Genomic DNA, 115,343 nt, shown 5'->3' with positions numbered 1-115,343 from the left:
TCGAGGAGAAGAGCTATTTCTTCCGCCTGTCGGCGTACCAGGACAAGCTGCTCAAGCTCTACGCGGATCACCCTGATTTCATCGGACCGGACTCTCGCAAGAACGAGGTGGTGAGCTTCGTCAAGGGCGGCCTGCGCGATCTCTCGATCTCGCGCACCACCTTCGATTGGGGTGTGAAGGTGCCTGGCGACGAAGGACACGTGATGTACGTCTGGGTCGACGCGCTGACTAACTACATCACCGGCGTCGGCTTCCCCGATGAGAGCGACAAGAACTGGCGCTACTGGCCAGCCGACGTGCACATCATCGGCAAGGACATCATCCGCTTTCATGCGGTGTATTGGCCGGCCTTCCTCCTGTCGGCCGGAATCCGGCTGCCGAGGCGGGTCTATGCCCACGGCTTCCTGTTCAGCAGGGGCGAGAAGATGTCGAAGTCGGTCGGCAACGTCGTCGATCCCTTCAATCTCGCCGACCAGTACGGCGTCGACCAGATGCGCTATTTCTTCCTGCGCGAGGTGCCGTTCGGCCAGGACGGCAACTACAACCACGAGGCCATCGTGGCGCGCATCAATGCCGATCTCGCCAACGACCTCGGCAACCTCGCGCAGCGCTCGCTCTCGATGATCGCCAAGCAGTTCGGCGGCGTGCTGCCCGAGCCCGGTGACTTCAGCGACAACGACAAGGCGATGCTGGCAATGGCCGACGGCATGATCGCTGCGTCGCGCGAGGCCATGGCGACGCAGCAGATCCATCAATGGCTCAACGCCGTCTGGGCCGTGGTCGCAGAGGCCAACCGCTATTTCGCGGGCGAGGCGCCGTGGGCGCTCGCGAAGACGGATCCTGCCAGGCAGAAGACGGTGCTCTACGTCACCGCCGAAGTCGTGCGCCAGATTGCGATCCTTGCTCAGCCCGCGATGCCGATCGCCTCGGGCAAGCTGCTCGACAGCCTCGGCATCCCCGAGACCGAGCGCAACTTCGCCATGCTCGGCGACACCAAGCGCATCGCACCCGGCTCGACGCTGCCGGCGCCGACGCCGGCGTTCCCGCGCTACGTCGAGCCGGCGGCCTGAAGGCGCTCGCGCGATGCTGGTCGACAGCCACTGCCACCTGGATTTTCCGGACTTTGCGGAGGACCTCGACGGGATCGTGTCGCGGGCGCGAGCGGCCGGCATCACGCGCATGGTCACGATCTCGACGCGGGTGCGCCGGCTCAAGGATCTGCTCGCGATCGCCGAACGCTATGACGACGTCTATTGCTCGGTCGGCACCCATCCGCACAACGCGGACGAGGAGGACGGCATCGCGCCGGACGAGCTCGTTGCCCTGACGCAGCACCCCAAGGTCGTCGCGCTCGGCGAGGCTGGGCTCGACTATTTCTACGACAACGGCTCGCCGGAGGCGCAGGCGAGGGGCTTTCGCGCTCACATCGCCGCCGCCCGCGCAACCGGCCTGCCGCTGGTGATCCACACCCGCGAAGCCGACGAGGACTGCGCACGCATTCTGGAAGACGAGGCGGCAAAGGGATCGTTTCGCGCCGTACTGCATTGTTACACGGGCGGACGCGAGCTGGCACTGAAGGCGGTGTCGCTCGGGCTCTATATCGGCTTCACGGGAATCCTGACCTTCAAGAAATCAGAGGCCTTGCGCGCGCTCGCGGCCGAGCTGCCATCGGACCGTATTCTGGTTGAAACGGACTCGCCCTATCTTGCGCCCGGCAAGTTTCGAGGCAAGCGTAACGAGCCGGCCTATGTCGTCGAGGTGGCAAGAGTGCTCGCCGAGACACGCGGCGTGTCGTTTGACGAGATCTCGCGCCAGACCACCGAAAACTTCTTCCGCCTGTTCTCGAAGGTGAGAGCTTGAGACTGGGAACCACATGACGTTGACGCTGACGATCCTGGGCTGCGGCTCCTCCGCCGGCGTGCCGCGCCCGGCGCTCGGCTGGGGCGCCTGTGATCCCAACAATCCCAAGAACCGCCGTCGCCGCTGCTCGCTGCTGGTCGAACGGACGTCCGAGCACGGCACGACACGCATCGTGATCGACACCTCGCCGGATCTGCGCGAGCAGTTGCTCTCGACCAATGTCGATCACATCGACGCAGTGTTCCTGACGCACGAGCACGCCGACCAGACCCACGGCATGGACGATCTACGCTCGGTCGTCATGCACATGCGCCGTCGCATCCCGACCTACTTCAACCAGTCGACCGCCAAGGACATCCTGTCGCGATTCTCCTATTGCTTCATCTCGCCGGAGGGCAGCGACTACCCGCCAATCCTGACTCGGCATTCGATCGAGGCGGGCGAGAGCCAGACCATCCTGGGGAAGGGCGGCGCGGTGACGATGACAGCCTTCCTGGTGCAGCACGGCAACATTCCCGCGCTCGGCTATCGCATCGGCGATGCCGCCTACACGCCCGACCTCAACGACATCCCGCGCGAGAGCTGGGGCGCACTGGAAAATCTCGATCTCTGGATCGTCGATGGCCTGCGCTACACCAGCCATGTCAGCCATTTCAGCATCAACGACGCGCTGTCGTGGATCGAGCGGTTCAAGCCGAAGCGCGCGGTCATCACCAACATGACCGCCGACGTCGACTACGAGGTCATCCGTCAGTCGCTGCCGGCCGGCGTGGTGCCAGCCTATGACGGGCTGCGGCTGGAAACGCCCTGAACCTGGGGTAGAAATTCTGGCTCAGCCGGCATACTCCTTGCTTGCACCGACCTCATCATGTTGATCTAACGTCTGAAAGACAGGCGTTGGACAGGGCGACACTCAGGCACGACCAGCACGGGTCGATTGAATCGCCGCGAGGATGGGGATTGCGTTGGCAGGGGACGATGTAGCGGCTCGGGGACCGGTGCGACGCACTCTGGACCTGCTTTATCTCGGCGCGGGCTACGCCGCGGGCGTCTTCCTGGTCGCGATCTTCGCAATCATGATGGCCATGTCGGTCGGGCGCCAATTTGCGATCAACATTCCCGCCGGCGACGATTTCGCGTCCTGGTGCATGGCTGCGATGGCTTTCCTCGGCCTCGCGCACACCTTCAAGCGCGGAGAGATGATCCGCGTCGGCCTGCTGCTGGAGCGTCTGCACGGGCGGACCAAGCAGATCGCCGAGATCACGGCGCTCGGTATCGCCACCGCCTTCATCCTCTATTTCACCCGCTATGCCGTGCAGATGACCTACGACTCCTGGCGCTTCAACGATGTAGCGCAGGGCGTCGTCGCGCTGCCGCTCTGGATTCCGCAGCTCGGCTTTGCCGGCGGCCTTGCGATCCTGTCGATCGCGCTCATCGATGAGATGGTCAATGTCGTCGGCGGCGGCCGCCCAAGCTACGAGAAGGGCTCGCCGGATGAGACGCCGGACGAATTCATCGAGCGCATCTCGCAGGGCGGCGGAGGTTGACCATGGCCAATCTCGGCATGATCGAGCTGTCGTTCGTTCTGCTCGGCGTCATGATCCTGCTGCTGGGAAGCGGCGTGTGGATCGCGGTCTCGCTTGGACTTGTCGGCTTCGTGGCGATGGCGCTGACGACGAGCCTCCCGCTCGGCGCCGTGCTCGCCACCACCACCTGGAGCGCCAGCTCGTCATGGACGTTGGCCGCGCTGCCGCTGTTCATCTGGATGGGCGAGATCCTCTTTCGCACCAAATTGTCGGAAGAGATGTTCCGGGGGCTGTCGCCCTGGGTTCAGTGGCTGCCGGGACGCCTGACCCATGTCAACGTGATCGGCTGCGGCATCTTTGCGGCGGTGTCGGGCTCTTCGGCGGCGACCTGCGCGACGATCGGAAAAATCGCGCTGCCTGAGCTGGACAAGCGCGGCTACGACAAGAACCTCAGTCTCGGATCGCTCGCAGGCGCGGGCACGCTCGGCCTCCTGATTCCGCCCTCGATCCCGATGGTGGTCTACGCGGTCACGGCGAACGTCTCCGTGCTTCAGGTGTTCCTCGGCGGATTCCTGCCGGGCGTGCTCGTGATGGTGCTCTATTCGGGCTACATCATCATCTGGTCGCTGCTCAATCCCAAGAAGGTCCCGCCGCGCGATCCGCCGATGCCGTTCCGGCAGAAGCTGCGAGAGTCGGCGAAGCTCGCACCCTGCCTGCTCCTGATCCTGGCCGTGTTTCTTTCACTCGTGCTGGGCTTCGCGACCGCCACCGAATGCGCCGCATGGGGCGTCACGGGCGCGCTGCTGCTGGCGTGGTGGAGCGGTACGCTCACGCGCAAGAATTTCCTCGAGAGCATCATGAGCGCGACGCGCCTGACCTGCATGATCATGCTGATCCTGGCAGGTGCGGCCTACACCACGGCTGCGATGGCCTATACGGGCATTCCGGCCGCGCTCGCCACCTGGGTCCAGGGGCAACAGCTCACGCCGGGCATGCTCGCGCTGTATCTGAGCATCATGTACATCATCCTGGGATGCCTGATCGACGGTATCTCGATGATCGTCCTGACCGCCGTCATCGTGCTGCCGATGGTCAGGCAGGCCGGCCTCGACCTGGTCTGGTTCGGCGTCTATCTCATCATTCACGTGGAAATGGCGCAGATCACGCCGCCGGTTGGATTCAATCTCTTCGTGCTCCAGAACATGAGCGGCCGTGATACGTTCACCGTTGCGCGGGCAGCGTTTCCGTTCTTCGTCCTGCTGCTCGCGTCCGTGTTCATCATCACGGAGTATCCGCAGATCGTGATGTTCTTGCCCAAGCTCGCCTTCCCAGACTGAGCGTGCGAAGTGTTCAAATTGACTGTGAGGAGAAGCCCGATAATGTCCCGTTTAATCCGCGCATCCTTGATCGCCGGCGCTATGCTCGCCGCGACGCCCGCTATGGCTCAGACCAAATGGAATCTGCCGGCGGCATATCCGGCCGACAATCCCCATTCCGAGAATCTCGTCGCGTTCGCCAAGGACGTCGAAGCCGCCACCTCCGGCAAGCTTCAGATCACGGTTCATCCGGGCGCCTCGCTGTTCAAGGCACCCGACATCAAGCGCGCGGTCGTGACCGGGCAGGCGCAGATGGGTGAGGTGCTGCTGTCGATTCACGAGAACGAGGACCCGCTCTTCGGCATCGACGTCGTGCCGTTCCTCGCGACCAGCTTTCCGGACGCGCTGAAGCTGTACCAGGCCTCCAAGCCCGCGATCGTCAAGAAGCTCGACGCGCAGGGTCTCAAGCTTCTGTTCGCCGTGCCGTGGGCGCCCCAGGGCGTCTATGTCAACAAGCCGCTCGCCTCGATCGAGGACATGAAGGGCCTGAAATGGCGTGCCTACAATGTCGGAACCGCGCGGATCGGCGAGCTGGTCGGCGCCCAGTCGGTCACGATCCAGGCGGCGGAATTGCCGCAGGCGCTGGCGACGGGCGTGGTGAACTCCTTCATGTCGTCGGGCGGCACCGGCTACGATTCGAAGGCCTGGGAGTCGCTCAAATATTTCTATGACGTGCAGGCCTGGATTCCGAAGGACTACACCTTCGTCAACAAGGCTGCGTTCGAGGCGCTCGACAAGCCGACCCAGGAGGCCATCCTCAAGGCCGCGGCGACCGCGGAGACCCGCGGCTGGAAGGCCTGGCAGGACAAGAGCACCTGGTATCTCGATCAGCTCAAAGCGAAAGGCATGAACGTCGAGCCGCCGAGCCCGGCGCTCAAGGCCGGCTTCCAGAAGATCGGCGAACAGCTCACGGCCGACTGGCTCAAGAAGGCCGGCGCCGACGGTCAGGCGATCGTCGACGCCTACAAGAAGATGTGAGGATGAGGCCTTCCGCCCGCCGCCTTCCGGTGTGCGGGCAGAAGGTATTCTGCAATCAGCTCAGGCCGAGATCGCCTTCGCCGATCCGACCTCGTTGCGCAGCAGGAATTTCTGGATCTTGCCGGTCGATGTCTTCGGGATGGGGCCGAACACGACGGCCTTCGGCGTCTTGAAGCCGCTCATATGCGAACGGCAGAAGGCGATGATGTCGGCCTCGCTGGCGCTGGCGCCGTCCTTCAGTTCGACGAAGGCGCAGGGCACTTCACCCCATTTCGGATCGGGCTTGGCGACTACGGCTGCGAACAGCACGGCCGGGTGCTTGTAGAGGATGTCCTCGACCTCGACGGAGGAGATGTTTTCGCCGCCGGAAATGATGATGTCCTTGGAGCGGTCCTTGATGATGACGTAGCCATGCTCGTCGAGCACGCCGAGATCGCCGGTGTGAAACCAGCCGCCCTCGAAGGCTTCCCTGGTCGCCTTCTCGTTCTTGAGATAGCCCTTCATCACGATGTTGCCGCGGAACATGACCTCGCCGATGGTCTCGCCGTCGCGCGGCACCTCCTGCATCGTCTGCGGGTTGATGACGGTGACGGCTTCCTCGAGCGGGTAGGGCACGCCCTGCCGGCGCTTCATCCGAGCCCGCTCGGCCGCCGGGAGCTCGTCCCAGCCGGGCTGCTCGGCGCAGACGGAGGCGGGGCCGTAGACCTCGGTCAGGCCGTACACGTGTGTCAGCTTGATGCCGATGCGTTCGGCGCCTTCCAGCACCGCGACCGGCGGCGCAGCGCCGGCGATCAGGCCGACGACGCGGCGGGCCGCATTGCCCTTGGGCGCATCGGGTGCATTGATCAGCGTGTTGTACACGATCGGCGCGCCGCACATGTGCGTGACGCCGTGCTGCTTGATCAGCTCGAAAATCTTCGTTGGCTCGACCTTGCGCAGGCAGACATTGATGCCGGCCGAGGCCGCAATGGTCCACGGGAAGCACCAACCGTTGCAGTGGAACATCGGCAGCGTCCAGAGGTAGACCGGATGCTGGCCGAGATTGCCGGCGAGGATGTTGCTGACGGCGTTCAGATAGGCGCCGCGATGATGGGTGACGACGCCCTTGGGATTGCCTGTCGTGCCCGAGGTGTAGCTCAGCGCGATCGCGTCCCATTCGTCGTTTGGCGTGATCGCGGCGAAGTTCGGATCGCCCTCGGCGACGGCCGCTTCATATTCGATCTCGCCGATGCGGCTGCCGCCTCTGAACGATGCGTCGTCGACGTCGACCACGAGCGGCTTGGGGCCCGTCATCTGCGCCAGCGCGTCGGTGATGATGCCCGAGAACTCGGGGTCGACCAGGATGATCTTCGCGCCGCCATGGTCGAGCTGGAACGCGATCGAGGGCGCATCGAGGCGGATGTTGAGCGCGTTGAGCACGGCGCCGGTCATGGGCACGGCGAAATGCGCCTCGTTCATCGCCGGGATGTTCGGCAGCATCGCCGCGACCGTGTCGCCGACGCCGATGCCCTTGCGCGCGAGCCATGACGCAAAGCGCCGGCAGCGCTCATAGGTCTGCGCCCAGGTGAAGCTGCGGCCCTCATAGACGGTGCTGACGTGATCGGGATAGACGGCGGCGCTGCGCGCGATGAAGCTCAGCGGGCTCAGCGGCACATAGTTGGCGGGTGTCTTGTCGAGGCCGATATTGTACGGGTTCTGCCGCTCACTCATCGACACACTCCTCAAATCGCGTCAAAGAAATCCGATCGATATCCAGGGGAAGATCGCGACGATGATCAATCCCACCAGCAGCGCCAGCAGATAGCCCCAGATCGGCCTGATGCCCTCGGCCGGATCGACCCGTCCAATGGCGCAAGCCGCATAATAGCCGACGCCGAACGGCGGGGCGAATAGCCCGATACCCATGGCGAGAATGATCACCATGGCATAGTGCACCTCGTGCACGCCCACGGCCCGGGCGATCGGGAACAGCAGCGGTCCGAACAGCACGATGGCCGGAATGCCCTCCAGCACGCTGCCGAGGATGGTGAAGGCGAGGATCGAGACGGCAATGAAGGTCGCCGCTCCGCCGGGCAATCCCGTCATGGCCGCAGCCAGCGAGCGCGAGAAGCCGGATTGGGTCAGGCCCCAGGCCATGCCGGTCGCCGTGCCGATGATCAAGAGGATCGCGCCCGACAGCGCCGCCGTCTCGACCAGCATCGGAAACAGCCGCCGCCAGTCGAAGCGGCGGTAGACGAGGAGGCCGACGAGGGCGCCATAGACGATGCCGATGGTGGAGACCTCGGTCGCGGTGGCGATGCCCTCGACGACGGCGTAGCGGATCACGAAGGGCAGCGCGAGCGCGGGCAGGGCGACGATGAAGGTCCTGCCGATCTCGGATGCCGTGGCGCGGCGGACGTGACTCATGTCCTCGTGGCGGTAGCGCCACCACACCAGCATGCACAGCGTGATCGCGAGCACGACGCCGGGCAACAGGCCACCTGTGAACAGGGCTGCGATCGAGACGCCGGTGACCGAGCCGATCGTGATCAGCACGAGGCTCGGCGGAATGGTCTCGGTCTGGGCGCCCGTCGCCGCAAGGAGCGCGACGAGGTCGCCAGGCTTGGCACCGCGCTCTTTCATCTCGGGAAACAGCACGGGCGCGACGGCGGCCATGTCGGCGGCCTTGGCGCCGGAAATGCCGGAGACCAGGTACATCGCGCCGACCAGCACATAGTGCAGGCCGCCCCTGATATGGCCGAGCAGGCTCGCCAGGAACGCCACCATGGCCCGCGCCATGCCGGTCATCTCGATCAGGAGGCCGAGGAACACGAACAACGGCACCGAGAGCAGGATGAGGTGGCTCATGCCCTCGTCCATGCGCCCGACCAGCACCATGACCGGCGTGCGCGTGGCGAGCGCGAGATAGCCAAAGATCGCCAGGCCAAAGCCGAACGCAATGGGAACACCGGCAAAGACGCAGAAGCCGGCAACGCCGACGAAGAAGATGACGAGGTTGAGATTGCCGAGCTGCCGCAGGAGCGGCTCCGCCAGCCAGAACAGGCCGATTACGGCAGCAACGGTGACGAAGGCAGTTGCTACCATCCGGTAATCGGCCGCGCGCAGCAGCCGCAGCAAGGCAAAGGCCGCCATGAGGCCGATGCCGGTCGGCAGCGCGGCGGCGCGCCACATGTTGGAGATCTGGAGCGCCGGGGTGGTTATGTAGCTCTCTTCGTAGGCATAATCGAAGGACGGCCAGACGATCAGCGCCAGGAACGCCAGCGCCGCGCAGGTTGCGACCAGATCGAGATAGGCCCGCATCGCAGGCCTGGCGCTCGCAACGACCGCGGTCATGCGCATGTGCTCGGAGCGGCGGAAGGCGACCGCCGCGCCCAGCATGGCCAGCCACAGGAACAGGATCGAAGCGAGCTCGTCGGACCAGATCAGCGGCCGGTGCAGCCCGTAGCGCGCGACCACCCCGGCGAACAGGATCACGATTTCGGCGACGACGAGAATCGCCGCCGGGACTTCGACGAGGAGGCCGAGCACGCGCTCAGTTAAGCCCAGCAGTGAAGGTCGGCGAGGGGACTGCACAGCCACCTCGCCCGTTACTTCGGTCACCTCGACCTCGATATGAGCCATGACGGCCCCGACGCGTTACGACAGCTTGCCGACCGCCTTCTCCAGGAGGTCCCAGGCCTGATCGCCGTATTTGCCTTTCCACTCGGCATAGAAGCCGGCGGCGCGCAGCTTGTCCCGGAACGGCGCAACAGTCGGCTGGTTGAAGGTCAGGCCCTTGCCCGCGAGTTCCTGCTGCAGGCTGGCATTGAGCTTGGCGGTGTCCTCGCGCTCCTTCACGGCCGCGGCGTTGATGTTCTTGGCGACGATGGTACGCACGTCCTGCGGCAGCTTTTCCCAGGCCCTGCGGTTGGCCAGGAACCAGAAGCCGTCCCACATGTGGTTGGTCAACGAGCAGTATTTCTGCACCTCGTAGAGTTTTGCCGTCGAGATGATCGCGAGCGGGTTCTCCTGGCCCTCGACGATCTTGGTCTGGAGCGCCGAATAGACCTCGCTGAAATTGATCGAGGCGGGCGCCGCATCGAACGCCTTGAACATCGAGGTCCACAGCGGCGACACCGGCACGCGGATCTTGAAGCCCTTGAGGTCGTCCGGCCCGGTGATCGGCTTGGTTGACGACGTGGTCTGGCGGAAGCCGTTGTCCCAGATCCTGTCCATGACCTCGAGCCCGGCCTTCTTGATCTCGCCGCGGACATGGGCGCCGAGATCGCCGTCCATGGCCTTCCAGACCGTGTCGTAGTCCGGGAACGCGAAGCCGATGCCGTTGATGGACGCCGCCGGCACCAGGGTCGACAGGATCAGTCCCGACAGCGTGAAGAACTCGACACCGCCGGAGCGGATCTGGCTCAGCATGTCGGTGTCGGACCCGAGCTGGTTGTTCGGGAAGATCTGCAGGTCGAACTTGCCGCCGGTCTCGCTCTTGATCGCCGCGGCCATTTCCTTGGCGCGCACGTTCATCGGATGGGTGTCGGGCAGGTTGTTGGCATATTTGTAGGTGAACTCGGCGCTCTGGGCGCGGGCCACATGGGGCGCACTGAGGCCGCCCAGGACCGCGGTCGCGGCGGAGGCCTTGAGAAGCGTGCGTCGGGAAAAGCGCGTCGAAAAGACCATGGGTCTGCTTCCTCGGAAGGTTTGTTGTTGTTCTGAGATGCAAACCTATACGGACGGTCGGTCTTCAGGTCATCTGCGATCTCGCGAGGCCTCGCTTATTGCAGCCGGACAACGTCACGGCAATATCGGCTTTCGGCACGGAGATCCGATTTCAAAATCTGCAAAACAACCCCATGCACAGTAGCTTTCAAAAGCTCAGGCGACGGTCGAGGCGCAGGCAGCAACCGGCGCTCAAGTGGAGATGCCGCCGCAGGAATTCCAGCTAAACTATTGATATAATTATAGATAAATATATTCCATAATATACCTTATGCGAATTAGAGATAGGGCGCGCAGGGTTCCCGCCTGCTGAGCCTTCTCGTCCTAATCCGAGTCTGTTTTCGGCTATTTTGAGTCTGGCCCCTCTACAACGCACCGAGCCGCAGGCCATGATCGCCTTAGATGCGTTCAGCCAATGTCCGCCATTCGATTGGTCGAGTGCAGCTTGGCGCGGTGCGTCGCGCCCTTCTCCGATTGTCGAAGAGTCACTTGCGTGGGATCGAGCGACTCCTGCCCCTTTGGGAAGATCATGGTTCGCAGCGAGGATGGTCAAATCCGATTGCGTCTAACCACCAAATCTCTTGACGAGCTTTGAGCCCTTGGCCGTTCTGATCTGCTGGCTGGTCAAGTCGCTTCCCGCGCTCAATCCCTTCACCATGAGGTTCTTGACGCGCTGCGCCGCCTGCTTCTCGTTGGAATAGTCGATCTCGACGTGATCGAGCTCCATCAGATGCCCGAGCTCGTGCGCCCAGGCGCGTCCATTGGCGTGGTCATTACCATACCACTGGACGAAGCTCGCGGGCTCGGGAGAGCCATTCTGGTATGAACCTCCGCCGGCGTTCAGACTTGCAATCGAATTGACCAGGAAGATGTGGACCGCATTGTCCGCGTCGTGCCGGGAAGCGAGAACGCCCAGCAGGACCTCATCGCTGCTGCGCCTGCTCGGCGCCATGTCGAGCGGTTTTTCCATGATGCAATCGCTGATCACGAAGGCGATCTTCGCCTTCGACCAGATCGTATTGACGACATCGAGCGCCTTCTTCGCGGTGTCGCAGTCCCATTGCGCAGGCTCGAGGACGCCCCTGTTGGCGAATGGGGTGACATAAAGTCTAAGCGGAATGGACATGCGCCGGGCTACCGAGCACTCTCAGGGCAGGAAGAACGGTATGAAGCCGATTCCGCCACCACCACCGCCTCCACCGGCGTTAGCCTCGGGTTTCGGCGGCCTTGCAGCCCGTGCCGGAGCTTCTTCGGGGTCCCTGTTCCTGCGCTCGAGCTTTGCGGATGGTGTCGGACGGGCCCTGCGCTTCTCGCACTCATCGTCATTATTCAGGAAGTAGCCCGCGGCGCAGGTGATCTTGACACACCGATCTCCATCGCGTTTCTGGCCGGATCCGCAGATTAGCGGGCAAACCCGCGCCGATCTAAGTTTGATCGCGTCGAGCGCCTCAGTGCTCGCAGCCTTGGCATCGAACGTGGTGCCGGCATTCTTGTTGTACAATTCGAGCGAACGCCGTGAGGGCGCATCCCAGTCGCCATCGGCCGGTCCGCTAAAGCAACCGACCCGGCGTAACTCGGCTTGCACCGATTTTGCAAGCTCGGCCTTGGACGGCGGTGCCGGCGCGGACGTCTGTGGAGCCGGCAGCGCGGCCACTTTCGCATCCGAGTTCGGGCGGGCCTCTTGCGACGGGTCGGATCCAGCCTGAGCGCCAATTCTCCCGACGGCTATTTCAGCTTCCCGGCGACGCTGCTCGGCCTGCGCGGCCAATTGTTGCGCGGTTTCTCTGGCCTTCTCCGCCTCGGCACGAGCGTCCTGCGCTGCTTTCAAGTCGGAGGCGGCTTTGGCCAGTTGTGTCTGCTGGGCGCCCTGGTTGACGAGCCGCGCCTGCTCCTGCTCGGCCTGGCGCGCCTTTTCCGCTGCGGCGGCGCGCTTATCTTCCGCATCGATCTTGGCGAGCTGCAGCTTGGCCAGATTTGCGTAGTAGCCGTCCGGATACTGGGCAAGGAAGTAGTTCAGCGCATCCTTGTTGCCGATCTGCAGCGCGAGTTCGTAGTCGTGCCGAATTTCTGCACGCGCAGAGACCGGTGGAGTCGCAGGCAGCGGCGGCGGGGCCGGTTGAGGCGCTGCGGCGGCCGCTTCCTTGGCCGGTGCCGGCACGAGCGGCACATCATCGCCACCAAGCGTACCGTACACATAGGGCTCCTGCTTGTTGCCGGTCGCCTTCATGACGTCGTCGCGGACGAAGCCGAACACCCTGCGCAGGTCCATGCCCGGAGTAGCGATATATTTCACCAGTGCCGAGGCATAGGGACTGTTCTTGCTGCCACCGTCGGACGCCGTCGAGCCAGCCTTGGCAGCGAAAGCAACCAGCGTATTCGAAGTCGCCGGCTCGATCCTGGCGAGGCCCCGGCTGACAGCCCGCGAGCCGACCGTCCGCTTCATCTTGTCGGCGAAAGGATTGTTGCGGCAAGCATCGAGGATCACGAGCCGCAGCTGCCGTGCCGGCTCGATCGCCAGCAGCACTCGCTCGAGCGAAAAGGCCTCGTCGTACACATCTGTATCGCGCTCGAGCGTCGCATCCGTGGGGATCAGGTAGTTCGTACCTTCGAGCTCGATCCCGTGGCCCGCGTAGTAGACGACGGCGACATCCGAGTCGCGCGCCACATCGGCAAAATCACGCAGCGCACGCCGCATCTCCGATGCCTGGAGATCCGTGCGGGTCTGGACGACGCTGAATCCCGCTCTCTTCAGCGTCTCCTCAACGATCGCAGCATCATTGGCTGGGTTGGCAAGCGCTGCGGCGTTCTTGTAGGCCGAGTTGCCGATGACGAGCGCGACACGGTTCGCAGCCCATGCCGGCTGACAGACAATCAGCGCAGCGAGAAGAAACAGGGTACGGCGCAATGCGACAGATCGGTGCAAATGCATGGCAGTACTACTTTTAGATCTTCTTCTTCCATCATTTGTGTCGTCACCACAGAAGCGGTTCAATGCGATCTCATGATCCGGTCGTGGAACCCACAGGGATGGCATGACCGCGCTGGCTGGCCGGTCAATTGACCTCACCGCAACCCTGCCGTTTAATGAGGCAGGTTTCGAACAGGCGAGATCACTCCCGTGACTGACGCGAAGCCCGATCAGGTGGGAACAGCCCGGAAGGAGATTGGCGGGCGCGGGGGCAATGCCCTGTTGGATTGGACCGCCAGGGCAGTTGTCGTGATCATCTATGGCGGGTCTGCTTTTATGGGCGCTGCCAGCGTCCCTCACCTGCTTCCGCCGGACAATATCCACGACTGGCTTTCGCTTGCGGCCAGAATTGCCAACATCCTGTTCCTCGGCCTCGTCGCGCTGACGACCATCACCCGGCTGGCGCCGATCATGAAATCGCAGGGCATCGAGACGCGGGTCTCAGCCTTGCTGGGGACTTTTTTGAGCATCGTCCTCGCATTTCTTCCGAAGGCGGAACTCGGCCCCGTCTGGTCGGCTGTGTCCTCGACGTTGGTCCTGGTGGGTACCTCGCTCTGCATCGTGGTGCTCCGCTGGCTCGGCAGATCCTTCAGCATTCAAGCGGAGGCCAGGCGTCTTGTGACGGAAGGGCCTTATCAGATCGTCCGGCATCCTCTCTATCTCTGCGAGGGGATCGCCCTCGTCGGCGTGACACTCCAGGTCCTTTCACCGCTTGCCGTCCTCGTCGCCACCGTGATTGTGATGATCCAATGCCGGCGGATGATCAACGAAGAGCGGATCCTGAGGCGGGCATTTCCCGAATATGCCGCCTACCGCAAGACAACTCCTTTTCTGATCCCGACTTGCCGGGCGATTGGCCGATAGACCGGGGCCAGGCACCGGCCAAGGCGGTCGATCCGCACGCTTCACATCCGCTCGATCCGCAACCGGCGGACTTCGATCCGAGCCGACTTTCGGCCTTCTTCAGCGCTTCGGGCAAGCGATCGAATGGACTATTAAAAACTAGACATATCAACAATTTACATCAAAGGACCGGACTGCGAAGAGCGCCGTCGGGCCTACCTCGCCGCCCCCAGCAATCGTCCGAGGCCTTTGAACGCGTTCACTGGAATACGCGACCAACATGAGGAATGGATCGGGCTCGAAACTGTTCCCTGCACGGAGCCAAGCGGTCGCCAGGAGCTATGAGTTTAGTCAGCATTCTGCGCGGCCATGCCAACTTCGTTGACGCTACCATTCTTCGGCTGATGTTGGACGTCGCGCCATGAACAATTACACGCAGATCAAGTTGTACGCTCTTCTTCTTGTTGCCTCGCTGTTCCTGACTGCTCAGCCGGCTTTCGCGACAAAGCGCGTGGCCCTGGTGCTTGGCAATGCCACATATCAAAACGCTCCCCTGCTTCCCAACCCGGCCAACGACGCCGGCGCCATCGCTGCGACGTTGAGAGCCGCAGGGTTTGATGTGGTCGACTCGAGGCTCAACCTCGCAGCGACGGACATGAAGCGAGCCCTGAGGGATTTTGCAGATCAGGCGCGCGACGCCGACATCGCACTCGTCTACTACGCAGGCCACGGGATCGAGATCGATGGCACGAACTATCTGATCCCAACCGACGCCAGGCTTGAACGTGATACGGACATCTACGACGAAGCGTTCTCGCTCGACCGTGTCTTGATGGCGATCGAGCCTGCAAGGCAGCTACGGGTCGTGATCGTCGACGCGTGCCGCAACAATCCTTTTGCCGACACGATGAAGCGAACGGTCGCCTCGCGATCGATCAGCCGCGGGCTCGCCAGGGTCGAGCCAACGGTCTCCAATACGTTGATCGCCTTCGCCGCGAAGGCCGGGTTGACGGCGCTCGACGGCAACAGCCAGAACAGCCCGTACGCGGCCGCACTGGTCAAGTATATCGCAAAGCCGGGCCTCGACCTGCGCAGGGCCTTTGGGTTCGTCCGCGACGACGTCTTGCAAGCCACGGGCAACCGGCAGGAGCCTTACGTCTACGGCTCGTTGGGCGGCGAGGACGTTGCGCTCGTGCCTGCTCCAAAGGCCGTGGAGCCCACGCCCGCGGCGGCCAACCCCCAGTCGGAGGTTCGCCGTGACTACGAACTGGCGCTGCAGCTCAACAATAAAGCCGCTCTGGGCGCATTCCTGACCCAGCATCCAGACGGATATTACGCAAGTCTCGCCAAACTTCAGCTCAACCAGATCGAGGCGGAGGAGGCACGGGTTGCGGCGACCGAAAAGGCGCGCCAAGCCCAACAGCAGCAAGCCCGGCTTGCCTCCGAAGGCGCCCTGCGCGCAGAGCAGGAAAAGGCGGCCGCTGATCTGAAGGCTGCGGAGGACGCCCGCATTGCGGCCGAAAGAACAAAACTGGCGGCGCAACAGCAAGCGGCCGATGCCGAGCGGAAGCGGACCACATCCGAGGGATCGATCAGCACCGCGCTCACTCGGAACAAGGCCGCCATCGACAATTCCACCACGGTGAGTCCGCCTCCAGCCGCTGTGGCCGCTCAGAGTGACACAGACACGAAGGTCGCCGCTCTGAGCGCCGGGCCGCAGCAGCAGGCCGATCCGGCCAGGGCCGATATTCCTCAGGCCGATCTCGCCAGGTCGGTACAGAGCGAATTGAGCCGCGTCGGATGCTTCACCAGTGCGGTCGATGGCGAATGGAATGCCGCTTCGCAACGCTCACTCTCGCTCTTCAACCGCCACGCGGGAACCAAGTTCGACGCGAAGCTTGCGAGTCTCGATGCACTGGACGCAATCAAGCTCAAATCGTCGCGGGTCTGTCCGCTGGTCTGTGAACGCGGCTACAAGGCTGACGGCGACCAGTGCAGCAAGATCACCTGCGCCGAGGGCTCGTTCCTCAATGACGACAATGAATGCGAGAAGCGGCGCGGCAAGAAGCCTGTTGCAAACCGCAACACGGGCGAGCGCGCGACCCGCGCGGATCGCCCGGCCCGCGAGAGGTTCGCGCCGGCTGCGGAGGCTCCCGCGCCACGGCGACAGGCGACTGCCAAGGGAAGCAGTGGCAGCATCTATTGTGACCAGCATATTTGCCGTCAGGTCAATCGTGGCTGCCGCCTCGAATACCGGGGCGGCGGAGGTCCCGGCGGCAACACTGGAAATGTCGAGGTCTGCAACTAGCGCCACGCAAAAGAGGTGTCCGAAGGAGTGACCTGAGTGACAACCTGCGAGCTGGAGCAGAAAGATGTCGGCAGCTTTCCGGGTGTGACGCTCTTCACGACCCGGCAGGCGCCCGGCATGAGGCCGACGGCGGTCTATCTTCCACCGAAGCACGCAACGGCCGCCACCAAGTTCGATGTCGTAATCTGGCTCCACGGTTTCTATGTCAGGGATCATGAATACCTGTTCCGGAATGATCCTGCGCGTCTGCGCGAACAGGTCCGGGATTCGGGGAAGGATGTCGTGCTTGTCGCGCCATTCCTGGGCTACGAATATGCCGTCGGTGACACCTTTGCCGGAAACTACAGCGTGAAGGATCTGGCTTCTGCCAAATGGGGCGAACGCTATCTGGACGAGATCCTCGGGGCTCTTGCCAAGTTCGTGGCGCCTGTCGCCAGCACCGGCAACGGCACCCGGAGCATACCCCAGCTCCAGGTCGGCAAGCTCATCATCGCCTGCCATTCCGGCGGCGGGAGCGGCATGCGCAACCTGGTCGGAAGCCTCGGAAAGTATCAGCCGAACCTGTCGGCCTGCTGGGGATTTGATTGCCTCTACGGCGCCAAAGCGCAACCGGACGACGCCACGTTCTGGTACCAATGGTTGTCGGGCCAGAGCACCTGCGCGCTCGAAATTGTCTATGGCCCGACCACCCTTTCGCAATCGGTGAAGCTGGACCTGGTCGGACGCGGACTCGCAACGGTCGACGGCAATCGCCCTCCGTCACCGCGCCCTGCTCTCAAAAACCTCACTGTGAGCGTGGGTCACTATGATGCATTTCCGGCCTTTGGGCAGATGGTCAGGGTCAACGATCTGGATCCGGCCTTCGTAGACCGCTTCATGATCCCGCAGGTCGCCGACAAACCTCCACTGGGCCACAAGCCGGCGGCGCGCAATGGAGAATTCCTCAAACAGGCGATTGCCAACGTTCGCGGCGCCTTCCCCTTTCCGAAGGACATTCACTACATGATTGCCCGCGGCGGCTTCTACAGCCGCCTGAGTAGACTGTAGCGTCGCAAAGGCCCCTCCCCGGCGGGCACGAATTAGCCTGTCACCGGCTCGCTGCTTAACCTTGGCTGTGACGATGCGAGGAGACACGCAGGACATGACGGAACCGCCTTTCGATCCGAACACCGCGCCGAGAGCCGGCAACTCGGCTCAGGACCGCTCCGCGATGCGGGCGGACATGAACAAGGTCGCCCTGAAGCTGCGCGAAGCCGGCATTCAGCTTTACGGATTCTACAAGATCCACGACCTCGTGCCGTACTGGAATCCGCTTGGCTTCGATTTCATGTGCGACAACTGGCGGCAATTGCTCGACGCCGCCGGCAAGGCACCGCGGCTAGGCTCCGACCAGATCAACATGCCGGGCTACGATCCGTGGCTGCAGGCCGGCGTCAAGAGCGTCGGCTTCACGCAGACCGGCAAGGCTCCGCACGTGCATCTCGACATTGCGATCGATCGGCCCGGGCTCTGTCGGATCTACATCCTGGAGAAAGACGAGGAGCGCCGTCTCGACGCCCTGCGACGGGCCCGGGTGGTCACCGCGAGAGATACCGACGTATTCAGGAAGATCCACCGGCGGGTGGAGGGTCTCGGCGTCGATCTCGACGACCACATCGGCTCGCACCTGGAGGCCGGGCGGCTCGTGCTCGACGGCATCAATTTCGTCGCCAAGGATCACAACCGTCTTCTCGATGTGCTGACGAACCTGAAATATCCCGCCGGCAACAATGTCTTCTTTCGCGGGGAGAGATCCGGCCGCGGTCATTTCTTCGGCATGGCCTCATTCCTGGCCACCGACGGCATCGGCTTTCGGCAAATCTGGCAGACATTTCCGGAGGAAAGACCGATCGCAACACCAGATCCGCGTACCGGACCGGCGATGGATCCCAAGGCTTCCGGGCGGTTCGGCGATTCACCGAACCTGCCGGATCTCACCTCGGTGCACTGCGCCGTGTCGAACCGGATCTGCAACGTCCATATCGACGAGATGGGCTTCGTGGTCACGGACAGCAAAGGCACCATCATCGTCGACCCTGACGCGCTGCGGCACATCTTTGTCGAATTGCTCTGGAAGACCAACCTGCAGGGCAAGCTGCCCTTCTGGGCGCTCGATAACGTCAATTTCATCATCCCGAGCTCGCCAAACGACTTTTCGCGCGTTGGAGTCAGCGTCGACATCGCGAAGTTCGGGCGTGTCAAGATTGCGCTCAACGGGAGCTGCTCGGCCGACGGCAAGATGGAAGCAGCCGGCACGCTCACGCTCGGGTTCAAATTCTGAGACAGCCGACAGCCACGGCTCATTTGATGGAATAGGATTTGACGTCGAACGACCAATTGTTCGGCACCAGTTTTCCGCTGCCGCCGTCCGGCACACGCAGCTCCCTGGTCCACGCCGACAGGTAGTTCAACGTATCGGCTTGATTCTCTAGTTTGCGCGGGAGATCCGGCAAATCGAGCAATTGCACGCGCCGTTCACTCAGGATCGCAACCATGACGGCCGAGCCGGTCGGCGGTGCGACGACATATTCAAAGCCACGTTGCCGCCCTGCCGGGGTCGGCACAACAAATTGCACGCCGGGCTTGACGAGATTGATGTCGCGGCCGTCCGACTGCTCCAACAATTCGGGAGTCGGAAAGATCTGGGACATCCGTCCGTCCGCATCGACATCCACCAGAATGAGATAGCCTGCCCTCTTCGCCGTCACGCCGAATGACACCTTGCCGCCAACGTCGACGGTCAGGCCGGGGAGGATCTCAAGGGACACACTTGCAGCATTGCTCTGTGCGGTGCCGGTCTGTCCGCGCGTCGCCTGGATGTGCCAGAACCATGGTGCGCTCGCCAGGCTCGCATGTAGAGATTCCGGCCGCAGCGGCGCCGCGGGCGCGGCCCCGCTTCCCGCCAGCAGCAGGGCGAATGCGAAGCATACTCGTTTACGGCGGATCAGCTCCGATCGCCACATGGCTCCCTCAAGCAGATGTCAGGGAGCGCTGAAAAAGCCGATCGAGGCGATCCGCGCGTCCGCAGGCAGGTAGCGCTCGAGGTTCTTGATCAACTGCCCCGAGGCGCGTCGCCGATTGAGCTGAATCAGGACGGTCTCGAGATCGACCATGCGCCGCTGCGAGGTTACAGCAATGACCTGCTCGGCACCGAACGGCTCACCCACCCGGAGTGGCAGCCGCAAGTTCGACGATTTGGCCACCGCCGCATCTGTACCCACCGGGTACAACATCTGGATGGTACCGTCGCCGGATACATTGAACAGCAGCAATGCCCTTGAAGCCACGTCGGACAGTTCGACTTCGATGGTCTGACCAGCGCGCTGCTGTCGATCATCCGGCCAAATACGCATGATCTGCGGCGATCGGGTCGCCATTCGCTTGAGCTCGCGCATTGCTGCGGTGCGATCCACGACCGTCGGCAAATTGGCTACGTCCATCCCATAGGCGACGACGTCGCCCCAGGCGATCACGTCATGAGAGACGGGGTCCCAGATCAGGTCGGGATTGTCCGTCGGCTGAACGGCCTGCACGGTGGCGTCCTTCGGCGTTACGCCGGCGAAATAGTTCATCTTGCCGTCGAGCGCCGCCAGACGGATCGGTGCCGTGAGACGAAGGGGCGCCGGCGTAGCGACGGTCGGGGCTGCAGCAGTCGGAGCGGCGACGGGCGCAACCTTATTGGGTGCAGCGGCCAGCGTCGGCGGCGCCGGAGCCTTGGTCGTCGCAGCCGGCGGGGCAGCCGCCTGTGCATCAGCAGCCTGACCGGAGGCCGTCCTCGCGGCCGGCCCCTGAATCAGCACCACGCCGCGCGTCAGCTCGAAGGCGACGGCGGTCTCCGGCGCCTGCGCCGGTGACGATATCGTCACGATGTTCTGGCGCTGGTCCGAGAGCTGATAGACCACCTGCCGGACATTGGCAAAGAGCTCCTTGAGCGTCACCTTGCCATCGCGATTGATGTCCGCGCTGCCCTCCACTGCCCGCGCCACCGCGTAGCTGAGAGCCCCGCGCAGCCCATCGATCCCGGGAATCCGTACTTCGGGCGCCTTGGTGTAGCGATCAACAGCGGCGAGGAACGCCGTGTGGTCGAGATCGAGCTCGGACTTCGGACCGTTGCTGTCCGATACCGGTTTCAATTCATCGACAAGCAACGTGTAGCGCGGCACCTGCCGGAAGCTCATCTCCGCAGCCCGCGGGTCGATATCGCGCACCATTCCGCCGCCATGGCAGGTATCCGCAACGAAGATCACCTTCGCGCCGCGCAGCTCGAGCTGCCGGATGAAATGGTTGAACTCGCTCCCCAGAATGCGCTCGACGGACCCCTTCGACGTGGTTTCGAAGCCGGGCAGCAGGAACACGTTCTCCATCCCATCGGGCTCCGAGCCCTTGACGCGCTCAGGCTCCTGCGTTCCGTGGCCGGCGATCGACAGGAAGACGAGGTCGTTGTTCCTTGTGCGCGTCACCAATGCACTGATTTCACGCAAGACGCTCGCCCTGTCCGCTTGGGCATTGGTCAACTCGACGACGTCGCTAACCCCCATCGTCTTCAGGCTAGACACGAGATCTCCAGCGTCAGCGACTGCGCCCTTCAGTTTGCGGACGTGCTGGTAATCGTCGATTCCGATCACGAGCGCGCGCACGGCCGCCCCATCCGGATTGCTGATCGACAGTGGTTCCGCTGCCTGGACGCGCTGCAGCGGCAGACCGATCATCGCAGCAAGCGCGATGGCGGCAGCGCAGCAGATCCTGTACTCAAATCCTCTGGGCCTTCGCATCGTGATCCACCTCGATGTCATGCAAGCCGGTTCCCGAACCGCGCCGGTCGGACGTGGCGGCGACACCTCGTCCGAACGTCCCGGATCCAGCCTGCGAACAGCATTCGCTATCCATCTGTAGCGCCAGTGACACCCATGGTTCAGCGCCTCTTGGTCGCGGTCTTCGCAGCCGCCGATTTGCGGCCCGTCGGCGCCTCGGAGTCCTGGTAGGTGTCAGCCGAAACGGTGGTCTGGTCATCGGCGAAGGCACGGAAGCGAACCGGAGTGTAGCCGCGCGCAAGCAGGCTCGCCAACGGATAGATGTTGCGGCAAACGCGTCCGTTGCAGCCGCCGGTTGAGGATTCCATCACCTCCGCCTTGCGATCCGGCGTGAACCGCAGGAACAACATCACATGGGAGCCCGGCTTGTTGAGTGCATCGCCAGGCTTCAACTCCCAGGGGTTCGTCACGGGCGCCGCGATCGCAGGAATGGCGGCGGTCGTGTAGTGGACCGAGAGTCCCCACGTGGCGCTGACGAACGCCGAGCAGTCGACGCCCGCCACATCCGGCCGCGGCGCGTTGCGGGTGCAGACATTCCCGGCCAATGTGCCGCTCTCGATGCGCTGCCGGAAGTTTGCGAGCGAGCCGTGACAGCCCCAGCAATAGGGTACGCCGCGAACCTCCTGGTTTACCTTGCCCTGAAGGTACCATGGGCGGCGAATGCGATTGAATCCGCTGCACTGGCTGTCCGGATCGTTGCCATAGTTCGCCTGCGTCAGCTTCCACTGCACACCCTCGAACGCAAACGCGGTCTCGATCGCCTGCTGGCGATTTGACGGCCGCACCGCCGCTGTCGCATTGAACTTGCCATTGTTGGAAGGCTGCGCGGTTGCCGGCCGCGACGGCCGAGCGTCGATCACCGACGCGTTGCGCAGGGGGCGGAAGCCGACGCCAACCACATCGACACCGTTTGGCTTGGTTCGCAGAAAATAGACGTCGCCGTCACCCGAGACCGTGACGAACCTCCTCGTCAGCGGGGTGTTATCGAGAGGCAACTCGTAGATTCCCTCGAGCCGGCCGTTGGCGGCATAGCGCACGACGAAAGTGGATGCGTTCTTTCCCGACGGCGGAATGTCTTCGGCCAACACATAGAAGCGATCGCTATTGTCGATCTCGAGGAACTCGACCGTACCGAGCTGGTCACGCACGCGCAGGCCGAGCGCGCCTATGGTCTCATTGGTGACCATGGTCTGGATCTCGATCCGCACGCTGGAATTGCCCTTGTCCGGGATGATATCGGCGATGACCGAGCCCTTGCTGCGGGACGCGACGTACTGCCGGTCGGGCTGCCGGCCCGTTTTGATGACGGCCGCGCGGGTGTTCTGGTCGAGCAGCTCGGTCGCGCTGCCGGGTGGCTGCGATCCCATCTGGGCGAAGGCGGAGATGGCGACCTGGTCGTCCGTGCCGCGGCTCGAGACTTCCTCGAGTTGGATTTCGTCGCCACCGAGCCCGCGCGTGGACTGGTCTGGCGCCGCCTTCAATGTGCGGACGCCGCCGTCCCAAACCATGATGTCGCCGTTATGAACGACGAGATCGGTCGGCTGTACATCCCTCGGCATCTTGAGGACGTCAGGATCGGAATTCGGTTGCTTGGGATCGAACTGGAGTATGCGTCCGTTGACCTGATCGAGCACGAACAGGTTGCCCTGCCCGTCGGCACTGAGCGCCTGGGGGCCTGCCAGTTCCACGTCCTCGCCGGCCGGGACGATGCCGACCATGGAGGCAGCCGAGCCGCCCGAAAAGCTCCGCACGACGGTGTCCTCGGCGTGCGTCCCGGTGGCGAAAATGCTCGCACCGGCGATGAAGACCCAGATCCAACTCGTTGGACGAAACATGTTCGCCTCAATGTGCCCGAACCGATTGTCGCGCCAGATCGACTAATCCGAGATGCCGTTGATGCGGCGCGTCAATTAGTGGTGAGCAATCTCAATCGCGTTCAATTCTATCACCGGACGGTGATAGCCCGAATGTCTTCAGCTCGCGGTGCAAAAAACATGGCCAAGAATAGATTTGAGCAGGTCAACGAGATCCAGCCCGACGCCATTACGCTGGTCCTGAAACGCGACATTGATGGCGCCACCGGATCGGTTGTGATGCCGGCTGCCAGCAGCGGCGGGCGGCTGTCCAATGACCAGGTCAGCGCCCCATTGCCGGCCCAGGACGCCTTTCGCGGCGCGATCCGGCTGGCCAATGACGTGAAGCTCGCGATCGTGGTGTGCGATCCGGACGGCGTCTGGAAGCCCGAATGGGGCGATCTGTACCAGGCCCTCGACTGATTGATTGCCGGGCGGACCGGCACATGTTGCGACGCCGTATGGAGACGAGCATGCTGATCGGAGCGCTGCCCCGCGCGTCGTTGCGGGTCCGAGCCTTGATGGTCGCGCTGTTGGTTGCGACCAATTGGCCGGCACGGGCCAACGACTCGGCCGCCGAATTGTCGATCGGAGGGCTCCAGTTCGTTCGCACCCGCGATGTGACCATGGAGAGCGAGGACCTGCGTATCGCACTCGACAGGATCATTGTTCGCTATCAGTTCGCCAACGTCACCAGCAAGCCGGTTACGCTGACTGTGGCCTTTCCGCTGCCCGACATCGACTTGTCGGAGGCCGATAACATTGCGCTGCCGTCGAACGACCCGGTGAACTTCGTCGACTTCGAGACCAGGATCGACGGCAGCCCAGCGCCGCTGACGATTGATCAGCGCGCCATGATTGGCGACAAGGATGTCAGCGCACTGCTCCGCCAGCTCAAGCTGCCGCTGTTGCCCATCGGCAGCCGCGAGATCCGCGTGACCGACCTCCCGGCAGCAACCCGAACCCGACTTGTGGACGAGGGGCTATTGATGCCCGCCGGAATGAGCGACAACGGCCGTCAGCAATATGCTCCAGGCTGGGTCACCAGGACGTCTGCCGTGCGCCAGCAAGTGTTTCCGCCCTCGCGCACCGTTGTCGTCGAACACCAGTATCGGCCGAGCGTCGGCTCCAGTGCTGACACCATACTGCGCCCGGGCCTGCGGCGCAGCAACGCACTCGGCCCGGAAGTCGCGCGTTACCGGAAGGATTATTGCGTCACGGATGGGTTCCTTGCCGAGCTCGACAAGCGCGCCGGCGACGGCACGGCCAATACCGCCAGGCTGCAGGAGCGGCGCATTTCATACGTGCTCAAGACCGGCGCGAATTGGGCCGGGCCGATCCGGGCGTTCAAGCTGACCATCGACCCGGGTGGCAGCGACCGCATGGTCAGCTTCTGCCAGGGCCGTCTCAAGGCCTCCCCGACCGGAAGCACGCTTGAATATACGGCAAGCGATTTCAAGCCGGATACCGACCTGAAGATCCTGGTCATTGGAAAATTCTGAGCGCCGATCAGTTCGTAAGCATCACGTAGCGCGCGGCCGCGGTGATCGTCACGCGGTTGCGCTGGGCGTCACTCAGCGCCTGCAGGAAGAACGTGTCGGCAGCGGTCGGTCGCGGCTGGCGCAACGAGTCCAGAACCTGCGGAGTCGCTACGGCCAAGATCAGTTGCGGACCGCTCGCGCTCGGGACCGGGAGCGAAAACGACAGCGAGTCAATACCCGGCTTCAGGAGGTAAGACAGGCTCTGCACCTCACCGCGATCCGATACCATGAGCAATTCCACCACACGATTGGCGAAGTTCTCGATGGTGCCGTTGAGGGTTTCGCCAGCCTTCAGTTCCGTCGCTGACAGGGTGACGCGCGGCACTCGCACCTGATCGCTTCCCACCTGGCTCAAGAACTTGACGGCCGGGCACTGGGCCTGGGTCACCTGCCGGACACCGACCGAAGCTTCAAATCCTTGGTCCCGCCGAAACGCCTTGTCGAACGTATCGAACGGGGCCGTCGAGGCGCCGTAGCCTTCGATCACGGCGGCGGTTTGACTGACCGCAACCGGCAAAATGAAGAAGCAATCGCCGCCGGAATATTGAGTTACATATTTGCGGATGCGCTCGGCTCGTCCCTGCCCCTCGGCTGGCGGAGTGGGCGTCACCGTCGGCGGTGGTGACAGCTTTACCGGCTCCTGACGTCCGGGCTGTGGTGCAGAGGGCTCGACTTTCGGCGGCGACATTGTCCCCGCGAGTTTCGGAGGCGGCGGCAAGCCCGCCGCGCCAGGCGCCGACCAGACCAGCTTGTAGAAGGCATATCCACCCCCGGCCAACATGAGCAGCACCGCGGCTGCGCTCGCATAGAGCCACAGACTGCGCGGCCTCTTCTGCGCGGTTGAGGGCGCCCTGTCCTGCCAGGCCGGCGCCGCGGTTTCCGGCCGCGCCAGCGGATCGAAGCCGGACAGCGGCGCGGTGGATGTCTGAGGCGGACCTGTCGGCGTCCATTTGGCGACCTCCGCCATGGTCGCACGCAACGCCGGATCGGGCTGCAGCATCCGCTCCAGCAAAGGCCTGATGCGCATGTCTACCGCACCGAGATCGGGCACACGCCGGCGCTTCTCCACCAGTTGAAACTGGCTTCCGCCCATGTCGAGCTTCTGTCCGGTCAGCGCATGGAATAGCACGAGGCCGAAACTGTAGACGTCGGACTTCGCTGTGATCTCGTTGCCGTACAGGCCGACCTGTTCCGGAGACGCGTAGTTGTCCTTGCCGGCGAAGCCCGAACCGATGATGGTCTTGTCACCCATCTGGGTCGATCGGGCGATGCCGAAATCGATGATCTTGGCGCGTCTCACATCGTCGAGCGGCACGATGATGTTGTCCGGGGAAACGTCGCGATGGATGATGCCGTGCTCGTGGGCGGCCTCCAGTCCCGATGCAACGCGCTGCATCAGCTTGACCAGCGCCTCGAAAGTCAACGGCCCTTCGTCGAGCATGTTCGAGAGCGAACGGCCGTTCACGAACTCCATCGCGAGATACGGTCGCTGCAGCACGGGCTCCACGGTGAACAGGAAGTAGCGAACGATCGCGTCGTGCGGGAGATTGTGAAGCGCCGCTGCCTCCCGCCGGAACAGCGCGAGCGCGGCCTCGTTGTCAACCATGTCGGGCAGCAGCATTTTCACCGCAACCGGCGATCCGGTCTGGATCTCACGGCACTTGTAGACCTCACCCATGCCGCCCGCGCCGATCACCGCTTCGATCTCGTAGATGCCGTTGAGGCGGGTGCCGGGCGGCACACCGCGGTAGCCCGACGGGAATGGATCGTTGACGGTCATGGTTGCGGCTCCCGATCCAGCGGCGATCTTGTCGGTTCTGAGGATCGCGGCACCAGCAGCCGCACAACCACGATCGTCACGTTGTCGAGCCCTCCCCGATCAAGCGCCAAAGCGAGCATGTCATCGCAAGCCGCCTGGGCGTGCCGCGTGATCGCATGCTGCAGGATCTCGTCGTCCTGCACATGCTTGGTCAAGCCGTCGCTGCAGATCACGAAGACGTCTTCCGGCTCGGCCGGACCTGTCACGACCTCGAACTCCGGATCATCGGCGACGCCAACGGCCCGGGTAATGGCATTGCTCGGCCAGTCCTTGACGTCTTCGCGCGACACCGCGCCGCCGGCAATCAGTTCCTCCAGCTCGCTGTGATCATGCGATACCTGATTGATGCTGCCCCGGTTGACCAGGTAGACCCGGCTGTCGCCCGCCCATATGCAGGCATAATAGCCGTCGCGCACGAGCAGAACCGCCGCCGTGGTGCCGACGGTGGCACCCTGCCGTTCCTTGCTGAGCGACAGGATCTGCCGGTTCGCGTGGAACAGCCGCTCCTCGCACTGCGCCAGCAAGTCGGCGGCCGAGTCCGGCAAGCCGATCGTGTCAAGCGACTGCACGACGATGCGGCTGGCGAGATCGCCGGCCTCGTGACCGCCCATACCGTCGGCGACGGCCCACAGGCCGACATCCGTCCGGACCAGGCACGAATCTTCGTTGCGCGTCCGCACCCGTCCGGCATGAGTGACGCTGCCGACATCGAACAAGGAAGGGACATGCACCATAGCGCGTCACCCCGTCCCGGATGCTGAACGGCCGAGATCGCCGGTCAGCAGTGTGGAATAGTGAAATGGATCCGGCAATCCGCGGCAAGCGAGCGCCATTGATGGAAAGCCTTCGCCACCCGCGGTCCACCAGAAACTTGCCGCAGCATAGATCTGCGGACTGGCAGCGGAAAGCGCGGCAAAGGACTTGGTGAATCCGTCATCCGCTGAAACCGCTCCGACGGTCGTTGCGCCCAGTGCGATCATTTGCGATCCGTCGGCGATCGGCGCCTGCGGTCGCGGCACCGCGAGACGATCCAGGGCAACCGATATCTGCTCAAAAGTTGAAGCTTGATCCAGGGTCGAAAGCAGGAACGCCTCCGCCTGCCCGTACCATTCATCCTGAGGATCGATGCTCGGCGGCGGCAGTAAGGCGCTTTCGTCCGACACCGCATGCAGCGTCAATGGATAATACCGCCCCACCCCGTCGAGCGAAGGCATCATTGCCCCCGCCACCGTCGTGCCGCAGATGGCGGCGCCAAGCCAGAATCGCCAGACCGGAGCGGTCAGGAACGCTTGCTGCCAGCCCGGGCCAAGCTGATGACGACTGGCCGACAGCGCAGACTGCACCCATGGCTCCCAGGCTTCCAGGAAGCTGCGCGGGGTGGCGATCGCGATGAAATCACGCTTCGCGCCGATCTTGCCGAATAGCCCACAACGCATGGTCATATTCCGGTCGGGCAGCGAAACTCGCGGAGCACCGACAGGTTAAGGGGATTGCGCAACGACCCGGTCGAAATCTGATAGTTGAGCTCGCGTCCTGCGACGATGAAAGTCGCGCTGGCGGTTTCCGCTTTCACCACCAAGGATCCAGCCTCTAGCATCCGGAACAACGACCAGGGACCGATGCGCTCGAGCACGGATGGCGGCCCGATATCGTTGCTGACCGAAATTGCCGTCCGCGGCGACGGACCCGGCCAGAGGATGGTGGTCGGTGCGTTGCTCTGAGGCTGCGGCGGTGGTGGCGGAGGTTGCGGCCCGCCGAACATGGATGAAGCCGTGGGCGGGCCCGGCGTGACCGGGCTGGTGATCGTCGTGCCGCCAATCTCGGTCTTGACCGTCACGCCCGGTCCGGACGCCCCGGGCGGCCGGATCGCGAACGACACCGCCGGCACGCCACCGCCGGTCTGGAAGAAGGCGTCGCGGACATAGGCCGCATTCTGGAACTGCTTCAGCGTGTCGGGCGAGAATGATCGGCCGACGGGACTCTCCTTCCGCCACGTCCAATCTGATCGCGAAGTGTCGGCGTAAGATGCCAGGAACTGGGTGAAGAATTTGTCCATGACGCCGTTCGGGCTGAAAAGCTTGGCGAAATCGGCGAGTGGCACCTCCTGATTGCTGCCGCGGACGAACGGATACCGGTTGGTCACCGTCTGCTGGCAAACCGGCGTGACCTGATCGCGCAGCGCCTGCAGGATCTGTCCGGCAGTCGAGGCGGCAATGCTGCCCTCGAACTCCGCGGCGGCCGCGCGCAGCATGTCGGAGAACGGCGGCGGCATGCGCGAGGCATTGTTGCGCAGGGCCGCAACCTGGCTCTGAAGCGAAGCGGTCGCCTGCGCGGTCAGTTGCGGGTTCTCGACGATCAGCGTCAGATTCTGCGCGATGTCGTTCAGGTTGGCGATGGTCGAGTCGATCGGCCGGCGGGTGCTGTCTCCTTCCAGCACCGCATGATATGGCTTGAACTGCGCTTCGATCGTCGTCCCTGGTGGTCCATCCTGGGCGTTGGTGAACAGTGGCGGCGCGGCCGCAGCGGGCGTGGCCGGGTTCGTCGCAGCGTTCGCCGGCTTCGGCCGTTCCTTGGTCAGCATCGTCTCGTCGCGCACCGATTCCAGGATTTGCCGCATCGGTGAGGTCGGCGCCGAAACCGCCCTTAGCACCTCGTATTTCGGCTTGTCGGCGAGCAGTTTCTTCAGACGCAAGCTGCCCAGCGCGGTTCGCCAGGTCGTGACAAACTCGTTGGAATAGATGTTCAAGAGGTCGCCGGCGAGGTTGTCGTACTGCTGGTCGATGACCGACTGCTGGCCGGCATCGCCCAGAACCCAGCGTTCCTTCTTCATGCGCTCCGACAAACCCGGCAGCCGGGCGACGAAGTTCTGCTGGAAGCCGTTATACGTGAAGAACTGGGGCACCCGCACAGCGTCCAGTGGCTGCCCCGTCGTGGTTTCGAACACGACCGCCATATCAGGACCGCCGCGGCGGGCGGCGATCCAGTCGCCTGCAGTCGATGAGCGAGCCTCGGATTTCAGGAATTCGTAGGCGCGCTGCGACACGCTCAGGCGCGCGAGCGAATTCTGCGCCTGCTTGATCAGCCGGCCGTCCAGCTCGACCAGCGGGGGCTGCTCCGTCTCGAGGTCGAACATCGCCGTGAGGTTCTCATCGAGCAGGCGCCGTCCTTCTGCGTTGGTTGCGCCGGGATAGAGGTTGTCCTGCCAGTCGCGCTGCATCCAGGAGCGGATCAGCTCGCGGTCCGGCGACTGCAGGCCGCCGAGCATCAGATAGACCTTCAGCGCCTCGTAGACGAACGCAGATTCGTTGATGCGCGCGTTGAGCTGCTCCTCCAAACGATACAGCAGGCGTGGCCTGAACATGCGCTCGAGCGCCGCATGATAGGCCGCCTTGGCGGGTGACATCAGCCGGGCGTGCTGGCTGAGCCCGTAACGGGCCGACAGGGGCACCGATTCGTTGCGCGATCCGTAGCCTGCGGGGGCGTTGCGCAGCCGATAGAGCAGTGGCAACACCTTGTCGAGATCATGATCGTCGATCAGCGTCTGCTTGATGAGAGGCGCTCCGGCGGCTGCATATTCGTTGTCCGCCTGCACACTCTGCGCGATCAAGTCGGAATTGCGCTTGTAGCTGGTCAGCCATCCTGCGATCAGCCCGATCGAGACCAGACCGATCAAGGATAGCGCTGCGGTTTTCAGAATCAGTGCGCGGCGCACCGCCGCACGGTCGGTCGAGACCCAGTCGGCCTCGCCGATGATGACCTTGGAAATGAGATCGGCGAGGAAATAGCTCTTGCCCGTCCCTGAGTAGGATCCGGAACCGACCTCCTCCGCGCCGAACGTGCGCGCCAGCGACCCGATCAGTTGGTCGATGGGCGTCCCCTGCTGCGTACCCGAGGTGAAGTAGAATCCGCGCAGGTTCGCGTTCACGTGGTAGCGCGTTGGCTCGAAGATCTGGTTGAGGAAGTCGTGGATCTGGGGCTTGAGCCGCGCCATCTGTGCCGGGAAGCCGAACAGTTGCACGCGGTGCTGCGGCGTCGGCTCGTCTTGCAGGCGGTCGAGTGTCTCCTCGCTCAGGCGCTCCAGCAGACGGTCGAACTCGACCGGTATCTGTCCCACCAGATTCTGGGTCTTGTCAGCGGTTTGGAATGTCGCACCCCAGACCTGGCGACGGCCGGCCTCGCCGAGATAGGCGAAATATTCGGTGAAGCCGGCAACGAGATCGGCCTTGGTAAAAAGCGCGTAGACGGGGAAGCTGACCTTGAGCTTCTGATGCAGCTCGAGCAGGCGCATTCTGATGGCGTCGGCGTGAAGCGCGAGCTCCTGCTTCGGCAGCGTCAGCACGTCCTCGATGCTGATGGCGACCAGGACGCCGTTGATCGGCTGGCGTGACCGGCTCTTCTTGAGGATGTCGAGGAAGGCCAGCCAGCTTTCCTTGTCGGCCTTGGCGTTGGAATCCTGAGTGGTATAGCGGCCGGCCGTATCGATCAGCACGGCCTCCTCGGTAAACCACCAATCGCAATAGCGGGTACCGCCGACCCCCGCGACCGCAGCCGGCGTTGCCCCGCGTGCGAGCGGAAATTTGAGCCCGGAATTGACCAGCGCGGTGGTCTTGCCGGCGCCGGGCGGGCCGATGATGACGTACCAGGGCAGATCGTAGAGATAGCTCGATTTGTTGCCGCTGGCGGTCTTCAGCGTGGCGAGCGCATCCTTCATGCGCTCCTTGAGAACCGGCTCGTCGCTGACGGGCTGATCTGCCGCACTGATCCCGTCGGCGATCTCCTTGGCATTCTTGCGCCGCTTGAAGAAGCTGAAGCCGGCGAAGCCCGCCACGGCCGTGACCAGCAGCAGAATCGCGATCTGGCGGATGATGTGGTTCTCGAGCGGATGCCAGTCGCCGAATGCAATGAAGGGACCTGCGAAATAGATCACGGCGCCGAGCGAGCTGAGCCCGACTCCGTAGAGAATGATGCGGATGATATCCTTGGCAAGCATTGATCGGTACCTGTCGCAAACCGCGTGAGCCGTGGAGCCTGCTTATTCGCTGCGTTCGATGAAGATCTCGACACGCCGGTTCTTGGCGCGTCCGTCAGGCGTCGAATTGGGTGCGATTGGCGCGTCCGCTCCCTTGCCGTCAACGTCGACGCGCGAACCATCGGTCAGGCCGGGCTTCAGCGCGGCGGCAACCGCCTTGGCGCGCTCGACCGACAGCTCGAAGTTCGAAGGAAAGCGCACTGTTCGGATCGGCGAGCTATCGGTGTGACCGACGACCCGGATCCGTCCCGGCTCCTTGTCGAGGGTTGCCGCGACGCGGGCTGCAACCGGCTTGAAGCCGTCGAGGATGGTGGCCTGGCCCGACGAGAACAACGCGAGGTCACAGACCCTGATCACGATAAAGCTCGCGGTCTGGTCCGCAGTCATGGCACAGGCGGTGTTCTCCTTGGCGAGCGCGTTGCGGATGCGCTGCAGCTGGGTGATACGGTCCGGCGGTGGCGGCGGAGGCGGCGGTGGCGGTGGTGCAATGACCTTGCGCTTGAGCTCGATCGGATCGCTGGGATGCAGCGCCAGAGCGACTTCGGCAGCGTTCTCCGCCCGGCCGGCCAGCAGCGTCCGCAGGACGAAATAGGACCCCGTCAATAGCGCGGCGGCCACGGCTGCCACCAGCCAGACCGGAACGCGGAGACGCTGCCGGCGACCGGCCAGCGCCTGCCCCCTCCAGTTGGGCGACAGGTCGCTCACCGTCTTGGGACGGACCCGGCGCAACAATTCGTAGAGGTTGCGCTGGATCACCTGCAGGTTCGCAAGCCCGCCTGCCGATGTACGGTGGATGCCCTGGAAGCCGAGCGCGAGGCAGGCATGCTGCAGTTCGAGCACTGGATAGTTGATTAGCGGATCAACCTTCAAATGGTCGAGGATCTCGAAGAAACGGACACCACCCACACGCTCGCCGAAGAATCGGCTCAGCATGGAATATTGCGTCCAGACGTGGCGCTCATCGGTCGGGATGTGCTGCACGATATCGTCGGCGGTAGCGCATAGGATGTATTTCGCCGTGTTGGCCTGATGCTCGGAGATCCCCGCCGAACGGATATCCTTCTCGAAGAATTTGATCGCGTCGGCGACCTGCTCCATCAGACTTGCGAATGACGCGCGCATGAGCGCCACGCGCAACCGGCCAAGCAATTGCAGCAAAGGGCCGGCCGCACGCATCACCGGATTGGCGTTTGGCGCCACCAGATCGTCGATGCGCAACGGCGGTCCGGGCGGCAGCATCCCCTGCTGCACCGGTGCCTGCGCGGGTGTCGATATCCATTCCTCGGCCGGCTGGCTGGTCGGCGCAGCGGCGTAGCCCGGGCGCTGCGGAATGGGAGAAGAGGATGGCGGCGAGGACGGCGCGGGCGCGCCGGGAGACGGCACAGGTGACGGCGAATAGCTTGGACGTGCTGCGGGTCCCTCGCCCGCCGGAGGCTGAGCGGTGGGCGCCGGCGGCAACCTCCCGCCGGGATTGGGACGAATGATCGTCCGCTCGCCCCGACCGAAAGGATTGACCGGCTTGTCCCTATCGCTCATGGCCTGTCTTCCAGGATAGCCCAAAGGTACAGCTCGAGCTCCGGCCAGTCGCCGGAGAAATGCATCCCGATCGAGGCCGCCGTGCTGAACTCTGGCCATAGCGGCGACTTGCGATCCAGATAGAAATAGACGTGATCGGTGATGGCCCGGATGTGCGGCGGCGGAGTCGGCAGGTGCACCAGTGTCAACCCTGGCAAGTTGGCGTGCACGATCTCGTTCATCTTGGTGTTCGGGCCGACCTTGAACAAATGCGGGAAGTCGTTCTGGATCTCCACGAGCGGCCGCCGTGCGGCGACCTCCAGCACCAGGGTCGCATTCCGGAACAGCGCCCGATCGCGGATCGGCGACACGAACGCATTCTGGGCGCGCTCGATGATCTCCAGGCGGATCGCCCGCCGGCCCAGCCGCGCGCTCAGGAAGTCCTGGATGTCGCTCACCAGGGGTGTGAAGATATTCTCGAGATCGTCGTGATCGTACGCCGGATAGTTGCGAGCACGACGTTCTGGTGTGGCAAACGTCGCAAGCTCACCGGCAAACCTCAGCAGCTCCTCGTACAGCCGTTCCGGGTGAACGCTGCCTGAACGCTGGAAATGGGTCAGCACGGGAATGGTCCGGTTCAGCACCTGCAGCACCAGATAGTCGACGCTCTGCAACCCGCCCCCGGACGACGGATCGACCGCGTAACGTGCCAGCTCGTCGAGCTTGGTCTCGACCCAGCCGATGATGCGATTGAGCCAGCCGTCGATGATCGGATGTGCGGCGCAGACCAGCATCGGCGGCACGAACTTGTCGTCGAACAGGATGTTCTTGTCGCGCACTTCCAGAATGCGCGCGATGCCGAGTCCCATGTATCCCGGCTTGCTGGTCTTGCGCAGTTCGAACGACAACCGCGGATAAGCGATGTCGATCTCTTCCTCGATGCGCAGCGCCGAGGTCGAATCGATGAAGGTCTCGGACGTGCGAACATAGCGACTGGCGCTGTCGGTGCGATCCTCATCGACCTCGCGGGTGTTTGGCGCTGCGATCGGCATCATCAGCCAGACGATCTGGCCGGCGGCAGAATCCGGCACCTCGATCGCTTCCGGAATCGGGCTGTCCGCGGGGATGTCGAAAGGCGTTCCGTCCGGCATGACACCGGACGCGTTGCGCACCGCGAACTTGCTCTGTTCGGTGAGGTCCTTGTCGATCTCGAGCTGGGCGAATCCCCAGGGGTATGGCGTTGTGTAGCGAACGCGCTTTTCCAGCAAATGTTCGATATAGCGATCGTTCTGCTGCAGATGGTGCGGCCGCAGAAACAGTCCTTCTGACCAGAAAACCTTGCTGTACCAAGACATTCCTACATCCACTCAGCAGCGTTTGGCGACCGCGTGGTCGCCGATAGTCACTTTGAGCCGCCCTTGTCGGCGCGGTCGTAATAGTCCGAAAAATGCAACATGAAAGTATCGATCGGCGCGCTGTTGTCGCGGCCAAGATGCGCCTTCCAGCGCGTCAGGAATTCGTCCCAGAGTTTGCCCTTGTTCGAGCCGAACCAGGAGTTTGCGCCGCGCTGAAGCTCGAGCTCGCGCGCCATGAGCGTCGGATCGATGCCGGCGATGAGCTCGTGGACGGCGTGCTGCATCGCCATGTAGGTCTTCAACTGATGCGATTTGAGGTCGCCGAAGCCCTGCGCGAAGGCTCGTTGCGCGTCGAGATAGCTGCGCGTCCGCGGCCCGAACAATATGCGCAGGGCCTCTTCCGAGGTCGGCGAGAATTTCAGCGGGTTGTTCTCCACGGCCTGGACAGTCGTCTGGCTGGTGCTGCGGGTCAGCTGCTTGGCCTGAGTTCGCGCCTGCAGCAGCGCCATCAGATTGTCTACGGTCATGCGCAAGATCATGCCGAGCTGTTCGGCGAGCTCCGCGTCGGTCTTGTTGGCAAAGAAATTGTCCGGCAAGCCCGCAGCACGTGCCACCAGCGGCGCGAACTCGGTGCCGCCGACCGGCTTGGCCGCGGCTGGCCCTTCGCTCACCACTTGTGCCGGGCGGGACTGCTCAACGGGTGGCCGCGCGGGCGATGGCGGCGGCTGGACGGGCGCTGTTCCATCATCGGTCCACACCGATGGCCGGCGCGGGGTCGGCATGGCGGGTGGTGGCTCGACCAGTGCTCTCGGCGTCGCAACCTGGCCGGTGGCCCAGCTCATGTCGTCCTGCGCATCGGGCTGGTGCGGAGGCGTCGGCGATGGACGTCGAAACGGATCCACTCCCGGCGCCGGGACGCTCGCGGCCCAATCCAGAAACTCCGGATTGATCGGCCGCGCCGCCTCGCGTGGGTTCTTCAGCTGCTGCGGATCGATCGGCGGCGGCACGTCGCGGTCGGCCGCCCAAAGCTCCTGGTACCCGGCATGCTGCTGGACGGGAGAGACGCGCGGTTGCACCTCGCGGTCCGGGACGCGCCCGCCCGCCTCGTCCTCCAGTGAAACTCCGATGATGTAGTGGCCAATGGTAAGTCGATCGCCGTCGCGCAACCGGTGTGGCCCCCGGATGCGCTGGTCGGTGCCATTGAGAAAAGTGCCATTGGTCGAGACGTCATGCAGCCAATAGGCGCCGTCGCGAAAATGCACCTCGCAATGCTTTCCGGAAATCATCCGTGTCGGATCGGGCAACGTCCAGTCGAGGTGACGGTCCCGGCCAATATCGACCGAACGCCTGCCCGTGACCGAAAATGATACAGGGCCGCCGTCCGGAAGGTTCGGTTCGTTCTCGATATTGAAGCGAAGCACCATCTCATCGTCTCATCAGCGCGGAGGGCGCGGTTCGCCGCGTGCCAATTGAATACCATCCTCCAGGCATGCCGTCATTATCCGGTCCCGGGACTCGCGGGGCAGCCGGCAAAGGGCGATCAGCAGGGCCGCCCGCACCGCGCGCGCGGCTTGGTCGGGCTTGGCCTCGACCGGCGCAAATTCTGCCGGAACCACGCTTCCGCCGGACCATCCGGCCGCCAGCGCCAGCCATGTCGCCGGCTGCTCGGGATCGTTGGCATTGCCGACCGCCAGCGCCTTGTTCCGGGATTGCTCGTCCGGCTGCCGGACCCAGGTCTCCACGAAATTCAGCGACCTGCTGTCGTTGGCGTCGAACTGGTCGAACATCCGTCGCAACGAGCGGCATCCCCAGGCAACCGCCACGCGCCTGGGCAGCAGATAGGCGCAGAAAGAGACGGCTCCGTGCCAATTGCGCGCATCGGTGGCGTCCTGAAGGAAGTCCAGCGAAGGCTTGTCGACTTCGGCCTTGCCGACGTCGTGGCGCGCCATGGGAAAGGCCTGAAACAGATCCTGCACCGTAGCGAACCGAACCTGGCTCATAGCGGTCAGCCGACAAGAGTTGGCAGGCCGTGGGCGCCCAGCGGGCCCCCGGCTGCAAGTGCCATGGCGCCCTGCGCCGTCATCGCGATCGTCGGCGCGTTGATGACGATACCCGCAGGGGTCAGGATGATCTGGCTGGGGCCAACCTGCAGGGTGATGTTGACGTTCGCCATGAGCGTGATGGTCAGGCCTGCGTTGACGGACTGATCCATCGTCATGGTGATATGCTGGCCGCCCAGCTCGATGTCGAGCTTGTCATTGCCGTTGACGAGTGTGGTCTTGCGGGTGTCACCACCGAGCGCGGCTTCGCCGATGGTCCGCGTCTCGGTGTCGCGGACCGTCACGTCGTGGTCCTTCTCGGCGTGCACCGTGATCTTCTCGGAGCCCTTCTTGTCCTCGAAGTTCCACTCGTTGTAGCCGCCGCCCCCCTTGGTGGAGTCCGATTTCAATCCCGCGATCGTCTTCTTGGACGGCAGATCGTAGGGCAGCTTGTATTCGTCGTTATACACCGTGCCGATCACCAGCGGCCGGTCCGGATCTCCTTCCAGGAATTCGACGACCACCTCCTGTCCGACGCGCGGAATGATCTGACCGCCCCACTTCTTGCCGGACCAGACCTGGGCGACGCGCAACCGGCATGACCGCTTTTTCTTCCGGTCCCAGAAGAACCGGACATAGATTTCGCCGAGATTTTCGACGTCGATCTCCTCGCTGGAATTGTCGTCCTTGGTCACTACCTTGGCGGTCTGGACGCCGTTGATCCTCGGCTTCGGCGTCAGCATCGGCGCGCGGAACGGCCGATCGCTCGGCAGAAACTCGTAGCTGCCGAAATAGACGTGTTGGCCGGCGTCGCTCGGGCCGCCAGTGCGATAGGATTCGATCGAGAACGAATGGGTGGCTCGCACCACGAGATATTCGATGTTCTGCGAGTCCTTGTGGTGCTTTTCGAGCTTGGTCAGTCCGCCTGGGAACAGGTTGACCGCGTCACCGTTGCCGCGCCGCCGCCGGTCCATGGCCTGTTCGGACTGGAGCTGGATCTTCGCGTAACGCTCGCCGTCGGATTTCTCCTTGAACTTGCCTGGATAGTCGTAGAATTCCATCTCCGACCGCGTGTAGTGCTCGTTACCCTTGGCGTCGCTGATCATCTGCGCGTTGGGCTTCTGGTAGTTGTAGTCGTTGAGCTCGACCTTTCCGGTCCGAAACTGGCGTTCCGCGACCCATTCGTAGATGTGTTGCTCGCCGCGCCGATCGGCTCCCGTCAGCGGAATGTAGGGTATCGTGGCAAGACCGTTGATCGGGCTGTGCGACGATTTGGAGTCCGCCAACACCAGCGTGTGCTTGCCGCCCTCGTGCTTGAAATAGTAGTAGATGCCGTGCTGTTCCATCAGCCGGCAAACGAAATTCAGATCGGTCTCCCGGTACTGAACGCAATATTCGAGCTTCGGACAGGAGCCCTCTTCGGTCAGCTTGGATTCATAATCGGTGAAGCCGCGATCGTTGAAGACCTCCTTGATGATGTCGGGCGCCTTCTTGTCCTGCCATATCCGGCAATCGGTGGTTCGCGACAACAGCCATAGCCAAGGCCTCAGCACGATCCGATAGCTGAAGTAGTCGTTCTTCACCCCCAGCCATTGGGCTTCCGTGAGAATGCCGCTGAACTCGCGTTCCTTTTCGTGCAGCTTGATGGTCAGCGTACACTGCTTGCCGATCGCGCGGTCGAAGTCGAGATCGGCATCCTCGCTGAGACACTCGATGCGATATTCGAAGAGTTCGCTAAGTCCTTCCGAAGCCTCGTATCCGACGAAAACCAGAACGTCTTTGCCGAGAGGCGTCTTGAGCTCGCAGAGGCGGGTATCCTGGGTAAGCTGGCCCATGTGGGCGTTAACTCCCTCTTCGTCCGCGTGATCGGCAGAAGTGCAAATCAGGCGTCATGCAAGAACCACGGAAATCCCTTCTGCCGCTGACAGGGCCGGCAAGTCCGCCCCGAGGGTGGGTGGGCCTTCTGACGCGCCACGGCAGCCGTCCAAAGAACCACCTCGCCCCTCAAGTATAGTCGCCTCCAAGAGCTTGCCGGTTCACGCGAAACTGTCATGATCGTCGGGGAATGAACCTGGGCCATCATCGATCTGACCTACCAAGGCAATCAGATCGTGATCTTCCCCTGCCCGATCCTCTGGACGACACGGGCTTCGGCACAGGGGCGGATGGCTCAGGAGACGGACGATCCTCGCATGCTCGACGTCGCATCCCTCACCCAGGCCATAGCGGCCGATGATCCCTGCGGGCCGGATCTCGACGCCGCCGGCGACATCCAGTACCTCAATTTTTTCGCAGGTGCGGAATCCCTGCTGCCGATGTCGTATTTCGAGGTCGTCAACGCCAATGGAGAGCGTGGACGATTCGATCCGAAGGCCGTCGATATCGCGGGCCAGTTCGAGGCCGTACGACCCCTTTTGGCGCGCACCCGCGATCTGCGGCTGAACATGCTGCTGGCCAAGTTCTCCATCCTCAACCGGGATCTCGACGGCTTTCTGAATTGCCTGAAGGCGACCACCACGCTGCTGAGGGATCAGTGGGAAGCGGTGCATCCGAGGGCCCAAGACGACGACTACGCTCTTCGGGCCGTCACGATCGAAGCGATCGATGTGTTTCCAACCGTGATCAACCCCCTCCAATTCCTTCCGCTGATCGAAAACCGCAGGCATGGCAGCCTCAATTACCGGGCCTATCAGGTCGCCAAAGGCGAAATTGCGTCCGGCGATCCCGACGCGGGCGGCCCCGATCTAGCGACCATCGAGCGCATCATCGGCGATACGGATCTCGACACCCTCAAGGCCGTGAGTGCCCGGTGCTCGGCGGTCGCGGCTGAAATTTCAGGCATCAAGGCGATCTGGCACGAAAAGTTGAACACGGGTCAACCCATCAGCCTCGATCGAGTCTCCGGAGTCGTAAACGGTATGGCCGCGTGGCTTGCGGGGCTTGTCACGGAGCGTGATCCGGCCGCAGTGGCCGCGCTACCGGACGATGCCGCGCCAGTTGACGCGCAAGCGCCACTGGAAACGACCGGCGCGCTGGCTTCGTCAGCGCAGGCCACCGCAGCACTTGCGGCCGCAGCGGACTATTTTTCCCGAATGGAACCGTCCAACCCGGCGCTGTTGCTGGTGCGTCAGGCGCAGGAAATGGTCGGCAAGTCATTCATCGAGGTGATGCGGATGCTGGTGCCCACCCACGTGGAGAGCGCCGCGATCAACATCGGGCGCGACAAGGTTTTCGACCTGCCGATCGAACGGATGGCGGAGCTCGCCATAACACCCTCGTCCACGGTCGAGAACACATCTCAAGATATTGTTTTTTGTGCAGAAAACAGAACTCAAGCTCTGGGCCTGCTGGCGAAGGTGGCGGCATTTTTCCGAGCCGCAGAGCCGTCCAGCCCGATCCCTTTTTTGGTCGATCGCGCGCGCGATCTCGCGCAGCGAGACTTCCTCAGCCTCTTGAATGACGTCCTGCCCGAGGGGACGCTCAAGACAATCGACAAATCGCATTGAACCCGCTTTTCGCTCGACGGCACTAACAGGACATAAGGAAGCTTGTCGAATGCGAGTTGAGCCGCCTTATCAGCCTGCGTCGCGCAAGTCGGTTTCCAAAGCGATTTTGTAGAGAGGGCAGCCATGGCTACGGACAGCGGTCAAAAATTCATCCGGCGAAACCGCGCACCGCGCGTGCACATCACATACGAAGATCCCTATGACGCCGAGCGGCTGATCGAGCTGCCGTTTGTCATGGGCGTCCTCTCCGACCTTTCCGGCAACAATGCCGGCGTCGAGAAGTCCAAGGTCGAGGAGCGCAAATTCCTCGAGTTCGACATGGACAATTTCGACAACCGCATGGCGGCAATTCAACCCGGCGTGACGACACGCGTGGCCAATCGTCTGGGCGATGCGCCCGACGAGAAGATTTCCGTCGCCCTGCGCTTCAACAAGATGGCCGACTTCTCGCCGGTGGCGGTCGCCCGGCAAGTTCCAGCCACGGCCAAGCTGCTGGAGGCCCGCGAACAGCTCGCCAACCTGCTGCGCTACATGGACGGCAAGGTGGCCGCCGAGGATCAGTTGAAGAAGCTTCTCAGCGACCCGCAACTGATGGCCGCGCTGCAGGAGCGCGCAGCCAGCCAGCCGACCGAACCCGACGTTGAGAAATAAGGGAAGGACTGGGGACCATGGCAAAAGAAGCTGGTCAGAAAGCAACCGTTACTCAGCTCGGGACCGTCGAGGCTGACGAGTTCGCGACCCTGCTGAAGCAAAGCTTCAAGCCTCGCACCGAACGCGCGGCGACCGAAGTCGAAAACGCGGTATCAACGCTCGTCCAGGAAGCGTTGAAGGATACCAGCGTCATCAAATCCGACGTCCTCGATACCATCGAGGAGATGATCGCGCGGATCGACCAGAAGCTCACCGCGCAGATGAATGAGATCCTCCACGCACCGGAGTTCCAGGCGATCGAAAGCGCCTGGCGTGGTCTGCATTACCTCGTCTTCAATTCCGAGACGGACGCCAATCTCAAAATTCGCGTGATGAACGTCTCCAAGAGTGAGCTCTATCGCAACCTCCGGCTTTACCCGGACGCCCGCTGGGATCAGAGCCCGCTGTTCAAGCAGGTCTACGAGTACGAATTCGGCCAGTTGGGTGGCGAGCCGTTCGGCTGCCTGATCGGAGACTACTACTTCAGCCATCTGCCCACCGACGTGCAGTTGATGCGCGATCTCAGCAAGATTGCCGGCGCGGCCCACGCCCCCTTCTTCGCCGGGGCCGAACCCACGCTGATGGGAATGGATTCGTGGACCGAACTGTCCAATCCGCGCGACATCGGCAAGGTGTTCGACACGCCGGAATATGCGGCTTGGAAGGGACTGCGCGACCAGGATGACTCACGCTATCTCGGTCTCTGCATGCCGCGGGTACTGGGTCGCCTCCCCTACGGCGCCAAGTCCGAGCCTGTGGAGGAGTTCGCCTTCGAGGAAGAAACCGACGGGCATACCGGCGACAAATACGGCTGGATCAACGCCGCCTACGCGATGGCAGTCAATATCAACCGCGCCTTCAAGGAGTTCGGCTGGTGTACGCGCATCCGCGGTGTGCAGTCCGGCGGCGAGGTCATCAACCTGCCGACGCACACGTTCCCGACCGACGACGGCGGCGTCGACCTGAAATGCCCGACCGAGATCGCCATTAGCGATCGTCGCGAGCACGAACTTGCAAAGGCGGGCCTTATCCCGCTGATCCATCGCAAGAACACCGACAAGGCGGCCTTCATCGGTGCGCAGTCGCTCTACAAGCCGAAGAAGTATTTCGGCGAGAAAGGCGTGGATGCAACCGCGTCCGACAACCTATCGTCACGTCTGCCCTACATGTTCGCAGTGTCTCGCTTTGCGCACTATCTGAAGTGCATGGTTCGCGACAAGATCGGATCCATGAAGGAGAAGGATGAGCTGACGGTCTGGCTGCAGACCTGGATCAACGAATACGTTGATGCCAATCCAGCCCTGTCGTCAGAAGCTCAGAAAGCGCGCAAGCCGCTGGCCGCTGCGAAGGTTGAGGTCATAGCAAACGAGGAGAACCCGGGATACTACAACGCACGCTTCTTTCTCCGTCCCCACTTTCAACTTGAAGCGATGGACGTCGGCCTCAGCCTCGTCTCGCGCCTGCCAGGCCCGAGCTCCTGACGTCACGTCATCGCGACCGTCACTATCAAGATTTTTGAGAGGATTATGCTATGGCTGTCGATATTTTCTTGAAACTCGATCCGATCAAGGGCGAATCGAAGGACGACAAACATCCTGACGAAATCGATGTCTTGAGCTGGTCTTTCGGCGAAAGCCAGACCGGTACATTCCACAGCGGATCCGGCGGCGGCGCCGGCAAGGTCAGCGTCCAGGATCTCCACTTCACGCACTTCGTTGACAAGGCCACGCCGGAACTGTTCAAGGTCTGCGCGAACGGCAAGCACATTGATACCGCGATCCTCACCGTTCGCAAGGCCGGCGAGAACCCACTGGAATATCTCAAGATCGAGATGAAGCACGTTCTGGTCACCAGCGTGTCGACCGGCGGATCGCACGGCGAAGAGCGTCTCACCGAGAACGTGAGTCTGAACTTCGCGAAGGTCAAGATGACTTACAAGTCCCAGACGGAGAAGGGCGCCGCCGGCGCGTCGCCGACCTTCGGCTGGGACGTTCCTGCCAACAAGGAATGGGCTTGATCTACGGCTCCTCGTCTGGCGCCGGTTACCGATAGCGGAAACCGGTGCCATGCGACGCGATCCCGCCCGCACCTTTCGGGCTATCCCGGTTTTCGGGCTGGACGTTTGATCACGGCAGGTCACGCCGGACGCCAATTGCCGCCCCTGAAGCTGCATATGCGCCGGCCGACATGGGGACCGGAATGACGCTTACGCCAAAAAAGGATCGGCTTTCTCCACCGCTCATGCTGGCCTTTCGCGCGGCTCACGAGGCACGTGATGCGCGCAAGGAGCTCAATCTGCGCGACCAGTCCGGTGAACGGATCATCGCGGGCCGGCGCAGCACCGGACGCCATCCGATCTCGGAAACATTGTTGCGGCGCGAGGTCTCCCATGACCTCGAAACGCTCCTCAATACGATCGCTCTGGAATCGACGCTGGACATGACCGGCCGGGATTGCGTGCGAATGTCGATCCTGAACTATGGCTTTCCCGATATTGCCCATCGTTCGATCGACGAGGTCACGGACGATGAACTCAGCGACGCGCTACGCGAGACCCTGACGACTTTTGAGCCGAGGCTCGATCGCAAGACGATCCGTGTCCGCCGTGACGGCTCGGTCGGCCCTGAGCAGCTCAAGCTGCGCTTCATCGTTCACGCCGACATGAAAGCTGAACCGCTCAACGTTCCCGTGGAATTCGTCGCCGACGTCGAGCTCGACAGCGGCGATATTCAGATCAACCGACTTTAGCATGAACCGCGAATTCCTGGACTTCTACAATCGTGAACTGTCACTGCTGTACGAGCAGGCGGGAGACTTCGCCGAAGAATTCCCCGGAATCGCGGAACGCCTCGGCGGCCTGATCCGGGATCGCTCGGATCCGATGATCACCGGCCTGCTGGAGGGCGCCGCGTTTCTCGCCGCCCGCGTCCAGCTGAAGCTCAAGCACGAATTTCCTGAATTCACCGCAAACCTGCTCGAACAGCTGGTTCCGAACTATCTTGCCCCGACTCCATCGGCCATGCTGGTCGCGGCGCGGCCACCCTATGCCGATCCGGCGCTGCGCGACGGCAAGAAGATCGCGCGCGGCGCGTATTTCGACGCCACGTACCGCGAGAGAGAACGAAGCCTCGCCTGCCGATTTCGACTTTGCCGCGATATCGTGCTCTGGCCGTTCGACCTCAACGGCGCCGAATACTTTTCGACAGCCGGCGCACTGCAGGCACTCGGGATACCGGTCGGCGGCGATGTCATAGCGGGACTGAGACTGTCGTTGACCCACCGTACCGCGGCCCGGCTCGAGGAGGAGCCGCCCGACACCGAGGCCCGGACCAAACCGGAAACCTGGTTCGCAGGCTGCCGCGTGGGCGAGCTCCCGATCTACCTCTCCGGCGCGGAGTCGGATTCCATCGCGCTTTACGAGCAATTGATCGCGAATTGCAGGGGTGTCTACTTCCGCCATCTCGACGACTTCGGCGATCCCGTGGTGACGCGTGCGCCGCTCGACTGCGTTCAGCAGATCGGCTTCGATGAGAACGAGTCGCTGTTTCCCAACGATAATCGGATCTTCCGAGGCTCGGAGCTGCTGCGGGAATATTTCGCATTTCCACGCAAGTTCCTTGGGGTCAACCTGACCGGACTTCGCAGCGTGATGCCGCGCCTGCGCAGCAAGTCGATCGATATCGTCTTCGCTTTCGATGAACACAATTCGCGGCTCGCTGCCGCGGTGCGTCCCGACAGCTTCAAGCTCTATACTGCGCCGGCGATCAATCTGTTCGAGAAGACGAGCGATCGCATCCCCGTCAAATCGAATACCCACGAATACCACGTGGTGCCCGATCGTAGTCGCTATCTCGAATACGAACCGCACCAAGTGATCGAAGTCTACGCGCACCTTCCGGCGGAGAAGGACAAGCGGCTGGTGCGCCCGCTGTATTCGGCTGCCGTCGACCCGACCAGCGGATCGGTCGAGGGTCTCTATTTCACCGTCCGCCGCCTGCCTCGACGCCGCACAATGGAGGAGAAGACGTACGGCTCATCGTCCGACTACACCGGGACCGACATGTTCCTGTCACTGCTCGAGCCTGGTGAGCTGAGCGGAGAAAACCCCGTTGCCGAACTCAGCGTCCGGGCGCTGTGCTCCAATCGGCACCTCACGGAGCACCTGCCGGTTGGCCACGGCGGCGCTGACTTCCGCCTGCTGGATGATACGTCCCTCGATCTGGTGTGCGTCGCCGGTCCCACACGTCCACGGGAGCCGGTGGTGGCTCAGTTGCGCAGCCGCAGCGAGGTCGCCAATAGCGGAGTTGTCAGTTGGCGGCTGATCAACATGCTGAGCCTGAACTACCTTGGCCTTGTCGAGCGTGGCGGCGGCAAGAACGCCGGCGCGCTGCGCGAAATGCTGTCTTTGTTCGCCGACCAGTACGACGACGCCACGGAACGCAAGATCCGCGGCGTGCGCTCGATCGAAAGCCGGCCGGTAGTGCGGCGGGTGCGAGAGCGCACGGGTAGCGGCGCAGCGCGCGGGCTGGAGATCACCGTCGTACTCGACGAGAAGGCTTTCGAGGGGAGCGGCGTGTTCTTGCTCGGAGCCGTACTGGAGCGATTCTTCGCCGATTATTCGGGCTTCAACACGTTTACCCAGACAGTCATCTCCACGCCGGAGCGCGGCGAGATCATGCGGTGGCAACCGCGCATGGGCACGCGGAGACCGTTGTGACGCTGATCGACCAGATGAAGTCCGAACCCTGGCGGTTCGATTTCTTCAATACGCTGCGCCAGCTGGAGCGAGCCAACCGGGATCGACCGCGGATCGGTGACAGCGCCGCGCGCCGCGAGGAGTATGTTGACCTCGGCCAAGTCCCCTATTTGGAGTTCCCCGCCTCCAATCTTGCAGCGGTCGACGACCAGGACGGCCGGCTCAGGATACTCGTCAAGTTTCTGGGTCTGCTCGGGCCGCAGGGCGCGCTGCCGCTTGCCACCACCGATGAAAGTCTCAGCTGGTGGCTCATGCGGGATGACGCTTTCCCGCGATTTCTCGACCTGCTCAACGGGCGCTTCCTGCAGCTGTTTTTTCGCGCCTGGGCCGATGCGCGCCCGATCGCGCAGCACGATCGGCCGGCTGAGGATCGCTTCATCGCCTATGTCGGCTCCTTCGCGGGCCTCGGCTCCGACGTCTTCGCCAATCGGGACACCGTACCGGACATGGCGAAGCTCGGCTTCGCCGGGCTTGTCGCTCCCAGGGCGAAGTGCGCATCACGGCTGACGCGGTTCCTGCAGGGGCTGTTCGATGTCAAAGTCGAGATCGACGAGTTTGTCGGGACCTGGCTCGCGTTCGACCCAAGTCACTGCAGCCGGATCGGGCAGGCACATGCCAGCCTCGGTCGAGACGCTCTTCTCGGCTCACGGGTGTTCAGCGTCGAGGACAAGATCAGGGTTCGGGTCTTCGTCAAGAATTTTGCTCAATACGAGCAGTTTCTGCCGACCGAGAGCCGCAACTTGTCGGAACCGCTGGCGGACGCCGTCTTCTTTTATATCGGCGACGAACTGGAGTGGGAGGTTGAACTCGCCATTCCAGCGGGAGAGGTCGCCCCGGTCAGACTCGGCCAGAGCGGACGACTTGGATGGACCACCTGGGTCTCGCCGAACTGGACGTCCACGGAAGAATATCGCCGCGATGCCCGCTTTCAGCTTGGCGAGCGCTTGAGAGCCCGTCGGAGCAGCGCAGCGGATGCCGCGGCGATTTGAACCTATCGGCCACCCCTGTCGTCCTAACATCATGGGATTCGAGGCAATTCCGCCAGGTGCGAGGCATCCGCGGAGCAATTGAGCAGGAGGGGCCGCCGTGACCGACATCAGCCTTGAAGCGGTAACCGGCAAACTGAACCGGGCTGGCTATGACGCCTTCATACAGGCTCTCCGCCACGCCAAGAGCGCCGGCAACCGTAACGTCGAGCTTGCGCACTGGCTCTTTCATATCCTGCAGCAGGACCGCACCGACCTCAGCCTCTCGGTCGACCATTACAAGCTCGACCGGTCACGGTTGCTGTCGGACCTTGCTGGCGTCATCAACGGCTTCCGCAAGAACGAAACCGATATGCCGGGCGTCGCCAATCCGGTCATCGATCTTCTCGATCGCGGCTGGCACTACGCCACGCTCTTCTTCGGCGAAACCCAGATCCGCACCGGCCATCTGCTGGTGGCCGGGCTCAAGTCGAATGACATCCGTCGCACGCTGAACAACCTCTCCCAGGAATTTGCAAAGGTGAACGTCGACGCATTGGCCGCTGAGCGCCGCGCCGTCTGGGCCGGCTCCGACGAGGAGTCCATGCGTCCGATGGACGGCTCGGGGCTGGTCGGCGCCGGCACGGAGGGCGCGGATCAGGCGAGCCCCAAGGGGACGACGCCGCTCGACCGGTTCTCGCAGGATCTCACGGCCAAGGCCAAGTCGGGCGACATGGACCCGATCCTGGGTCGGGACGAAGAGATCCGCCAGCTGATCGACGTTCTGATGCGGCGGCGGCAGAACAATCCGATCCTCACGGGAGAGGCCGGCGTCGGCAAGACGGCCGTGGTCGAGGGATTCGCCCAGCGAATTGCCGCCGGTGACGTGCCGCCACCGCTACGCGGTGTCAGGCTCTGCGCGCTCGACATCGGTCTGATGCAGGCCGGCGCCTCGATGAAGGGCGAATTCGAGCAGCGCCTGCGCTCGGTGATCGATGAGGTGCAGAGTTCACCGACCCCTATCATCCTGTTCATCGATGAAGCCCACACACTGATCGGCGCCGGCGGCGCAGCCGGCACCGGTGATGCGGCCAACCTCCTGAAGCCTCCCCTCGCCCGTGGCACGCTGCGCACGATCGCCGCCACCACGTGGGCGGAGTATCGCCAGTACATCGAGAAGGATCCCGCGCTCACGCGGCGCTTCCAGCCGATCCAGATCGATGAGCCTGACGTCGAGACCTGCTGCGTGATGCTACGGGGCCTTCTCGGCCCGATGGAAAAGCACCACGGTGTTCGCATCTCCGATGCTGCGATCGTTGCAGCCGTCAACCTCTCGCACCGCTACATTCCCTCGAGACAGCTACCGGACAAGGCCGTCAGCCTGCTCGACACCGCTTCGGCCCGCGTGGCGATCAGCCAGAGCGCGACGCCGGCCCTGATCGAGGATACGCGCGTCGCGATCACCGCTCGCGAAGCTGAGAAATCGGCGCTGGTCAACGACAGCGACCTGGGCATCGAGGACAACGAGCGCGTTGCCGCGATCGACAGTGATATCGCAACACTGAAGGACAAGTTGACGAATCTCGAGGCCGACTGGGCCAAGGAGCAGGAGCTAGTCAAGGACATCCGCAGCATTCGTGACATCCTGTCCGAACCCAAGGAAGATCAGGATCCGGCCGCCAAGCGCGCGGAGCTGCGCGGCAAGTTCGAGACGCTGGAGGGCATCAATCCGGAAAATCGGATGGTCTACGCCCATGTGGACCAGCAGTCGGTGGCGTCCGTGGTGTCCGACTGGACGGGCATCCCGGTCGGCCGGATGATGCGGGACGAGATCGAAACCGTGCTGAAGCTGCCGGAGATACTCAACCGCCGCGTCGTCGGCCAGTCCCATGGCTTGACGATGATCGCCAAGCGAGTTGAAACCAGCCGTGCCAAGCTGGACAACCCGTCCAAACCGATCGGCGTGTTCATGCTGGCCGGACCGTCCGGCGTTGGTAAGACCGAAACTGCCCTGGCGCTCGCCGAAACCCTCTACGGCGGCGAGCAGAACATGATTACGATCAACATGTCGGAGTTCCAGGAGGCGCATACCGTCTCGACCCTCAAGGGAGCGCCTCCCGGCTATGTCGGGTATGGCGAAGGCGGTCGCCTCACGGAGGCCGTCCGGCGCAAGCCCTACAGTGTCATCCTGCTCGACGAAGTGGAGAAGGCCCATCCCGACGTCCACGAGATCTTCTTCCAGGTGTTCGATAAAGGAGTCATGGAAGACGGCAACGGGCGACGGATCGACTTCAAGAACACCCTGATCATCCTGACCACCAACGTCGGCACCGATCTGATCATGGGGCTTTCGCGCGATCCGAAGTATCGCAATGAGCCGGAAGAACTCGCCAAGATGCTGAGGCCGGAATTGCTCAAGGTATTTCCAGCCGCACTGCTCGGGCGCATCGTCTCGATCCCCTACTTCCCGCTCTCGGACGAGATGCTCGCCGGCATCGCCCGGCTGCAGCTCGACCGGATCGGACGGCGACTGCGCGACAATCACAACGCGGCCTTCAGCTACGACGATGCAGTCGTGGAGCACATCGTGTCACGCTGCAACGATCCGGATTCCGGCGGGCGCATGATCGACAACATCATCACCAATACCCTGCTGCCCGAGCTGTCGCGCGAATTCCTCAGCAAATCGCTTGCCAAGGAAGAGATCAAGCAGACACGCGTCTCGATCGCGGACGACAAGTTCGCATATTCGTGGAGCTGAGCCCGATGAACATTCAGTCGGAGCATCGCCATCCCGTTGCCGGCCCCACACCGTATGACGAGGTCTACTACCCCGGCCACGTCTACGGGCTCACCCACCCCAATCATCTCGCAACGATCGCCACCGTTTACGGCATGCAGCCTGCTCCGGTCGAGCATTGTCGGGTGCTGGAGCTCGGCTGCGGCGTTGGCGGCAACCTGTTGCCGATGGCCTTTCAATATCCGGACAGTGAATTCGTCGGCGTCGACCTGAGCGGCGTGACGATCGAGCGCGGCCAGCAGAATATCGCGACCTTGGGTCTGAGCAACATCAGGCTTCTGCACTGCGACATCATGAATGTCGACAATAGCTTCGGGAAGTTCGACTACATCATTGCGCACGGCGTTTACTCCTGGGTGCCGCCCCACGTGCGCGAGAAGATGATGGCGATCTTCAAGCAGAATCTGGCGCCGCGCGGGGTCTGCTATGTCAGCTACAATGCGCACCCATTCTCGCATCTTCGCGACATGGTCCGCGACATGATGCGGTATCACACCCGCCGCCTCACCGGCATGAAGGAGAAGGTCGGACAGGCCCGCGCGATCCTGAAGTTCCTGAGCGAGGGCTCCAAGGCCAACACGGTGCACGGCGCGATCATGCGGGACCAGTACAATCGCGTCCTCAAGGCTCCGGACGAATTGTTGTTTCACGACGACCTCGACGACGAGGCAACCGCCTTCCTGCTGCACGAGGTCGCCGAGGATGCCGCCCGCCACGGCCTGCAGTATCTCGGCGATTCCCATTTCGCGCGCCGCTATCTCGCCGGCCATTCCGAGGAGGTCCGCGCCACGCTGCAGCGCTTCCCGGAGAGTGAGTTCATGGCGCGCGACCAGTATCAGGACTTTGTCGACGGCAACGGCTTCCGTCGTACCTTGTTCTGCCACGACGACGTTTCACTCAACCGGCAGATCGATGTGGATTTCGTCAGGCGATACCACCTCCTGAGCACGACCAGCCCGCTCGATCCCGAGGCCTGCCTGACCGACGATTCCCCGATGGAGTTCGAGAACCACGACGGCAGCAGGATTACGGTGACCAGTCCGATTCTGAAGGCCGCGCATTTGTGCCTCGGCCGGGCCTGGCCGCGGGCGCTGTCATTCAGTGAGCTGCTGGACGGTGCGCGCGCGCTGCTGGACGGCCGCCGAGCCGATGATGACGAACGGGCACTGACGGATGCGGTGTACATCCTGGCCTGCAGCGGCGAGGTCTCCTTCCTGGTCTCGCCGCCTTTCCTCTTGAAGGAAGTTACTGACCACCCGCAGGCGAGCTTGCTGGCCCGCAAGCAGTCGCAGACAGGTCCGCTGGTCACCAACCTGCTCCACCAAACGGTACAGTTGGAGGACGACCGGACGCGGTATTTCCTGCAACTGCTCGATGGCGCTCGTACCATCGACCAGATCACGGCCGAAATGACCGAAGCATTCGGGTCGACCATCCGGGTCGAACAGAAGGACAAGGACGGTAACCCCGCCGAGCCGCTGTTGCTGTCAACCCGAGAGAGCGTCGAACGCTCGCTTGCGATGGTCGGCAAGCTGGGCTTGTTGGTCGCGTGATGCGATAGCGATCCAACTCGAGACGACGGCGCCAGACCACCGCCGTGGACGACGAGATGCGCGCCTGACCTTCAGAGCTTGGAATGTTACCGGATGCCATTTGTGCGGGCTTACCGAACGTCTCCCGCATTTAGCTGCCTTGTCTGGCGATGTGCCACATCGCCTCCGTTCGCGCAGTTGAGCGTGATCTGACCGCCTGTACTATTGCTGCATCAAAGGTAGGCGTGTGTCGTCACGACGGGAGCTGGACCAGTGTCTCACATGGGATGATTATATTGTTCAACTGTACGGTCGGGTTCATCAGGAAGCCTATGTTGTTCTTTGTCGTGATGTGGCCCAGACCTAGGGCATGCCCGATCTCATGCGCGGGCACAATATTGGTGTTCACGCTTCCCGGCGTTGCGGGATTGAACCATAGCATCCGATTGCCGGGATCGCCGCGCCCGGCAACGTTCGAGTCTTCGTCATCGATGATTTGTGCTGAAATGAACATGGTGATCGCCGCAGGATTAGTGACGAGCGACCTGAGATCGTCAAATCGGAACTCCTGTGCCGTGGTCAGTGGGCCGAAGCCGGAGCGGATGCTAAGCTTCTTGTTCGGATCGATCGGCACTACCCGGCCTTCGGTGGTCACGGCATCGACGATTCGGCTTGTGCCAGATGTGAACGTCAGGTTCGCCTGATTGTCGTAGATCCGACTGACGACGCTGGTAACGGCCCGCTGTGTAGCGATCATGAGGCCGTTGGCGAGCGTCGCCCGACCGAGATGGACCACGTCGATCGGAATCGAAGACGCCTTGCGCACCTGGAGGCGAACCGGGATCGGACCCCTCTGGCCTTCGACGATTACGCTCAGGTCGGCATCACCCTCCAAACGTCCGATTACCGTGACGGTGTCGCTCGTTCGTTCGAGGATTTCCGCCCTAGAACTCTCGAGGGCAAATCCCACCGCAGCGCCGTTTGTTCCTTTCAACTTCAGCTTCCGCGTCTTGCCTATCGGAACCATCTGGCGAACCGGCGCAAGGCCGTCGAATGCCGACCATTCGGCGCCGACCAGCCTGAGCCTTGCGGCACTGAAGCCGCGCGCATCGCAGGGTCCGAATATCGGACCGTCCGGCGTAATCGTCACGTTCACGTCGAGCCCGCCGCCCTTGCGACGGTTGAACATCAGACGCATGCGCTTGATCGTATTCTTTTCGGGGTCGACGCGACCGTCGTGCAGCAGGCCAGTTTGGGCATTCTGAAACACGAGTATCGCGTCGATCACCGGCTCCATGGCTTCCGGCGTGTTGGTCAGATCGTTGATGTCGAGCGTTCCATCGGCCCCGCCGTCCTGGGGTGCGATGCCGTTCAACAGCGTCTTGATCACGAAGATATCGTCCGGCTGGTTCGAACCCTTCAGGCCAACGGATTCCGCGATGGAGAAGCCGATCAAGTTGATGGGTTTCAGGTTGATCACCATGATGCGCTCCGTCCATTGATCTCCGGACCAGGCGTCTTGCGCGCTTTCCGATGGGTCTCATCGGGGCTAGTGAGGTTCAAAGGGCACGGCAGCGATCGGGGCGACTTCTCTTTCTACCGTCGCCGCACCGTTGGATTGTGCGGCGCCGCATCGACCGGTAGACCCAACAGTACGTGTCGGGCGGCGGCAGCGAAACCCTCAATCCCGGCGATCGCGTCTTCAATCGTGGTCTTGGTCATTTCGCAATAGATGGTGGGACGAGGCGATGCTCGCTCATCTGCGTCGTCTGCGCGGCGTCGATGGACACGCGCGAATTCAAGCCAGCTTTCCTTAGCGTAGCCGAAGTGAACACGATCTTGTGCCTTGCCCGCCTCTGACCAAACTGCGGCATCGAACAGCATCTATGTGATCTTCGGAGTGTTAGCCCGGAAAGTCGCGGAACTCCTTGACGAGATTGAACGGAATTTTCCACCCGGCACCTCCCCCGCGCATCAGCATCTTGATGTCTTCCGCCCTGTTTTCTTTTCCGGTTTTCGGATCAGTCTCCAACGTGTGGCCTTGGCTGTCCCAAGGTTTGGTCGCGCTCTTCGAGTAGTAGCCGAGAAAATGCCCAGCCTCATGGGCAGACGTGTTAGGCCCGCGTTGTGAGCTGATGAAGGCAAGGTCTAACGATCGAGCAAACGATCCATTGGGAGACGAGCCATTGGACCAAAGCTTGTCGACGCAGAAAATGGTGAGATGGGCGCCCTTAACTTTGTATTTGACGAAGAAGCTCTTCAGTTTCTCGACCTCGATTGCATCGGGAAAGGCCGCTAGGCTCGCATCCTTCATGCCAGTGGCATTGGCGAGCTCCTGCTTGACGGCAGCCTGCGAGTCGTCGATGACCAGCCAGTCGCTTGGCACCCGCTCGAAACGGATGTTGGCCTGCGGCCTCCATATACTGTTCATCGTCAGCAATTCATCTTGCTCGTTGCAGGGCTTCTTGGCGTGAAACGCCGGAGCGCCGCCGATCCCCGGAACCATGACGTTGCGGAACGCGACCTTGATCTTGATCTCTGGCAGCACGGCCACATGGAGCCTGGCTTCGATCTTCCGGCCAGCCGACCGAGCCACCAACTCCAGGCCGGGAAAGCCAATCGGCTTGATCCGGCCATTGATTTCGAAGAACCGTGCATCGCTGTTGAAGGTGGCAGGAAGTGACGCCGCCCTGAGCTGCGGATCGATATCGGGTTCGGAGAAGGTGTCTCTGGCTTGCACTACGCGCCTAAGGATATCGGCGCCATCGATCTCCTTGATCCCGAGGGCATGGGGGTTAGGATCGACCTTGAGCTTTCTTCCAGGGTCGATCAGCGCCACGATGTTGGAGCCCCCGAACGGCACCACCATGCCCGGCGGGCTGCGGTGCTCATCGATGCCGGAGCGGCGGAAGACCTCTTGAAAGGCGGCCATGTCTAGTTCTCCTGTCCTCGTTCGGTCCGACAACGGGAAATTCGCGCGCGGAAATGAGAGCCTCCGTCCTGTGGGAAGTGGCTAGATCGTCCCGCCGCCGGCGAAGATTTCGACGACCACGGCGCGATTGGCGGCCCTGTTCATCACGGTCGTGTTGTCCTTCAGATACTCGTAGTGTGAAGCGGGCTTGACGGAGAAGACGCGCGAGCGGGCGCTTGGGCCGAACAGGTGAAAAACGTTCCTGGCCCGGCCCGTGCGCAGGAAGATGTTGTTCCGTTCGCCGCCAGCGCTGTCGCTGTATCCGACGATCTGAAACTGCAACGACTTGTCGGTCTCGAATCGGATGAGCTGCGCTGACAGCAGCGGATCGCGCTTGGCAATGTTCTTGAGATGCCGCCAGTCGACGCCGAAATCCCAGATGATGAGATATTGGCAGATGCCAGCCGGCGGGACCAGACTGACGTCCACACCGAGATGGCCGACCTCGGTGCGGGACGTCGCGACTTCATTGGCCAAGTAGGGAAAGACGGCGGCGCTGTGAACCTTGGCAAGCGGCGAGCACTGCGGTTGCTTCGCCATATTCGGCATCTGTTCCACCGGGCCCGGCGGCGTGTATTGCGGCAGTGGCTGCGGCGCGCGTCCCATGGCCATTTCTCCCGTGCTGGCGTGTCCTGCCCAAAGCCGAGACTGGAGGGAGCGTCGGTTCCCACCTCGGCTATGACTAGTAGTGACGCGAGCGGTCGGGAAAGTTCAAAGGCAAGGTGCGGGGCCCTCAACAGTCATTTCGGAGCGATGCACAGCATCGCGCTATTGTTCTGACTCATTTCAGATTTCATCGACCACCTTGAAAACATTGATTTTTTTGAGCGCGCGGACTCGAACTTCCATTGAGAGCACAGCCTGCCGGTCTGATCTCGCCCACATTGGGTTTCGTATCGCCTCCTGCATCGCAGGACGGCAGCCACGGTCGCAGCGGTGTTGGCTGTGCGACTCGGCACTGCATCGGAAGGTTTAGTCCGCCAAGAGCGACCGCAGCCAGGCCAGCCTCGAGATCGCTTGCTCTGCAAGTTGCTGCAGGCTTTCGACGCATGCTGCATCGCTCGCGCGCTCGGCGGCATCGAGGTAGCCCTCGACGAGGGCTTCGGCGATCTCCAGTGGGTCCTTTCGTTCCATGGAGGCCGGAAAGCTGCCGAAGCCTGCGACGGCGTCCGCCATCTTGCTTGCCTGCTGGCGAATCTCTCGTGTCCGGACGGCGGCCGGCCCGCTCTGGCGCTGTTCGATCTCGCCAAGTTGCGCGGCTAGGCGGAACTCGAGCCTTCGCGCGTCGATCAGCGGCTGGGGCGTGGTGGATGCCTCGGCGATATCCCGCTCGTGTTGTTGATGGTAGGCGCGACGCCTCTCCTTCCGCAGCGTGGCGACATGGCCGAGTTCCTCCTTGGCCATCGCCTCGGACGCCTTCTTGACCTCGGGATCATGCGAGTAGGCCGCCAGATAGGACCAGAAGGCGAAGGCGCGCTCCTCGTTGCGGACCGCGATGGCGAGCGCGCGGTACGGCGTCATCAATCGTGATGTCTTCACCTCGGCGGCAGCTTCTGGGGCGAATGCTTCCGGCGCTTCCCAGCGCACCATAGCGGGATCCGGGCGTTTGCCGCGGCGCGATTGCGACCACTGCGTCACACTGTCCACGTGCTCGCGCTCGGCGGCGGCGAGATGCGTGAACACCTCTGCCAGATCATCCTTGCCCTGGCCGCGCATCTCTTTGGCAAGAGAATCGTAATTGTCGGCGGCCTCCTGCTCCATTGCATGCGCTAGCGCAAAGAGCTCGTCGAGAGACTCCAATACACCGGCGGGCTCAGCGCTGAGCAATGAAGTGCGCAAAAGCGGCATGATGAGGGTCCCCAATGCAAACGGATGATTTGGTTCCGCAAGGACAAAAATACAAATATCTTGGTTCGGCTTGACAGAGGTCGACGTGCGCGATGAGTGTGGCACGTCAGCGGCGACAAATCATCGAAGAAGAATCACAAGGCATGCGCGATCCGGGTGGTCGCGCAGATGGCATTTGAATCGACATGTCGAAGCGACCGGATAACGAGATCGCCTTGGCGAGGCGTGCAGCGCTGGCGCTCGCCGGCCTGCTGCTGATGTGTCTGACATATATTTCGCCTGTCTACGCCGCCGGTGATTTGCCGACATACCTGCCGAAGCTTGCGCCTGCGGATTTTTTCCCGGGAGCGGATCGCTTCGGCCCCCCGCAAGGCGATCCGCCGATCGTGCCGGTGTACCGCGGCGACCAGCTGCAGGGGTTTGTCTTCCTCAACTCCGATTTCGCCAACTCTGTCGGCTACTCCGGCAAGCCGATTCACCTGCTGGCCGGGATCGACCCGAAGGGTGTCATCACCGGCATCAAGCTGGTCGATCACAAGGAGCCGATCGTGCTGGTCGGCATTCCGGAAGCGCGCATCGTCGCGGCCGTGAACGGTCTGATCGGCAAGGACATGAAGCCTGTCGCAAGTGGGGCCGAGAGGCCGCCGCAGGTCGATATCGTGAGCGGTGCAACCGTCACCGTGCTGGTCATGGGCGACAGTATCGTCCGCGCGGCGTCCAAGCTCATCCGGAGCGGTCGCGTTGGCGGCGGCGACGCCGCTGCGGCTTCGGCGGCCCTGCCCCCCGTCATCAAGACGCTCGATCTCGAACAGAGCGAAGTCCGCGACTGGGAGAGTCTCGTCGGCGACGGATCGATACGCCGGCTTCATCTCAGCATCGGCGACATCAACGATGCCTTTGCAAAGTCCGGCAGCGCGGCGGCGATCCAATACCCCGAGCCGGGTGAGGCCAGCGAAACCTTCATCGACCTCTATGTCGCGCTCGTGAGTGCGCCCACGATCGGCCGCAGCCTGCTCGGCGAAGACGGCTATCGACGGTTGAAGGATGGCGTGAAGCTCGGGCAGCAGGCGATCATCGTCGCCGGCAACGGTCCCTACTCTTTCAAGGGCTCGGCCTATGTCCGCGGCGGCATCTTCGATCGCATCGAGATCCTGCAGGAAGGCAATAGCACCCGCTTCCGCGACCGCAACCACACCCGCCTTGGTGCACTGGACGCGATCGGCGCGCCCGAGTTCAAGGAAATCGGCCTGTTCGTCACCCCTCCCGAGTTCACCCTCGATCCGACGCAGCCGTGGCAGGTTCAGCTGCTGGTGCAGCGGAGCCTCGGCGGTCGCGACAAGGCATTCCTGACTTTCGATCTCGGCTATGCCCTGCCCGACAACTACATACGCCGCGAGCAGCGCGCGGTGACGGTACCGGAGAGTGCGGCGCCTCCGGCCTCGCAAGCAAGTGCTGCGGCCGCACCGCCCGCGGAGGCAGACGAGCCGCTCTGGATGCGGATCTGGCGGTCGAGCACGGTCTCGATCGGCGTCACCGCGTTCATGCTGGCCGCCCTCACCGGCATCTTCTTCTTTCAGAACCTGTTGGTGCGCCGGCCGGTATTATACACTTGGGTTCGGCGAGGCTATCTCGCCTTCGTTCTGGTCTGGCTCGGCTGGTACGCAAACGCGCAGCTCTCAGTCGTCAACGTCGTCACCTTCACCAGTGCGTTGGTGACCGGCTTCCGCTGGGAATTCTTCCTCGCTGCTCCCCTGATCTTCATTCTGTGGGCCGCTACCGCCGGCGGGCTTCTGTTCTGGGGCCGGGGCCCGTTCTGCGGCTGGCTGTGTCCCTTTGGCGCACTGCAGGAGCTCACCAACACGGCCGCGAAATGGCTCAAGGTGCCGCAAATAACAGTGCCGTGGGGACTGCACGAGCGGCTGTGGCCGATCAAATACATCATCTTCCTCGGACTGTTCGGCCTGTCGCTCTACTCCGTCGAGATGGCCGAACGATTTGCCGAGGTCGAACCGTTCAAGACGGCGATCATCCTGAAGTTTTCTCGCAGCTGGCCGTTTGTCGCCTACGCCGTCGCCCTGCTCGTCATCGGCCTGTTCATCGAGCGCTTCTTCTGTCGCTATCTGTGCCCGCTCGGCGCGGCGCTTGCCATTCCCGGCCGCATGAGAACGTTCGAATGGCTGCGGCGCTGGGAAGAATGCGGATCTCCCTGCCAACGCTGCGCCAAGGAATGCCCGGTGCAGTCGATCCATCCCGAGGGTCACATCAACGTCAATGAGTGCATCTACTGCATGCACTGCCAGGAGCTCTATTACGACGATCACCGCTGCCCGCACATGATCCAGGTGCGGCTGAAGCGCGAGAAATTCGCGGCCATGTCCTCGCCCTCGATGCGCTCGAGCGGCAAAGGTCCCGCGACCGTCATCACCGCCAGCGGCAAACCTGTCGGTGCGTCGGCAGTCATCTCTCCACCACCCCACTGAACCGAAAGCCGAGGAGGCTATCATGAGCGAGAACGAGCAGGCAAAGGGCGTCAGCCGACGAACAGTGCTGGGAACAACGGCGGCCGCAGCGGGCGTGGGCCTTGCCGGCGGAGTCGCGATGAAGGACGGCGGCTTCGTCTCGTCCGCGGACGCACAGACCAAGAATGCTGCGCCGAAAGCGCCCGCGGCCCGGCCAGCCGTGCAGAAGACCGAGGTCGCGCCGGGAGAGCTCGACGAATATTACGTGTTCTTCTCCAGCGGCCAGTCCGGCGAGATGCGCATCATCGGCCTTCCTTCGATGCGCGAACTGATGCGCGTGCCGGTGTTCAACCGCTGCAGCGCGACCGGCTGGGGCCAGACCAACGAGAGCCTCAAGGTTCTGACCGAGGGGATGCAGCCCGCTACCCGCGAATTCCTCAAGAACCGCGGCGGCACGTACCTGAACGGCGACCTTCACCACCCGCACGTTTCGTTCACGGACGGCACCTATGACGGTCGCTATGCCTTCATGAACGACAAGGCCAACAGCCGCGTCGCGCGGGTGCGGCTCGACATCATGAAATGCGACAAGATCATCGAGCTGCCGAACCAGCACACCGTCCACGGGCTGCGCCTGCAGAAATATCCGCGCACGGGATATGTCTTCGCCAACGGCGAGGATGGCGTGCCGCTGCCCAACGACGGCAAGATCCTCGACGATCCCAAGCAATATCGCTCCATTTTCACGGCGATCGACGGCGACACGATGAAGGTGGCCTGGCAGGTGATCGTCAGCGGCAACCTCGACAACGTCGATGCCGACTACCAGGGCAAGTACTGCTTCGCGACCTGCTACAACGGCGAGGAAGGCGTCACCCTCGCGGAAATGACCGCCAGCGAACAGGACTGGGTGGTCATCTTCAACATCAAGCGGATCGAGGAAGCCCTGAAGAAGGGCGACTTCAAGGAAATGAACGGCGTGCCCGTCATCGACGGCCGCAAGGGCTCGGCCTACACCCGCTACATTCCGGTCTCGAACAATCCGCACGGCATGAACACGGCTCCCGACGGCATCCACATCGTGGCGGCCGGAAAGCTCTCGCCGACCGTGACCGTGATGGACGTGCGCAAATTCGACGATCTGTTCGACGACAAGATCAAGCCACGCGACGTCGTCGTCGCCGAGCCCGAACTTGGCCTCGGCCCGTTGCACACCGCCTATGACGGCAAGGGCAACGCCTACACCACGCTGTTCCTCGACAGCCAGGTCTGCAAGTGGAGCATCGACCTCGCCAAGCGGGCCTTCAAGGGTGAGAAGGTCAATCCCATCCTCCAGAAGCTCGACGTGCACTATCAGCCCGGTCACAACCATACCTCGATGGGGCAGACCAAGGAGGCCGATGGAAAGTGGCTCATCTCGCTGAACAAGTTCTCGAAGGATCGCTTCCTGAACGTCGGGCCGCTCAAGCCGGAGAACGATCAGCTGATCGATATCTCAGGCGATCAGATGAAGCTGGTGCATGACGGCCCGAGCTTCGCCGAGCCGCATGACGCCACCATCGTCCACCGCTCCAAGATCAACCCGATCTCGATCTATGACCGCGCGGATCCGATGTTTGCGGATGCGGTCAAGCAGGCCAAGGCCGACGGCATCAACCTCGAGGCGGATTCGAAGGTCATTCGCGACGGCAACAAGGTGCGCGTCTACATGACGTCCACCGCCCCCGCCTACGGCCTCGATCAGTTCCAGGTCAAGCAGGGCGAGGAGGTCACCGTCTTCATCACCAATATCGACGCGGTCGAAGACCTCACGCACGGCTTCTGTATCGTCAACTACGGCATCAACATGGAAATCGGGCCGATGGCCACCTCGTCGGTGACCTTCACCGCCGACAAGCCAGGCGTCTACTGGTACTATTGCTCCTGGTTCTGCCACGCCATGCATATGGAGATGAAGGGCCGGATGTTCGTCGAGCCCAAATCGGTCTGAAGTCAATCTGATCGGAGCGACCTCGTGGGTCCATTGTTGCGCGTGTTTCCGGCGGCGCTGGTCGCCGCCGGATTGTCCGGCTTCGCCAGTGCGGAGACGTTGACGGCGGCGCCTGGCCAGTCGCTGCAAGCTGTGCTGGATGGCGCGCGTGCCGGCGACGTCGTCGAGCTTGCGCCTGGCGAATACCATGGTTCGATCCGGATCGACCGTCCACTGCAGTTGGTCGGGAGTCGCGAGGCGGTGCTCGACGGCGACGGCTCGGGCAACGTCATCACGGTCAGCGCCCCCGATGTCACCGTCCGCGGTCTGACCATCCGGGCGTCCGGTCGCGACCTGCAGACGATGAATTCCGGGATCTTTCTGCAGAAGACGGCCGAACGCGCGACCATCGAGGACAATCGGCTGGTGGGCAACCTGTTCGGTATCTATGTGCATGGCGCCCAGGGCTCGCGGGTCGTCGGCAACGAGATCGAGGGACTGCGTGGCGGCCGGCTGAGCGAGGCCGGGAACGGCGTCTCGCTGTGGAATGCGTCCGACGTCACCATCGCCAATAACAAGTTCCGCTACGGCCGCGACGGCATCTTCACCATTTCAAGCCGAAAGGACCGCTTCGTCGGAAACCGCTTCGAGCAGGTCCGCTTCGCGATCCATTACATGTACACCAACGACAGCGAAGTGAGCGGCAACGTTTCGATCGGCAACCATGTCGGTTACGCCATCATGTATTCGAACCGGCTGGTGATCCGCGGCAACGTCTCCGATCACGATCGCGACTATGGGATGCTCTTCAACTACGCGAACTATGCCCAGATCGAGAACAACCGGGTGACCGGCGGCCCGCTGAACGCGACGATACTGAGCACGCAAGACAGCCCCGACGACGAGCGAGGCATGCTTCCGCAGCCGAAACGGGAGAGCACTCTGAAGAGCGGCCCGGAGAAATGCGTGTTCATCTACAACACCAATCACAACAAATTCCGCAACAACTGGTTCGAGCGTTGCGCCATCGGCGTGCACTTCACGGCCGGCTCCGAAGGCAACGAGATCACCGGCAATGCCTTCGTCAGCAACGCCAATCAGGTGAAATATGTCGGCACCCGGCACCTCGACTGGTCGACCGGCGGGCGCGGCAATTACTGGAGCGACAATCCTGCATTCGACCTCAACGGGGACGGCATAGCCGACACGGCATACCGGCCGAACGACCTCATCGACCGCGTGCTGTGGATGGCGCCCGCTGCGAAGGTCCTGATCAACAGCCCCGCCGTCCAAGTGATCCGCTGGGCGCAGGCGCAGTTTCCGGCGCTGCTGCCCGGCGGCGTGGTCGACAGCCATCCACTGGTATCGCCGCCGCAGAGCACGCCGAAGGAGACGCGATGACCAGCACGGTACGCGTCAGCGACGTCACCAAGAGGTATGGCCGGGTCGAGGCCGTGCGCGATGCCTCGTTCTCGCTTGGAGAAGGCGAGCTGGTCGCCTTGATCGGTCATAACGGCGCCGGCAAGACCACGCTGATGAAGCTCATGCTGGGGTTGATCCGGGCAACCAGCGGCTCCATCGAGGTTCTCGGAGACAATCCGGCCGCCGGCGAATTCGCCGGCCGGCGCCAGCTCGGCTACCTGCCGGAAAACGTCTCCTTCGACCCCGCCCTCACCGGCCGCGAGACGCAGGCCTTCTACGCCAGGCTGAAGCGGGAGCCGTTGGCCAAAGCCCTCGGTCTGCTCGACACCGTCGGGCTGGGCGTCGCCAGCCGCCGCCGAGTGAGTACCTATTCAAAGGGCATGCGCCAACGGCTGGGCCTCGCGCAGGCGCTGCTTGGGGCGCCGCGCGTGCTGCTGCTGGACGAGCCGACCACCGGCCTCGATCCGGAGCTGCGGCAGACCTTCTACGACATCATCGCGCGGCTCGCGGCCGGTGGCGCAACGGTGCTGCTGTCATCGCATGCGCTCACGGAGCTCGAGGAGCGCGCCGGCCGGGTCATCATCATGAACCGCGGCATCAAGGTCGCGGACGGATCGATCGACGAGCTGCGTCATCTCGCCCGGCTACCCACCAGGATCCGCCTCAAGGTCGCAGGCCTGGCCCCGAGCGAGATGCCGGGCTGGGTTCCTAAGGATGCGACCTGCCGCCGCTTGAACGGCCACATCGTCGAGATCGACGCCGCGCCGGAGCGGAAGATCGAGCTGCTGCACCGCGCGACGGCCGCCGGCAATGCCGTGGAGGACGTCGACGTGGTCCCGCCGACCCTCGACGAGCTCTACGCTCACTTTCTTCGGCAATCGGAGCAGGCGCCATGAACGTCCTGATCATCGCTGCCAAGGAAATCCACCAGGCCATCCGCAATCGCTGGGTTCTTGCCGCAACGCTCCTGCTCGCCGGGCTTGCGCTGTCGCTGACCTTTCTCGGCAGCGCGCCAACCGGGAACGTGGGCGTTCGCACGCTGGACGTGGTCGTCGTCAGCCTGTCGAGCCTGACGATCTTTCTCGTTCCGCTGATCGCGCTTCTGATCTCCCACGACGCCATCGTCGGCGAGATGGAACGGGGGACGATGCTGTTGCTGCTGAGCTATCCGGTGGCGCGATGGCAAGTGCTGCTCGGCAAGTTCCTGGGCCACCTCGCCGTGCTCGCCTTTGCGACCTGCCTCGGTTACGGCGCGGCGGTCGGAGCGCTCGCGGCGACCGGCAGCCAGATCGATCGCGATAGTTTCCTGGCCTTCGCGGCCATGGTGGGTTCCTCGGTGCTGCTCGGCGCGGCTTTCGTCGCCATTGGCTATCTGGTCAGCGCGCTCGTGCGCGACCGCGGAACGGCGGCCGGCATCTGCATCGGATTGTGGTTGCTGCTGGTGCTGATCTACGACATGGCGCTGCTGGGCGTGCTTGCGCTCGATCAGGGACGCAGCATCTCGGCGGCCGCGCTCAACGCCATGCTGCTGGCGAACCCGACCGACGCCTACCGGCTGATCAACCTCACCGGCTTTGCCAATGTCAGCACCTTCGCCGGCATGGCCGGTCTTGCCCAAACCACGTCCCTGACGATTCCGGTCCTGCTGACCGCCCTGCTCGGCTGGACGCTGCTGCCGCTGGGGCTGGCTGCGCTCGCCTTCTCGCGGAGGGAGCTATGAAGCGCCGAACGTTGCTTCTCGCCCTGCTCGTGCCGCTGGCGCTCGCCGGCTGCAACGAGAAGCAGGCGCTGAAGATCCCGCCGCCCCATCGCATGACGGCAGAGGATATCGGCCATTACTGCGGCATGAACGTGCTCGAACACCCTGGACCCAAGGGCCAGATCTTCGCTACGAGCCTCATTCAGCCGGTCTGGTTCTCGTCCGTACGCGACACCCTCGCCTTCACCATGCTGCCGGATGAGCCCAAAGACATCCTGGCGATTTACGTGTCCGACATGGGCAAGGCATCAAACTGGGACCAGCCCGGCGCCGACAACTGGATCGAGGCGCGCAAGGCGTTGTTCGTGATCGAGAGCCGGCTCAAGAGCGGCATGGGCGGGGACGAGGCCGTTCCGTTCTCGGACCGGGCTGCCGCGGAGAAGTTCACCAGTGAAAACGGGGGCAGAATCGTCGGATTCGACGAGGTGCCCCGCGACTATGTCCTGACGTCTTCGAATGTCGGGGGCAAGGCCTCATCCGAGGAAGCGAGCGAAGTGCCGGCGGGCGAGCGATCGAGGAGGACGCCATGACACGAACTCTGACACGCCGACGTTTCATCCGGATCAGCGCGGCGGCGGCAGGCCTCGGTCCGCTGTCCATCGGACGCCTCGTTCGTGCCGAGATCGCGCCGGTCACCTGGCACGGCTCGATGCTGGGTGCGGTCGCGACGATGGAAATCCACGACGAAGACCGCCGCCGGGCCGAGCGGCTGATATCGCTGGCATGCGCCGAGGCGCGCCGGCTCGAGCGGCTGTTCAGCCTTTACTTGGACAACTCCGCCCTGGTCGAGCTGAACCGGACCGGTATCCTGATCGATCCCGCTGCCGAAATGGTCGATCTGCTCTCGACCTCGCAGCATTATTCCACGCTGACGGACGGGCTGTTCGATGTCACGGTGCAGCCGTTGTGGGACCTCTACTCCCGCCACTTCGCGCAAGATGACGCGAATCCGGCCGGCCCTGCAGCAGCCGAGATAGAGGCCGCTCTCGTGCGCATCGGTAGCGGCCGGCTGTCGATCAGCCGCGACCGGATCGTGATGCCTCGGGGCATGGCCATCACCCTGAACGGGATCGCGCAAGGTTACGTCACGGACAAGGTGGTTGACCTGCTGCGGGCGCAGGGCATCTCTCACAGCCTCGTTGACATGGGCGAGGCCCGCGCGATCGGCCCGCGTCCGGATGGTCGTCCCTGGGACATCGGCATCGCCGATCCAGACATCGCGGAGCACACGAAAACGGTGCTGCCGATCGCCGATCGCGCCGTGTCCACCTCGGGCGGCTACGGCTTCCGGTTCGATTCCAAAGCACGCTTCAACCACCTATTCGACCCCCGAACCGGCGGCTGCGCTCTGCGCTATCGCAGCGTGACGACGGTGTCGCCCAGCGCGACGGCCGCGGACGCGTTATCGACGGCGTTCAGCTTCATGCCGGAAGACGGGATTCGATCGTTGTTGGCGCGTGTGAATATTGACCGCGTGCATTTGATCAACGAGGCCGGCAAATCGGTCGAGTTGGCGGCGTAGCACCCAACGAAGATGCTCGCTTCTTTCGCGCAACCTTTCGGTCTGCGAACGCGAAGGAAAAGTTCGGAATTGTGGGCCAGTTCATAGAAACAAACGCGCCGGAGCGGCAGAGTTGAGATGTTTCAAGGTCCGGACTGTCGCGACGAAGACGGAGCGACAGAATGGCCTGCGTCAAAATTCATTCGACGTATCGTGAGCCAGATTCCACGTTTGCGGAAGTAAGAACGCAATAATTGCACTTTAGCGAGGGCGTAGCGACGGGCCGCTCGCCCTGGGGGGCAGAAGCATGCGCCGGGATTTGACGATCAAGACCGGCAGCATGGCCGGCACTTCGGACTTCAGGGTCATCGCCCCGATCAAGAAGGGGTTTGTGCCGTCACTGGATGCGACGACCTACAAGACACGCGTCAAGTACGTGCTGCGAACGCTGAACGCCGGCAAGGCTGGCGCATTCGACGTCGAACTCGCCCGCGTCCTGTCCGACGCCGTGGACCGCGTCGGACGCATCCACTCCGTCGGCATCGCCGTGCTCGAGCCCGAAGATCAGGTGCTGCTGACCGTGACCTTCGACGGCGCGTGGGAAGCCTATATCCGTGTCATCTGGCAAAAGGTTTCACGGCTGCTGGACCTCATCTTCTGCAATACCGAAGGCTATGTCCTTGGCTATGAGAGCACCTACGAAGACTGGGGCGCATGGCTGAAGAGCAGCCAGTCCGAAGCTTACTTTCTCTACGCCACACCTGACTTGACGGTGGACGATACCCGCTTCCTACGGATGGAGGAGCGGGTTTATCGCCGAGCGGAAGGTGCGGACGCCGAACGGCGGGTCACGGAGATCAAGATTCCCTCGCCGGAAGAGATTGCCCGGCGCTCGATCTTCCCTGTCGACGGCCTGATCGGCGTCGATCCCTTGAATTGCGGCTTCAGCAAGCCGCTCACCATCGAGGCTGCCGGGCGGCCACCGTTCCGTCATGGCGTCCGCACGCTGGTCGGCCTCTACCGCCTTGCCGACTTCTATCCCCCCGGCACAAGCGACGGGCGGATCCTGCATCGCGCCGCCCACGAACTGCTGTCGGAATTCGTCGCCATGATCAACGCCGGCAACAGCTACATCGAAGGCACCGAGCGCGCGCGCCGCCGCTTTGACGAGGCCATGCTTTGGTTGATGTCTCCCCCCGAGGGCGCGGAGGTGCGCACCGACCTCCCCCTCGCCTTGCCCGCCGCGCCCCCCCTGGAGGATGCCGGGAACGTCCAGGGCGGAATTCTGAGCGCCTATGAAGGGACGGATCACGGCTGCTTGTTGTTGTTGCAGTTCTCGACGCCGGCTGCGCTCGCCGCATTCTTGAACGTACTGAAGGTGACGACGGAGGCCGACAAGCTCGATCCGGGACAGTTCGCGACCAACATCGCTTTTTCGGTCGAAGGCCTGCGCCAAGCCGGCCTGTCCGATGATGAAGTGCGCAGCCTGCCGGAGGAATTCGTCCAGGGCATGGAACGGCGGGCCGGGCTGCTCGGCGACGTCCGCTGGAATCATCCCCGGCGGTGGCGTCTCCCGGCCAGCAATTGGTCGCTCGGAATCGACGCCCCGGATCTGCGCGAAGACGATCCGTCGCCTCGCATCGACATGAGCGCCGTGCATGCCATCCTTCAGCTTCGACTGGTTTCCACGGGTACCCTGGCGACGGCGGAGGCGCGAGCGCCGCTGATGGCTGAGATGAAGCGGCTGGTCGGCGCGGACCCCGGTGTAAGGCCACTTTCAATCCAGTGGATGCAGCGTCAGTACGATCGGTCTGGCAACGTGCAGGACCATTTCGGTTTCGCCGACGGCAGTTCGAACCCTGTGCTGCACAAGAGCAAGGCAGGCACGCGTTATCCCAACCACGTTCATCTCGGCGAGATGTTGTGCGGCCATCCCAACCTGGCCGACAAGACGGCTCCCTTCGGAGACCAAGCCAATCGTGTGCACAACCTGCTGCGTGATGGCAGTTTTCTGGCTCTGCGCAAACTGCGACAGGATGTCGAGGCGCTCGAGGAAGTACTCTATCGCACCACGCGACAGTCGGCCGATGCGGCCGCCGCCGGTGCCCCTGCCCCGGTGCTGACGCGTGAAACGCTTCTAGCCAAGATGATGGGACGCTGGCCCACCGGCCACCCGCAGGCAGGCGAGCCGCTGACCCCGGTTCCCCCAACAGGCGGACTCAATGACTTCAACTACGATTACGACTCGCAGGGCAAACTGTGTCCATTTCAGGCGCACATCAGGCGCGCCAATCCAAGAGTGCGGGTCACGCGGGCCGATGCGGGCGCCCGGCCGCCACGCATCGTCAGGCGCGGCATGTCCTACGGACCGCCCGTCAAAGCCGAAGACGGGCAAGCCGGCAGAGACAGCTTGCAACAAGAGCGCGGTCTGATCTTCATGGCCTACAACGCCAGCCTCGGCGAACAATTCGAGGTGGTGCAGCGCTGGCTTGCGGGCGGCAACAGCTCGGGCTCCTATTCGGGAGGGAGCGATCCCTTCCTCGGCCTTGCCGAGCCGGGCCGGGTCCGGCATTTCCGTTTCGAACATGAAGGTCAGACCGTGCGTATGGCGCTGGACGGTTCGGACCGCCTGCACGATGAACCTCGCCCGTTCGTACGTCTGGAATGGGGTGCCTATTTCTTTGCGCCTTCGAAGAAGGCGCTCGCGAACATGCAGCAGTGGGCCGCGAGTCACCGCAAGCCGCCCGTGGTGTGGAACGCGGATGAGGGCGAAAAAGCGATCGCACGGCTTCGCGAGATCGAGAGCCGGGAAGGCGAAGCCGCGGCGATGGCCGCGTGGAAAACGGCGCTCGAAGATCCGGACTCGGCCACGAAATTCACCAACGCGTCGATCTGGGCTGCGATCCGCAAACGCCACGGCGGCGTGCTACGGACCCCGTTTGGGGTTCTGGTGGCCGACCGGGACATGGTCCAGCGGGTCTTCGCCGATCCCGATCGCAATCTGACGATCACCGGCTACCTGCCTCGCATGGAGCAGTCGTTCGGCATTCTCTACCTCGGACGCGATGCCGGACAGGAAGACCATGCTTACGAGCAGGAATCCGAGGCCTGCAACGCCGCCATCATGGCGCTCGACCAGCCAGCCGCATTCGAGCTGGCGCGGAAGATCACACAGAAGGTCCTCGAACATCTGGTCAATGAAGCGATCTGCTATGCGCGCAAGGACGGCGAAGCGACCTGGGAGCTGACCGTCGACGTGCGCGAACTGCTGGAGCCGTTACTGGGCAAATTCTGTGAAGAGTGGTTCGGACTGAGCGAGCAGGACGGTTATTTCAGCCGCGGCGGATATCGGTGGGACTGGAAACCAGGAAAGCCGCCATACTATCCCGGGCATTTCCTTTCACCCTCCCGCTACATCTTCCAGCCCCATCCGAACGAGGAAGTCGAGGCGGTCGGCTCGGCGCATGGCCGTGCCGTTCGTAGCGCCATGATCGACTTCCTCACCAAGTTCGGGATGAGCATTACCGCGCCTGTCACAAGGGCTGTTCTCGATTCTCCGCGGGGCGCGGGCGACATTCCGTTCGTGGCGCGAACCATCGCCGGCGCCATGATGGGCTTCATTCCGACGGTGGACGGCAACCTGCGACGGATGTTGAACGAATGGCTGCGTGAAGGAACTCTATGGTCCTTGCGCGCACGCCACGCCGGCACCGTTGCGAGGGATTATATGGATGCCCTTAACCGGCTGAGAGACGATTTCATCCCGGCGATGCAGTTGCGGGCGGTACCCGAATTGATTTGGCGAACGGCGGTAATTCCTCACACGCTGGGAACGGGTGCACACCAAGTGGCGGTCAAGGCCGGTGACATCATCGTTGCCGGCGCCGTCTCGGCCACCCAGCAGAACCTCGTCGAAGGGCGCCAGGACGTTTATCACGCCTTCGGGGGCAATCGTAGGGTTCAGGGGCATCCCACGCATTCGTGTCCCGGAGCAGATCCGGCACTGGCCGTGATGCTTGGCTTCTTCAGCGGGCTGGTCGAAACGCCGCTGCCGTTGCGTGCCGGCCCCGGTCCCCTGACTCTGGGTCTGGATGGACGGCTGCAGGGGCAGCCCGGTTCTCCCCTCACCCTTGCGCTGGAGACCAGAATGCTGACCGCCAATGATTTCCGTTCGTTCGATTTCCGCTCGGCGTCGATCGCCACGCTCCATGATCCTCATGCGTTTCAGATCCAGGAGGTCAATACGGCATTGCTGGCGACGACGACCGCGCTGGCGACGCTCGGCGATTCCTGGCTGTTTGAATTTCCACCCGCCTTCTTTCGGCCGAGCCTGACATCAGCGCTCAAGAAAATCGGATACGTCGTCGGTCGCGGCCATGCCTTTGGTACATTCGGCACGCGGCTGGAGGAGATGGCCAGCCCTGACAGCCTGGACGAACTGAGAAACTGCTTCATAAATCCCGATCCCACTCAACCTGCGCCGAAGGCGCTATTGATCGGTGGCGGCGGAAACGACGTGGTCTTTGGCTACCCCCGACCGACCACCACGCCGCTGTACAAGATGCTCGAGGTGCCAGCGGCCGGCGTCGACCCGCTGATCGAACGCGAGGTTCATGCGTTCATCGACGTCAAGATCGCCAACTTCTACCGGACCATCCTGGATTGCATCGTCCATGAATTGAAGGACCATACAGACATTCCGATCCTGATCCACGGCTACGATCATTCAATTCCCGACGGCCGAAAGGACCCGGCTGCCGGCCCATGGCTCGCTCCAATCTTCGCTGCACGGGGCATCACCGATCCGTCAGCATCGCGAGAGATTATACGACGCTTGATCGACCGGGTCGGCGCCATGGTGGCAACCGTCGCAGCCGAATATCCGGGACGCGTATTCCCGGTCAAAACGGCCGGCACTTTGGAGGCGGATCCGCGCTTTCAGCAGGACTACAAACTGCTGTGGGCCAACGAACTTCATCCGACCGAAGCCGGTTACGACCTTCTCGCAAGCGTGGTCGTCGCGACAATCAGGGACCAGTTGCATATCGGCTGACCGGAGTGCTGCCGACGCTCCGAATCGCTCGCTCCGCGTGCCAGGCCATGCCCAGGGTGTTCAATCTCTCGGCGGCTTCCAGTGCAGTCTGGCGGGCCGCCTCGCCCTGCCCCTGCTGCGCGAGAAGCTCACCGCGTGCAGCCAGATTCAGGGCCGCATCGCGTAGCGAGGCCCGCAAGCCTGCGGAGTTTTCGGCCCGCTGCAACCAGCGTTGGCTTAGCCTGAAATCCTGGCGCAGGGCCGCGAGTTTCGCGAGCGAACGGCATGCCGCCGCCTCGCCCAGCCGCTCGCCTTCGCGCGCGCGACGCAGGACATGGACGGCATACCGCCGTGCCGTATCGACATCGCCTTCGGCTGCTGCCGCCTCGACCAGCCAGCTATATTGAACTGACGTGTAGAAGTGGAAGTTTCGCCTTTCCATCCATTGCGCGGCGCTCCGCAACTGCTGCAATCCTTCGGCATCGCCGGTCGCCGACCAGCGGGCAAATCCAGACGCGGCGCGGCAATCCGCCAGCAGCAGCAGGCTGCGCATATTCTCGGCAGCGCGAGCTCCCTCGACGGCGAGCCGCTCCGCCTCCTGCCACCGACCTTGCCAGACGAGCACGACCGAAATCCAATTGCGCACCGAACCGACGACCGGGTGGGTCGAGCCTTCGACCAGGGCCATCGCTTCTCTGAAACACTCGTGAGCGCCGTCGAAATCTCCACGATCGGCGAGCACACTGCCTTTGCACGACAACGCGTAGGCGGTGCCGATGGCGAGGGCGCCGTGCCGGCGGCTGCGTTGCTGCTTGGTCGAGTTGGCGGCGTCGATCAAGGTGATGGCTTCTTCGTATTGGCAGCTTGCGGCGAGAATCTGGCCCAGCGAAGCTTCGATCTGGGCGATCGGGCGGTGCTCACCGAGCTTGCGTGCCAATTCCAGTGCTTTCCTTGTGTGTGTCACGGCCTCCCGAAAGCGCCCGAATGCGTAGCACATGTAGCCGAGCCATTCATACGCACTGGCCATTGCACTGAGGTCGCCGAGCGAGGACGCAATCGCGACCGCCCGCTCGAACACGGTGGTGTCGTCGGCCAACGATAGCGGGTCGAATACGCTCACCAAACCTAATTTATTGGCCAGCAAGCACCAACGCAGGGACTGCTCGCGCGAGCGGTCTGGCACGCGATCCAGCGCCTCCATGGCAAGCTGATATTGGGCACGTGCACGGTCCAGCGCGAAGGCCGCCATGGCCTTGTCACCGGCGCGCTCGGCATAATGGGCCGCGCTCTCCCAATGACCCGCGCCGCGCGAGTGGTAGGCCAGGGCTTCCAGCGTGTCTTCGCGATCAGCCTGCTCGGATCGTGCCAGCAACGCGGCCTCGATGCGTCTGTGCAATGCCTGGCGCTCGTGCAGTCCGATCGTGTCGTACACGGCGTCCCGCGTGATGCCATGTTTGAAGCGTAGGACGCCGCCCGCTGGATCGGCATAGAGAAAGTCCGCCTCGGCCAACGCCCGCACTATTGCCGGGTCGGGTTCGCTGCCGCAGGCCGACACCAACAACCAGTGCGGCACCGTGTTGCCAATGACTGCCGCAGCGCGCACGACATTCACCTCATCCGGCGGCAGCCGCGCCAGTCGCGAGGCGACCAGCGTTGCGATCCATCCCTGCTTGCTGTGCATTTCGAACGAAAGAGGATCGTTGGCCGCGATGGAGTGACACAGCTCCTCGATGAACAGCGGCACCCCGCCGGCATAGCTGTGAACACGGGCCACCAGGAAGGGATCTGCCTGGGGCACCCAGCGTCGCACAGCAAGGTCGGTTTCCGGGCCCTGGAACGGCTGCAGGGGCGGCGCGTTGGCAATCCACTCGGTCTCGTCATCGCGTGGCCGGCTGGCGAGGATGACGCGCGGTCCATTGGGCGATTGCAACAGTGCCTCCAGCAACTGTCGGCTCGCGTCATCGGACCATTGCCAATCATCGATCACCAGCACCAACGGACCCTGTGCCGACAAGACGGTAAAGAATCCGAGCAGGTCACCGACCACGCCATCGACGGTCATCCGGCCGCCGCGCGCATCGGCGCCCGTCGACGCCAGCGCAAGGATCGATTCAGCACGCGGGCCGAGCTGGGAGGCCCATGGCTGCAGGCCGGCGCGGGCAATCTCGTTGGCCTCGACGACAGATGCGTCCGGTCGGATTCCCAGATAGGCGCGCAGCATTTGCAGGAACGGTTGCAGGACTTCGGCACCGGCATAGCTTTCGCAGTTGCCCCGCAGCAGCTTGAAGGGTTCGGTACCACAGTGTCGCAACACTTCTTCCAGGAGGCGCGTCTTCCCAAGCCCGGGACCGCCGACGACGACCACGCAGCGTTGCCTGGTCGGATGTGCCTGGTTGAGAAAATCGATCAGAAAGTTGAAAACCTCGTTGCGGCCAATAAAAGGCGTCAGGCCGCGACGAGAAGTCGCCTCGAATCGGCGGGTCGCCGTGCTTCGTCTCAGCACCACGCGCGCCTGCGGCATTCCGGCCGCTGCACCCGATGTCTGAAGGCGGTCGCCGAGCTCGAAGAAATTTGCATGCGGACCGAGGGCATCGAGGCTTGCAAGGATCTGCCCCGGCGCAGCGTAGCGCGACAGGTGCGCCGCCGTGTTCACGACATCGCCGATCAGGTCGTACCGACCGGACTCGATATCTCCCTCGGTCAGGAGCAAGGTGCCGGCGTGGATACCGGAATGCATTTGAAGCGGCATGAGAGCCGGGGACACGCCATCGTGGCGCAACTGCCCGACCCACTGGTGAATATCGAGTGCCGCCTCCGCAGCACGACGACCGTCATCTTCGCCTGACTGGGGGTAGCCGAACACAGCGAGGGCACCGTCTCCCTGCGTTCTGATGATGCGACCGCCATGCTTCGCCACCGCGCGATGCCAGATTTGCCGCAGTTGGCTCAGGAGTTCGGAAAGGTGCTCGGACTCGATGTCTCTGCCCAGCGCGGTGGATCCCACCAAGTCAGAGAAAAGCACCGTCAATCGATGACGTTCGCCTTTTCGGTCACGCGTCTGCGTATTCATCGTCGATCGCAGCCAACTCGTTGCCGAACAGCAAGCACGGTCTCCAGCTGGTGCCAGACCGGATACCGCAAGCCATCATACGCAGCCATAGTATCTCGCCTACCCTCGACCAGCACAAGTGGAACCCGCGGATAGCATCCTCCGAACATGGAGATTGGTGCGGCTGCGTCGGCCTAACCAATTCAACAATCTGATGTTTTTCCCCTTGATGCGGTTCGTTGCACTGGCGAAAGCACCGCCGGCCCACCCACAGCGGCTGAGCTGGCCAACTTGCCTGTGAAGGTCCGGGCGGAGGATACGCCAGACGCTCGAGCTGCGGAGCCTAGCGCAACGGCAGCAGATCCAGCTGGCTCTGCGCCTTCTTGACGGCGGCTGCGAACCAGCTCTGGCTTGGCGCTTCCTTGGCAAAGCACTTGGTGTAGGCGTCCATCGCCTGGTCTTCACGGGCCATGGCGTCCTGCGGGGTCTTCCTGGCCATCATCTGCTTCCAGACCTTCTCGCAGGCCGGGATTTCAGCCGTCTTCACGGCGTCCGATGTGGCGATGAAGAAGACCTTGTCGTCCTTGATGGCGACGACGTCGATTTCATGCGGTGGTGCCTTGAGGCCGCCATTGCCGCGCACGCCCAGCACGGCGACTGCGGTGCTGGCGGATGCGGGCTTGGTGACTGGCAGCTCGGCATACTTGGCGAAGGCCGCGTCCTGGATCGCGTAATGGTAGAAGCGGTCCGACTTGAACGCGGCATCTCTCTCCTGGGGCATGCCGTCCTCGCGGTGCTCGTGCAGCCAGTGCTTGAGCAGCTCGGTCGTGGTCACCACGGCCTGCATCTTGTCGCCCTCGGAGGCGAAGCCGAGCCCGTCGAGATGGCCGAAGCCGACGTCGTCCCTGAACAGCGTGTCGACGTTCGACTTGCCCTCGGTCGGCAGCCCCTTGATTGCCGCAGGTCCCACCAGGCCGCGCAGCACGCCGGCCAGCTCCTTGAGCGCCGCATCGTGCTGCTTGGAGATCTCGTCGCTCTCCCTGGCTTTCGAGAATTTTGCGATGTAGCGATCGCGCAGGTCGAGATAGTGCTGCTCGGGCGCGGCCGCGTGGATCGGCGCAGCCAGGAGGAGCAGGCAGAGCAAGGCAAGCGATCTCATGGCAATCCGGAAGACTGGGAGCGGTCTCCAGTCTTTGTGCCTGTGCCGGGCGGGAAGGTTCATCCGTCGACGGAGTGCGGGAGCCCTACTCTGCCGGTGTCAGTTGCTGCCGGTTCAGGCGCATCGCGGCGGTCTCGCGCACGCGCACGCGAGCGCGGCGCTTGCGCCACCAGATCACGACGCCGGTTACAGAGAGCGCCGCTACCACCAGTCCCATGATCGAGATCAGGATGCGGCCGAACAGCCCGACGATGCGGCCCGAATGCAGCGGGAATTGCGCCTGCACGAAGATGTCGGCGGCGGTGCCGACCCAGGGCAGTCGCTCGCCGATGGGGCGGCCGTCCTCGCTGTCGTAATAGAGTTGCGCCGGGCCGACGCCGCCTGCGCCGTGGTCGTCGCCGGGGTGGAAGAAGGCGGCGGCATAGACGCCATGGGCCGGGCCGTAATTGATCGAGCCGACCGGGATCGTCCACCCGCGCGCCTTGCCGTCGGCCGCCGCGCGTGCGGCGATGTCGGTGAACGTCACCTTGGGCTCGATCGGATCGTCGAGATCGCGATAGGGCCGCTGCTCGTAGGGCGTCGGCGTGTAGTTCGACACCATCTTCATCAGCGGCGAGAACACCTCGAAATAGAGGTTCAGCGAGAACGCCGTGAAGGCGATGATGAACAGCACACCCCAGGTCCAGAGGCTGAAGGCGCGGTGGATGTCGAAATTGATCCGATAGGCGCTGCCCGACGTCTTGATGGTCCAGGCCGGCGCCCAGCGCGCCCAGAAGCCGCGCCCGAGCTGGCGTGTGACTTCAGGCGCCCGCGCCGCCTTGGCGCGCCGCCGCGAGGGCAGCGTCAGATAGAAGCCGACGAAGCAATCGATGGTCCAGATGATGGCGATCACGCCGAGCACGCGCATGCCCCAGCGGTCGCTGCCCCAGAATTCCGGGATGTGCATCGTATAGTGCAGCTTGTAGAGGAACGAGACGAAGTTCTCCCGCGTCACCGGCCAGACCGCGCCCCAATAGCGGCGGCCAAGCTCGGCACCGGTGTTGGGATCGAGGAAGACCTGGTTATAGTCGAGCGGGTAACGCTTGCCGGTCGCGGGGTCGATACGAGGCATGACGAAGAACCACAGCGAGTGGCCCTCTTCCGGCGTCATGAAGAGGTAGACGACGCGCGCACGGGGATCGCGCTGCTCGATCATCTTGGCAAGCTCGATCGATGGAATGGCCGGGCCCTTGCTGCTGACGTCGAACAGATGACTGTTCAGGACGTCGTCGAGCTCGTGATCCCAGGAGATGATCGCGCCGGTGATGCCGGAGAAGAACAGGAACCCGGCCGTGAGCAGTCCCGCCCAACGATGCAGCCTGCCGAATATCGCTCTCATCGTCTTCTCTCATCCATCTGGTCCGGCCCCCTCAGCGTCGGACCGTCTTCAATTAGAACTCACCAGCGATAGGTCAGCTTGCCGATCGCCTTGCGTCCTTCGGCGTAGAAGCAGCCCGACAGGCTGTAACACGCAGCGACATAGCGCGTATCGGCAAGGTTGGTCACGTTCAGCGACAGGCGCCAATTGTCACGGGTGTAAGCGAGCAGTGCGTCCAGCACAGTCGACGATCCTACCTTGAACGTGTTGGCGTCATCGCCCCAGGTCGCGCCGACATAACGGATGCCGCCGCCGAACTGCAAGCCCGCCAGCGGGCCGTTCTGGAGCGTATAGTCGCTCCACAGCGAAGCGCGGTTGAGCGGCACGGTGACCGGCGCCTTGCCGACATTGACCGGATCCTGCGTGACCACGGCATCGACATAGGCATAGGCCGCGCGCAAATTCCAGCCGTCGGCGAGCGACATCGTGCCTTCGAGCTCGATGCCGCGCGATTTCACCTGACCGGTCTGTTCGGCATAAATGACGCCAGGTGCGTAGGTGACGACGTTGTCGCGCGTCAGGTCGAAGGCGGCGAAGGTGAACAGCGCGTTCCAGCCGAGCGGCTGGTACTTGACGCCGACTTCGTACTGGACGCCGGTCTCGGGATTGAGCATCTGACCGCCCGGTCCTGTCGTGAGCACCGGCAGGAACGATTCGGAGTAGCTGAAATAGGGGGCAATTCCGTTGTCGAAATTGTACATCACGGCAGCGCGACCGGTGAAGGCGGAAGCATCCTTCGAGACCGATGTGTTGGCGATGCCGCTGTCGACCTGCGTCGTCACGAAGTCCTGACGGCCGCCGAGCTGGAACGACAGCCGGCCGAGCTTGATCTGATCCTGCGCATAGAGGCCGACCTGCGACTGCTTGACGCCGGTGTTGTCGCTCATGGCGCCGATGGTCCAGTCATAGCTGTAGACCGGATTGAAGACGTTGATCTCGGGGGCCGATGTCGTAACGCTATACGCGGTGTCGCGAAACGTGGTGTTGCGATAGTCGATCCCGACCAGCGTGGTGTGACTGAGGAAGCCCGTGGTGAATTTGCCCTGGAGCTGGTTGTCCACCGCGAAGGAGTTGATGTAGGAGTTGCTGTAGCTGCCATAGCGCGCAAGCTGCCCCGCGGCCTCGTCGGTATAGCCTCCGCCGTAGAACACCTTCTCCTCGTTGTGCTGATAGGCGTAGCGCAGATTCTGGCGGAACGTGATGTTGTCGGTGAAGTCGTGGGAGAGCTGGTAGCCGGCGGTCGCAATCTCGGTGTTGAAGGCATCGAAGCTCGGCACGCCCGCGAAGAACGAGACCGGAATGGTGCGGCCGTTGTTCGGCCATACCGTGCCCGAGGCCGGCAGGAACTGGAGGCCCCACCCTGCCCGGTCGCGCTGGTAGTTGGCGAGGATCGTGATGGTCGTATCCTCGTTCGGCTTGAAGGTGACGGCAGGCGCGATGAAGACGCGATTGTCCTTGCTGAAGTCGACCTGGGTCTCGCCGTCGCGGACCACGCCGGTCAGGCGCCACAGCACGGTCCCCTCCTTGTTGGCAGGGCCGCCCATATCGAACTGGCCCTGATAGCGGTTGAAGCTGCCGCCGGAAATCGAGACTTCGCCGAACTGCTGTGCAGTCGGCAGCTTGGTCACATAGTTGAGAATGCCGCCGGTGCCGCTGCCGCCATACATCGCGGAGGACGGACCCTTGAGCACCTCGATACGCTCGGCACCATAGGGATCGAGGCCGTTGAAATGCACGTAGTTGCTGGACGGAATCCGCAGGCCGTCGACGTAGAGGCCCGGCATGGTCATGTCGAAGCCGCGGATCTGGAGGCCGCCGAACCGGGTGTCCGAGCCGCCATTGACGTCGCCGCTCACGCCGGCGGTGTAGCGCAGGGCCTCGCCGATCGAGACTGCGCCCTGGTTCCTGATCTGGTCGGTGGTGATGACGGACACTGACTGCGGCGTCTCGATCAGCGGCGTATCCGTCTTGGTGGCGGTGCCACTCCGCGTCGCCACGAAACCGCGTACGGGACCATTGGCGCGTTCGCCCGTGGCGCCGTTGGATGATGCCGACTGAGTCGGGGCGGCCTGCTGCGCCGGAGCGCGACGATTGGCGCGTGCGGTGCGCGTTGCCGCCGCCCTTCGCGACGAGGCAATCGCCACCGGACGGGTGCGCTCCGCCGGCGCTTCAACGGTAACAGCGGGAATCTGCGCCTGCGCTCGCGCGGAACCGAACGGCACGGTGAGAGCAAGTGTGCTGACCGCACCGAAGAAAAGCACCTGAATCAGTTGACGACGCGTGTCGGAACGCAAAGGAAACTGGAAGTCTGTCACGTCTCGTAAAGCCCCACGCACTGCCGGCTTCGCCGGTTTTGTTCTTGATGTCCCGCCCTAACTCAGGCGGTTTGGGAGTGCGATAGGAACAACGTTAGAATTTCTCCAGACGTGTGCGCAGCATGCGCGACCAATGCGCTCATCGGCAGGCTGACGTTGCTTGCCTTCCCTGGGCAACCTTCGTCCCGATCTGACCTGATTGATTTCGGAGTGTTTCTGTGGCGACGCGTCTTGTGTCTGTCAGCGGTGCGATCGGAATCAAATTCCTGCCGACCGATCGCGGCTTAGGGCCAATCGGCGAAATTCAGCGTTGGCCTTGATCGCCCTGCCCTCACGCGTGCAGCAACGCGTCGCCGCCACATGCCGGGCGCCTCGCCGGTGTGCTTGCGGAAGAAGCGGCTGAAATAGGCAGTGTCCTTGAAGCCGAGCGCGAACGCGACCTGCTTGACGGCGGCCGTGCCGGCCTCCAGCCGCGCCGCGGCTTCCTTGACGACACGCTGCTGGATCAACTCGCTTGGCGATCGCTGGAGTTCGCGACTGCACAGCGAGTGCAGGCGGTCCGCCGTTATGCCGAGCAGATTGGCGTAGTCGCTGACGCGCAGATGCTGGTGATATCGCTCCTCGAGCAGTCGGCGGAAGCGGCTCAAGACCTCCGCATTGCTGCCCTGGTCATCCTGATCGTTGTTGCCGGCGAAGAGACGCCAGAAGCGCAACACGCACAGCGTGAGCTCTGCCGACATGATCGACCCTGCACCGCTGCGCGTCGGCAATGCGAGCTCGGTTGCGATTGCTCCGATCGAACGCGACATCGTCGTCACGAGTTCGGGCTCGACCGGCAATGTCATGATGCCCGCGGCGCTTTCGAGGGCCAGATAGGCCGGCTCCGCCGATGGTGGCAGGAAGCGGTGCCATACGCCGGAGCGCAATTGCAAGAGCTCGGCAGTCGCCCCGGCGGATATCTCCAAATACTCGGCCGAGCCCGCCGGCAACCAGATCAGAGCGGGCCCGGTCAATGCGATCACCTGACCGGCCTGGCGAATCTCGGCAGCGGAGCCGCGATGAAGGCAAAGCAAATGGATGAACGGCCGCGTCGCCTTCGACCCAAGCATCCAGCGTCTCGCAACATAGTGCGATCCGATCAACGCAGCGCCGACCGGTGCCGATGCCGCCGGTGCGGCGATTGCGACCGGATGGGCGCCCGCGACCGCTCGACGCACCTGACCGATGTGACCGGAAACGTCCAATCTTTCCCCGGATTTGTCCATTGTGCGAACAAAACCGACAGTGCTTGCTAGGTCAAGTCCCGATCGCGGCCGGCTTCCGAGCGGCGCCGAAGAAATCAGGACGATGAGGAAGCGACCACTTTCATTGTTGCGAACAATCGCTTGAGTGAACACGAGGGAGGATCGACATGTTTTCGGCGAACCGTCGAACGTTGCTGCGCGTCACTGGCCTGATGGCTTTCGCCACGGCGCTGGGGACCTTTACGTCCGCAGCCGATGCGCAGGAGAAGATCCGGATCGGCTATGCGATTTCCAAGACCGGGCCCTATGCCGGCGGCGCCGGCATCACCACCCTGCCGAACTACGAGCTGTGGGTGAAGGACGTGAACGCCGCGGGCGGCATCAAGCTCGGCGACAAGAAGCTGCCGATCGAGGTCGTTGAGTACGACGATCGCAGCAGTTCGGAAGAAGCGGTCAAGGCGATCGAGCGCCTCGCCAACCAGGACAAGGTCGATTTCATTCTTCCGCCCTGGGGCACTGGCCTCAATCTCGCCGTGGGGCCGACGTTGAACCGCCTCGGCTATCCGCACCTCGCGGTCACCTCCGTGACTGACAAGGCCCCGGAGCTGGCCAAGCGCTGGTCGAACGCGACGTTCTGGCTCGGCACCTCGGCGCAGATCTCCGATGCGCTCGCCGAGCTGCTTGGCAAGCTCAAGCGCGAGGGCAAGATCGGCGGCACCATCGCGATGGTGAGCGTCGCCGACCAGTTCGGCATCGAGCTCTCCACGGCCGCCCGCGAGGCTTTCAAGAAGGCGGGCTTCACCCTGGCCTACGACAAGACCTATCCAATGGGGTCGCAGGACCTTCAGCCCCTGCTCAACGATGCGATCGCCGCCAAGCCCGATGCTTTCATCGCGTTCAGCTATCCGCCTGACACGATTGCTCTGACCGAACAGGCGCGGCTGCTGAAGTTCAACCCGAAGATCTTCTACGTAGGCGTCGGCACTGCCTTTCCGCTCTACAAGGGCAAGTTCGCCGCCAACAGCGACGGCGTGATGGGGATCGGCGGCTGGAACGCGGACTCGCCGCAGCTCAAGGACTATCTCGCGCGCCACAAGGCCGCGACCGGCAAGGAGCCCGATCGCTGGGCGAGTTCGATCACCTATGCGAGCCTGCAGGTGCTGCAGCAGGCCATCGAGAAGGTCGGCAAGCTCGATCGCGCCGCGGTCGCGGCGGAAATCCGCGGGGGCACGTTCGACACCATCATCGGCAAGGTCAAGCTGAAGGACGGGCTGCTCCAGGAGGTGTGGAGCGTCGGCCAATGGCAAAACGGCGAGTTCTACGGCCTCGCCCCAACCTCGCTCCCGGGTGCACGCGCGCCGGTCGTACCCAAGGCGCAATGGCAGTGAGTCCGGCAGGCAGGCCTGCTTCACGAGGCCTGCCAGCCGTTCGACCCGAGGGGACGCCGTCTCATGCTGCTTGTCGACATCGTCCTACCGGGTCTGGTGCTCGGTGGCATGTATGCGCTGATCGCGCTGGGGCTGACGCTCCAATACGGCGTGGCGCGGATCATGAATCTGTCCTACGGCGAGTCGCTGGTCGCGGCCGCCTTTGGCGCACTTTCGCTCTACACAAGCCTGGGTCTCAGTCCGCTCGCGGCGCTGCTGCTGGCCGTGCCGGTCGCGATGGTGCTGAACTGGCTGCTCTATCGCTTCCTGCTGGAACGGCTGATGCGGCGGGGCAAGGACCGGAGCGCGCAGGAGATCGACAGCATCCTCGTCACGTTCGGCGTATTGTTCGTGATCCAGGGCGCCATGCTGGTCGCCTTCGGCGGCCAGTACTACAGCTATAGCTATCTCTCCATTCCTCTGACGATCATGGGATCGACCCTTGCGGTCAACCGCCTGGTCGCGCTGCTGTTCGCAGCCCTGGTCGGCGGCGCCGTGTATCTTGCCCTGACCCGCACGCGGATCGGCACAGCGGTCCGCGCCATCGCGGTGGATGCCAACGCGGCGCGCCTCGTCGGGATCGACGTGGCGGCCTTGTCGGGGCTTGCGTTCGCCTTCGGCGGCGGCCTTGTCGCCGTCGGCGGCGTGCTCGTCAGCATGTTTCTCACCTTCAATGCGGCCATGGGCGTGGTCTTCACCATGAAGGCGCTGGTCGTCGTCATCATGGGCGGCGTCGGCAACGTCATGGGCGCGCTGGTCGCGGGGTTGCTGCTCGGCGTGGTCGAGACCGCTGTGGCCCGGCTGGTCGATCCGGGCCTGACGCTGGCTGCGACCTATGCGTTATTTCTCGGCGTGCTCCTGATCAAGCCGACCGGCCTGTTCGGGAGAGCGGCGTCGTGACGGGGCTCGTCCGGACGTCGCTGTGGTGCGCCGGCCTCGTCGCGGCCGCGGCCATCGCCGCCTATCCGCTGTATGCCGACGGCTATTATCTCGCACTCGGCATCAGTGTCCTCTATTTCACGATCCTGGCGACCGCCTGGGCGATGTTCTCAGGCCCCACCCGCTACGTCTCGCTTGCGACGGTCGCCTTCTTCGGCCTCGGCGCCTACACGGCCGCCGCGCTTGGGGAGACGATGCCCTGGCCCGTCGTGGTGCTGGCCGCCGCCGGCCTCGGCGCGCTGACCGCCGCCATCACCGGGCTTTCCACCCTCCGCCTGTCCGGCATCTATTTCGTGATCTTCTCGTTCGGACTCGCCGAGCTCATCCGGCAACTGGTGATCTGGTACGAGGTCAACATCCACAAGTCGGTCGGCCGCTACCTGTTCAGCGCCGTAACACAGGACATCCTGTATTGGCAGCTCCTTGGCCTGACCGCGCTCGTCTTTCTGGTGGGATGGCTGCTCGGGCGGTCGCGCTACGGACTGGCGCTACGCGCCATCGGTGCCGATGAAACCGCGGCCAGCCATTCCGGCATCGACGCCACGCGGGTCAAGCTCGCCGTATTCGTTTTGAGCGCGACATTCATGGCGATGACCGGCGCGGTGATGGCGCCGCGCTGGACCTATATCGATCCCGCGATCGCCTTCAATCCGACGATCTCGTTCCAGGTCGTGATCATGGCGTTGCTGGGCGGCGCAGGCTCGCTGTTCGGGCCTGTGCTGGGCGTCGTTCCGCTGGTCTTGCTGTTCGAGGTGCTGACCGCGACCCTGCCCAACCATTTCAGCATCGTGCTCGGCGTCATCTTCGTGCTCATCGTCATGGCGCTGCCGAATGGTGTGATCGGCTTGTTCAGGACCGGACGCTGGCGGATTCCGGTGGCAGCTCCCGCTACAGCGTCCGCGCGCACGATGAACAAGGCACCGCTTCTCGCAGTCGAAGGCGTCAGCAAGTCATTCAGCGGATTGCGCGCGGTCGATGGCGTCAGCTTCACGGTCGCAGCCGGCGAGATCATCGGCATCATCGGCCCGAACGGCTCGGGCAAGACGACGCTGCTGAATACGCTGTCCGGCGCCTTGAAGCCCTCATCGGGCACGATCCGGTTCAGTGGCACCGTCCTCACCGGTTTGCGGGCACACCAGATCGCGCGCCTGGGCCTCGCGCGCACGTTCCAGCTGGTGCGTGTGATGCCGGACCTGACCGTTGCCGAGAACGTAGCGGCGGCGCGGCTGTTCTCCACGTCGGACGGTTTCGACACGACGGGGCGCGAGCTGCTCGACCTGGTCGGGCTTGGCCCCATGCATGAAGCGCTCGCGCGCGAATTGACCTATATCGACCAGAAGCGGCTGGAGCTTGCCCGTGCGCTGGCGCTTCGGCCGCGCCTCGTGCTGCTCGACGAATGGCTGGCGGGCCTCAATCCGAGCGAGCTCGAAACGGGTATCGCCCTGATCGCGAAACTACGCGAGCGCGGCCTGACCATCATCATGGTCGAGCACGTCATGGATGCGATCCGCGCGCTCTGCGGCCATTGCATCGTCATGAACGCCGGCCGCGTGATCGCGCGCGGCGCGCCGGACGAGGTGCTGGCCGATCCGAAGGTCGTCGCTGCCTATCTCGGAGACGACGATGCTTGAAGTCGCCGCCCTCTCCCATTTCTACGGCAAGCATCAGGCGCTGGCCGATGTCACGCTCGGCATCGCCCAGGGCGAGATCGTGGCGATCCTCGGTGCCAATGGTGCCGGCAAGTCGACCTTGCTCAAGAGCATCGCCGGCCTGATCAAGCCCGCGCCTGGGGCGACCATCCGGTTCGAGGGGGAAAACATCGGCGAGTTGCCGGCTCATCTGATCGTGGAGCGCGGCATCGCCCTGGTGCCCGAGGGACGCGGCGTGTTTGGTGACCTGACCGTTGCCGAGAATTTGCAGCTTGGCGCCTATCCGGCCCGTGCGCGCGCGGGCGAATCGGACCGGCTCGTGAAAATCCTGGAATTGTTCCCGCGCTTGGCCGAGCGCCTGCCCCAGGCCGTCCGCACCATGAGCGGCGGCGAGCAGCAGATGGTCGCGATCGGCCGCGCCCTGATGTCGAACCCGCGTCTCCTTCTGCTCGACGAGCCTTCGCTCGGGCTGTCTCCCCTGCTCAGCCGCGAGGTCTTTCGCGCGCTGACGCAGATACGCGCCGGTGGCGTCGGCGTGCTGCTGGTTGAGCAGAATGCCCGGGCAAGCCTCGATCTCGCCGATCGGGTCTACCTGATCGAGTCCGGCCGCAACGCCGGCAGCGGACCGGCCAGCGCGATGAAGAACGATCCCGAGATTCAGCGCGCCTATCTGGGCAAGGCGCGCGCTGCATCAAGCCCGCAATAGTCACCCAGCAACCCATATCACCCGGAAACCCATGGAGAGTTCCATGAACGCAATCGACCTTCTCATCGGCGGCAAGGACCAGTCGGCCAGCAATCAGCGCACCTTCCAGCGTCACAACCCGATTTCCGGCGAGATCGCATCCATCGTGGCGGCGGCCTCGATCGACGATGCGATGCGCGCTGCCGACGCTGCGGCCGCGGCTTTTCCGGCCTGGTCGCAGCTCGGCCCCTCCGAGCGCCGCAAGCGGCTCAGCGCTGCCGCCGACATCCTCGCGCGCCGGGCGGCGGAGTTCACCGCGCTGATGGTGGCCGAGACCGGTGCCACCGCGGGCTGGGCCGGCTTCAACGTGCATCTTGCAGAGGGCATGCTCCGCGAAGCCGCGGCAATGACGACGCAGATATCCGGCGAGGTCATTCCGACCGACAAGCCCGACAATCTCGCCATGGCGTTCCGCCAGCCGGTCGGTGTGGTGCTCGGCATTGCGCCCTGGAACGCGCCGGTCATCCTCGGCGTCCGCTCAGTCGCCATGCCGCTCGCCTGCGGGAACACTGTGGTGCTGAAGGCCTCCGAGATGAGCCCAGGCGTGCACCGCCTGATCGGAAGCTGCCTCTCCGAGGCTGGTCTCGGTGACGGCGTCGTCAATGTCGTGACCAACGCGCCCGAGGACGCGCAGGCCGTCGTCGAGGCACTGATTGCCCACCCTTCCATCCGCCGCGTCAACTTCACCGGCTCGACCCGGGTCGGCCGCCTCATTGCGCTGGCTTGCGCCAGACACCTGAAGCGCGCGCTGCTGGAGCTCGGCGGCAAGGCCCCGCTCGTCATCCTCGACGACGCCGATCTCGACGCAGCCGTGAACGCGGCTGCCTTCGGCGCCTTCATGAACCAGGGGCAGATCTGCATGTCGACGGAGCGGATCGTCGTCGACGACAAGGTCGCCGATGCCTTCATCGCCAAATTCGCCGCCAAGGCAAAGGCGCTTCCTTTCGGCGATCCGAGCAAGGCAGCTGTCGTGCTCGGCTCGCTCGTCAGTGCTGCTGCCTGCGATCGCGTCAGGGGCCTGATCGACGATGCCGTCGCCAAGGGCGCGGTGCTCGCGGCGGGCGGACACGGGAGCGGCACCATCATGCCGGCCACCATCGTCGATCACGTCACGCCGGCGATGCGCATCTACGGCGAGGAGAGCTTTGGTCCGGTCGTGACCGTCGTTCGCGTCAGTGGGATCGACGAGGCCGTGCGGGTCGCCAACGACACCGAATATGGCCTCTCGTCCGCGGTGTTCGGTCGCGACATTGCGCGCGCCCTCGGTGTTGCCAAGCGGATCGAGGCCGGCATCTGCCACGTCAATGCTCCGACCGTTCACGACGAACCGCAGATGCCGTTCGGCGGCACCAAGGCATCGGGCTACGGGCGCTTTGGTGGCAAGGCGGCGATCGACGAATTCACCGAGCTGCGCTGGATCACCGTGCAGACCGGGCCACGGCATTATCCGTTCTGACCGGATGGACTATTTCTCTTGGCAGCACGAGCTGCCGGCATCCTTCCCGGTGCCGGCCAGCACGCTGCGGCTGTTGCGGTCGGGCGGAATGTCTCCGGCTGCATTGGCGCCGAAGAAGCCGACCGGTTTCAGCAGGAAGCCGGCATATTCGACCGGCATGATCGGGAAGTCCTCGGGCTTGCAGACATGGGTGTGGCCGAACGAGTGCCACACCACGATGTCGGCATTCTCGATGTTTCTGTTCTGCGCGACATAGTGCGGCAGGCCGTCGCCGCCAGCATGAACATTGGGATAGTCGCCGCTGGCGTATTTTTCGCTCGCGTCGAACGCCGTCACCCAGACATGCTTCGTCGCGAAGCCCCCGCGGCTGCGCACATAGCTGCCCTCCTGCGCCAGCATCAGCGGGCTCGGATTGACCACGAGCTTATAGGCGGGAGCATTGCCGACCGAGTTGGTCTCGTTGGGGTTGCTGATCTTCCAGAAGCGGCCGGTCTCGCCGTTGGCGATCGCCGCTGCGTCACGCTCGCGCGACAGGACGCGCGTGGTGGTGTCGAACACGTTGCCGTGCGGATTGTCGTGGCCCCAGGGCCGCGGCACGAAGTCGTGCTCGGTGACGGTGTTGCCGCCGCCGTCGAGATCCATATGCAGGCGCACGTTGAAGAAGTGCTGATGCGTCGGTCCACCCAATTGGTCATCGACCATGCCGCCCCATTTGTAAGTCTCGCCAGGCGGTACCGCGGCGGTCTGGATGATGCCGGTGAGCTTGGTCTCCAACTGGATCGTGCCGTCCTGGTAGAGGTACCAGTAGAATCCGTAGTCGTAGTTGCCGACGGTCGCGAAGAACGAGATCACGAGCCGCCGGGACCGGCGGACCTCGAACAGGCCGTTGCGAAACTCATAGTGCTTCCAGGCGATTCCATAGTCCTCTTCATGCATGCAGATGGCGTTCTGCATGACGAAGGGCTCGCCCTTGCCGTCGGCGGCCGGCACGTCGAAATAGTGGATGTTGCCGAGGCAGTCGCAGCCGAGTTCGAGCGCGTTGGCGAGCATGCCGAGGCCGTATTCGCCGGCATCGAACGCCGACTTCCAGAAATGGTTCGCGGTCGGGTCGGCATAAGGCACCACCATTTCGGTGACGCTGGCGCGATGAATCAGGGAGCGCTCGCGCGCGCCGTCCTGATAGGCGAGCTGATGCAGCACTAGGCCCTCGCGCGGCGTGAAGCCGACGCGAAAGCTCCATTTCTGCCAATCGACCTTCCAGCCGTCGACGCGAAAGCTCGGGCCCTCGGGCTGCTCGATGTGCAGGGGCTTGATGTCCGTGCGCGGTTCTGCGACCTCATGCGCGCCGTAGTTCCGCTTCTTGCGCGGTATCGGCACGATCGGATCTTCATCCGTGAGGTCGATGACCTTGCCGCCGATGAGGTCAACGACAGCGACCACGCCCTCGATCGGATGGGCATAGCCGTTGTCCTGGAGATGCTCACGGAAATAGCTGACGGCGCGCACGATGCGCGCGCCGCGCTCGAACTCGTTGTCGAAGAAGCCAGAGGAGAACGGGTCGACCTGAACGAGCTCGATGTCCCTATCGCTGAGCCCGCGCCGCTGCATCGCCGCACGCCAGCCGGGGTCGGCCTTCACCGCGGCCTCGCATTTGAAGAACTCTTCCAGCATCACCGGCGGCTGCCCATAGGGCACGTCGCGGTTGGGGAGGAGTTTCCGATCGACGATCTCGCCGCGGCCAAGATCGACGATGTGCTCGATGGCCTCGCCGGTGGCGATGTCAAGTGTCAGCACGAAGGCACGGCGCCCTGCTCCGCCCGCGGCCATCTCCTGCTTGGTCGGCTCTTCCAGCCGTACCGTCGGGAAGCGGCAGTGCTCGGGCGAGCTTGCGGCCGCACGCACCAGCGTGCAGGCCGCCGTGATCTCCTCACTCGTCAGAGGATCGAGCGGATGCGCCGTGGCGGCATGGGCGGGCGATCGTGCCTTGGCGGGATCGAGCATGATGATGTCCAGAAGTCAGCGCGGGACGAGATGTGCGGTGATGGCGCGGAAGGCCGCGAGCCAGCGATGGTCGAGCGGCACGTCCATCGCCTTCGGCTGCGTTGCGAGCTTGACGATGACAGTGTCGGAAGCCGCATCGATGTAGAGCCACTGGCCGTGGATGCCGATCCCGGCAAGGTCGTTGCGTGACGGATCGAGCGTGTACCATTTGCTGCGGTAGCGTGCGCCCGGGAAGATATCAGCGAGATCGCCCTCGGCCCAGGCATTGGGATCGCCGTTCTCGTGGATGTCGTCGATCCACCAGCCCGGCACTACCTGCCGGCCCTCGACAACGCCGCGGCAACGGATCATCTCGCCGAAGCGGATGAGATCGCGGGCAGTGACGGAAAGGCCGCCGGCGATGCGGCCCATGCCGTGGCTGTCGAGCGTGAGGGAGCCGTCCTCCTCGGCGCCCATCGGCTGCCAGAGATATTCGGAGAGGATGCGAGGGTAAGGCCTGCCACAAGCGCGCTCGCAGACCCAGCCGAGAATCTCCGTGTTGGTCGAGACGTAGTGGAACACCTTGCCGTGCGGTTTGCCGGTGCCGCGCAGGGTCGTGAGATAGACGCGCTGGTGGCTGGGCTCGACACCCGGTGGCGGCACATCCCAGCCCGAGGAGAAGCGGTAACGCGCGACGTCGCCGGCAGGGTCCTCATAGTCTTCCTCGAACTTGATGGCGACGGCCATGTCGAGGACATCGCGGACCGTGCAGCTGCCGTAGACGGAATTCTCCAACTCCGGCACGTAACGCACCACCCTCGCCTCGGGATCGAGCAGCCCGCGCGCGGCCAGCACGCCGCAGAGCGTGCCGGCAACCGACTTGCTGATCGAGCAGATCAGATGCGGCGTTGTCGCGCTCATGCCGTCGCCATACCATTCATGGATCAGCGTGCCCCGATGCATGACCAGCAGTGCATCGCCAAATGTCTCACGCAGCGTGGCCTCGATCGTCGTCGGCTGGCCGTCCGGCGCTTTGAAGCCGAGCTTTGACAATTCGCGCGGCGCCGTTTGCATCGGCGTCGGCCGGGCCGAGCGGCGCACCTCCGCGGTGGGCAAAACTTCGCGAGTGTGGGTGAAGCCCCAGCGGATCGCGGGAAAGCTGCGCCAGTTGGCGCGCGTCACCTGGGCCTCGGGCGCGGGAGGGCTGCCGCGCATGACATCGGTCGGTCGCATCTCGTTCCTCCGCAAGGCCATCCCGACTGCGATGTCGGAATGGCTGGAAGGAAATCTGCACCGCGGCGCTATCGGGCGTTATCGAGATCCGGCAATATTTTGCTGGACTCGGCCGTCCGCCGTGTCAGTCTCGGCACGTTTACTGCTGGTCTCAGCTGGAAAATTTCGGCGCATTATCATGGCCTTGAGCGTAACTCCTCCGATTCAAGACTCGGTTGCCGGCCTGATCGAGGCGAGCAGCACGGATGTTGATGAGCACTGCGCCGCGCTCGGCCGCTGGCGGCTGCGTTACGACCAGATCAGCGCCGGCGCGTTTCGAGGCAGCTTCACCCAGCTCTCTCTGCCCCGTGTCGAGGTGTTCCGCGAAATCACCAGCCAGCAGGTCCGCCAATACGGTCAGCTTGGCGCCGACAGCTTCGGCATCGGTCTACCCTGGCGCGGTGACAGCGAGGTCAATTGCAACGGCGCCAGCGTTGCAGGCGCCCAGGTCATCGCCTGCATCGACGCCGAGGTCGATATGTGCACGCCGAAGTCATTCGAGCTGCGCGGTGTCGTCGCCAGTGCGGCGCTGATCCGGGATCTCGCCGCCCGGCTCGAGATCGATCTGCCGCGCGCGGTCTGGCACCAATTGCGGGTGATCGAGATGGCGCAGGCGCCGGTCGCACGATTGCGAGCCCATCTCGAGGCCATTCACGAGGCCATCGCGACCGCGCCCGAACGGCTTGAAGATCCGGCCACCCGGCAGGTGCTCGAAGACGCCCTCCTCGTCGAGATCATGGACATGCTGCCGACCGCACGCCCCACCGATCCTGGCCGCAGCGCGAACGCGCGCAAGCGTACCGTCGATCGCGCGCGCGAGCTGATGCACGGCAACGGTGACCATTCGCTGTCGCTGCTGGAGGTCTGCAAGGCGGTCGGCGCCAGTCCGCGCAAGCTCGGCTATTGCTTCCAGGCGGTTTTGGGCACGAGCCCGATGCACTATTGGCGTGCGATGCGGCTGAACCGCGTACGGCGCGATCTGAAACGCGCTGGCGGCGCTGGGACATCCATCTACGACGTCGCCGTGCAGCACGGCTTCTGGCATTTCAGCCAGTTCTCTCTCGACTACAAACGCCACTTCGCCGAGCTGCCCTCGGAGACGCTGCGGCGCGCGAGGCTCGCGGCCTGACGCGCGCGCTTGCCTCCTACCAGGTCGGCAGATACGTGCCCTTGAAGCGCGTCTCCAGGAACGCCTTCACGGGTTCGGAGTGGTAGGCCGCGATCAACTGCCTGACCCACGGCTTGTCCTTGTCCTCCTCGCGGACGGCGAGGATGTTGACCCAGGGACCGTCGGGGTTCTCGCGCGCGATCGCGTCGGTGGCCGGGTTGAGGCCGGCCTGCACCGCGTAATTGTTGTTGATGGAAACGACGTCGACATCCTGCAGCGCGCGCGGCAACTGGGCCGCATCGAGCTCGACGAAGCGCAGCTTCTTCGGGTTGTCGGCGATGTCAGCGACGGTCGAGGCGACGTTGTTGGGGTCCTTCAGCTTGATCACGCCATGCAGGGCCAGGATCATCAGGCCGCGCGCGCCGTTGGAGGGATCGTTGGCGATGGCGACGCGGGCGCCTTCCGGAAGGTCGGCGAGCTTCTTGTATTTCTGCGAATAAACGCCCTGCGGCGAGCCGATCGTGTTGGCGACCTTGACGATTTTCCAGCCGGTCTTGGCGATCTGGTTCTTCAGATACGGCTCGTGCTGGAACGAATTGGCCTCGAGGTCCTTCAGCGCCAGCGCCTGGTTCGGAATCACATAGTCGGTGAACTCGACCACCTTGATGTCGAGGCCGCGTTCGGCGCCGACCTTCTTCACGACGTCGAGAATTTCGGCGTGGGGACCAGCGGTCACGCCGACACGGATGGTTTCAGCCTGCGCCGTGGTTGCGAGCAAGGCTGCAGCCGCAAGGGTTGCCAGAAAACGCATGGAAGTCTCCGATATTGAACGAGAAGGATCAGCGATGCCGCAGCCGGCGGTTGACCCGGCGCGCCAGATAGTCGCCGGCACTCTGGACGAGTTGCACCAGCGCGATCAGCACGACGACGACGGCGAGCATCATCTCCGGCATGAAGCGCTGGTAGCCGTAGCGGATGCCGAGATCGCCAAGCCCTCCGCCGCCGACCGCGCCGACCATGGCGGAATAGCCGAGGAGGCTGACTACGGCGAGCGTCAGCGCCAGGACGAGGCCCGGCAGCGCCTCGGGAATCAGCACCTTGAACACGATCTGGAGCGGCGAGGCCCCGAACGATGACGCGGTCTCGATCAGGCCGCCGTCGACCTCGCGGATCGCGGCCTCGACGAGACGCGCGATGAAGGGCGTCGACGCAATCGTCAGCGGCACGATCGCGGCGCTCGATCCGATCGAGGTGCCCGCGATGAGGCGCGTGAACGGGATGATGGCGACGACGAGGATGATGAACGGCGTGGAACGCGTCGCGTTGACGACGATGCCGAGCACGCGATTGACGATGGGGGCCGCGAACAACTCGCCCTTGCGGCTGGTCGCGAGGAAAACGCCGAGCGGCAGGCCGAAGGCGGTGCCGAGCAGCGCGGCGATGCCGACCATGTACAGGCTTTCGAAGGTCGCCTGGATAATCAGGTTGATGAGTTCAGGCGACATAGCCGAGATGCTCCGCCGGGAATTGATGTTGAGACAGAAAGGCCAGCGTCCGCGTCACCGCGTCCGCGCCGCTGGAAACACCGAGAGGAATGCCGAGAACGAGCGAGCCGACATTCTGGCCGCCGATCTCGTCGATGCGCGCCGACAGCAGCGACACGTCGCGGCCGATTTCGCGCGCGAGCCGCGCCACCAGCGTGTCGCCGGCCCCTGCCCCGCCCACCTGGATGCGGATCACGGCCTGCCCGCCGGCCGAAGGCTCCGGCACGATCCGGCTCGACAACGACACTGGCAGGCTGTCGCCGATCACCTCGGCCAGGAAGGACTGTGTGATGGGATGCCTGGGATGGGTGAAGATGTCGGCGACATGGCCGCTCTCGACGACGTGTCCAGCGTCGAGCACCACCACTTCCTTCGCGAGCTGGCGCACCACGGACATTTCGTGGGTGATCAGCACGATGGTCACGCCGAGCTCGCGGTTGATGTTCGCGAGCAGGTCGAGGATCGCGCGCGTGGTCTGCGGATCGAGCGCGGAGGTCGCCTCGTCCGACAGCAGCACGCTCGGCCGCGTCGCCAGCGCTCGCGCGATGCCGACCCGCTGCTTCTGGCCTCCGGAGAGCTCCGACGGATAGCGATCGTGCTTGTCGGCAATTCCGACCAGCGCCAGTAGTTCGGCTACACGGGCCTTGACGTCGGCCTTCGCCCAGCCGGCGATCTCCAGCGGCAGCGCGATGTTGTCCGCGGCCGTGCGCGACGACAGCAGGTTGAAGTGCTGGAAGATCATGCCGATCGAGCGCTGCGCCAACCGCAGCGCACGGCCAGTCAGCGCCGAGATGTCACTGCCGTCGACGATCACGCGGCCCGTGGTCGGCTTCTCCAGGCCGTTGATCAGCCGCACCAGGCTGGACTTGCCTGCGCCGGAGCGGCCGATCACGCCGGTGATGGACCCGCGCGAAATTGCAAAGTCGATATTCTGCAGCGCGTTGACGCCGGGCTTGCCGCGATAGGCCGGATAGGTTTTTGAGATGCCCTCGAAACGGACCATCGCGTCCGGCTCGGTCACGGCAGGGAGAATCGCTTCAAGCTTTTCGATCGGCTGCCCGATTGCGAGCGATTGGTGGGCGTTCATGGAGACGGCCTTCATGCACAATAGTTCGCTTGCCCGCGCCGCTCATGGGCGTAGGGATCAGGTCGCATGGAGCGACGGGGGTGAAATTGCGATGCGCCGGGTGAAGCGTGCTGCATCGCAGCACGCACCATCGCCGTTTCCAGTCTTGCTTGCAATTTCAGATATTTGCGAGGAGTTGGACGAAGTTTTCCCAATCCGTCACGTGCGAAGAAAATTCATCTTCCGACGGGATCATCGTCCTGCCGCGCCTGATCTACCGGCCCCTGAAGCGTGGCTTTCGGCGGGCCAGGAATGCTTCGACGCCCTCCTTGTGATCCTCGCTCAGGCTGGCGAGCGCGAACTGATCGACATCCATGTGGCTGGCGAGATCGTCCAGCGCATGCGCGAGCCGGTTGACGGTCAGCTTGGTCATGGCGACCGAGAGCGGCGGCTGTGCGGCGACCTTCCGGGCAAGCTCCATGGCCGCATCGAAGGCATGGCCGGGGTCGGTCACCTGTTCCACCAGGCCCCATTCATAGGCCTCGTCCGCGCTGATGCGCTGGTCGGCCAATATGACCGCCTGCTTGGTGCGGGCCGGCCCGATCAGATGCAGCATGCGCGGGATGCTCTGCCAGCTCATGTTCATGCCGAGCCCGATCTCGGGCACGCGCAAATGCGCGTTGCGTCCCATGATGCGGAAGTCGAGCGCGACGGCGAGGGCCACCCCGCCGCCGACGCAAAAGCCCTCGATCGCCCCGATCGTGATTTGCTCCATCTCCTGCCAGGCATGCGTCAGGCGCGGCCCAAGCTTGAGATGCCGCCGCAGCGTGCCGAGATCCATCTCCTTGCGCGAACGTCCCTCCGCATCCTTGAGGTCGAAGCCGGCGCTGAACGCGCCCGAGCTGCCGGTCAAGACGACGACCGACGTCGCGGCGTCATCCTCGAAACTGCGCGCCGCTGCGGTCAGCTGCCGCAATGCCTCCGGCGAGAGTGCGTTGATGCCGTCGCCGCGGTCGAAACGGACCACCGCAATCCGGCCCTCAGGCCCAAGGCCCTTCTCGATCTTCACGTAGTCCGTCACCATCATCTCCAAGCTGCTTTCGGCGATGTTAGCGCACAAATGTCGTCACGAATATGGGACCCGATCACGATGCAAGGAACACTCGACAGGCCTGGGCCATTGCGCATATCTTTGCCGCCATGAGCCACGATCACGACCATCACCACGACCATTCCGAGCTGTCGGAGACCGAGCTGCGCGTGCGCGCGCTCGAGACGATCCTGACCGAAAAAGGCTATGTCGAGCCCGCCGCGCTCGATGCCATCATCCAGGCCTACGAGACCAGGATCGGCCCTCATAACGGCGCGCGCGTCGTCGCCAAGGCCTGGACCGATCCGGCGTTCAAGAAGGCGCTGCTCGAGGACGGCAGCAAGGCGATCGGCACGCTCGGCTATGTGAGCCGCGTCGGCGATCATCTCGTCGTGGTCGAGAACACGCCTGAGCGGCACAACATGGTCGTGTGCACGTTGTGCTCCTGCTACCCCTGGGAAATGCTGGGACTGCCGCCGGTCTGGTACAAGGCTGCGCCCTACCGCTCCCGCGCCGTGAAGGACCCGCGCGGCGTGCTCGCCGATTTCGACGTCACCCTGTCCAAGGACATGGAAATCCGGGTGTGGGATTCGACCGCCGAGACGCGCTTCCTGGTGCTGCCGATGCGCCCTGCAGGCACGGAAGGCTGGAGCGAAGAACAGCTCGCCGAACTCGTCACCCGCGACTCCATGATCGGCACCGGCTTTCCGCGGAAGCCTGGAGCCCCCTCATGAACGGCGTGCACGACATGGGCGGCATGGACGGGTTCGGCAAGGTCGAGCCCGAGCCCAACGAGCCGATGTTTCACGCGGATTGGGAAGCGCGTGTGCTTGCCATGGTACGCGCGATGGGCGCGGCCGGTGCCTTCAACATCGATACCTCGCGCTTCTACCGCGAGACGCTGCCGCCGCACGTCTATCTCGCGAGCTCCTATTACAAGAAATGGTTCCTCGGTCTCGAGGAGATGCTGATCGACAAGGGCTACCTCACCAGGGAGGAAGTCGCCGCCGGCCATGCGATGCAGCCCGCAAAAGCGCTCAAGCACGGCAAGTTCGACCTCGGCAATGTCGAACGCGTGATGGTGCGCGGCAAATTTGACCGCCCTGCCCCGGCTCCGGCGAAATTCAATATCGGCGACCGCGTACGCGCGAAGAACATCCATCCGGCCACGCACACAAGGCTGCCGCGCTACGTGCGCGGCCATGTCGGCGTGATCGAGCTGAACCATGGCTGCCACGTTTTTCCGGACACGGCGGCGATGGAGCGCGGCGAGAATCCGCAATGGCTCTACACCGTGGTGTTCGAGGGCCGCGAACTCTGGGGCCCCGACGCTGATCCGACCACAAAGGTCTCGATCGATGCATTCGAGCCCTATCTGGACCCGGCGTGATGAGCACGACGCTTGCTGCGGCCGCGACGGCGGCCATACCGAGTATTCCCCGCGATGACGACGGCCCTGTCTTCCGCGCCCCTTGGGAGGCGCATGCCTTTGCCATGGCGCTGACCCTGCATGAGCGCGGCGTGTTCACCTGGCCCGAATGGGCCGCCGCGCTCGCGCATCAGATCAAACGAGCACAGGCCGCGGGCGATCCGGACACCGGCGAGACCTATTACCTGCACTGGCTCGCCACGCTGGAAGGCCTGGTGGCAAGCAAAGGCGTCGCCTCGACGGACACGCTGCACCGCTATCGCGATGCCTGGGACCGCGCCGCCGACCGCACGCCGCATGGCAAGCCGATCGAGCTGCGGCCGGAGGATTTTCGGTAGCTTGCGCACGCGCGTGTCCCGGACAAGCTGCAACGCACTAGCGTTGCAGCGCAGAGCCGGGACCCAGCCAGCGACGCGATACGTTACGAAGCATGGGCCCCGGCTTTGCAGCGCACCGCTGAGGAAGCGCTGCGCTGCGTCCGGGGCACGACAGGAGTACGGCGAGCCTCAGCGCCCCGCCACATACTCCGCCCACCCCTTCGCCCGCAGGCTGCACGCCGGGCACTCGCCGCAGCCATGGCCCCAATCGTGCTGCGCGCCGCGTTCGCCGAGATAGCAGGTGTGCGAGTGCTCGCGGATGAGGTCGACGAGCCCCTCGCCGCCGAGATCGTGCGCGAGCTTCCAGGTCGCGGCCTTGTCGATCCACATCAAGGGCGTGCGCAGCTCGAACTTCCTGGCCATGCCGAGTGAGAGCGCGGCCTGCATGGCGCGGATGGTCTCGTCGCGGCAGTCGGGATAGCCGGAATAGTCGGTCTCGCACATGCCGCCGACGATGTGGCTGATCCCGCGTCGATAGGCCAGCGCCGCGGCGAAGGTCAGGAAGACGAGGTTGCGGCCGGGCACGAACGTATTGGGCAGGCCGTCGGCTCCCATCGCGATCGCGACATCGCGAGTCAGCGCGGTCTCGGATACCGCCGCCAGCGTCGGGATCGACAACGTGTGGCTCTCGCCGAGCCTTGCGGCCCAATCCGCGCGCAGCCCCTTGATGCCGTCGAACAACCGCTCGCGGCAGGCGAGCTCGATGGCATGGCGCTGGCCGTAGTCGAACCCCAGCGTCTCCACGCGGGCAAAGCGGCTGAGCGCCCAGGCCAGGCAGGTGGTGGAATCCTGGCCGCCGGAGAACAGCACCAGTGCGGTCTCGGAGGAAAATGCGTCACTCATGGTGCGCGCTTTAGCATTGCGCGACCTGCTCGCCAATCGGTGGAAATCGGCCTGTTCCGCCGTACCAGGCTGGGACCACCGGCCCGGTTTTGGCATAAGGTTGCGGACCCAGGAGACTGCCCCGCAATGACCCCTTCCCGCGAGATTTCCCGCCTGATCGAGATCATGGCGGCGCTGCGCACGCCGGTCACCGGCTGCCCCTGGGACCTCGAGCAGGATTTTGCGACGATCGCGCCCTACACGATCGAGGAAGCCTATGAGGTGGTCGACGCCATCGCCCGCGGCGATCTCGACGATCTGCGCGAGGAGCTCGGCGATCTCCTGCTCCAGGTCGTGTACCACGCCCAGATGGCCTCGGAGCAGAATGCGTTCGATTTTGGTGACGTCGTCGAAGCCATCACCCGCAAGATGATCCGCCGCCATCCCCATGTCTTCGCCGACAAGGACGGCAATCTCGCCTCCTCGCACGTCGAGGAGGTCTGGGAGCGCATCAAGGCCGAGGAGAAGGCCGAACGCGCCGCACGCCGGCCGCCGGAAGAAGCGCCGTCGCACAAATCGCTGCTGTCAGGCGTCAAGGCCGGCCAGCCCGCGCTGACCCGCGCCATGGAGCTGCAGCGCAAGGCCTCCACCGTCGGCTTCGACTGGAACGACCCGCGCGCGGTGCTGCAAAAGATCCGCGAGGAAGCCGACGAGATCGAGGCCGCGCTCGATCGCAACGATAGGCAGGAGCTGGCGGAAGAAACCGGCGACCTGATGTTCGCCCTCGTCAACCTCGCCCGCCATGTCGATGCCGATCCGGAAGCCGCACTGCGCGCAACCAACGCGAAATTCGAACGGCGCTTCGCCTATATCGAGCGGGCGCTGCAGGCGCAGGGCCGCACGCTGGAGGGCGCGTCGCTGGCTGAGATGGACGCGTTATGGAATGCGGCGAAGGGTGAGGAGACGTCGGCGTCGGAGAAAGACAAGGACGTGCGCCGCTAGTTAGCCACGGGAAGCAACTTGGCGAAGGCGTGGAGTTATGTGCAATCAACCGCACAAAGCTCGATAGATCGTGCGGTATGGTCCCGCGTTCGCCGGACGACACCGGTTATGTGGCGTGATGCGGCACCGCGTCGAACCTGTTCACCACGATATCCCGCTTGGTCTCGTCCACCCGCACGGTCATGTCGAAGCGGCCATCGTGCAGCTCCTTCGACAGGACCTCGGCGTTGCGGTGCAGCCAGCTGATGCCGGCACCGTCCGAGGCGTCGACGGAGAGATCGAGCGTGGTGCGCTTGGCGGCGAGGCGTTCCTCGATCGCGGCGAGCAGTGGATCGATGCCCTCACCTGATACGGCGGAGACCAGCATCGCCGGATGATCGTCCGGCCTGCGCGCAGCGATATTGAGCAGCTCTTCACGCTGCCCGGCGTCGAAACGGTCGATCTTGTTCCAGACTTCGATGATGCGGCCGGAATCATCGGGGTTGATACCGAGCTGGCGCAGCACCGCGTCGACGTCGCTCTGCTGCGCTTCGGCGTCCTCGTGCGAGATGTCGCGGACATGCAGGATGACGTCGGCCTCCAGCACCTCCTCCAGCGTGGCACGGAAGGCGGCGACGAGCTGGGTCGGCAGATTGGAGATGAAGCCGACAGTGTCCGACAGCATCGCCTTGCCGCCATGCGGCAAAGTGAGTGCTCGCAAGGTAGGGTCGAGCGTCGCAAACAGCATGTCGGCCGCCTGCACGTCGGCGCGGGTCAGGCGGTTGAACAGCGTCGATTTGCCGGCGTTGGTGTAGCCCACCAGCGCGACGACGCGATACGGCACGCGCTGGCGGCCGGCGCGATGCAGACGCCGCGTCGCCTGCACCTTTTTCAGCTCGCTCTCGAGCTTGGAGATGCGCTCCTGAATCAGGCGGCGGTCCGCCTCGATCTGCGTCTCGCCAGGACCGCCCATGAAGCCGAAACCGCCGCGCTGGCGTTCGAGATGGGTCCATGAGCGCACCAGGCGCGAGCGCTGGTAGTTGAGATGCGCAAGCTCGACCTGGAGCGAGCCCTCCCTGGTCTTGGCGCGGCGGCCGAAGATCTCCAGAATGAGACCGGTGCGGTCGAGCACCTTGGCCTGCCATTCCTTCTCGAGATTGCGCTGCTGGATCGGCGATAGCGCGCAATCCATCACCACGAGCTCGACCTCCAGGCTCTTGATCAGCCCTGCGATCTCTTCGACCTTTCCCTTGCCGATATAGGTCGCGGGCCGAATCTGGCTGACCGGAGCGATGATGGCATCGGCAACGACGAGATCGATCGCGCGCGCGAGGCCCGCGGCCTCGTCGAGCCGGGCCTCGGTGTTGCGCAGGACATGGCCTTCCGATTGCGCGTCAGCATTCCCTGCACGCACCCGCAAATAGGGGCCGATGACCAGCACCCGCCCCGTATTGGCCCCTGCCGACCGCGGACGGTCGGCATCCCCGTCGAAATTCCGGGGTTCCAATCAGATCACTCTCAAGTCGGCTGATCCTCGCCGCCTTCGAACAACTGGATGGGTGCGCCCGGCATGATGGTCGAGATCGCATGCTTGTAGACCAGCTGCGAGTGACCGTCGCGCCGCAACAGCAAACAGAAATTGTCGAACCAGGTCACGATGCCCTGGAGCTTCACTCCGTTGACCAGAAAGATCGTCAGTGGCGTCTTGGTTTTGCGAACGTGATTAAGGAAGGTGTCCTGTAGGTTTTGTGCGCGGTCTGCCGCCATTGTTTTTTTCTCGCTTTGAGTTTCTTTTTATTGCGCCGGTTGCGGCCCTCTTGTGACGTTCGGGGCCTCTCCCGGTTGCTGTCCCTCATGAGATCCCCCTCGGAAGGAACAGCGGTTCGATTAGAGGACAGGTCGGGATATTAGGCAAGCCGCTTCACGCGGCAGGCCACGCCCAATCGTCCCGGAAAACTACGGAAATCGATGATCTTGCTCGCTTATTCCTGACGCCTGGCCACAAGGTCGCGCGCTGGCCTATTGTTTTGACGCGTCTTCTTGACGCGAACCGGTCTCCACCCCGCTGGAAAACGCACTAGCCGACGCCGAGCGCTTTCAATTTGCGGTGCAGCGCCGAACGTTCCATGCCAACGAACTCAGCTGTACGAGAAATATTTCCTGAGAAACGGCTTATCTGCGCAATTAAATAGTCGCGCTCGAACACTTCGCGCGCCTCACGCAGCGGCAAGCCCATGATGTGCTCGCCATTGTTGCTGGTCGGCATCGCCGGCACCATGGAGCCGACGTCCTGCGGCAACATGTCGGCCGTGATGATGACCTCCGGCCCCCCTGCCGCGAGAATCATGACCCTCTCGACGTTGTTGCGGAGCTGACGCACATTGCCGGGCCAAACATGGGATTGCAGCACCGCCATCGCGTCTTGCCCGATCTGGCGCTTGGGCAGGCCGCTGCCGGCGGAAATCTGCTCCATGAAATAGTCGATCAATTCCGGAATGTCCTCACGCCGCTCCGACAGCGCGGGCACGCGGATCGGCACCACCGAGAGCCGGTGGTAGAGGTCCTCGCGGAAACGGCCGGCCGCGATCTCCTCCTCCAGGTTGCGCGCGGTCGAGGAGATGATGCGCACGTCGACCTGCACCCTGGCGGTGCCGCCGACGCGCTGGAACGACTGCTCCACCAGCACGCGCAAGATCTTGTTCTGGGTCTCGCGCGGCATGTCGGCGATCTCGTCGATGAACAGCGTGCCGCCATGGGCTTCCTCGAGCGCACCGGGCTTGCGCGGCTGCTCGCCATTGGACTGCTCGATGCCGAACAGCTCGTGCTCCATGCGCTCGGGCGTGATCGCCGCCGCGTTGATCACCACGAAGGGACCGTCGGCACGGCCCGAGGCCGTATGCAGCGTGCGAGCGGTCAATTCCTTGCCGGCGCCGGCGGGGCCGACGATCAGGATGCGGCTGTTGGCCTTCGCCGCGCGCTCGATGGTCTGGCGCAGCTGGTTCATGCTGGGCGAGCGGCCGACGAGCTGGCTCGCGCTCGGCGCGAGCTGCTTCAGCTCCTTGACCTCGCGCTTGAGTCGCGAGTTCTCCAGCGCTCTGGTCGCGACCAGGATCAGCCGGTCAGCCTTGAACGGCTTCTCGATGAAGTCGTAGGCGCCGCGCTTGATCGCGGCGACTGCGGTCTCGATGTTGCCGTGGCCGGAGATCATCACGACCGGCAGATCGGCATTGTCCTTCTTGACCTGCTCCAGCAGCTGCAAGCCGTCGAGCTTGGAGCCTTGCAGCCAGATGTCGAGAAACACCAGATGCGGCCGCCGATTGGCAATCTCGGCGAGCGCCGTATCGCTGTCGCGTGCGGTCCGGGTCACGAACCCCTCGTCTTCGAGAATGCCCGCAACGAGATCCCGAATATCGGCCTCATCATCGACAATCAGAATTTCACTTGCCATGGATCGCGCCTGTGTTGTCAGCTGCCTGTTGAGGCTTCGATTTTCGTTGAATCATTGGTCTTTTCAGCCGGCTCTTTGGTTCCGGCGGCCGGCTCTTTTGTTTCCAGGTCGTTGCTGGATTTCTTGACGGATTCCGTGACCGCTGCCTTGTTTTCCGGCTTGGTTGCTTGGTTGGTCGCGGGCGCTGGCTCGGCGCCCCCGGATTTCGCGGGTTGTCCCGAGATCGCAAAGCGCATCCGCATCCAGGCGCCACGCTGGCCTTCGCGGAAGTCGGAGGCGTCCTTCAGTTCGATCCGCCCGCCATGGTCCTCCAGCACGCGGCCGACGATGGCCAGCCCCAGGCCCGTACCCTTGGCACGCGTGGTGACGTACGGCTCGAGCAGGCGCGAGCGCGCGACCTTGGGCAGGCCGATACCGTTGTCGATGACGTCGATCAGCACGTCGTCGCCCTCGCGCGACACCACGACGTCGATTCGGCCTCTGCCGAGCTCCTCGGGGGGAACCTGCTCGATTGCCTCGGTGGCGTTCTTGACGATGTTGGTGACCGCCTGGGAGATCAGCCGACGGTCGAACTGGGCGCGGAGCGGATCGTCCTTGAACTCGGCCTCGATATCGATTTCGGGATGGGCCACCTTCATCAGGAACACCGCCTGCCGCACGGTGTCGGCGACGTCCTCGCCTTCCATCACAGGTTTGGGCATCCGCGCAAAGCGCGAGAACTCGTCGACCATGCGCCTGATGTCGTCGACCTGGCGCACGATGGTGTCGGTGCACTGGTCGAAGATCTGCTTGTCCTTGTCCTCGGTGATGGACTTGCCGAACTTGCGGCGGATGCGCTCGGCGGAGAGCTGGATCGGCGTCAGCGGATTCTTGATCTCGTGAGCGATGCGGCGCGCCACGTCGCCCCAGGCCGAGGTCCGCTGGGCCGAGACCAGCTCGGTGATGTCGTCCAGCGTGATGATGTAGCTGTCGTGCGGCTGGTTCTTTTCCGCGCTGACGCGGACCGACAGATTGCGCTCGGCACCGTCGCGGGTGATGGTGATCTGGCCCTGCACCAGGCGCTGGGTCCCTTCCCGCGCCGTCTTCATCATCTCGTCGAGCTCAGGCAGAACGTCCGAGAGCGGATGGCCCAGCGTCTCCGCTTCGGAGTGCCCGATCAGCTTCTCGGCGGAGCGGTTGAGGATGCCGACGCTGCCGGAAGCATCGACGCCGATGATGCCGGCGCTCGCCGAGGACAGCACGGCCTCGATGAAGCGGCGGCGGCTGTCGATGAGGTCGCTGGCGTTGACGAGCTCGTCGCGCTGGCTGCGCAATTCCTGCGTCATCTTGTTGAAAGTCTCGCCGAGCTGGGCGAGATCGCCTTCCGACTGATGCACGGGCACCTGGACATGGAGGTCGCCGGTCGAGACCGTTTGCGCCGCGTTCATCAGCCGTCGGATCGGCGAGACCAGCGAGTTGGCGAAGTTGAGGCCGATCAGCACCGACGCCATCAGAATGGTCAGCGCGATCACCGCGAACATCAGCGCGAAGGCGACCTGGATGCCGAGGCGGCGCGACTCGATCTGGGCGTATTCGGCGACACTGACTTCGGTCTGTTTGAGCTGATTGACGACGTTCGGATCGAGCGGACGGGCGACGTAGAGGAAGGTGTCGTTGAAGGCGCGCAGGCGGATCACCGCGGCGACGAAGCTCGCGTCCGGGAGGACCGCGATCTCGGGTTCGTTCTCGCTGACGTTGCTGAGGAAGTCCGGCGCGGGCGGCGAATAAGCCAGCCGCATGCCGGTGTCGGCGGATTCCAGGATATTGGTGTTCTTGTCGATGATCATCGCGCCCGGCAAATTGCGCGAGGCGGCGCTCGCCGTCAGCATCTCCCGGAACGAGCGGCGATCCTGGTCGTAGAGCGGCCTTGCGTGCGCGATATCGTTGGCCATGCCGAGAATGTCGCCGCGGATCAGCTGCGCATGGTCCTGCATATAGGCCCGCGCGATCGTCAGCGAGTTCTGGATCACCTCCCTGGTCGGGCCGGAGAACAACCGGTCGAGGCCGCGCTCGATGGTGACGTTGGCAACGACGGAGACCAGCACCGCCGGCAGCACCGCCACGATCGAGAACAGGCTGACGATCTGGACATGGAGGCGCGCCGCCGCCCTGCCCCGCCGCCGCGCCAGAATCAGCTGCCAGAGTTCCCGGACGATGATCCCGACCAGGAGCAGGATCGTCGCAGCGTTGATCAGGTAGAACGAGCGGACGACCTCGGGCGTCGGATCGATCCTGGCAAGGCCGGTCAGGACCAGGAAGGTCAGGAGGGCCGACAGCAGCGCCAGCGCCACGGCAAAGGGTGCCAGCCAGCGCCGCACCGACCAACGCCGGGGCTCTTCCGCTGGGGCCGTGTCAAAGTGTGCGGCCGAGGTGTCTGCGCTGGTCATTCCGGCAATGGTGATGATGAAAACGCGTCCGCGATGGGCGGATACTGATGTATTCGTACCACATTGTTGCCGAATTGCGACAATTCCGCGGCGCGACGCCCGGGGCGGAGCGGTGAAATCCACAGATGGTCTTGGCAGACTAACCTGCCGGAACGGATTCCCGCGGCTGCGGCTTGTCCGAGATGGATAGGTTCTTTCTCGCGATAATGGTTTCTGCCGTTCTGCTGCTGATCGTCGCCGCCGATCTGCTGGTCAACGGCCCCGGCCTGCAGGAGCCGACGGCGGACGTCGCGCGCATCCTGCCGCCCACAATCATCAGGTGAATGTGTTCGCCGCCGCCGGTGGCGGAAGGTCCCATTCTTGTGTGACCGCGGAACATTTCTGCCCCGTTCCGACTTCTGCTCACCGCGTTAGCCATCACGGCCAGCGCGATCCGGACAGGCTCAGCTCCACCTTGGTAGGGGGGAGCTGAGCCACCGCCAGCTTCGAGAGGTTAGCCTCCGCTCCGATAGACCTGGATGTCGAGATCCCGGATCTTCTTCCGCAGCGTGTTGCGGTTGAGGCCGAGCAGGTCGGCGGCGCGGATCTGGTTGCCCCGGGTGGCGGCCAGCGCGGCCGTGAGCAGCGGCACCTCGATCTCCTTGAGGATGCGGTGATAGAGGCCGGGCGGCGGCACGCCGTTCGGAAAGCCCTGGAAGTGCGAGGACAGATACGCCTCAACCGCGCCGCCGAGATTGTCGACACCCTGCTGGACCGCGGCGCCCGGACTGACCGAGGGCGGCGCAAGCTCGCCGTCAATGACGGAGGCCGTGATCACGTCCTGCGGATAGAGGGCGGCAAGGCGCCGGGCGAGATTTTCCAACTCGCGCACGTTGCCGGGCCAGCGGTGCTGCTTCAGCCGCTCCAGCGCCAGCGAGTCGAGCTTCTTCGGCGGCAGCCCGTCCTTCTCGGCCAGCGTAAAGAAGTGACGCACCAGATCCGGCAGATCCTCGATGCGCTCACGCAAGGGCGGCAGCCGCAACGGCACGACATTGAGGCGGAAGAACAGATCTTCGCGGAACAGGCCCTGCTGGATCAGGACACGCAGATCCTTGTTGGAGGCCGCGACAATGCGCACGTCGGTCTTGATCGGCGTGCGGCCGCCGACCGTCGTATATTCGCCCTGCTGCAACACGCGCAGCAGGCGGGTCTGCGCCTCCATCGGCATGTCGCCGATCTCATCCAGGAACAGCGTGCCGCCCTCGGCCTGCTCGAACCGGCCGGAGGCGCGGGTGTTCGCGCCGGTGAAGGCACCGCGCTCGTGCCCGAACAATTCGGACTCGATGAGATCGCGCGGAATCGCAGCCATGTTGACCGCGACGAACGGGCCGTTGCGGCGCTTGCCGTAATCGTGCAGCGCCCGCGCCACCAATTCCTTGCCGGTGCCGGACTCGCCCGTGATCATCACGGTGAGGTCGGTCTGCATCAGGCGCGCGAGCACGCGGTAGATTTCCTGCATCGCCGGCGAGCGGCCGACCAGCGGGATCGCCTCCATCTCGGCATCTTCGTCCGGCGTCGAGGTCCGCTCCTTCGGCTCGGCGAGCGCGCGACCGACGATGGCGATCAGCTCCTTGAGGTCGAAGGGCTTGGGCAGATATTCGTAGGCCCCGCGCTCGGAAGCGCGGATCGCCGTCATGAACGTGTTCTGCGCGCTCATGACGATGACGGGCAGATTCGGCCGCATCTTCTTGATCCGCGGCAGCAGGTCGAAGGCGTTTTCGTCCGGCATCACCACGTCGGTGATGACGAGGTCGCCCTCGCCCTGGCTGACCCAGCGCCAGAGCGTTGCGGCATTGCCGGTCAGCCGCACCTCGTAACCGGCGCGGGACAGAGCCTGATTGAGTACGGTGCGGATGGCGGTATCGTCATCGGCTACGAGAATGCTACCTGCGGGCATCGTTGATCCTCATTTTGCCCCCTGTGACGCAGGCGACGACTTACCGGCAGAGTCGGCGCGACTGCTTTGATCGGCATGTTTCACCGATGTGGAATACATCGGCATCAGCACGCGGAAGGTGGTCTTGCGCGGCTGAGATTCGCATTCGATGATGCCCCCGTGATCGCCGACGATCTTGGCGACCAGCGCCAGGCCGAGACCCGAGCCGGTCTGCTTGGTGGTCACGAACGGGTCGAACAGGTTGGGCAGGAGATCATCCGGCACGCCTGGTCCGTTGTCCTTCACGCAGAATTCCAGCGGCAGGGATACCCTGGATTTTTGACCGGGGACTGACAGGCGCACGCCGGGACGGAAGGCGGTGGTGAGCTGGATCTCGGCGTCGGGAACGTCGATCAAGGCTTCTGCGGCGTTCTTCACGAGGTTGAGGAACACCTGAATCAGCTGATCCTGGTTCGCCAGCACCGGCGGCAGCGAGGGATCGTAGTCCTCGATGAAGCGGATGTTGCGGGCAAAGCCCGACTGCGCCAGCCGTTTCACATGGTCGAGCACCGAATGGATGTTGACGGGGCCGCGCACCACGGGGCGCTCGTCGCCGAACACCTCCATGCGGTCGACCAGCGTCACGATGCGGTCGGCCTCGTCGCAGATTAGCCGCGTCAGCATGCGGTCCTCGGACGAGGCCTGCTGTTCCAGGAGCTGCGCGGCACCGCGGATGCCGGACAGCGGGTTCTTGATCTCGTGCGCCAGCATGGCGGCGAGCGCGATCACCGAGCGTGCGGCGCTGCGATGGGTGAGCTGGCGGTCCATCTTGTCGGCGATGGTGCGCTCCTGGAGCATCACCACGATGTGGCCGGGCCGCTCGGTGAGCGGGGCCACGTGCAGATCGACCTGGCGGTCGCCGCCCATGCGCGGCGTGCCGAGATCGACCTTGTATTCGTTGACCGGCGAATTCGACGAGCGCACCTGGTCGATCAGGGCCAGCAACGGGCTGCCGAACGGCACCAGTTCCTTCAACGACTGCCGCTTCAGGAACTGCGTCGAGATCTCGAAGAAGGCCTCGGTCGCGATATTGGCGGCGACGATCTTGCCGTCCGGCCCGATCATGAGCACGGGGTTAGGCAAGGCGTCCAGGATTGCGTCGCTGTCGGACTGAAGCGGCCGACGATGTTCAGCGGCTGAGCTCATGCAGCAGCGCTCCATGCGAAGTCGTCGAAGGCATCTTGCAGTGACTTGTGAACGAGGCGCGGATCCTCCGAGACCAGGATCTTCTGGCGCCAGGATTTCAGCTTCTCCGCCGGGGCACGGCTCGCCTGCGCTGCGACGTCGAGTGCCCAGCTCAGATGCTTGCGGGCATGCCTCAGTCCGATGCGCAGACCATAGAGCGCGCAGACGCCATCATAGAGCGTGCGGACATATTGCAGCTGCGTTTCGAGCGAAGGCGTCGCTTCCTCAGCCCCACCCCGCAGGCGGCGGCCGATCTGACCGGGCAGCCAGGGCTGGCCCTGCGCGCCACGGCCGATCATCACGGCATCGGCGCCCGAGGCGTCCAACGCTGCGAGCGCCCTCTCGTAGGACGTGATGTCGCCATTGACGACGAGCGGGATCGAGATGGCCTCGCGCACGGCGCGGATCGCATCCCAATCGGCCTCGCCCTTGTAGAACTGGCAGCGGGTGCGGCCATGGACGGTGACGAGCCTGATGCCTGCGGCCTCCGCGCGCCGCGCCAGTTCCGGCGCGTTGCGCGTGCGGTCGTCCCAGCCGAGCCGCATCTTCAGCGTCACCGGCACCTTCACCGCCGCGATCGTCGCATCGATCAGGCTCAGGGCATGGTCGAGGTCGCGCATCAAGGCCGAGCCGGACTGGCCGCCGGTGACGTGGCGGGCCGGACAGCCCATGTTGATGTCGATGATATCGGCACCTTCGGCTTCGGCGATCCGGGCGCCTTCGGCCATCCAGTGCGTCTCGCAGCCGGCGAGTTGGACCACATGCGGGCCGATGCCGGTGGCTTCGCAGCGCAACCGGGACATCCGGTGGCCATTGGCGAGCTCATCGCTCGCGGTCATTTCGGACACGACGAGACCCGCTCCAAGCTCGGCGGCCAGCCGGCGGACGGGCGAGTCAGTCACACCCGACATCGGTGCCAGGAGGACCGGGGTGGCGATGTCAATATCGCCTATTTTCAACGGCTTAGAGCCTGATACTGCCGAGCCGGTCACAGGGGTCTCGTTGACTGTGCAGGGCCTCATCGCGCCTGCCATGATCTATCTTGCGCACAATTCTTGTGCAGTCAAGCGTCATGCCTACAGTTTAGACAAGTCTGCAAATCTTGCAAGTGCAGTGCAGCAAAATGCTGTTTCCCACAATCCGGGGAAACCCCCTTTTTTTGCGGGCCTGCCGTGCTAGAGGCATGCCGGCAATTACCACTCCCCGACTCCTTGACGAGCAACTGAGTATTTGAGTCCTATGGCGAAATCACAGCGCACCGCAGTCGTTCTCGTCGCAGCCGGGCGTGGACTGCGTGCAGGCGCCGGCGGGCCCAAGCAATATCGCGAGATCGGCGGTGTGCCGGTGATCTCTCGCGCCATGGAGGCATTCAGCCGCCACCCGGAGGTATCGGCGGTGCAGCCGGTGGTGAACCCCGACGACAGCGCCATGTTCATCGCGGCGGTCGCAGGGCTCAAGCACGAGCCGCCGACCAATGGCGGCGCCACCCGGCAGGCTTCGGTGCTCGCCGGTCTCGAAGCGCTGGCGAAGCACAAGCCGGACATCGTGCTGATCCACGACGCCGCCCGCCCCTTCGTCTCGGCAGGCGTGATCTCGCGTGCGATCGAAGCTGCGGGCCGCACTGGCGCCGCGATCCCCGTCGTGCCCGTCACCGACACCATCAAGGTCACCGGTGACGGCGGCAATGTCGAGGACACGCCGGACCGGGCGCGCCTCAGAATCGCGCAGACGCCGCAATCCTTTCGTTTCGACGTCATCCTCGAGGCGCATCGTCGCGCGGCGAAGGACGGGCGCTCTGATTTCACCGACGATGCCGCGATTGCCGAATGGGCGGGATTGACGGTCGCAACCTTTGAGGGCGATGTTGCCAATATGAAGCTCACCACTCCCGAGGATTTCGTGCGCGAGGAAGCGCGCCTGGCTGCCCTGCTCGGCGACATCAGGACCGGCACCGGCTACGACGTCCACGCCTTCGGCGAAGGCGACCATGTCATGATCTGCGGCGTGCGCGTGCCGCACACCAGGGGGTTCCTCGCCCATTCCGACGGCGATGTCGGCCTGCATGCCCTGGTGGATGCCATCCTCGGGGCACTGGCCGACGGCGACATCGGCTCGCACTTCCCGCCGAGCGATGCGAAATGGAAGGGTGCCTCCTCCGACCAGTTCCTGAAATACGCCATCGAGCGCGTCGCCCAGCGCGGCGGCCGCGTCGCCAATCTCGAGGTGACGCTGATCTGCGAGCGGCCGAAGATCGGCCCCTTGCGCGACAGCATGCGCGCGCGCATCGCCGAGATCTCCGGCGTCGACATCTCCCGCGTCGCGGTGAAGGCGACGACCAGCGAGCGACTCGGCTTCACCGGCCGTGAGGAAGGCATCGCCGCCACCGCGAGCGCCACCATCCGCCTGCCGTTTAGCGAAAAGACTTGGAGCATCTAAGCCATGGGCGGCAGCGACGCACGCGCCCTCTCCCGCTCGCTGCTCGATCTGTGCCGGATGCGCAAGCTGACGATCGCGACCGCGGAATCCTGCACCGGCGGCCTCGTCGCCGGCGCGCTGACCGACATCCCCGGTTCCTCCGACGTGATCGACCGCGGCTTCGTCACCTATTCCAATGACGCCAAGCGCGCGATGTTGGGGGTCGAAGCGAGCACGCTGACGAATTTCGGCGCGGTCAGCAAGGAGACCGCAACCGCAATGGCGATCGGCGCGCTGGAGCGTGCCGATGTCGATCTCGCCGTCGCCATCACCGGCATTGCCGGCCCCGGCGGCGCCACGCCCGGCAAGCCGGTCGGTCTCGTGCACTTCGCCGCCGCCGCGCGCGACGGCCGCATCATCCATCGGGAGCAGCGTTTTGGCGCGATCGGCCGCAGCGCCGTGCGCGCCCGCTCCGTGGTCGAGGCGCTGCGCATGCTGATGGAGCTCGCCCGCGGTCCGCAAGTCGCGGCCAAGCCGCAACGTGCCGCCGCAAGCCGCCTGCGCCCGCGGGTGACCCGCTCGCCGCGCCGGCATGCGGTGAAGCGAAGGCCTCCGCGTTCGCCGCGAGGCTGAGAGACCTGCGCCGCCGAAACGCTACGCCGCCGCGAGCAGCGCGCTGGCGTGATCGAGCACGCACTGCCTGACCGCGGCCGCCTGTGATGGCTTGGCCTTCGCGCTGACCGTCAACTCCACGATCGGCGACGCCGGATTGGCGACATCGACCACCCTGGAGATGTTGACGGCAGGCGCTGCCTGATCGTCCATGCGGGAGTCATTGCGCAGCTCTGTCAGGATCCGATCGGCCAGCGCCGAAGCGGCGCCGGCCGGAACCGGAAACGCCACCTTGACCTCGCCCGTGCCGGGATAGGCGCTGTGGTTGACGATCGCTGCACCCCACACCTGTCCGTTCGGCAGCAGGATCTGCGTGTTGTCGGCCGCGACGAGTTCGGTCATGAACAGCGACAGCGACCTCACCTTCCCCGCCTTGCCGGCGACCTCGACGTCGTCGCCGATGCGAAAGGGCCGGAACAACAGCAGCATCACGCCGGCAGCGAGATTGGAGAGCGTACCCTGCAACGCCAGACCAATGGCGAGAGATGTGGCGCCCAGCACGGCGACGAGGCTCGCGGTCTGGATGCCGAAGAGCTGCAGCACGGCGATGCCGACCACCGCGAGCACGCCATAGCGCGCAAGGCTACCCACGAACAACGTCACCAGCGGATCGACGCGATGCGTGACGCTCAGGACGCGCGTGACGAAACGCTGCATCGTGCCGGACAGGTACCAGCCGATGGCGAGCAGCAGGATCGCGTAGATCGCGTTCAGCCCATAGAGAACGAGCGAGGCTTTCAGCGTGTCGAAATTGACGGTCATGGCGGCTCCAACCAAGGCAATCGGTTGAGAACTCGCTGTCGCGGAAAATGATCCCCTTCGGGGCTAGCCAATCGTCAAGCACCTGCCGCGGCATCGCATGGGTGCGAGCGACGTGAAAACGGGGTACTGACCGGCTGGAATTCCAGGTTCATCGCGAATCCCGTTATTGCGCCGCTCGCTCGACACGACACATGACGGGGAGCTTTTGCTCGATCGCCTTCGCGAGCACCGTCCCCGTGGTCCGTCCGAGCTCTCTCGCGATGGTCGTAATCGGCTTGGTGCCTGCGAGCTCCCTGAGTCGGTTGAGGTCTTCCTCGCTCCACGATTGCTTCCAGCGCGCCATCTGTCCCGTCCAGCTCCGCAAGCCCCGCGCCCGACTCATATTCTAGTTGAATACCTTAGTAAATACATCCCTTACAGGTGTACCGCTCGCGGGCAAGGGGTGTTCCGCCGCTGCTCTGCGTTTTGGCACGGACCCCACGGGTCACCTTGGCCCGCACGAAGTCTGGCTGCTTGATCGTGCCCCCAAGGCTTGCGCGTGACAGCCCGTCCCTACCAGCCCTTGTGCTGCCTGTCGGGCAAGACACCCAGCCGGCAGGTCAATCCGCGCCCGCGAAAATATTCCGCTTTACCGAAATTCGGCTTTGGCGTATCCGTCCGTCACCTCATCCCGGTCAGAGGGGCGTATCGCGATCGTCACGACACGCGGGGTGAGATGCGGTGGACGCTAGTCACATCGGCGCGAGAGGCCTTCGCAGGGCGGGCGACCGTGAGCGACAGGTCTTCGCGCACACGACCGGTGCGATCTGCGTACGGCAAAACCGTGTCGTCCTGGCGCCCGGGGTCTGTGCGCCAAGTCTTGCGGTGATGTGGCGGCCCAACCGGGCGCGCGCATCAGTCATCCGCAAGGCGACGGGGGCAATAGTGCATCGCTCCCCGGGGAGAACTCGGCATAAGCCGTCAAACCACTGCGCAGGGAAGGCCGGATGTTTGGCTTCACCTGTATGCCGCTGTGCAGCTTCTCGTAGCGCAACCTTCGCACAGTGGACCGTGGGTGCCCGGCCGGCACCTGGTCTTCCCTGCACCCTCTGACTGACGAGGGTGTCAAGATGCAGCAAAGCTCGGGCAGGAACTGCCGCGAGAGCGCAGGGTTGTGTCAGATTTTCAAAAAGCACGTAAGTTTTGTCGAATACGATCGGGATCGCACATGCGAAGGCCGCGACCAAACGTCATCACGCGTGCCCGACCTTGCGCGGGAGCATATTGGCGCAATAATGCTCCGCTACTCTGTGATCCGGAATCAACCGGTCCTGTTCTTTGGAGGGTGACGAGAGTGTTCGCTCGCACCATTGCTCTGGCCATCGCCATTGCCAACTTGGCCGCTTTTGATGGTGCGGCCGCACAAACGGTCAACCAGCCGCCGGACACGATGGCGGCGCGGGTCGAAGCCTGCACGCCCTGTCATGGCAATCAAGGCGAAGGCACCAGCGACGTCTATTTCCCGCGGCTTGCCGGCAAGCCGGCCGGCTATCTCTACAACCAGCTTCTTGCCTTCAAGAATGGCCGGCGAAAATATCCGCCGATGAACTATTTGCTGGAATTCCTCCCCGATCCATACCTGCAGCAGATGGCGGACTATTTTGCGGATCAACATCCGCCTCTGCCGCCCGTCACAGCAAGCGATGCAAGCAAGGAGGTGCTGCAGCACGGCCAGTCTCTGGTGTCGCGTGGCGATCCGCAGCGCCAGATTCCGGCGTGCGGAAGCTGCCATGGCCCGACCTTGACAGGAATGGAGCCGGGAATTCCGGGCCTGCTCGGACTGCGCCCGAATTATATCAGCGCGCAGTTGGGCGCGTGGCGTTATGGCACGCGCACCGCAAAAGCGCCGGACTGCATGCAGCAGGTTGCCGCCCGGCTCACCGAGGAAGACGTGACGGCGGTCGCCGCATGGCTCGCGAGCCGCCCAGCGCCGGTGAACATCGCGCCGGCGCCGAAAGGCACGTACGTGCTGCCGTTCGCCTGCGGCAGTGAACCGGATTGAGGAGACGGAATTGCGATCATGTTCACGAATCCTTGCCGTATGGCTGTTGCTCCTCGCCGGTCCCTCCGCCGAGGCACAGCCGAAGTCCGGCCATGATGGCGACAGCCTCGTCGCGCGCGGCGAATATCTGGCGCGGGCCGGCGACTGCATTGCCTGCCACACGGCGCCCGAGGGGCACACCTTCGCCGGCGGACGCGCCATGCCGACGCCTTTCGGCACCCTGTACTCCTCCAACATCACGCCGGATCGCGACACCGGGATCGGCAAATGGACTGCCGAAGACTTCTACAAGGCGATGCACTCTGGCCGCTTTCCGGACGGCGGATTGATGTATCCGGCAATGCCGTTCGCATCCTACACCAAGGTCACCAGAGCCGATACTGACGCGATCTTCGCCTATCTGAGGTCGATCCCGCCCGTGAGCCAGCGGAATCGTGAGCACGACCTCCGCTTCCCCTATTCCAACCGCCAGCTGATCCTCGGCTGGCGCACGCTGTATTTCACAGAGGGCGAATTCAAACCTGACCCGACCAAATCCGCGGAATGGAATCGCGGCGCCTACCTTGTCGAGGGCCTCGGCCATTGCGGCATGTGCCATTCGCCCATCAACGCGCTCGGCGGCACCTCGCAATCGGAAGCCTTCAAGGGCGGCCTGATCCCCATGCAGAACTGGTACGCGCCATCGCTCACGTCAAATCGCGAGGCGGGGCTCGGTGACTGGAGCATCAAGGACATCACGGACCTGCTGCAAACCGGCGTTTCCATGCGCGGCGTCGTCTACGGCCCGATGGCCGAGGTCGTGCACAACAGCCTGCAATATCTGAACGACGAAGACACCAGGGCGATGGCGGTATACCTCAAGAGCATTGCGGAGCCCTCGCCTCCAGCGCCGGCGAGAACGACGCTGCCGACGACCGAGAGCAGCCTGCTGATCAGCCTCGGCAAGACCGTTTACGACAAGCACTGCGCGAGCTGTCATGGCACGCAGGGCGAAGGCAAGCCGCCGCACTGGCCGCCGCTCGCCAACAACCAGTCGATCGAAATGCAATCGGCAGTCAATCCGATCCGCATGGTGCTCAATGGCGGCTATCCGCCGGGCACCAAGGGCAATCCGATGCCCTACGGCATGCCGCCTTTCGCGGGGCTTCTGTCCGACAACGAGATCGCCGCCGTCGTTTCCTACATCCGCACCGCCTGGGGCAATCGCGGCACGCCGGTCTCGGCGCGCGAGGCCAACGAGCTGCGGTCCGCACCGCTGAACTGAGAGACGCCAGGGACCCGTCATGATCAATTCCGATCCGCCGACCAGCCCAGCCGCCGCCGACCAGGCGGTCGAGGAGGTCGTCGCGCAAGGCCCGTCCGGCGCAATCGTGCTCGCGGGCATCGCCACGGCCTGCGTGGTCGCGATGTGGCTCGCGTTCTATCTGTTCGTCTTCCTGCCACGTGGCTCGCTGCAATGAGCGCAGAGGAATCCCATCGCGGCAGCGCCGAGGTCGCGGCCCGCGTCGAGCGGCGCTGGGCGACCATTTCCGTGATCATCATCGTCGGCATGGCGCTGCTCGCCGCATTTGCCGGCATCCACCGCGCGACCATGCCGCAGCCGCGCGTCGAGACCACCGATCCATCGCGGCTGCATCTCTCCGGCGAATTCGTCGAAAGCAACCTCGGCAGCGTGCTGGAAACCAATGGCAGTGTGACCGTGCGTGCGATCGGCCAGCAATATTCCTTCACGCCAGCCTGCATCCTTGTGCCCGCGGACACGCCGATCACGCTCCGCGCCACCAGCGCCGATGTCGTGCACGGCATCCTGATCCAGGGCACCAACGTCAACACGATGCTCGTGCCGGGTTACATTTCCGAGCAGCCCATGCGCTTTGCGAGGACCGGGGACTATCTGATGCCCTGCCAGGAATTTTGCAGTTTCGGCCACGAGGGCATGTGGGGCAAGGTCAAGGTGATCGACAAGACCGAATTCGCCGATCGTGCGAAGGGTGGCGGGAGGCTGAGCTGTGTTGGTCAATAGGAAGCTCATCCTCGCCCATTTCTGGCTGGCCTTTGCCGTGTTCGGCATCGCGCTCGCGCTCGGCGCTTGGCAGATGTTCATCCGCAGCCCGATCGGCACCTGGCTCTCCAACCCCGAGCTCTATTACCGCTCGCTGACCGCGCACGGCACAGTGATGGGCTACGTCTTCCCGACCCTGGTCGCGATGGGTTTTGGCTACGCCATCAGCGAGTCCGCGCTGGAGCAGCGTCTTGTCGGCGTGCGCTGGGCCTGGGCCGGATTCTGGCTGATCGTTGCCGGCAGCATCATGGCGGTGATCCCGATCGCGCTGGGCCGCGCCTCGGTGCTCTACACCTTCTATCCGCCGCTGATCGGCAACGTCTTCTACTATCTCGGCGTCGTGCTGGTCGTGGTCGGCTCCTGGTTCTGGGTCGCGCTGATGTCGATCAACCTGCGCGTCTGGCGCAAGGCCCATCCCGGCGCGCCGGTGCCGCTGGCGATGTTCGCCAATGTCGCCGGCTCGTATTTGTGGGCCTGGACCGCGGTCGGTGCCGCGCTCGAGCTGTTATTGCAGATCATTCCCGTCGCGGCGGGGCTGAAGAGCACGATCGATGCCGGCCTCGCCCGCGTGTTCTTCTCCTGGACTCTGCACGCCATCGTCTATTTCTGGCTGATGCCGACCTACATCGCTTATTACACCATCGTGCCGCGCGCGATCGGCGGCCGCGTCTATTCCGACACCATGGCGCGGATCTCCTTCATCCTGTTCCTGGTGGTGGCGATGCCGATCGGCATGCACCACACCTTTGCCGACCCGCAAGTCGGCGCCGGCTTCAAGTTCATCCATTCGGCCTTCACGGCGCTGGTGACGTTGCCGACATTCCTGACGGTGTTCACCATCTGCGCCTCCGTCGAGATCGCTGCGCGCCTGCGCGGCGGGCGCGGCCTGTTCGGCTGGATCAGGGCCCTGCCCTGGGACAATCCGATGATGCTCGCGCTCGCCTTCTCCTTCGTCATGCTCGGTTTTGGCGGCGCCGGGGGCCTCATCAACATGAGCTATCAGCTCGATGCGTCCATCCACAACACACAGTGGATCACCGGCCATTTCCACCTGATCTTCGGCGGCGCCATCGTCATCATGTATTTCGCGATCGCCTATGATCTGTGGCCGCATCTGACCGGCCGCGAGCTGATCGATCTCCGGCTGATCCGCACCCAGCTCTGGCTATGGTTCGTCGGCATGATGGTCACCACGTTCCCGTGGCACTGGGTCGGCATTTTGGGCATGCCGCGCCGCATGGCCTATTTCGACTTCGGCGATCCCGGGATCGCGCCGCAGGCGCTCTCCGTCACCCTTTCGGCGATCGGCGGCTTCATCCTGCTGGCCTCGGGCATCCTCTTCCTGGTCATCCTGGCGCGCGGCATGCGCGCACCGCAGACTGACGCCGGCCCGTATCGCTTTGCGCTGGCCGTGCACCAGCCGGCGACCGTACCGGTCGCGCTCAACACGCACGCGCTGTGGGTGGGGCTGATGATCGCGCTCACCCTCACCAATTACGGCTACCCGATCC

At 63.7% G+C, this 115,343-nt stretch carries 89 protein-coding genes (2 of these 89 cut by a window edge); 46 read left to right on the top strand and 43 right to left on the bottom strand.

Annotated features, from left to right (window positions below; translation table 11 throughout):
- The 6 genes from metG to FJV43_RS35945 form a co-directional block, all read left to right on the top strand.
- Window positions 1–1,070, top strand: the 3' portion of a protein-coding gene (metG, locus tag FJV43_RS35970; RefSeq protein ID WP_239623617.1) for a methionine--tRNA ligase. Its footprint begins 931 nt before the window's first position; only the last 1,070 of its 2,001 coding nucleotides appear in the window; the start codon falls outside the window, past its left edge; the stop codon is at window positions 1,068–1,070.
- 13 nt (window positions 1,071–1,083) lie between these two features.
- Window positions 1,084–1,860 (top strand): TatD family hydrolase, encoded by a 777-nt coding sequence (locus tag FJV43_RS35965; protein WP_239623616.1) that lies wholly within the window; start codon window positions 1,084–1,086, stop codon window positions 1,858–1,860.
- 13 nt (window positions 1,861–1,873) lie between these two features.
- Entirely contained in the window at window positions 1,874–2,671 is a 798-nt protein-coding gene (locus tag FJV43_RS35960) for an MBL fold metallo-hydrolase (protein WP_239623615.1), read from the top strand.
- 142 nt (window positions 2,672–2,813) lie between these two features.
- Window positions 2,814–3,407, top strand: coding sequence for a TRAP transporter small permease (locus FJV43_RS35955; RefSeq protein WP_239623614.1), 594 nt, complete (start codon window positions 2,814–2,816; stop codon window positions 3,405–3,407).
- Between the two features lie 2 nt (window positions 3,408–3,409).
- Entirely contained in the window at window positions 3,410–4,723 is a 1,314-nt protein-coding gene (locus FJV43_RS35950; RefSeq protein WP_239623613.1) for a TRAP transporter large permease subunit, read from the top strand.
- Between the two features lie 39 nt (window positions 4,724–4,762).
- A complete protein-coding gene (locus FJV43_RS35945; protein ID WP_239629767.1) occupies window positions 4,763–5,740 on the top strand; it encodes a TRAP transporter substrate-binding protein in 978 nt (325 codons plus the stop codon).
- Between the two features lie 60 nt (window positions 5,741–5,800).
- Here the strand turns inward: FJV43_RS35945 and FJV43_RS35940 are convergent, their stop codons facing one another.
- From FJV43_RS35940 to FJV43_RS35920, 5 genes are all read right to left on the bottom strand, one after another.
- On the bottom strand, window positions 5,801–7,450 hold the full coding sequence (locus FJV43_RS35940; protein WP_239623612.1) for an acyl-CoA synthetase: 1,650 nt from the start codon (window positions 7,448–7,450) through the stop codon (window positions 5,801–5,803).
- Window positions 7,451–7,471: 21 nt separating this feature from the next.
- The gene (locus FJV43_RS35935; RefSeq protein ID WP_239623611.1) at window positions 7,472–9,361 is read right to left on the bottom strand and encodes a TRAP transporter large permease subunit; all 1,890 of its coding nucleotides are present in this window, start codon (window positions 9,359–9,361) and stop codon (window positions 7,472–7,474) included.
- Between the two features lie 15 nt (window positions 9,362–9,376).
- Entirely contained in the window at window positions 9,377–10,408 is a 1,032-nt protein-coding gene (locus tag FJV43_RS35930) for a TRAP transporter substrate-binding protein (RefSeq protein ID WP_239623610.1), read from the bottom strand.
- 604 nt (window positions 10,409–11,012) lie between these two features.
- Window positions 11,013–11,573, bottom strand: a complete 561-nt coding sequence (locus tag FJV43_RS35925; protein ID WP_239623609.1) for a hypothetical protein — start codon at window positions 11,571–11,573, stop codon at window positions 11,013–11,015.
- Between the two features lie 21 nt (window positions 11,574–11,594).
- Window positions 11,595–13,376 (bottom strand): caspase family protein, encoded by a 1,782-nt coding sequence (locus tag FJV43_RS35920; RefSeq protein ID WP_239623608.1) that lies wholly within the window; start codon window positions 13,374–13,376, stop codon window positions 11,595–11,597.
- Between the two features lie 189 nt (window positions 13,377–13,565).
- Here FJV43_RS35920 and FJV43_RS35915 point away from each other — a divergent pair, with 189 nt between their 5' ends.
- The 4 genes from FJV43_RS35915 to FJV43_RS35900 all read left to right on the top strand — a co-directional run bounded on the left by FJV43_RS35915 (window position 13,566) and on the right by FJV43_RS35900 (window position 18,886).
- Complete coding sequence (locus tag FJV43_RS35915) at window positions 13,566–14,279, top strand: isoprenylcysteine carboxylmethyltransferase family protein (protein WP_239623607.1); 714 nt, start codon at window positions 13,566–13,568, stop codon at window positions 14,277–14,279.
- A 400-nt stretch (window positions 14,280–14,679) separates the two neighbouring features.
- Window positions 14,680–16,566: a caspase family protein gene (locus FJV43_RS35910; RefSeq protein WP_239623606.1), complete on the top strand. Its 1,887-nt coding sequence runs from the start codon at window positions 14,680–14,682 to the stop codon at window positions 16,564–16,566.
- A 36-nt stretch (window positions 16,567–16,602) separates the two neighbouring features.
- Window positions 16,603–17,613, top strand: coding sequence for a hypothetical protein (locus FJV43_RS35905; protein ID WP_239623605.1), 1,011 nt, complete (start codon window positions 16,603–16,605; stop codon window positions 17,611–17,613).
- A 94-nt stretch (window positions 17,614–17,707) separates the two neighbouring features.
- Window positions 17,708–18,886 (top strand): hypothetical protein, encoded by a 1,179-nt coding sequence (locus FJV43_RS35900; protein WP_239623604.1) that lies wholly within the window; start codon window positions 17,708–17,710, stop codon window positions 18,884–18,886.
- 19 nt (window positions 18,887–18,905) lie between these two features.
- Here the strand turns inward: FJV43_RS35900 and FJV43_RS35895 are convergent, their stop codons facing one another.
- The 3 genes from FJV43_RS35895 to FJV43_RS35885 form a co-directional block, all read right to left on the bottom strand.
- A complete protein-coding gene (locus FJV43_RS35895) occupies window positions 18,906–19,568 on the bottom strand; it encodes a DUF4384 domain-containing protein (RefSeq protein ID WP_239623603.1) in 663 nt (220 codons plus the stop codon).
- 18 nt (window positions 19,569–19,586) lie between these two features.
- Window positions 19,587–21,377 (bottom strand): caspase family protein, encoded by a 1,791-nt coding sequence (locus FJV43_RS35890; RefSeq protein WP_239623602.1) that lies wholly within the window; start codon window positions 21,375–21,377, stop codon window positions 19,587–19,589.
- A gap of 140 nt (window positions 21,378–21,517) precedes the next feature.
- A complete protein-coding gene (locus FJV43_RS35885) occupies window positions 21,518–23,251 on the bottom strand; it encodes a hypothetical protein (protein ID WP_239623601.1) in 1,734 nt (577 codons plus the stop codon).
- 159 nt (window positions 23,252–23,410) lie between these two features.
- Here FJV43_RS35885 and FJV43_RS35880 point away from each other — a divergent pair, with 159 nt between their 5' ends.
- Together FJV43_RS35880 and FJV43_RS35875 are read left to right on the top strand one after the other, a co-directional pair.
- Complete coding sequence (locus FJV43_RS35880; RefSeq protein WP_061881617.1) at window positions 23,411–23,692, top strand: hypothetical protein; 282 nt, start codon at window positions 23,411–23,413, stop codon at window positions 23,690–23,692.
- 98 nt (window positions 23,693–23,790) lie between these two features.
- Window positions 23,791–24,771, top strand: coding sequence for a DUF4424 domain-containing protein (locus FJV43_RS35875; RefSeq protein ID WP_345946212.1), 981 nt, complete (start codon window positions 23,791–23,793; stop codon window positions 24,769–24,771).
- 7 nt (window positions 24,772–24,778) lie between these two features.
- Here the strand turns inward: FJV43_RS35875 and FJV43_RS35870 are convergent, their stop codons facing one another.
- From FJV43_RS35870 to tssI, 9 genes are read right to left on the bottom strand one after another with little or no spacing between them, the layout of a single operon-like run.
- Window positions 24,779–26,590, bottom strand: coding sequence for a serine/threonine-protein kinase (locus FJV43_RS35870; protein WP_239623599.1), 1,812 nt, complete (start codon window positions 26,588–26,590; stop codon window positions 24,779–24,781).
- Window positions 26,587–27,363: a protein phosphatase 2C domain-containing protein gene (locus FJV43_RS35865; RefSeq protein WP_345946121.1), complete on the bottom strand. Its 777-nt coding sequence runs from the start codon at window positions 27,361–27,363 to the stop codon at window positions 26,587–26,589. The genes FJV43_RS35870 and FJV43_RS35865 overlap by 4 nt, the downstream gene beginning before the upstream one ends.
- A 6-nt stretch (window positions 27,364–27,369) precedes the next feature.
- Window positions 27,370–28,071, bottom strand: a complete 702-nt coding sequence (gene tagF / locus FJV43_RS35860; RefSeq protein ID WP_239623597.1) for a type VI secretion system-associated protein TagF — start codon at window positions 28,069–28,071, stop codon at window positions 27,370–27,372.
- Window positions 28,068–31,619, bottom strand: a complete 3,552-nt coding sequence (gene tssM, locus FJV43_RS35855) for a type VI secretion system membrane subunit TssM (protein ID WP_239623596.1) — start codon at window positions 31,617–31,619, stop codon at window positions 28,068–28,070. Before tssM ends, tagF begins: the two co-directional genes overlap by 4 nt.
- A 42-nt stretch (window positions 31,620–31,661) precedes the next feature.
- A complete protein-coding gene (gene tssL, locus FJV43_RS35850; RefSeq protein ID WP_239623595.1) occupies window positions 31,662–33,194 on the bottom strand; it encodes a type VI secretion system protein TssL, long form in 1,533 nt (510 codons plus the stop codon).
- Window positions 33,191–34,528 carry a type VI secretion system baseplate subunit TssK gene (gene tssK, locus FJV43_RS35845; RefSeq protein ID WP_026201979.1) on the bottom strand — a complete coding sequence of 446 codons (1,338 nt, stop codon included), beginning with the start codon at window positions 34,526–34,528 and terminating at the stop codon, window positions 33,191–33,193. The genes tssL and tssK overlap by 4 nt, the downstream gene beginning before the upstream one ends.
- 47 nt (window positions 34,529–34,575) lie before the next feature.
- Window positions 34,576–35,952 (bottom strand): type VI secretion system-associated FHA domain protein TagH, encoded by a 1,377-nt coding sequence (gene tagH / locus FJV43_RS35840; protein WP_239623594.1) that lies wholly within the window; start codon window positions 35,950–35,952, stop codon window positions 34,576–34,578.
- 12 nt (window positions 35,953–35,964) lie between these two features.
- A complete protein-coding gene (locus FJV43_RS35835) occupies window positions 35,965–36,504 on the bottom strand; it encodes a hypothetical protein (protein WP_239623593.1) in 540 nt (179 codons plus the stop codon).
- A 29-nt stretch (window positions 36,505–36,533) separates the two neighbouring features.
- Window positions 36,534–38,402, bottom strand: coding sequence for a type VI secretion system tip protein TssI/VgrG (tssI, locus tag FJV43_RS35830; protein ID WP_239623592.1), 1,869 nt, complete (start codon window positions 38,400–38,402; stop codon window positions 36,534–36,536).
- Between the two features lie 357 nt (window positions 38,403–38,759).
- Between tssI and FJV43_RS35825 the strand changes: the two genes are divergently transcribed.
- From FJV43_RS35825 to FJV43_RS35785, 9 genes are all read left to right on the top strand, one after another.
- Window positions 38,760–40,073 carry a type VI secretion system ImpA family N-terminal domain-containing protein gene (locus FJV43_RS35825; RefSeq protein WP_239623591.1) on the top strand — a complete coding sequence of 438 codons (1,314 nt, stop codon included), beginning with the start codon at window positions 38,760–38,762 and terminating at the stop codon, window positions 40,071–40,073.
- A gap of 123 nt (window positions 40,074–40,196) precedes the next feature.
- Window positions 40,197–40,724: a type VI secretion system contractile sheath small subunit gene (gene tssB, locus FJV43_RS35820; RefSeq protein WP_028178526.1), complete on the top strand. Its 528-nt coding sequence runs from the start codon at window positions 40,197–40,199 to the stop codon at window positions 40,722–40,724.
- Between the two features lie 17 nt (window positions 40,725–40,741).
- Window positions 40,742–42,244 carry a type VI secretion system contractile sheath large subunit gene (tssC, locus tag FJV43_RS35815; RefSeq protein ID WP_028178525.1) on the top strand — a complete coding sequence of 501 codons (1,503 nt, stop codon included), beginning with the start codon at window positions 40,742–40,744 and terminating at the stop codon, window positions 42,242–42,244.
- A 50-nt stretch (window positions 42,245–42,294) separates the two neighbouring features.
- On the top strand, window positions 42,295–42,780 hold the full coding sequence (locus FJV43_RS35810; protein ID WP_028178524.1) for a type VI secretion system tube protein Hcp: 486 nt from the start codon (window positions 42,295–42,297) through the stop codon (window positions 42,778–42,780).
- 182 nt (window positions 42,781–42,962) lie between these two features.
- Window positions 42,963–43,511 carry a type VI secretion system baseplate subunit TssE gene (tssE, locus tag FJV43_RS35805; protein WP_345946211.1) on the top strand — a complete coding sequence of 183 codons (549 nt, stop codon included), beginning with the start codon at window positions 42,963–42,965 and terminating at the stop codon, window positions 43,509–43,511.
- Between the two features lies 1 nt (window position 43,512).
- On the top strand, window positions 43,513–45,480 hold the full coding sequence (gene tssF, locus FJV43_RS35800; protein ID WP_239623589.1) for a type VI secretion system baseplate subunit TssF: 1,968 nt from the start codon (window positions 43,513–43,515) through the stop codon (window positions 45,478–45,480).
- Window positions 45,444–46,508: a type VI secretion system baseplate subunit TssG gene (tssG, locus tag FJV43_RS35795; protein ID WP_239623588.1), complete on the top strand. Its 1,065-nt coding sequence runs from the start codon at window positions 45,444–45,446 to the stop codon at window positions 46,506–46,508. The genes tssF and tssG overlap by 37 nt, the downstream gene beginning before the upstream one ends.
- A gap of 97 nt (window positions 46,509–46,605) precedes the next feature.
- Window positions 46,606–49,245 carry a type VI secretion system ATPase TssH gene (gene tssH / locus FJV43_RS35790; RefSeq protein ID WP_239623587.1) on the top strand — a complete coding sequence of 880 codons (2,640 nt, stop codon included), beginning with the start codon at window positions 46,606–46,608 and terminating at the stop codon, window positions 49,243–49,245.
- A gap of 5 nt (window positions 49,246–49,250) precedes the next feature.
- A complete protein-coding gene (locus tag FJV43_RS35785) occupies window positions 49,251–50,837 on the top strand; it encodes a class I SAM-dependent methyltransferase (protein WP_239623586.1) in 1,587 nt (528 codons plus the stop codon).
- A 232-nt stretch (window positions 50,838–51,069) separates the two neighbouring features.
- Here FJV43_RS35785 and FJV43_RS35780 read toward each other — a convergent pair whose 3' ends face one another.
- The 5 genes from FJV43_RS35780 to FJV43_RS35760 form a co-directional block, all read right to left on the bottom strand.
- Window positions 51,070–52,299 (bottom strand): matrixin family metalloprotease, encoded by a 1,230-nt coding sequence (locus tag FJV43_RS35780; RefSeq protein WP_239623585.1) that lies wholly within the window; start codon window positions 52,297–52,299, stop codon window positions 51,070–51,072.
- Between the two features lie 113 nt (window positions 52,300–52,412).
- A complete protein-coding gene (locus FJV43_RS35775; RefSeq protein ID WP_239623584.1) occupies window positions 52,413–52,700 on the bottom strand; it encodes a hypothetical protein in 288 nt (95 codons plus the stop codon).
- Window positions 52,701–52,719: 19 nt separating this feature from the next.
- Entirely contained in the window at window positions 52,720–53,748 is a 1,029-nt protein-coding gene (locus FJV43_RS35770; RefSeq protein WP_239623583.1) for a hypothetical protein, read from the bottom strand.
- 81 nt (window positions 53,749–53,829) lie between these two features.
- Entirely contained in the window at window positions 53,830–54,393 is a 564-nt protein-coding gene (locus FJV43_RS35765; RefSeq protein ID WP_239623582.1) for a hypothetical protein, read from the bottom strand.
- 366 nt (window positions 54,394–54,759) lie between these two features.
- On the bottom strand, window positions 54,760–55,635 hold the full coding sequence (locus FJV43_RS35760) for a ferritin family protein (protein WP_239623581.1): 876 nt from the start codon (window positions 55,633–55,635) through the stop codon (window positions 54,760–54,762).
- 257 nt (window positions 55,636–55,892) lie between these two features.
- On the opposite strand from FJV43_RS35760, the gene FJV43_RS35755 reads away from it, so the two are divergent.
- The 8 genes from FJV43_RS35755 (at window position 55,893) to FJV43_RS35720 (ending at window position 69,798) form a co-directional block, all read left to right on the top strand.
- The gene (locus tag FJV43_RS35755; RefSeq protein ID WP_239629766.1) at window positions 55,893–58,115 is read left to right on the top strand and encodes a NosR/NirI family protein; all 2,223 of its coding nucleotides are present in this window, start codon (window positions 55,893–55,895) and stop codon (window positions 58,113–58,115) included.
- Window positions 58,116–58,137: 22 nt separating this feature from the next.
- Window positions 58,138–60,084 carry a TAT-dependent nitrous-oxide reductase gene (gene nosZ / locus FJV43_RS35750; RefSeq protein WP_239623580.1) on the top strand — a complete coding sequence of 649 codons (1,947 nt, stop codon included), beginning with the start codon at window positions 58,138–58,140 and terminating at the stop codon, window positions 60,082–60,084.
- A gap of 24 nt (window positions 60,085–60,108) precedes the next feature.
- Window positions 60,109–61,464 (top strand): nitrous oxide reductase family maturation protein NosD, encoded by a 1,356-nt coding sequence (locus tag FJV43_RS35745; RefSeq protein ID WP_239623579.1) that lies wholly within the window; start codon window positions 60,109–60,111, stop codon window positions 61,462–61,464.
- Entirely contained in the window at window positions 61,461–62,381 is a 921-nt protein-coding gene (locus tag FJV43_RS35740; RefSeq protein ID WP_239623578.1) for an ABC transporter ATP-binding protein, read from the top strand. Before FJV43_RS35745 ends, FJV43_RS35740 begins: the two co-directional genes overlap by 4 nt.
- Window positions 62,378–63,205, top strand: coding sequence for an ABC transporter permease subunit (locus FJV43_RS35735; protein ID WP_126257673.1), 828 nt, complete (start codon window positions 62,378–62,380; stop codon window positions 63,203–63,205). The genes FJV43_RS35740 and FJV43_RS35735 overlap by 4 nt, the downstream gene beginning before the upstream one ends.
- Entirely contained in the window at window positions 63,202–63,774 is a 573-nt protein-coding gene (locus FJV43_RS35730; RefSeq protein WP_239623577.1) for a nitrous oxide reductase accessory protein NosL, read from the top strand. The genes FJV43_RS35735 and FJV43_RS35730 overlap by 4 nt, the downstream gene beginning before the upstream one ends.
- Window positions 63,771–64,766, top strand: coding sequence for an FAD:protein FMN transferase (locus FJV43_RS35725; RefSeq protein WP_239623576.1), 996 nt, complete (start codon window positions 63,771–63,773; stop codon window positions 64,764–64,766). The genes FJV43_RS35730 and FJV43_RS35725 overlap by 4 nt, the downstream gene beginning before the upstream one ends.
- Window positions 64,767–65,052: 286 nt before the next feature.
- Entirely contained in the window at window positions 65,053–69,798 is a 4,746-nt protein-coding gene (locus FJV43_RS35720) for a Dyp-type peroxidase (RefSeq protein WP_239623575.1), read from the top strand.
- Here FJV43_RS35720 and FJV43_RS35715 read toward each other — a convergent pair.
- From FJV43_RS35715 to FJV43_RS35695, 5 genes are all read right to left on the bottom strand, one after another.
- Window positions 69,773–72,847: an adenylate/guanylate cyclase domain-containing protein gene (locus tag FJV43_RS35715; RefSeq protein ID WP_239623574.1), complete on the bottom strand. Its 3,075-nt coding sequence runs from the start codon at window positions 72,845–72,847 to the stop codon at window positions 69,773–69,775. The genes FJV43_RS35720 and FJV43_RS35715 overlap by 26 nt on opposite strands.
- Before the next feature lie 322 nt (window positions 72,848–73,169).
- Window positions 73,170–73,985: a hypothetical protein gene (locus FJV43_RS35710; protein WP_239623573.1), complete on the bottom strand. Its 816-nt coding sequence runs from the start codon at window positions 73,983–73,985 to the stop codon at window positions 73,170–73,172.
- An 85-nt stretch (window positions 73,986–74,070) separates the two neighbouring features.
- Window positions 74,071–75,363 (bottom strand): siderophore utilization protein FsrB, encoded by a 1,293-nt coding sequence (gene fsrB / locus FJV43_RS35705; protein WP_239623572.1) that lies wholly within the window; start codon window positions 75,361–75,363, stop codon window positions 74,071–74,073.
- A 59-nt stretch (window positions 75,364–75,422) separates the two neighbouring features.
- A complete protein-coding gene (locus tag FJV43_RS35700) occupies window positions 75,423–77,399 on the bottom strand; it encodes a TonB-dependent siderophore receptor (RefSeq protein WP_239623571.1) in 1,977 nt (658 codons plus the stop codon).
- A 602-nt stretch (window positions 77,400–78,001) separates the two neighbouring features.
- Complete coding sequence (locus tag FJV43_RS35695; protein WP_239623570.1) at window positions 78,002–78,826, bottom strand: helix-turn-helix domain-containing protein; 825 nt, start codon at window positions 78,824–78,826, stop codon at window positions 78,002–78,004.
- Window positions 78,827–79,128: 302 nt separating this feature from the next.
- Between FJV43_RS35695 and FJV43_RS35690 the strand changes: the two genes are divergently transcribed.
- The 5 genes from FJV43_RS35690 to FJV43_RS35670 all read left to right on the top strand — a co-directional run bounded on the left by FJV43_RS35690 (window position 79,129) and on the right by FJV43_RS35670 (window position 85,177).
- Complete coding sequence (locus tag FJV43_RS35690) at window positions 79,129–80,349, top strand: amino acid ABC transporter substrate-binding protein (protein ID WP_239623569.1); 1,221 nt, start codon at window positions 79,129–79,131, stop codon at window positions 80,347–80,349.
- A gap of 63 nt (window positions 80,350–80,412) precedes the next feature.
- Window positions 80,413–81,288 (top strand): branched-chain amino acid ABC transporter permease, encoded by an 876-nt coding sequence (locus FJV43_RS35685; protein ID WP_239623568.1) that lies wholly within the window; start codon window positions 80,413–80,415, stop codon window positions 81,286–81,288.
- Complete coding sequence (locus FJV43_RS35680) at window positions 81,285–82,958, top strand: branched-chain amino acid ABC transporter ATP-binding protein/permease (RefSeq protein WP_239623567.1); 1,674 nt, start codon at window positions 81,285–81,287, stop codon at window positions 82,956–82,958. The genes FJV43_RS35685 and FJV43_RS35680 overlap by 4 nt, the downstream gene beginning before the upstream one ends.
- Complete coding sequence (locus tag FJV43_RS35675) at window positions 82,951–83,682, top strand: ABC transporter ATP-binding protein (protein WP_239623566.1); 732 nt, start codon at window positions 82,951–82,953, stop codon at window positions 83,680–83,682. The genes FJV43_RS35680 and FJV43_RS35675 overlap by 8 nt, the downstream gene beginning before the upstream one ends.
- Window positions 83,683–83,725: 43 nt before the next feature.
- On the top strand, window positions 83,726–85,177 hold the full coding sequence (locus tag FJV43_RS35670; RefSeq protein ID WP_239623565.1) for an aldehyde dehydrogenase: 1,452 nt from the start codon (window positions 83,726–83,728) through the stop codon (window positions 85,175–85,177).
- 9 nt (window positions 85,178–85,186) lie between these two features.
- Here the strand turns inward: FJV43_RS35670 and FJV43_RS35665 are convergent, their stop codons facing one another.
- Both FJV43_RS35665 and FJV43_RS35660 read right to left on the bottom strand, forming a co-directional pair.
- Window positions 85,187–87,178, bottom strand: coding sequence for a primary-amine oxidase (locus FJV43_RS35665; protein ID WP_239623564.1), 1,992 nt, complete (start codon window positions 87,176–87,178; stop codon window positions 85,187–85,189).
- Between the two features lie 15 nt (window positions 87,179–87,193).
- Complete coding sequence (locus tag FJV43_RS35660; RefSeq protein ID WP_239623563.1) at window positions 87,194–88,390, bottom strand: serine hydrolase; 1,197 nt, start codon at window positions 88,388–88,390, stop codon at window positions 87,194–87,196.
- Between the two features lie 178 nt (window positions 88,391–88,568).
- Here FJV43_RS35660 and FJV43_RS35655 point away from each other — a divergent pair, with 178 nt between their 5' ends.
- Window positions 88,569–89,558, top strand: a complete 990-nt coding sequence (locus tag FJV43_RS35655; RefSeq protein ID WP_239629764.1) for a helix-turn-helix domain-containing protein — start codon at window positions 88,569–88,571, stop codon at window positions 89,556–89,558.
- A 16-nt stretch (window positions 89,559–89,574) separates the two neighbouring features.
- Here the strand turns inward: FJV43_RS35655 and FJV43_RS35650 are convergent, their stop codons facing one another.
- From FJV43_RS35650 to FJV43_RS35635, 4 genes are all read right to left on the bottom strand, one after another.
- A complete protein-coding gene (locus FJV43_RS35650; protein ID WP_239623562.1) occupies window positions 89,575–90,348 on the bottom strand; it encodes a MetQ/NlpA family ABC transporter substrate-binding protein in 774 nt (257 codons plus the stop codon).
- Window positions 90,349–90,376: 28 nt separating this feature from the next.
- A complete protein-coding gene (locus FJV43_RS35645; RefSeq protein ID WP_239623561.1) occupies window positions 90,377–91,042 on the bottom strand; it encodes a methionine ABC transporter permease in 666 nt (221 codons plus the stop codon).
- Window positions 91,032–92,183: a methionine ABC transporter ATP-binding protein gene (locus tag FJV43_RS35640; RefSeq protein WP_239623560.1), complete on the bottom strand. Its 1,152-nt coding sequence runs from the start codon at window positions 92,181–92,183 to the stop codon at window positions 91,032–91,034. Before FJV43_RS35640 ends, FJV43_RS35645 begins: the two co-directional genes overlap by 11 nt.
- Window positions 92,184–92,421: 238 nt before the next feature.
- Complete coding sequence (locus FJV43_RS35635; RefSeq protein ID WP_239629762.1) at window positions 92,422–93,228, bottom strand: enoyl-CoA hydratase/isomerase family protein; 807 nt, start codon at window positions 93,226–93,228, stop codon at window positions 92,422–92,424.
- Between the two features lie 119 nt (window positions 93,229–93,347).
- On the opposite strand from FJV43_RS35635, the gene nthA reads away from it, so the two are divergent.
- The 3 genes from nthA to FJV43_RS35620 are packed head-to-tail and all read left to right on the top strand — an operon-like array spanning window position 93,348 to window position 95,004.
- Window positions 93,348–93,971 (top strand): nitrile hydratase subunit alpha, encoded by a 624-nt coding sequence (gene nthA, locus FJV43_RS35630; RefSeq protein WP_239623559.1) that lies wholly within the window; start codon window positions 93,348–93,350, stop codon window positions 93,969–93,971.
- Entirely contained in the window at window positions 93,968–94,627 is a 660-nt protein-coding gene (gene nthB, locus FJV43_RS35625) for a nitrile hydratase subunit beta (RefSeq protein ID WP_239623558.1), read from the top strand. Before nthA ends, nthB begins: the two co-directional genes overlap by 4 nt.
- Window positions 94,627–95,004: a nitrile hydratase accessory protein gene (locus FJV43_RS35620; RefSeq protein WP_239623557.1), complete on the top strand. Its 378-nt coding sequence runs from the start codon at window positions 94,627–94,629 to the stop codon at window positions 95,002–95,004. Before nthB ends, FJV43_RS35620 begins: the two co-directional genes overlap by 1 nt.
- Before the next feature lie 168 nt (window positions 95,005–95,172).
- On the opposite strand, the gene queC is transcribed toward FJV43_RS35620, so the two are convergent.
- A complete protein-coding gene (queC, locus tag FJV43_RS35615; RefSeq protein WP_239623556.1) occupies window positions 95,173–95,886 on the bottom strand; it encodes a 7-cyano-7-deazaguanine synthase QueC in 714 nt (237 codons plus the stop codon).
- A gap of 126 nt (window positions 95,887–96,012) precedes the next feature.
- On the opposite strand from queC, the gene mazG reads away from it, so the two are divergent.
- Window positions 96,013–96,867: a nucleoside triphosphate pyrophosphohydrolase gene (gene mazG / locus FJV43_RS35610; RefSeq protein ID WP_239623555.1), complete on the top strand. Its 855-nt coding sequence runs from the start codon at window positions 96,013–96,015 to the stop codon at window positions 96,865–96,867.
- A 106-nt stretch (window positions 96,868–96,973) separates the two neighbouring features.
- Here mazG and hflX read toward each other — a convergent pair whose 3' ends face one another.
- The 7 genes from hflX to dusB form a co-directional block, all read right to left on the bottom strand.
- On the bottom strand, window positions 96,974–98,353 hold the full coding sequence (gene hflX, locus FJV43_RS35605; protein ID WP_239623554.1) for a GTPase HflX: 1,380 nt from the start codon (window positions 98,351–98,353) through the stop codon (window positions 96,974–96,976).
- A gap of 11 nt (window positions 98,354–98,364) precedes the next feature.
- Window positions 98,365–98,613 (bottom strand): RNA chaperone Hfq, encoded by a 249-nt coding sequence (gene hfq, locus FJV43_RS35600; protein ID WP_028179548.1) that lies wholly within the window; start codon window positions 98,611–98,613, stop codon window positions 98,365–98,367.
- A 310-nt stretch (window positions 98,614–98,923) separates the two neighbouring features.
- Entirely contained in the window at window positions 98,924–100,294 is a 1,371-nt protein-coding gene (locus FJV43_RS35595; protein WP_131868639.1) for a sigma-54 dependent transcriptional regulator, read from the bottom strand.
- A 17-nt stretch (window positions 100,295–100,311) separates the two neighbouring features.
- The gene (locus tag FJV43_RS35590; protein ID WP_239623553.1) at window positions 100,312–102,720 is read right to left on the bottom strand and encodes a PAS domain-containing sensor histidine kinase; all 2,409 of its coding nucleotides are present in this window, start codon (window positions 102,718–102,720) and stop codon (window positions 100,312–100,314) included.
- A 493-nt stretch (window positions 102,721–103,213) separates the two neighbouring features.
- Entirely contained in the window at window positions 103,214–104,656 is a 1,443-nt protein-coding gene (ntrC, locus tag FJV43_RS35585) for a nitrogen regulation protein NR(I) (RefSeq protein ID WP_239623552.1), read from the bottom strand.
- A 9-nt stretch (window positions 104,657–104,665) separates the two neighbouring features.
- Entirely contained in the window at window positions 104,666–105,841 is a 1,176-nt protein-coding gene (locus tag FJV43_RS35580) for a nitrogen regulation protein NR(II) (protein WP_035713228.1), read from the bottom strand.
- The gene (gene dusB, locus FJV43_RS35575) at window positions 105,838–106,839 is read right to left on the bottom strand and encodes a tRNA dihydrouridine synthase DusB (RefSeq protein WP_239629760.1); all 1,002 of its coding nucleotides are present in this window, start codon (window positions 106,837–106,839) and stop codon (window positions 105,838–105,840) included. Before dusB ends, FJV43_RS35580 begins: the two co-directional genes overlap by 4 nt.
- 280 nt (window positions 106,840–107,119) lie before the next feature.
- Here dusB and FJV43_RS35570 point away from each other — a divergent pair, with 280 nt between their 5' ends.
- Window positions 107,120–108,316, top strand: a complete 1,197-nt coding sequence (locus FJV43_RS35570; protein WP_239623551.1) for a bifunctional 2-C-methyl-D-erythritol 4-phosphate cytidylyltransferase/2-C-methyl-D-erythritol 2,4-cyclodiphosphate synthase — start codon at window positions 107,120–107,122, stop codon at window positions 108,314–108,316.
- A 3-nt stretch (window positions 108,317–108,319) separates the two neighbouring features.
- Window positions 108,320–108,928: a CinA family protein gene (locus tag FJV43_RS35565; RefSeq protein ID WP_194387418.1), complete on the top strand. Its 609-nt coding sequence runs from the start codon at window positions 108,320–108,322 to the stop codon at window positions 108,926–108,928.
- A gap of 21 nt (window positions 108,929–108,949) precedes the next feature.
- On the opposite strand, the gene FJV43_RS35560 is transcribed toward FJV43_RS35565, so the two are convergent.
- Together FJV43_RS35560 and FJV43_RS35555 are read right to left on the bottom strand one after the other, a co-directional pair.
- Complete coding sequence (locus FJV43_RS35560; protein WP_239623550.1) at window positions 108,950–109,729, bottom strand: mechanosensitive ion channel domain-containing protein; 780 nt, start codon at window positions 109,727–109,729, stop codon at window positions 108,950–108,952.
- 163 nt (window positions 109,730–109,892) lie between these two features.
- Window positions 109,893–110,072 carry a hypothetical protein gene (locus tag FJV43_RS35555; RefSeq protein WP_061881839.1) on the bottom strand — a complete coding sequence of 60 codons (180 nt, stop codon included), beginning with the start codon at window positions 110,070–110,072 and terminating at the stop codon, window positions 109,893–109,895.
- A 990-nt stretch (window positions 110,073–111,062) separates the two neighbouring features.
- Between FJV43_RS35555 and FJV43_RS35550 the strand changes: the two genes are divergently transcribed.
- The 5 genes in view from FJV43_RS35550 to FJV43_RS35530 are tightly spaced (at most 46 nt apart) and all read left to right on the top strand, a layout consistent with a single transcriptional unit that may run on beyond the window.
- Complete coding sequence (locus tag FJV43_RS35550) at window positions 111,063–111,770, top strand: c-type cytochrome (RefSeq protein ID WP_239623549.1); 708 nt, start codon at window positions 111,063–111,065, stop codon at window positions 111,768–111,770.
- A gap of 46 nt (window positions 111,771–111,816) precedes the next feature.
- On the top strand, window positions 111,817–113,034 hold the full coding sequence (locus FJV43_RS35545) for a cytochrome c (protein ID WP_239629758.1): 1,218 nt from the start codon (window positions 111,817–111,819) through the stop codon (window positions 113,032–113,034).
- A gap of 19 nt (window positions 113,035–113,053) precedes the next feature.
- Window positions 113,054–113,230 carry a hypothetical protein gene (locus tag FJV43_RS35540; RefSeq protein ID WP_027542758.1) on the top strand — a complete coding sequence of 59 codons (177 nt, stop codon included), beginning with the start codon at window positions 113,054–113,056 and terminating at the stop codon, window positions 113,228–113,230.
- Window positions 113,227–113,793 (top strand): cytochrome C oxidase subunit II, encoded by a 567-nt coding sequence (locus tag FJV43_RS35535; protein ID WP_239623548.1) that lies wholly within the window; start codon window positions 113,227–113,229, stop codon window positions 113,791–113,793. The genes FJV43_RS35540 and FJV43_RS35535 overlap by 4 nt, the downstream gene beginning before the upstream one ends.
- A protein-coding gene (locus FJV43_RS35530; protein WP_239623547.1) for a b(o/a)3-type cytochrome-c oxidase subunit 1 crosses the window boundary here: on the top strand, window positions 113,780–115,343 show its 5' portion. Its footprint extends 59 nt past the window's final position; 1,564 of the gene's 1,623 nt are visible here — the first part of the coding sequence; it begins with the start codon at window positions 113,780–113,782; the stop codon falls past the right edge of the window. Before FJV43_RS35535 ends, FJV43_RS35530 begins: the two co-directional genes overlap by 14 nt.

This window comes from Bradyrhizobium sp. I71 (genome assembly GCF_022354745.1).
Lineage (GTDB): Bacteria > Pseudomonadota > Alphaproteobacteria > Rhizobiales > Xanthobacteraceae > Bradyrhizobium > Bradyrhizobium liaoningense.
This window is presented reverse-complemented; position numbering and strand designations above follow the sequence as displayed.

What these genes read in the sequence shown, in the direction of transcription:
- FJV43_RS35965 (WP_239623616.1), top strand. Translation starts at nt 1,084, where the DNA reads ATGCTGGTCGACAGCCACTGCCACCTGGATTTTCCGGACTTTGCGGAG.
- FJV43_RS35960 (WP_239623615.1), top strand. Translation starts at nt 1,874, where the DNA reads ATGACGTTGACGCTGACGATCCTGGGCTGCGGCTCCTCCGCCGGCGTG.
- FJV43_RS35955 (WP_239623614.1), top strand. Translation starts at nt 2,814, where the DNA reads ATGGGGATTGCGTTGGCAGGGGACGATGTAGCGGCTCGGGGACCGGTG.
- FJV43_RS35950 (WP_239623613.1), top strand. Translation starts at nt 3,410, where the DNA reads ATGGCCAATCTCGGCATGATCGAGCTGTCGTTCGTTCTGCTCGGCGTC.
- FJV43_RS35940 (WP_239623612.1), bottom strand. Translation starts at nt 7,450, where the DNA reads ATGAGTGAGCGGCAGAACCCGTACAATATCGGCCTCGACAAGACACCC.
- FJV43_RS35935 (WP_239623611.1), bottom strand. Translation starts at nt 9,361, where the DNA reads ATGGCTCATATCGAGGTCGAGGTGACCGAAGTAACGGGCGAGGTGGCT.
- FJV43_RS35930 (WP_239623610.1), bottom strand. Translation starts at nt 10,408, where the DNA reads ATGGTCTTTTCGACGCGCTTTTCCCGACGCACGCTTCTCAAGGCCTCC.
- FJV43_RS35925 (WP_239623609.1), bottom strand. Translation starts at nt 11,573, where the DNA reads ATGTCCATTCCGCTTAGACTTTATGTCACCCCATTCGCCAACAGGGGC.
- FJV43_RS35920 (WP_239623608.1), bottom strand. Translation starts at nt 13,376, where the DNA reads ATGCATTTGCACCGATCTGTCGCATTGCGCCGTACCCTGTTTCTTCTC.
- FJV43_RS35910 (WP_239623606.1), top strand. Translation starts at nt 14,680, where the DNA reads ATGAACAATTACACGCAGATCAAGTTGTACGCTCTTCTTCTTGTTGCC.
- FJV43_RS35900 (WP_239623604.1), top strand. Translation starts at nt 17,708, where the DNA reads ATGACGGAACCGCCTTTCGATCCGAACACCGCGCCGAGAGCCGGCAAC.
- FJV43_RS35895 (WP_239623603.1), bottom strand. Translation starts at nt 19,568, where the DNA reads ATGTGGCGATCGGAGCTGATCCGCCGTAAACGAGTATGCTTCGCATTC.
- FJV43_RS35890 (WP_239623602.1), bottom strand. Translation starts at nt 21,377, where the DNA reads ATGCGAAGGCCCAGAGGATTTGAGTACAGGATCTGCTGCGCTGCCGCC.
- FJV43_RS35885 (WP_239623601.1), bottom strand. Translation starts at nt 23,251, where the DNA reads ATGTTTCGTCCAACGAGTTGGATCTGGGTCTTCATCGCCGGTGCGAGC.
- FJV43_RS35880 (WP_061881617.1), top strand. Translation starts at nt 23,411, where the DNA reads ATGGCCAAGAATAGATTTGAGCAGGTCAACGAGATCCAGCCCGACGCC.
- FJV43_RS35875 (WP_345946212.1), top strand. Translation starts at nt 23,791, where the DNA reads ATGGTCGCGCTGTTGGTTGCGACCAATTGGCCGGCACGGGCCAACGAC.
- FJV43_RS35870 (WP_239623599.1), bottom strand. Translation starts at nt 26,590, where the DNA reads ATGACCGTCAACGATCCATTCCCGTCGGGCTACCGCGGTGTGCCGCCC.
- FJV43_RS35865 (WP_345946121.1), bottom strand. Translation starts at nt 27,363, where the DNA reads ATGGTGCATGTCCCTTCCTTGTTCGATGTCGGCAGCGTCACTCATGCC.
- tagF (WP_239623597.1), bottom strand. Translation starts at nt 28,071, where the DNA reads ATGACCATGCGTTGTGGGCTATTCGGCAAGATCGGCGCGAAGCGTGAT.
- tssM (WP_239623596.1), bottom strand. Translation starts at nt 31,619, where the DNA reads ATGCTTGCCAAGGATATCATCCGCATCATTCTCTACGGAGTCGGGCTC.
- tssL (WP_239623595.1), bottom strand. Translation starts at nt 33,194, where the DNA reads ATGAGCGATAGGGACAAGCCGGTCAATCCTTTCGGTCGGGGCGAGCGG.
- tssK (WP_026201979.1), bottom strand. Translation starts at nt 34,528, where the DNA reads ATGTCTTGGTACAGCAAGGTTTTCTGGTCAGAAGGACTGTTTCTGCGG.
- tagH (WP_239623594.1), bottom strand. Translation starts at nt 35,952, where the DNA reads ATGGTGCTTCGCTTCAATATCGAGAACGAACCGAACCTTCCGGACGGC.
- tssI (WP_239623592.1), bottom strand. Translation starts at nt 38,402, where the DNA reads ATGGGCCAGCTTACCCAGGATACCCGCCTCTGCGAGCTCAAGACGCCT.
- FJV43_RS35825 (WP_239623591.1), top strand. Translation starts at nt 38,760, where the DNA reads ATGCTCGACGTCGCATCCCTCACCCAGGCCATAGCGGCCGATGATCCC.
- tssB (WP_028178526.1), top strand. Translation starts at nt 40,197, where the DNA reads ATGGCTACGGACAGCGGTCAAAAATTCATCCGGCGAAACCGCGCACCG.
- tssC (WP_028178525.1), top strand. Translation starts at nt 40,742, where the DNA reads ATGGCAAAAGAAGCTGGTCAGAAAGCAACCGTTACTCAGCTCGGGACC.
- FJV43_RS35810 (WP_028178524.1), top strand. Translation starts at nt 42,295, where the DNA reads ATGGCTGTCGATATTTTCTTGAAACTCGATCCGATCAAGGGCGAATCG.
- tssE (WP_345946211.1), top strand. Translation starts at nt 42,963, where the DNA reads ATGACGCTTACGCCAAAAAAGGATCGGCTTTCTCCACCGCTCATGCTG.
- tssF (WP_239623589.1), top strand. Translation starts at nt 43,513, where the DNA reads ATGAACCGCGAATTCCTGGACTTCTACAATCGTGAACTGTCACTGCTG.
- FJV43_RS35785 (WP_239623586.1), top strand. Translation starts at nt 49,251, where the DNA reads ATGAACATTCAGTCGGAGCATCGCCATCCCGTTGCCGGCCCCACACCG.
- FJV43_RS35780 (WP_239623585.1), bottom strand. Translation starts at nt 52,299, where the DNA reads ATGGTGATCAACCTGAAACCCATCAACTTGATCGGCTTCTCCATCGCG.
- FJV43_RS35775 (WP_239623584.1), bottom strand. Translation starts at nt 52,700, where the DNA reads ATGCTGTTCGATGCCGCAGTTTGGTCAGAGGCGGGCAAGGCACAAGAT.
- FJV43_RS35770 (WP_239623583.1), bottom strand. Translation starts at nt 53,748, where the DNA reads ATGGCCGCCTTTCAAGAGGTCTTCCGCCGCTCCGGCATCGATGAGCAC.
- FJV43_RS35765 (WP_239623582.1), bottom strand. Translation starts at nt 54,393, where the DNA reads ATGGGACGCGCGCCGCAGCCACTGCCGCAATACACGCCGCCGGGCCCG.
- FJV43_RS35760 (WP_239623581.1), bottom strand. Translation starts at nt 55,635, where the DNA reads ATGCCGCTTTTGCGCACTTCATTGCTCAGCGCTGAGCCCGCCGGTGTA.
- FJV43_RS35755 (WP_239629766.1), top strand. Translation starts at nt 55,893, where the DNA reads ATGTGTCTGACATATATTTCGCCTGTCTACGCCGCCGGTGATTTGCCG.
- nosZ (WP_239623580.1), top strand. Translation starts at nt 58,138, where the DNA reads ATGAGCGAGAACGAGCAGGCAAAGGGCGTCAGCCGACGAACAGTGCTG.
- FJV43_RS35740 (WP_239623578.1), top strand. Translation starts at nt 61,461, where the DNA reads ATGACCAGCACGGTACGCGTCAGCGACGTCACCAAGAGGTATGGCCGG.
- FJV43_RS35735 (WP_126257673.1), top strand. Translation starts at nt 62,378, where the DNA reads ATGAACGTCCTGATCATCGCTGCCAAGGAAATCCACCAGGCCATCCGC.
- FJV43_RS35730 (WP_239623577.1), top strand. Translation starts at nt 63,202, where the DNA reads ATGAAGCGCCGAACGTTGCTTCTCGCCCTGCTCGTGCCGCTGGCGCTC.
- FJV43_RS35725 (WP_239623576.1), top strand. Translation starts at nt 63,771, where the DNA reads ATGACACGAACTCTGACACGCCGACGTTTCATCCGGATCAGCGCGGCG.
- FJV43_RS35720 (WP_239623575.1), top strand. Translation starts at nt 65,053, where the DNA reads ATGCGCCGGGATTTGACGATCAAGACCGGCAGCATGGCCGGCACTTCG.
- FJV43_RS35715 (WP_239623574.1), bottom strand. Translation starts at nt 72,847, where the DNA reads ATGAATACGCAGACGCGTGACCGAAAAGGCGAACGTCATCGATTGACG.
- FJV43_RS35710 (WP_239623573.1), bottom strand. Translation starts at nt 73,985, where the DNA reads ATGAGATCGCTTGCCTTGCTCTGCCTGCTCCTCCTGGCTGCGCCGATC.
- fsrB (WP_239623572.1), bottom strand. Translation starts at nt 75,363, where the DNA reads ATGAGAGCGATATTCGGCAGGCTGCATCGTTGGGCGGGACTGCTCACG.
- FJV43_RS35695 (WP_239623570.1), bottom strand. Translation starts at nt 78,826, where the DNA reads ATGCTTGGGTCGAAGGCGACGCGGCCGTTCATCCATTTGCTTTGCCTT.
- FJV43_RS35690 (WP_239623569.1), top strand. Translation starts at nt 79,129, where the DNA reads ATGTTTTCGGCGAACCGTCGAACGTTGCTGCGCGTCACTGGCCTGATG.
- FJV43_RS35685 (WP_239623568.1), top strand. Translation starts at nt 80,413, where the DNA reads ATGCTGCTTGTCGACATCGTCCTACCGGGTCTGGTGCTCGGTGGCATG.
- FJV43_RS35675 (WP_239623566.1), top strand. Translation starts at nt 82,951, where the DNA reads ATGCTTGAAGTCGCCGCCCTCTCCCATTTCTACGGCAAGCATCAGGCG.
- FJV43_RS35670 (WP_239623565.1), top strand. Translation starts at nt 83,726, where the DNA reads ATGAACGCAATCGACCTTCTCATCGGCGGCAAGGACCAGTCGGCCAGC.
- FJV43_RS35665 (WP_239623564.1), bottom strand. Translation starts at nt 87,178, where the DNA reads ATGCTCGATCCCGCCAAGGCACGATCGCCCGCCCATGCCGCCACGGCG.
- FJV43_RS35660 (WP_239623563.1), bottom strand. Translation starts at nt 88,390, where the DNA reads ATGCGACCGACCGATGTCATGCGCGGCAGCCCTCCCGCGCCCGAGGCC.
- FJV43_RS35655 (WP_239629764.1), top strand. Translation starts at nt 88,569, where the DNA reads ATGGCCTTGAGCGTAACTCCTCCGATTCAAGACTCGGTTGCCGGCCTG.
- FJV43_RS35650 (WP_239623562.1), bottom strand. Translation starts at nt 90,348, where the DNA reads ATGCGTTTTCTGGCAACCCTTGCGGCTGCAGCCTTGCTCGCAACCACG.
- FJV43_RS35645 (WP_239623561.1), bottom strand. Translation starts at nt 91,042, where the DNA reads ATGTCGCCTGAACTCATCAACCTGATTATCCAGGCGACCTTCGAAAGC.
- FJV43_RS35640 (WP_239623560.1), bottom strand. Translation starts at nt 92,183, where the DNA reads ATGAAGGCCGTCTCCATGAACGCCCACCAATCGCTCGCAATCGGGCAG.
- nthA (WP_239623559.1), top strand. Translation starts at nt 93,348, where the DNA reads ATGAGCCACGATCACGACCATCACCACGACCATTCCGAGCTGTCGGAG.
- nthB (WP_239623558.1), top strand. Translation starts at nt 93,968, where the DNA reads ATGAACGGCGTGCACGACATGGGCGGCATGGACGGGTTCGGCAAGGTC.
- FJV43_RS35620 (WP_239623557.1), top strand. Translation starts at nt 94,627, where the DNA reads ATGAGCACGACGCTTGCTGCGGCCGCGACGGCGGCCATACCGAGTATT.
- queC (WP_239623556.1), bottom strand. Translation starts at nt 95,886, where the DNA reads ATGAGTGACGCATTTTCCTCCGAGACCGCACTGGTGCTGTTCTCCGGC.
- mazG (WP_239623555.1), top strand. Translation starts at nt 96,013, where the DNA reads ATGACCCCTTCCCGCGAGATTTCCCGCCTGATCGAGATCATGGCGGCG.
- hfq (WP_028179548.1), bottom strand. Translation starts at nt 98,613, where the DNA reads ATGGCGGCAGACCGCGCACAAAACCTACAGGACACCTTCCTTAATCAC.
- FJV43_RS35595 (WP_131868639.1), bottom strand. Translation starts at nt 100,294, where the DNA reads ATGGCAAGTGAAATTCTGATTGTCGATGATGAGGCCGATATTCGGGAT.
- FJV43_RS35590 (WP_239623553.1), bottom strand. Translation starts at nt 102,720, where the DNA reads ATGACCAGCGCAGACACCTCGGCCGCACACTTTGACACGGCCCCAGCG.
- ntrC (WP_239623552.1), bottom strand. Translation starts at nt 104,656, where the DNA reads ATGCCCGCAGGTAGCATTCTCGTAGCCGATGACGATACCGCCATCCGC.
- FJV43_RS35580 (WP_035713228.1), bottom strand. Translation starts at nt 105,841, where the DNA reads ATGAGCTCAGCCGCTGAACATCGTCGGCCGCTTCAGTCCGACAGCGAC.
- FJV43_RS35570 (WP_239623551.1), top strand. Translation starts at nt 107,120, where the DNA reads ATGGCGAAATCACAGCGCACCGCAGTCGTTCTCGTCGCAGCCGGGCGT.
- FJV43_RS35565 (WP_194387418.1), top strand. Translation starts at nt 108,320, where the DNA reads ATGGGCGGCAGCGACGCACGCGCCCTCTCCCGCTCGCTGCTCGATCTG.
- FJV43_RS35560 (WP_239623550.1), bottom strand. Translation starts at nt 109,729, where the DNA reads ATGACCGTCAATTTCGACACGCTGAAAGCCTCGCTCGTTCTCTATGGG.
- FJV43_RS35555 (WP_061881839.1), bottom strand. Translation starts at nt 110,072, where the DNA reads ATGGCGCGCTGGAAGCAATCGTGGAGCGAGGAAGACCTCAACCGACTC.
- FJV43_RS35540 (WP_027542758.1), top strand. Translation starts at nt 113,054, where the DNA reads ATGATCAATTCCGATCCGCCGACCAGCCCAGCCGCCGCCGACCAGGCG.
- FJV43_RS35535 (WP_239623548.1), top strand. Translation starts at nt 113,227, where the DNA reads ATGAGCGCAGAGGAATCCCATCGCGGCAGCGCCGAGGTCGCGGCCCGC.